Origin of the sequence: Streptomyces sp. NRRL F-5126 (assembly GCF_000721265.1) — a bacterium.
Taxonomy (GTDB): domain Bacteria; phylum Actinomycetota; class Actinomycetes; order Streptomycetales; family Streptomycetaceae; genus Streptomyces.
The window spans coordinates 1-112,801 of record NZ_JOFZ01000002.1 but is presented as its reverse complement, the minus strand read 5'-3'; the positions used below and the strand labels follow the sequence as shown (position 1 = coordinate 112,801).

104 protein-coding genes, 2 tRNA genes and 1 riboswitch (1 of these 107 cut by a window edge) are annotated in these 112,801 nt (G+C 71.6%); of the genes, 51 read left to right on the top strand and 55 right to left on the bottom strand.

The annotated features are described in order from the left end of the window. Window positions 1–115: the final stretch of a M55 family metallopeptidase gene (locus IH48_RS0104740; RefSeq protein ID WP_030899515.1), read on the top strand. The gene continues 716 nt to the left of window position 1, outside the view; only the last 115 of its 831 coding nucleotides appear in the window; the start codon falls outside the window, past its left edge; the stop codon is at window positions 113–115. An 89-nt stretch (window positions 116–204) separates the two neighbouring features. After that, window positions 205–1,152 carry a MerR family transcriptional regulator gene (locus tag IH48_RS0104735; protein ID WP_030899513.1) on the top strand — a complete coding sequence of 316 codons (948 nt, stop codon included), beginning with the start codon at window positions 205–207 and terminating at the stop codon, window positions 1,150–1,152. Window positions 1,153–1,258: 106 nt separating this feature from the next. Here the strand turns inward: IH48_RS0104735 and IH48_RS0104730 are convergent, their stop codons facing one another. The 3 genes from IH48_RS0104730 to IH48_RS0104720 form a co-directional block, all read right to left on the bottom strand. Next, window positions 1,259–2,596, bottom strand: a complete 1,338-nt coding sequence (locus IH48_RS0104730; protein WP_107059237.1) for a DUF2201 family putative metallopeptidase — start codon at window positions 2,594–2,596, stop codon at window positions 1,259–1,261. A gap of 32 nt (window positions 2,597–2,628) precedes the next feature. Continuing rightward, window positions 2,629–3,939 carry an AAA family ATPase gene (locus IH48_RS0104725; RefSeq protein WP_030899507.1) on the bottom strand — a complete coding sequence of 437 codons (1,311 nt, stop codon included), beginning with the start codon at window positions 3,937–3,939 and terminating at the stop codon, window positions 2,629–2,631. A gap of 108 nt (window positions 3,940–4,047) precedes the next feature. Continuing rightward, window positions 4,048–5,511: a hypothetical protein gene (locus IH48_RS0104720; protein ID WP_030899504.1), complete on the bottom strand. Its 1,464-nt coding sequence runs from the start codon at window positions 5,509–5,511 to the stop codon at window positions 4,048–4,050. A gap of 196 nt (window positions 5,512–5,707) precedes the next feature. Between IH48_RS0104720 and IH48_RS0104715 the strand changes: the two genes are divergently transcribed. Next, window positions 5,708–6,505 (top strand): SAM-dependent methyltransferase, encoded by a 798-nt coding sequence (locus IH48_RS0104715; RefSeq protein WP_030899503.1) that lies wholly within the window; start codon window positions 5,708–5,710, stop codon window positions 6,503–6,505. A 156-nt stretch (window positions 6,506–6,661) separates the two neighbouring features. Further along, a complete protein-coding gene (locus IH48_RS0104710) occupies window positions 6,662–7,660 on the top strand; it encodes a YihY/virulence factor BrkB family protein (protein WP_078849485.1) in 999 nt (332 codons plus the stop codon). 22 nt (window positions 7,661–7,682) lie between these two features. Here IH48_RS0104710 and IH48_RS0104705 read toward each other — a convergent pair whose 3' ends face one another. Beyond that, complete coding sequence (locus tag IH48_RS0104705) at window positions 7,683–8,105, bottom strand: RidA family protein (protein WP_030899498.1); 423 nt, start codon at window positions 8,103–8,105, stop codon at window positions 7,683–7,685. 131 nt (window positions 8,106–8,236) lie between these two features. On the opposite strand from IH48_RS0104705, the gene IH48_RS0104700 reads away from it, so the two are divergent. Continuing rightward, a complete protein-coding gene (locus IH48_RS0104700; protein WP_051839171.1) occupies window positions 8,237–8,875 on the top strand; it encodes a hypothetical protein in 639 nt (212 codons plus the stop codon). A gap of 21 nt (window positions 8,876–8,896) precedes the next feature. On the opposite strand, the gene IH48_RS0104695 is transcribed toward IH48_RS0104700, so the two are convergent. The 3 genes from IH48_RS0104695 to IH48_RS0104685 all read right to left on the bottom strand — a co-directional run bounded on the left by IH48_RS0104695 (window position 8,897) and on the right by IH48_RS0104685 (window position 12,038). Then, complete coding sequence (locus IH48_RS0104695) at window positions 8,897–9,316, bottom strand: DUF6304 family protein (protein WP_030899494.1); 420 nt, start codon at window positions 9,314–9,316, stop codon at window positions 8,897–8,899. A gap of 125 nt (window positions 9,317–9,441) precedes the next feature. Continuing rightward, entirely contained in the window at window positions 9,442–10,488 is a 1,047-nt protein-coding gene (locus IH48_RS0104690) for a family 2 encapsulin nanocompartment cargo protein polyprenyl transferase (RefSeq protein ID WP_030899491.1), read from the bottom strand. A 143-nt stretch (window positions 10,489–10,631) separates the two neighbouring features. Next, window positions 10,632–12,038, bottom strand: a complete 1,407-nt coding sequence (locus IH48_RS0104685; RefSeq protein ID WP_030899489.1) for a family 2B encapsulin nanocompartment shell protein — start codon at window positions 12,036–12,038, stop codon at window positions 10,632–10,634. A 157-nt stretch (window positions 12,039–12,195) separates the two neighbouring features. Between IH48_RS0104685 and IH48_RS0104680 the strand changes: the two genes are divergently transcribed. The 3 genes from IH48_RS0104680 (at window position 12,196) to IH48_RS0104670 (ending at window position 15,112) form a co-directional block, all read left to right on the top strand. Then, the gene (locus IH48_RS0104680; RefSeq protein ID WP_420705446.1) at window positions 12,196–13,188 is read left to right on the top strand and encodes a 1-aminocyclopropane-1-carboxylate deaminase/D-cysteine desulfhydrase; all 993 of its coding nucleotides are present in this window, start codon (window positions 12,196–12,198) and stop codon (window positions 13,186–13,188) included. 356 nt (window positions 13,189–13,544) lie between these two features. Then, entirely contained in the window at window positions 13,545–13,958 is a 414-nt protein-coding gene (locus IH48_RS0104675) for an anti-sigma regulatory factor (RefSeq protein ID WP_030899483.1), read from the top strand. Further along, on the top strand, window positions 13,955–15,112 hold the full coding sequence (locus tag IH48_RS0104670; RefSeq protein ID WP_420705445.1) for an RNA polymerase sigma factor SigF: 1,158 nt from the start codon (window positions 13,955–13,957) through the stop codon (window positions 15,110–15,112). Before IH48_RS0104675 ends, IH48_RS0104670 begins: the two co-directional genes overlap by 4 nt. A 45-nt stretch (window positions 15,113–15,157) precedes the next feature. On the opposite strand, the gene IH48_RS0104665 is transcribed toward IH48_RS0104670, so the two are convergent. After that, the gene (locus tag IH48_RS0104665) at window positions 15,158–15,634 is read right to left on the bottom strand and encodes a hypothetical protein (protein ID WP_030899477.1); all 477 of its coding nucleotides are present in this window, start codon (window positions 15,632–15,634) and stop codon (window positions 15,158–15,160) included. Between the two features lie 70 nt (window positions 15,635–15,704). On the opposite strand from IH48_RS0104665, the gene IH48_RS0104660 reads away from it, so the two are divergent. After that, window positions 15,705–16,670, top strand: a complete 966-nt coding sequence (locus IH48_RS0104660; RefSeq protein ID WP_030899474.1) for a diacylglycerol/lipid kinase family protein — start codon at window positions 15,705–15,707, stop codon at window positions 16,668–16,670. Window positions 16,671–16,989: 319 nt separating this feature from the next. Then, window positions 16,990–17,247 carry a WhiB family transcriptional regulator gene (locus IH48_RS0104655; protein WP_003953983.1) on the top strand — a complete coding sequence of 86 codons (258 nt, stop codon included), beginning with the start codon at window positions 16,990–16,992 and terminating at the stop codon, window positions 17,245–17,247. A gap of 274 nt (window positions 17,248–17,521) precedes the next feature. Here the strand turns inward: IH48_RS0104655 and IH48_RS0104650 are convergent, their stop codons facing one another. Both IH48_RS0104650 and IH48_RS0104645 read right to left on the bottom strand, forming a co-directional pair. Beyond that, window positions 17,522–19,030, bottom strand: coding sequence for a sensor histidine kinase (locus IH48_RS0104650; protein WP_030899471.1), 1,509 nt, complete (start codon window positions 19,028–19,030; stop codon window positions 17,522–17,524). Window positions 19,031–19,276: 246 nt separating this feature from the next. Then, a complete protein-coding gene (locus tag IH48_RS0104645) occupies window positions 19,277–19,924 on the bottom strand; it encodes a TetR-like C-terminal domain-containing protein (RefSeq protein ID WP_051839166.1) in 648 nt (215 codons plus the stop codon). 135 nt (window positions 19,925–20,059) lie between these two features. Between IH48_RS0104645 and IH48_RS0104640 the strand changes: the two genes are divergently transcribed. Genes IH48_RS0104640 through IH48_RS0104630 form a run of 3 tightly spaced genes read left to right on the top strand, consistent with a single transcriptional unit; the run spans window position 20,060 to window position 22,663 of the window. After that, window positions 20,060–20,809, top strand: coding sequence for an SDR family oxidoreductase (locus tag IH48_RS0104640; RefSeq protein ID WP_030899465.1), 750 nt, complete (start codon window positions 20,060–20,062; stop codon window positions 20,807–20,809). Window positions 20,810–20,859: 50 nt separating this feature from the next. Then, entirely contained in the window at window positions 20,860–21,753 is an 894-nt protein-coding gene (locus tag IH48_RS0104635; RefSeq protein ID WP_030899463.1) for an SDR family oxidoreductase, read from the top strand. Beyond that, complete coding sequence (locus tag IH48_RS0104630) at window positions 21,746–22,663, top strand: alpha/beta hydrolase (protein ID WP_030899460.1); 918 nt, start codon at window positions 21,746–21,748, stop codon at window positions 22,661–22,663. The genes IH48_RS0104635 and IH48_RS0104630 overlap by 8 nt, the downstream gene beginning before the upstream one ends. Here the strand turns inward: IH48_RS0104630 and IH48_RS0104625 are convergent. Then, window positions 22,647–23,699: an SIS domain-containing protein gene (locus IH48_RS0104625; RefSeq protein ID WP_030899457.1), complete on the bottom strand. Its 1,053-nt coding sequence runs from the start codon at window positions 23,697–23,699 to the stop codon at window positions 22,647–22,649. The genes IH48_RS0104630 and IH48_RS0104625 overlap by 17 nt on opposite strands. Window positions 23,700–23,861: 162 nt before the next feature. Here IH48_RS0104625 and nagB point away from each other — a divergent pair, with 162 nt between their 5' ends. Next, window positions 23,862–24,647, top strand: coding sequence for a glucosamine-6-phosphate deaminase (nagB, locus tag IH48_RS0104620; protein ID WP_030899454.1), 786 nt, complete (start codon window positions 23,862–23,864; stop codon window positions 24,645–24,647). Between the two features lie 103 nt (window positions 24,648–24,750). On the opposite strand, the gene IH48_RS0104615 is transcribed toward nagB, so the two are convergent. From IH48_RS0104615 to IH48_RS0104600, 4 genes are all read right to left on the bottom strand, one after another. After that, window positions 24,751–26,268 (bottom strand): glycoside hydrolase family 3 protein, encoded by a 1,518-nt coding sequence (locus IH48_RS0104615; RefSeq protein ID WP_030899452.1) that lies wholly within the window; start codon window positions 26,266–26,268, stop codon window positions 24,751–24,753. Beyond that, entirely contained in the window at window positions 26,265–27,092 is an 828-nt protein-coding gene (locus IH48_RS0104610; protein WP_030899447.1) for a carbohydrate ABC transporter permease, read from the bottom strand. The genes IH48_RS0104615 and IH48_RS0104610 overlap by 4 nt, the downstream gene beginning before the upstream one ends. Next, window positions 27,089–28,105, bottom strand: a complete 1,017-nt coding sequence (locus IH48_RS0104605; RefSeq protein ID WP_078849484.1) for a carbohydrate ABC transporter permease — start codon at window positions 28,103–28,105, stop codon at window positions 27,089–27,091. The genes IH48_RS0104610 and IH48_RS0104605 overlap by 4 nt, the downstream gene beginning before the upstream one ends. A 182-nt stretch (window positions 28,106–28,287) precedes the next feature. Continuing rightward, window positions 28,288–29,568, bottom strand: a complete 1,281-nt coding sequence (locus tag IH48_RS0104600) for an extracellular solute-binding protein (RefSeq protein ID WP_030899443.1) — start codon at window positions 29,566–29,568, stop codon at window positions 28,288–28,290. 304 nt (window positions 29,569–29,872) lie between these two features. Between IH48_RS0104600 and IH48_RS0104595 the strand changes: the two genes are divergently transcribed. The 4 genes from IH48_RS0104595 (at window position 29,873) to IH48_RS0104580 (ending at window position 33,378) form a co-directional block, all read left to right on the top strand. Beyond that, on the top strand, window positions 29,873–30,649 hold the full coding sequence (locus IH48_RS0104595) for a GntR family transcriptional regulator (RefSeq protein WP_030899438.1): 777 nt from the start codon (window positions 29,873–29,875) through the stop codon (window positions 30,647–30,649). 231 nt (window positions 30,650–30,880) lie between these two features. Next, window positions 30,881–31,177 (top strand): DUF3311 domain-containing protein, encoded by a 297-nt coding sequence (locus tag IH48_RS0104590; RefSeq protein ID WP_030899436.1) that lies wholly within the window; start codon window positions 30,881–30,883, stop codon window positions 31,175–31,177. After that, on the top strand, window positions 31,174–32,793 hold the full coding sequence (gene mctP / locus IH48_RS0104585) for a monocarboxylate uptake permease MctP (protein ID WP_030899434.1): 1,620 nt from the start codon (window positions 31,174–31,176) through the stop codon (window positions 32,791–32,793). The genes IH48_RS0104590 and mctP overlap by 4 nt, the downstream gene beginning before the upstream one ends. A 93-nt stretch (window positions 32,794–32,886) precedes the next feature. Beyond that, complete coding sequence (locus IH48_RS0104580; RefSeq protein ID WP_030899432.1) at window positions 32,887–33,378, top strand: GNAT family N-acetyltransferase; 492 nt, start codon at window positions 32,887–32,889, stop codon at window positions 33,376–33,378. Here IH48_RS0104580 and IH48_RS0104575 read toward each other — a convergent pair. After that, window positions 33,360–34,175 carry an aminoglycoside phosphotransferase family protein gene (locus IH48_RS0104575; protein WP_234434134.1) on the bottom strand — a complete coding sequence of 272 codons (816 nt, stop codon included), beginning with the start codon at window positions 34,173–34,175 and terminating at the stop codon, window positions 33,360–33,362. The genes IH48_RS0104580 and IH48_RS0104575 overlap by 19 nt on opposite strands. A gap of 76 nt (window positions 34,176–34,251) precedes the next feature. Continuing rightward, window positions 34,252–34,836 (bottom strand): Uma2 family endonuclease, encoded by a 585-nt coding sequence (locus tag IH48_RS0104570; RefSeq protein ID WP_030899429.1) that lies wholly within the window; start codon window positions 34,834–34,836, stop codon window positions 34,252–34,254. Between the two features lie 135 nt (window positions 34,837–34,971). Then, window positions 34,972–35,049, top strand: a riboswitch (cobalamin riboswitch). 155 nt (window positions 35,050–35,204) lie between these two features. Here IH48_RS0104570 and IH48_RS0104565 point away from each other — a divergent pair. Beyond that, window positions 35,205–37,607: a ribonucleoside-diphosphate reductase subunit alpha gene (locus tag IH48_RS0104565; RefSeq protein WP_030899426.1), complete on the top strand. Its 2,403-nt coding sequence runs from the start codon at window positions 35,205–35,207 to the stop codon at window positions 37,605–37,607. Then, window positions 37,598–38,653, top strand: a complete 1,056-nt coding sequence (locus tag IH48_RS0104560; protein WP_078849482.1) for a ribonucleotide-diphosphate reductase subunit beta — start codon at window positions 37,598–37,600, stop codon at window positions 38,651–38,653. The genes IH48_RS0104565 and IH48_RS0104560 overlap by 10 nt, the downstream gene beginning before the upstream one ends. Window positions 38,654–38,675: 22 nt before the next feature. On the opposite strand, the gene def is transcribed toward IH48_RS0104560, so the two are convergent. The 8 genes from def to IH48_RS0104520 form a co-directional block, all read right to left on the bottom strand. Further along, window positions 38,676–39,329 carry a peptide deformylase gene (gene def / locus IH48_RS0104555; protein ID WP_030899422.1) on the bottom strand — a complete coding sequence of 218 codons (654 nt, stop codon included), beginning with the start codon at window positions 39,327–39,329 and terminating at the stop codon, window positions 38,676–38,678. 133 nt (window positions 39,330–39,462) lie between these two features. After that, window positions 39,463–40,467 (bottom strand): tetratricopeptide repeat protein, encoded by a 1,005-nt coding sequence (locus tag IH48_RS0104550; protein ID WP_030899420.1) that lies wholly within the window; start codon window positions 40,465–40,467, stop codon window positions 39,463–39,465. Between the two features lie 98 nt (window positions 40,468–40,565). Continuing rightward, window positions 40,566–41,798, bottom strand: a complete 1,233-nt coding sequence (locus tag IH48_RS0104545; RefSeq protein WP_420705444.1) for an HD-GYP domain-containing protein — start codon at window positions 41,796–41,798, stop codon at window positions 40,566–40,568. A gap of 32 nt (window positions 41,799–41,830) precedes the next feature. Then, window positions 41,831–43,240 carry an HD-GYP domain-containing protein gene (locus IH48_RS0104540; RefSeq protein ID WP_051839161.1) on the bottom strand — a complete coding sequence of 470 codons (1,410 nt, stop codon included), beginning with the start codon at window positions 43,238–43,240 and terminating at the stop codon, window positions 41,831–41,833. 212 nt (window positions 43,241–43,452) lie between these two features. After that, window positions 43,453–43,770 carry a mycothiol system anti-sigma-R factor gene (gene rsrA / locus IH48_RS0104535; protein ID WP_030899413.1) on the bottom strand — a complete coding sequence of 106 codons (318 nt, stop codon included), beginning with the start codon at window positions 43,768–43,770 and terminating at the stop codon, window positions 43,453–43,455. Next, entirely contained in the window at window positions 43,767–44,438 is a 672-nt protein-coding gene (locus IH48_RS0104530; protein WP_030899410.1) for a sigma-70 family RNA polymerase sigma factor, read from the bottom strand. The genes rsrA and IH48_RS0104530 overlap by 4 nt, the downstream gene beginning before the upstream one ends. A 229-nt stretch (window positions 44,439–44,667) precedes the next feature. Beyond that, window positions 44,668–45,366, bottom strand: coding sequence for an alpha/beta family hydrolase (locus tag IH48_RS0104525; protein WP_051839159.1), 699 nt, complete (start codon window positions 45,364–45,366; stop codon window positions 44,668–44,670). A gap of 36 nt (window positions 45,367–45,402) precedes the next feature. Further along, window positions 45,403–46,230: an SOS response-associated peptidase gene (locus IH48_RS0104520; protein WP_030899406.1), complete on the bottom strand. Its 828-nt coding sequence runs from the start codon at window positions 46,228–46,230 to the stop codon at window positions 45,403–45,405. A gap of 194 nt (window positions 46,231–46,424) precedes the next feature. On the opposite strand from IH48_RS0104520, the gene IH48_RS0104515 reads away from it, so the two are divergent. The 6 genes from IH48_RS0104515 to IH48_RS0104490 all read left to right on the top strand — a co-directional run bounded on the left by IH48_RS0104515 (window position 46,425) and on the right by IH48_RS0104490 (window position 51,628). Further along, the gene (locus tag IH48_RS0104515) at window positions 46,425–47,123 is read left to right on the top strand and encodes a M50 family metallopeptidase (RefSeq protein ID WP_030899403.1); all 699 of its coding nucleotides are present in this window, start codon (window positions 46,425–46,427) and stop codon (window positions 47,121–47,123) included. Between the two features lie 77 nt (window positions 47,124–47,200). After that, complete coding sequence (gene aroA / locus IH48_RS0104510; protein ID WP_078849480.1) at window positions 47,201–48,646, top strand: 3-phosphoshikimate 1-carboxyvinyltransferase; 1,446 nt, start codon at window positions 47,201–47,203, stop codon at window positions 48,644–48,646. Between the two features lie 4 nt (window positions 48,647–48,650). After that, a complete protein-coding gene (gene rsgA / locus IH48_RS0104505) occupies window positions 48,651–49,658 on the top strand; it encodes a ribosome small subunit-dependent GTPase A (protein ID WP_030899398.1) in 1,008 nt (335 codons plus the stop codon). Window positions 49,659–49,802: 144 nt separating this feature from the next. Beyond that, window positions 49,803–50,126, top strand: coding sequence for a DMT family transporter (locus IH48_RS0104500; RefSeq protein ID WP_030899395.1), 324 nt, complete (start codon window positions 49,803–49,805; stop codon window positions 50,124–50,126). Between the two features lie 41 nt (window positions 50,127–50,167). After that, a complete protein-coding gene (gene hisN, locus IH48_RS0104495) occupies window positions 50,168–50,965 on the top strand; it encodes a histidinol-phosphatase (RefSeq protein ID WP_030899393.1) in 798 nt (265 codons plus the stop codon). Window positions 50,966–51,208: 243 nt separating this feature from the next. Continuing rightward, window positions 51,209–51,628 (top strand): Fur family transcriptional regulator, encoded by a 420-nt coding sequence (locus IH48_RS0104490; RefSeq protein WP_030899390.1) that lies wholly within the window; start codon window positions 51,209–51,211, stop codon window positions 51,626–51,628. A 92-nt stretch (window positions 51,629–51,720) separates the two neighbouring features. Here IH48_RS0104490 and IH48_RS0104485 read toward each other — a convergent pair. The 4 genes from IH48_RS0104485 to IH48_RS0104470 all read right to left on the bottom strand — a co-directional run bounded on the left by IH48_RS0104485 (window position 51,721) and on the right by IH48_RS0104470 (window position 57,035). Then, window positions 51,721–51,794, bottom strand: a tRNA-Met gene (locus IH48_RS0104485). Window positions 51,795–51,868: 74 nt separating this feature from the next. Continuing rightward, complete coding sequence (locus IH48_RS0104480) at window positions 51,869–53,638, bottom strand: sel1 repeat family protein (protein ID WP_420705443.1); 1,770 nt, start codon at window positions 53,636–53,638, stop codon at window positions 51,869–51,871. Window positions 53,639–53,952: 314 nt separating this feature from the next. After that, window positions 53,953–54,026: transfer RNA gene (locus tag IH48_RS0104475), tRNA-Met, on the bottom strand. Between the two features lie 66 nt (window positions 54,027–54,092). Continuing rightward, window positions 54,093–57,035, bottom strand: a complete 2,943-nt coding sequence (locus IH48_RS0104470) for a UPF0182 family protein (protein WP_030899386.1) — start codon at window positions 57,033–57,035, stop codon at window positions 54,093–54,095. A gap of 190 nt (window positions 57,036–57,225) precedes the next feature. Between IH48_RS0104470 and IH48_RS0104465 the strand changes: the two genes are divergently transcribed. After that, entirely contained in the window at window positions 57,226–57,780 is a 555-nt protein-coding gene (locus IH48_RS0104465; RefSeq protein WP_030899383.1) for a PPA1309 family protein, read from the top strand. Window positions 57,781–57,827: 47 nt separating this feature from the next. On the opposite strand, the gene IH48_RS0104460 is transcribed toward IH48_RS0104465, so the two are convergent. The 4 genes from IH48_RS0104460 to IH48_RS0104445 form a co-directional block, all read right to left on the bottom strand. Then, entirely contained in the window at window positions 57,828–58,922 is a 1,095-nt protein-coding gene (locus tag IH48_RS0104460; protein WP_030899382.1) for a PDZ domain-containing protein, read from the bottom strand. A 59-nt stretch (window positions 58,923–58,981) separates the two neighbouring features. Then, window positions 58,982–59,134 (bottom strand): hypothetical protein, encoded by a 153-nt coding sequence (locus IH48_RS36540; protein WP_199809900.1) that lies wholly within the window; start codon window positions 59,132–59,134, stop codon window positions 58,982–58,984. A gap of 179 nt (window positions 59,135–59,313) precedes the next feature. Next, window positions 59,314–59,790, bottom strand: coding sequence for a molybdenum cofactor biosynthesis protein MoaE (locus IH48_RS0104450; protein WP_420705442.1), 477 nt, complete (start codon window positions 59,788–59,790; stop codon window positions 59,314–59,316). Between the two features lie 61 nt (window positions 59,791–59,851). Continuing rightward, window positions 59,852–60,964, bottom strand: a complete 1,113-nt coding sequence (locus IH48_RS0104445; protein ID WP_030899378.1) for an SDR family oxidoreductase — start codon at window positions 60,962–60,964, stop codon at window positions 59,852–59,854. A gap of 284 nt (window positions 60,965–61,248) precedes the next feature. On the opposite strand from IH48_RS0104445, the gene IH48_RS0104440 reads away from it, so the two are divergent. Both IH48_RS0104440 and IH48_RS0104435 read left to right on the top strand, forming a co-directional pair. Next, window positions 61,249–62,835, top strand: a complete 1,587-nt coding sequence (locus IH48_RS0104440) for a zinc-dependent metalloprotease (protein ID WP_030899376.1) — start codon at window positions 61,249–61,251, stop codon at window positions 62,833–62,835. Next, window positions 62,832–63,425 carry an NUDIX hydrolase gene (locus IH48_RS0104435; protein ID WP_051839157.1) on the top strand — a complete coding sequence of 198 codons (594 nt, stop codon included), beginning with the start codon at window positions 62,832–62,834 and terminating at the stop codon, window positions 63,423–63,425. Before IH48_RS0104440 ends, IH48_RS0104435 begins: the two co-directional genes overlap by 4 nt. Window positions 63,426–63,568: 143 nt before the next feature. On the opposite strand, the gene IH48_RS0104430 is transcribed toward IH48_RS0104435, so the two are convergent. From IH48_RS0104430 to IH48_RS0104415, 4 genes are all read right to left on the bottom strand, one after another. Continuing rightward, window positions 63,569–64,324: an AIM24 family protein gene (locus IH48_RS0104430; RefSeq protein ID WP_030899372.1), complete on the bottom strand. Its 756-nt coding sequence runs from the start codon at window positions 64,322–64,324 to the stop codon at window positions 63,569–63,571. A gap of 18 nt (window positions 64,325–64,342) precedes the next feature. Then, on the bottom strand, window positions 64,343–65,026 hold the full coding sequence (locus IH48_RS0104425) for an AIM24 family protein (RefSeq protein WP_030899370.1): 684 nt from the start codon (window positions 65,024–65,026) through the stop codon (window positions 64,343–64,345). An 11-nt stretch (window positions 65,027–65,037) separates the two neighbouring features. Continuing rightward, the gene (locus tag IH48_RS0104420; protein ID WP_030899361.1) at window positions 65,038–66,789 is read right to left on the bottom strand and encodes a TerD family protein; all 1,752 of its coding nucleotides are present in this window, start codon (window positions 66,787–66,789) and stop codon (window positions 65,038–65,040) included. A gap of 129 nt (window positions 66,790–66,918) precedes the next feature. Next, a complete protein-coding gene (locus tag IH48_RS0104415; protein WP_051839155.1) occupies window positions 66,919–67,581 on the bottom strand; it encodes a M48 family metallopeptidase in 663 nt (220 codons plus the stop codon). A gap of 172 nt (window positions 67,582–67,753) precedes the next feature. Here IH48_RS0104415 and IH48_RS0104410 point away from each other — a divergent pair, with 172 nt between their 5' ends. Continuing rightward, window positions 67,754–68,893 (top strand): TOMM precursor leader peptide-binding protein, encoded by a 1,140-nt coding sequence (locus IH48_RS0104410; RefSeq protein WP_030899357.1) that lies wholly within the window; start codon window positions 67,754–67,756, stop codon window positions 68,891–68,893. 43 nt (window positions 68,894–68,936) lie between these two features. Then, a complete protein-coding gene (locus IH48_RS0104405) occupies window positions 68,937–70,418 on the top strand; it encodes an ABC1 kinase family protein (protein ID WP_030899354.1) in 1,482 nt (493 codons plus the stop codon). 78 nt (window positions 70,419–70,496) lie between these two features. Here IH48_RS0104405 and IH48_RS0104400 read toward each other — a convergent pair whose 3' ends face one another. From IH48_RS0104400 to IH48_RS0104385, 4 genes are all read right to left on the bottom strand, one after another. Then, complete coding sequence (locus IH48_RS0104400; RefSeq protein ID WP_030899353.1) at window positions 70,497–70,820, bottom strand: hypothetical protein; 324 nt, start codon at window positions 70,818–70,820, stop codon at window positions 70,497–70,499. Continuing rightward, window positions 70,817–71,185: a WhiB family transcriptional regulator gene (locus IH48_RS0104395; RefSeq protein ID WP_030899347.1), complete on the bottom strand. Its 369-nt coding sequence runs from the start codon at window positions 71,183–71,185 to the stop codon at window positions 70,817–70,819. The genes IH48_RS0104400 and IH48_RS0104395 overlap by 4 nt, the downstream gene beginning before the upstream one ends. A 171-nt stretch (window positions 71,186–71,356) precedes the next feature. Next, window positions 71,357–71,704 (bottom strand): hypothetical protein, encoded by a 348-nt coding sequence (locus IH48_RS0104390; protein ID WP_030899345.1) that lies wholly within the window; start codon window positions 71,702–71,704, stop codon window positions 71,357–71,359. A gap of 208 nt (window positions 71,705–71,912) precedes the next feature. Beyond that, complete coding sequence (locus IH48_RS0104385; protein ID WP_234434133.1) at window positions 71,913–74,117, bottom strand: ATP-dependent DNA helicase UvrD2; 2,205 nt, start codon at window positions 74,115–74,117, stop codon at window positions 71,913–71,915. Between the two features lie 213 nt (window positions 74,118–74,330). On the opposite strand from IH48_RS0104385, the gene IH48_RS0104380 reads away from it, so the two are divergent. After that, the gene (locus tag IH48_RS0104380) at window positions 74,331–74,573 is read left to right on the top strand and encodes a mycoredoxin (RefSeq protein ID WP_030899334.1); all 243 of its coding nucleotides are present in this window, start codon (window positions 74,331–74,333) and stop codon (window positions 74,571–74,573) included. Between the two features lie 72 nt (window positions 74,574–74,645). Here IH48_RS0104380 and IH48_RS0104375 read toward each other — a convergent pair whose 3' ends face one another. From IH48_RS0104375 to IH48_RS0104350, 6 genes are all read right to left on the bottom strand, one after another. Then, a complete protein-coding gene (locus IH48_RS0104375) occupies window positions 74,646–75,782 on the bottom strand; it encodes an ABC transporter ATP-binding protein (RefSeq protein ID WP_234434132.1) in 1,137 nt (378 codons plus the stop codon). A gap of 20 nt (window positions 75,783–75,802) precedes the next feature. Then, a complete protein-coding gene (locus tag IH48_RS0104370) occupies window positions 75,803–77,584 on the bottom strand; it encodes an ABC transporter permease (protein WP_030899328.1) in 1,782 nt (593 codons plus the stop codon). Window positions 77,585–77,651: 67 nt separating this feature from the next. Then, a complete protein-coding gene (locus IH48_RS0104365) occupies window positions 77,652–78,803 on the bottom strand; it encodes an ABC transporter substrate-binding protein (RefSeq protein WP_078849477.1) in 1,152 nt (383 codons plus the stop codon). Window positions 78,804–78,873: 70 nt separating this feature from the next. Next, window positions 78,874–80,010 carry an ABC transporter substrate-binding protein gene (locus IH48_RS0104360; protein ID WP_078849476.1) on the bottom strand — a complete coding sequence of 379 codons (1,137 nt, stop codon included), beginning with the start codon at window positions 80,008–80,010 and terminating at the stop codon, window positions 78,874–78,876. Next, window positions 80,007–80,867, bottom strand: a complete 861-nt coding sequence (locus tag IH48_RS0104355) for an amidohydrolase family protein (RefSeq protein ID WP_030899324.1) — start codon at window positions 80,865–80,867, stop codon at window positions 80,007–80,009. Before IH48_RS0104355 ends, IH48_RS0104360 begins: the two co-directional genes overlap by 4 nt. A gap of 57 nt (window positions 80,868–80,924) precedes the next feature. Then, window positions 80,925–81,815 carry an ABC transporter substrate-binding protein gene (locus IH48_RS0104350; protein ID WP_030899323.1) on the bottom strand — a complete coding sequence of 297 codons (891 nt, stop codon included), beginning with the start codon at window positions 81,813–81,815 and terminating at the stop codon, window positions 80,925–80,927. Window positions 81,816–82,606: 791 nt separating this feature from the next. Between IH48_RS0104350 and IH48_RS0104345 the strand changes: the two genes are divergently transcribed. The 10 genes from IH48_RS0104345 (at window position 82,607) to IH48_RS0104300 (ending at window position 93,089) form a co-directional block, all read left to right on the top strand. Further along, a complete protein-coding gene (locus IH48_RS0104345; protein WP_030899321.1) occupies window positions 82,607–83,281 on the top strand; it encodes an SRPBCC domain-containing protein in 675 nt (224 codons plus the stop codon). Further along, the gene (locus tag IH48_RS0104340; protein ID WP_030899319.1) at window positions 83,278–84,168 is read left to right on the top strand and encodes an HpcH/HpaI aldolase family protein; all 891 of its coding nucleotides are present in this window, start codon (window positions 83,278–83,280) and stop codon (window positions 84,166–84,168) included. The genes IH48_RS0104345 and IH48_RS0104340 overlap by 4 nt, the downstream gene beginning before the upstream one ends. Continuing rightward, on the top strand, window positions 84,165–85,235 hold the full coding sequence (locus IH48_RS0104335) for an amidohydrolase family protein (protein WP_030899318.1): 1,071 nt from the start codon (window positions 84,165–84,167) through the stop codon (window positions 85,233–85,235). Before IH48_RS0104340 ends, IH48_RS0104335 begins: the two co-directional genes overlap by 4 nt. Continuing rightward, window positions 85,232–86,887, top strand: a complete 1,656-nt coding sequence (locus IH48_RS0104330; protein WP_030899316.1) for a thiamine pyrophosphate-binding protein — start codon at window positions 85,232–85,234, stop codon at window positions 86,885–86,887. The genes IH48_RS0104335 and IH48_RS0104330 overlap by 4 nt, the downstream gene beginning before the upstream one ends. A 20-nt stretch (window positions 86,888–86,907) precedes the next feature. Next, a complete protein-coding gene (locus IH48_RS0104325) occupies window positions 86,908–87,804 on the top strand; it encodes a hypothetical protein (RefSeq protein WP_051839154.1) in 897 nt (298 codons plus the stop codon). Between the two features lie 39 nt (window positions 87,805–87,843). Further along, window positions 87,844–88,722, top strand: coding sequence for a hypothetical protein (locus tag IH48_RS0104320; RefSeq protein WP_030899311.1), 879 nt, complete (start codon window positions 87,844–87,846; stop codon window positions 88,720–88,722). A gap of 44 nt (window positions 88,723–88,766) precedes the next feature. Then, a complete protein-coding gene (locus IH48_RS0104315) occupies window positions 88,767–89,750 on the top strand; it encodes an ABC transporter substrate-binding protein (RefSeq protein ID WP_030899309.1) in 984 nt (327 codons plus the stop codon). 63 nt (window positions 89,751–89,813) lie between these two features. Continuing rightward, window positions 89,814–90,674 carry an amidohydrolase family protein gene (locus tag IH48_RS0104310; RefSeq protein ID WP_030899307.1) on the top strand — a complete coding sequence of 287 codons (861 nt, stop codon included), beginning with the start codon at window positions 89,814–89,816 and terminating at the stop codon, window positions 90,672–90,674. A 56-nt stretch (window positions 90,675–90,730) separates the two neighbouring features. Further along, the gene (locus tag IH48_RS0104305; RefSeq protein ID WP_030899305.1) at window positions 90,731–91,450 is read left to right on the top strand and encodes a GntR family transcriptional regulator; all 720 of its coding nucleotides are present in this window, start codon (window positions 90,731–90,733) and stop codon (window positions 91,448–91,450) included. Between the two features lie 43 nt (window positions 91,451–91,493). Further along, window positions 91,494–93,089, top strand: a complete 1,596-nt coding sequence (locus IH48_RS0104300) for a carboxylesterase/lipase family protein (RefSeq protein ID WP_030899304.1) — start codon at window positions 91,494–91,496, stop codon at window positions 93,087–93,089. Window positions 93,090–93,273: 184 nt separating this feature from the next. On the opposite strand, the gene nudC is transcribed toward IH48_RS0104300, so the two are convergent. From nudC to IH48_RS0104265, 7 genes are all read right to left on the bottom strand, one after another. Beyond that, the gene (gene nudC, locus IH48_RS0104295; protein WP_051839267.1) at window positions 93,274–94,191 is read right to left on the bottom strand and encodes an NAD(+) diphosphatase; all 918 of its coding nucleotides are present in this window, start codon (window positions 94,189–94,191) and stop codon (window positions 93,274–93,276) included. A 216-nt stretch (window positions 94,192–94,407) separates the two neighbouring features. Further along, on the bottom strand, window positions 94,408–98,352 hold the full coding sequence (locus IH48_RS0104290) for an ATP-dependent DNA helicase (RefSeq protein ID WP_030899294.1): 3,945 nt from the start codon (window positions 98,350–98,352) through the stop codon (window positions 94,408–94,410). 158 nt (window positions 98,353–98,510) lie between these two features. Beyond that, window positions 98,511–98,885, bottom strand: a complete 375-nt coding sequence (locus IH48_RS0104285) for a hypothetical protein (RefSeq protein ID WP_030899291.1) — start codon at window positions 98,883–98,885, stop codon at window positions 98,511–98,513. Between the two features lie 125 nt (window positions 98,886–99,010). Next, window positions 99,011–100,267 carry a helix-turn-helix domain-containing protein gene (locus tag IH48_RS0104280; RefSeq protein WP_030899288.1) on the bottom strand — a complete coding sequence of 419 codons (1,257 nt, stop codon included), beginning with the start codon at window positions 100,265–100,267 and terminating at the stop codon, window positions 99,011–99,013. A 2,087-nt stretch (window positions 100,268–102,354) separates the two neighbouring features. After that, window positions 102,355–102,699, bottom strand: a complete 345-nt coding sequence (locus IH48_RS36150) for a hypothetical protein (RefSeq protein WP_158710247.1) — start codon at window positions 102,697–102,699, stop codon at window positions 102,355–102,357. Window positions 102,700–103,206: 507 nt separating this feature from the next. Continuing rightward, entirely contained in the window at window positions 103,207–103,677 is a 471-nt protein-coding gene (locus IH48_RS0104270; RefSeq protein ID WP_030899283.1) for an NUDIX domain-containing protein, read from the bottom strand. A gap of 2 nt (window positions 103,678–103,679) precedes the next feature. Further along, entirely contained in the window at window positions 103,680–104,399 is a 720-nt protein-coding gene (locus IH48_RS0104265; RefSeq protein ID WP_030899281.1) for a helix-turn-helix domain-containing protein, read from the bottom strand. A 282-nt stretch (window positions 104,400–104,681) separates the two neighbouring features. Here IH48_RS0104265 and IH48_RS34810 point away from each other — a divergent pair, with 282 nt between their 5' ends. Together IH48_RS34810 and IH48_RS0104255 are read left to right on the top strand one after the other, a co-directional pair. Next, entirely contained in the window at window positions 104,682–104,924 is a 243-nt protein-coding gene (locus IH48_RS34810) for a hypothetical protein (protein WP_199809891.1), read from the top strand. Next, window positions 104,912–105,157, top strand: coding sequence for a hypothetical protein (locus IH48_RS0104255; protein WP_030899275.1), 246 nt, complete (start codon window positions 104,912–104,914; stop codon window positions 105,155–105,157). Before IH48_RS34810 ends, IH48_RS0104255 begins: the two co-directional genes overlap by 13 nt. A 595-nt stretch (window positions 105,158–105,752) precedes the next feature. Here the strand turns inward: IH48_RS0104255 and IH48_RS36535 are convergent. After that, window positions 105,753–106,625, bottom strand: coding sequence for a winged helix-turn-helix domain-containing protein (locus IH48_RS36535; protein WP_078849473.1), 873 nt, complete (start codon window positions 106,623–106,625; stop codon window positions 105,753–105,755). A 177-nt stretch (window positions 106,626–106,802) separates the two neighbouring features. Here IH48_RS36535 and IH48_RS0104245 point away from each other — a divergent pair, with 177 nt between their 5' ends. The 7 genes from IH48_RS0104245 (at window position 106,803) to IH48_RS0104215 (ending at window position 112,637) form a co-directional block, all read left to right on the top strand. Beyond that, entirely contained in the window at window positions 106,803–107,156 is a 354-nt protein-coding gene (locus IH48_RS0104245; protein ID WP_030899269.1) for a hypothetical protein, read from the top strand. Next, window positions 107,153–107,341, top strand: coding sequence for a hypothetical protein (locus tag IH48_RS0104240; RefSeq protein ID WP_030899266.1), 189 nt, complete (start codon window positions 107,153–107,155; stop codon window positions 107,339–107,341). Before IH48_RS0104245 ends, IH48_RS0104240 begins: the two co-directional genes overlap by 4 nt. Before the next feature lies 1 nt (window position 107,342). Continuing rightward, a complete protein-coding gene (locus IH48_RS34255; RefSeq protein WP_051839151.1) occupies window positions 107,343–108,734 on the top strand; it encodes a cell division protein FtsK in 1,392 nt (463 codons plus the stop codon). 36 nt (window positions 108,735–108,770) lie between these two features. Further along, a complete protein-coding gene (locus tag IH48_RS0104230; RefSeq protein WP_030899262.1) occupies window positions 108,771–109,514 on the top strand; it encodes a DUF2637 domain-containing protein in 744 nt (247 codons plus the stop codon). Window positions 109,515–109,663: 149 nt separating this feature from the next. Further along, window positions 109,664–111,109, top strand: coding sequence for a replication initiator (locus IH48_RS0104225; protein WP_030899259.1), 1,446 nt, complete (start codon window positions 109,664–109,666; stop codon window positions 111,107–111,109). Beyond that, on the top strand, window positions 111,109–111,330 hold the full coding sequence (locus tag IH48_RS0104220) for a helix-turn-helix domain-containing protein (protein WP_030899257.1): 222 nt from the start codon (window positions 111,109–111,111) through the stop codon (window positions 111,328–111,330). The genes IH48_RS0104225 and IH48_RS0104220 overlap by 1 nt, the downstream gene beginning before the upstream one ends. After that, window positions 111,330–112,637, top strand: a complete 1,308-nt coding sequence (locus IH48_RS0104215; RefSeq protein WP_030899255.1) for a tyrosine-type recombinase/integrase — start codon at window positions 111,330–111,332, stop codon at window positions 112,635–112,637. The genes IH48_RS0104220 and IH48_RS0104215 overlap by 1 nt, the downstream gene beginning before the upstream one ends. The last annotated feature ends 164 nt before the right edge of the window (window positions 112,638–112,801 follow it).

Below are 112,801 nucleotides of genomic sequence, written 5' to 3'. Positions count from 1 at the left end.
CTCGACGGACAGCCGGACAGTACAGGCGCAGGGCGCGCTGCCCGGCCTGTACCGGCTCTTCGGCATCTGGATGCGCGTGGCGGCCTCGCTGACCAACCAGCCGCCGTACTGCTGACCAGCGCGAGAGCCGAACCGGCGTGCGGGGCAGTGGTGGGCGGGGCACCGGCTTGAGTCTCCCGCCGGGGGAGGCACGAGAGTGGGGCCATGGAAGGCGACGCTCTCTGCTCGATCGGTGAACTGGCCCGGCGCACCGGGCTGACGGTCAAGACCATCCGCTACTACTCGGACCGCGGCATCGTGGCGCCGGCCGGCCGCACGCCCGCCGGATACCGCCGCTACGGCGCGGACGCCGCCACGCGACTGGCGTTGGTGCGGACGCTGCGCGAACTGGGGCTCGGCCTCGACGCGATTCGGCGCGTCGTCGACCGGGAGCTGACGCTCGGCGAGGTCGCGGCGCAGCACGCCGCCGCGCTGGACGCGCGGATCGGCGTCCTGCGCGTGCGGCGTGCGGTGCTCAGAGCAGCGGTCGCACGCGGATCACGCCCCGAGGAGATAGAACGGATGCACCGCCTTGCCCAGCTCACCGAATCCGGACGTTTGAGGCTGATCGACGGCTTCCTCGACGCGGTCCTCACGGACGACCGCGCGCCTGCCCGCCATGCCGCGGCGCGGCGCTCGATGACGCCCGAGCTCCCCACCGACCCGACGGAGGAGCAGGTCGAGGCATGGGTGGAGCTGGCGGAGCTGTCACAGGACCCGGACTTCCGCGCCGGTCTGCGACGTGCGGCGGAGGACCACGCGTCCGACGTGCCCGATACGCCCGCCGACGCCTCCGCGCCACCGCACCCCGGCGTGGTGGCGATCGTCCGCGACCATGCGACAGCGGCCGTCGACTCCGGCATCGCCCCGGAGTCCCCCGAGGCGGACCGCGTCGTCGCGGCGCTCACAGCACACTGCGCGAGCGCCCTCGGCCGCCCGGACGACGGCGGTCTGCGCCGCCTGCTGCTGCAGCGGCTCACGACCGCACACGACCCGCGCCGAGACCGGTACTTGCGCTTGCTCGCACTGATCAACGACTGGCCGTCACCGCAACCGCTGGCACCGGCCCTCCAGTGGTCGGTCACGGCGCTCGGAAAGCGAGCGGCCGGCTGAGGCGAGGGCGCTGTCCCGGGCAGCCCGGGACGGCAGGGGCGTCACCTGGGGTGATGTACCCGATGCGCTGGGACAGGGAGTTGCCGGCCGGGCGCCACGCCGGATCTCAGCAGATCGTGACGACTCGCGCCCACGAGGGCGGGACGTCCGGAACGTAGTCCTCTTCGTTCACGGCACAGGACGGGCGGGGGAAGAGGCCGATGACGGTGCGGCATGGCGGCCGCGCGGCCGGCCACGGTGTCTGGCCGTCTGTCAGGGCGACGATCACTTCCGGGCGTGGATTGGAACGGATTGCCCGGGCGAACCCGGAGCGCAGATCCGTGCCCCCGCCGCCGACCAGTTCGATGCTTTCCGCACGGCAGAGCGGGACGGCGATTCTCGCCGCCACGTCGCAGGAGATGACTGAGACCAGGTCGCGCCGCCCGCCGACCGCCCGCGAGATCTCCGCCACCTCCAGCAATGCGCTGCCCAACTCCGCGTCACTCACCGATCCGGAGGTGTCGATCACGACGCAGACCCGGGGCGGCGTACGGCGCAGACTCGGCAACACCACTCCCGGCAGTCCGGCCGAGCGGCGGGAGGGGCGCCGGTAGGTGTGGTCTTCCCCCGCGCCCGGGGCGCCCGCCGCCGAGCGGACCGCTGCCCCCAGCAACTGCCGCCATGGCTGGGGAGGGTGGAACGCCTCGTCCGCCCATCGCCGCCATCCTGCCGGTGCGCTGCCCGGTCTGCCCCTGATTCCCTCCGCCACCCGGAAGCGGACCGCGTCACACTGATGTGTGCTCAGCCCGTGTGCCCCACCGGGCCCCAGCTCCCACGGCCGGTTCGCGCCGTCGGCGCCGCTGCCGCAGTCGAGCCAGGCAAGGTCCGGGGAGAGACCGGACATTGACGCCGTCCGCAGGTACTCCTCCATCAGCAGTCCGTCCGGCAAACCCAGCAGCGACGGGAGGACCGCCCCGGCAGGCAGGGGCAGGCCGTCCCCGTAGATGTCGTCGTTGATCTCGAAGTCGGCGGCGATATTGCGTCGCAGTCTCCCCCAGCGTTCGTCCGGCCTGCTTTCGCTCTCGCCGCCTCTGTCCGGCCCGTGGTCTTCGTGCTCCCGTGCATACCGCTCACCTCGCCCATGATGGTCCCGGAGCAGGTGGGAAACCTCATGCACCCACACGCCCGCCAGTTCCTCCACCGGGGTACGCGCCACGAAGCCAGGAGACACGTAACAGCGCCAGTGGGTGTCCACGGCCATCGTCGGCACCGACCGGTCCTCCACCACGTGCAGCGCGAAGAGCGCGTCGGCCAGGTAGGGACGGACCTTCACCGCGTGCAGCCTGGCAGCAAGCAACTTCCCGGTGTCCAGTGGGAGCCCGGGCCTTACGGCCTGCTCATCGGGGCCGGCCGAAGGCGCGGGCAGGGCAGCTCCCTCCGGGCGCAGCGGCTCGGGCCGGGACATCGGGCGAGGCAGCGGGCGCTTCGCGGATCCCGTCATCGGCGTGCACCCGTCGCACGTCCGGCCTTGGTGGACGCCACGGCCCGTCCCACCGATCGGTCTGCCCGACGAGCGAGATCGACGATCCCAGCCAGCCGGTCCACTGCCTCCGGTACTTCCCAGTCGTCACGCCGCAACGCGGCCAGTGCCGTCGCCGGGGCGACCAGGAGGTCAGGGGCGCCGGTCTCCAGCGCCCGCACCAGCACCGCCCAGCCCGCCTCCCACCGGTCTCTCCTCGGGCGCGCACCGACAGCGGCCACCACTGCGTCCAGGGCAGCCTGCCGCAAATCGCCCCGCTCCGGGAGTTCGGCGGAGCGCGGGTCGGCGAGCAGAGTCTCCGGGTCCGGCAGATCCATCCGATCCAGGTGGGCGAGGAACTCAAGCCCCGGCCCGTCGCCCACAGCGCCACGTACCAGCAGCGCAAGCACCTCCCGGGAAACGGAGGCTGCTGTGCCGAAGGCGAGCAGGATCAGCGCCGCCTCCCAGGTCCGGGGTGAGGGCCAGGCACCGCCGCGCCGTGTCTCCGTACTCGGCAGCCGATGGATCAGTGTGGGCCGCACCTTCAGAAAGCCGCAGACCGCGCGCCGGGCGAAGGCCACCGCCTCGGTGAGCGACTCCGGCGCGAGCCGGGGAAGCTCCGCCCGTGGCCAAACCCCACCCAGCCCGCGCACCACCACTTGCGGGTCGTGCACCCAGTGCAGGTGCACGAAGCGGTTGGCCAAGGGCGGGCTCAGCTCCCATCCGTCCGCCGCCGACGCGGGCGGGTTCGCGGCAGCCACGATCCTTACTCCGGGAGGCAGTTGCAGCTCACCGACCCGCCGCTCGAGGACGATCCTGAGCAGTGCGGCCTGGACGGCCGGGGTAGCTGTGGAGAGTTCGTCCAGAAAGAGCAGCCCCCGCCCGGCCCGCGCCAGCTCCACGGCCCATTGGGGCGGAGCCATGGGCACCCCGCGCGCTGCCGGATCGTCGCCCACGATGGGCAGGCCGGAGAAGTCGGACGGCTCATGGACGCTGGCCACCACGGTCGTCAGTGGCAGACCGAGTGAGGCGGCGAGGTGTGTCAGGGCCGCGGTCTTGCCGATGCCCGGCTCACCCCACAGCAGAACGGGCAGGTCGGCCGTGACAGCCAGGGTGAGCGCTTCGAGCTGCTCGTCGGGGCGCTGCTCGGTGGTGGTCGTGCGGAGCAGGGCCAGGAGGTCATCGGCGAGGCCGAGGTTGGTTCCGGTTCCGGTTTTGGACGGTCCGGCAGTGGGCCCCGGCGTATTGACGGTCGGGAGCGTGGCGGATGAAAGGACACTGGTGGTCATGAGCATCACCTGAGGCGTGTTGTGGGCACGGGAAAGCCCGTCCCGGTGGGTGGTGTGCGAACGGCGCGACACGCGCATCGCGGTAAGAGCGCGGGGGCAGGCAGTGATTCAGTGGAACAGGCCGGTACGCGGACGGCTCCGGCTGTTGCGCTTGGCGCGCGTCGCGCGATCCGTGCGGCGGTCGAGCCGGGGTCGGTGGCCCGCAAGCGTGTGCCCCACGACCGGGGCGTTCCCGTCCTTGGCCGCCCCGTGACCGGGTGGCGCGGCCGCCAGACCCGAGCGGAAGAGGCCGTGTTCGACGAGTCGCGCCGCGACCGATCGCAGTTCGTCTCGCAGCGGCCCGTCCCGCAGAATCGCACGGGGGCCGAGCAGCCCCTCGATCACGGTCAGCGCCCCGGCGATGTCGCCGTGGCCCAGCCGCTCACGGACCGCCGCCAGTGCCTCGGGCTCGCGATGCGCCGCGGCGATCGCCCGCAGACAGGGCAGCGGCGGTCCGCCGAGTGCTACCAGCAGGTTCTCCCGCCGCAGTTGCTCCGGGTCGTGGTCGACCGCTGTCAGCACGCCTTCGCGGAGGGCGATCCGGTGGATCTCGTCCCGGCATTCCACCCGGTGGGGGTCGTCGGGCCCGGGCATCGGCCCATCGACCGGTGCGTGGCCCGACACCCCCAGCGCTGAGGCGACGAGTGGATGCAGGCGCCCGGGCGCGACAAGGCCGGCCCGCACCAGCGCCAGATCCGGGAGGGTCCGGGCCGCCGCCTCCGGCAGCAGAGGCAGCGCCGCGATCTCCTGGGGCGGGAGCACCGCGCGCGTCGGCCGGAAGGCAGGGACATGGCTGACGTCCGGGGCTACGAGTTCGAAAACGGTGTGGCCACCACCGCCGAGCCGTACGGCGAAGGCGGGAGAGAAGCGTCCCTCGGCGCGGATCAGCAGCTCCGCCTCGGCGGCCCACCGTGTCACCGCCCACCCGGAAGACGGGCGGACGGATCGGTCCGGCAGGATCGATCGAGGTGTTGCGGGCAGCGCCCCTCGCACACCGCATCGCCACGCCAGTTCACCGCTCAGCGAGGCGTCCCAGAGATGCCGGTGCAGGTCGAGCCGGAAGCGCCGGTCGGGATGCGGGTGCGGATGGTGTCGGCAGGCACCATCCCCTGGTCGGCCTTCCCACAGGGCCAAGGACATCCGCTGTCCGCCGTCCGCCCAGGCCGGTGGCGTCCGTATGACCAGTTGCGGCGTCGCGGGACCGAAACCGCGGTAACCGGCCAGAGAAGTGGTGAGGCCGGGCCTGAGCCGTCCGTCGGGAGCGATTCTGGGCATGTGCCAGCGGAGCAGATCCGGCGCCAGCCTACGAAGGTCCGCCCGAAGGCGGGTGACGAGTTCGGTACCGTGACGGTCGCGCACGGCGCGCAGATCGAGATCGACGTCGATCCTGGCGGCGGCACACGCCCCTGCCCAGTCACCGACCTCGCGTCGCGCGGTCGCAGTCTCGATCATGGAGGGCGGCACCGCGTACTCGCGCACACGCCGCCACATCAACAAGTGGGCTGGAATGTCGTTCGCGTGGTGATGTGCCATCAGCACTCACCTTGCGACGACGATTCCCCCAATCCATAAGCGGAGAATGTGTTCATTCTCAGCAGCCTAACAATGTTGATCACCAGCTGTCACCCCCCTCTGGGGACTCCCCGCGCCGCCGCGCGGTGGCGAAAGCGGTATTTAGTACCGCACAAGGCTCGCGCTCGTGTTCGGCACTGACGTAAGGTCAGGCGCCATGACGGGCACGCCGAACGCGGCGATCGACAGCGGCAGCAGACCTCGCACCGCCGGGGTGTACGACTACCTTCTCGGCGGTAACGAGCACTACCGCGTCGACCGCGAGGTCGGCGAGCGGCTGCCCGCGCTTGCGCGCGAAGGGGCGCGGCAGAACCGGGCGTTCATGCACCGGGCCGTGGAGTGGCTCGCGCGGCAGGGCGTGGACCAGTTCCTGGACATCGGCACCGGCTTCCCCGCCGAGCCGAACCTGCACCAGATAGCCCAGGGCGTGAACCCGGCGGCACGGGTGCTGTACGTCGACAACAACCGCATTGTGCTGCGCTACGCCGAGGCGTTGCTCGTCAGCCACCCCGACGGCGTCACGGGGCACTTGCAGGCCGACGTACGCGAGACCGCCGCCGTCCTCGAAGGCGCCCGCGCGACGCTGGACCTGCGGCGGCCCGTCGCCCTGTCCCTGATCGGGCTGCTGCACTTCCTGCCCGACAGCTGCGACCCGCACGCGCTGGTCGCCGAACTCGTGCGGGCGCTGCCGTCCGGCAGCCACCTCGTGCTGTCGCACGCCGCGTCCGACCTGCACGCCGAGCGCGCGCGTGAGGTGATCGAAGCGTACCGCCGCGGCGGTATGCAGCTCGTTCCGCGTGACCGCGCCGCGTGTGCGCGCTTCTTCGACGGGCTCGATCTCGTCGAGCCGGGTCTGGTCACCGTCTCGCGGTGGTTCCGCGACACCCCCGGCCCCGCGTACTCGGACGCGGGCGTGTACGCGGGTGTGGCCCGCGTGGCACAGGCGTCGCCCTAGCCGTCGTCGACCGCGGGACGCGTTGCTCCGTGCGGGTGACCTCGTCGTGAGGTGGATCCCGGGTCACCGGCATCGCCCGTCCGCCGCCCTAGCGTCGCTGCTCTGTGGCGGGCGCCCCCGGGTCCATCCGGTGAGGGCGGAGGTGACGGAGGAGTCATGGCACGATCCGAGGGATCCGACCGGCCGCACGACAGCGGCGGTGGGGGCGGAAGGGCCGGCGGCGCGGGGCGTGGCGGGAGCACGGCCAAGGGGCCGGGGGACCTGCCCAAGCGGTCCTGGAAGGACGTGCTGAAGCGTGCCGGCAGGCAGTTCAAGGCCGAGGCGCTGACGGACAAGGCGGCAGCCCTGACCTACTACGGCGTGCTGGCGCTCTTCCCCGCCGCGCTCGCGCTGCTCTCCATCCTCGGCCTGATCGGCAAGTCGGCGATCCAGCCGCTCGTCGACAACGTCGCGTCCGTCGCGCCAGGCCAGGTGCACGGCGTCCTGACGTCCGTGCTCAAGCAGTTGGGCGGCGGCCAGGGCAAGGCCGGCGTCGCGCTCGCGATCGGCATCATCCTCGCGCTGTGGTCCGCCTCGGGGTACGTGGCCGCCTTCATGCGCACGTCCAACAGCGTCTACCACATGGCCGAGGGCAGGCCGGCGTGGAAAGCACTGCCGGTGCGCTTCGGCATCACCGTCGCGGTGATCGTCCTGCTGGCGCTGACGGCCTTCGGCGTGGTCGTCACGGGCACCCTGGCGCGCAAGGCGGGAAACGTCCTCGGCGCGGGCGACACGGCCGTCTCCGCGTGGAACTACGCCAAGTGGCCGGTGATGGTCCTGCTGGTCAGCCTGGCCATCGCGCTGCTGTACTGGGGCGCCCCCAACGTCAAGCGGCGCTTCCGCTGGGTGACGCCCGGCAGCCTGGTGGCCGTCGTGATCTGGATCATCGCCTCGGTGGCGTTCGCCTTCTACGTCGCGAATTTCAGCAGCTACAGCAAGACGTACGGCACCTTCGCCGGGATCATCATCTTCCTGATCTGGCTGTGGATCACCAACATCGCGATCCTCTTCGGCCTGGTACTGAACGTGGAGTCCGAACGCCAACGGGCCATCGGGGGCGGCCATCCACCCGGCGATGAGCCCTTCGCCGAGCCGCGCGACACGCGCAAGCTGTGACAGCGAGGGGCACGCGACACCGTCACGCCGCGCCGGGCCCCGGTTCTTCGGGCGCCTCGGCGACCGCGGTGATCTCGACGAGCTGCCCGGGGTAGCCGAGGCAGCCCACACCGAGCAGCGTCGACGTGTGCGGTCCGAGCGTCAGCCCCGACGCCCGCACGACCTCCCACACGCGGGTGAGGTCCTGCGTGTGCCCTGACACCACGTACACGTGTGTCGCCACGACGTCGGCGAGCGCGCAGCCTTCCGCGGCCAGCGCCGCCTCCAGGTTCGCGAGGACCTGACGCGTCTGCGCCTCGAAGTCGTCCTTCCCCACCAGAGCGCCGTCCGTGTCGAGGGGGACCGCCCCGGCCAGGAACACCAGCCGCCGCCCACTGCCGACGACGGCGGTGTGGGCGTACCCGGGCGGCGGGAACAACCCGCTGACGATCGCGCGCTCGGCCATGGTGCTCCTTCTCGGACAGCGGAACCGGTGGGAGCATTGTTCTCACAGCCGGTGGCGACAGGGCCAGTTGTTATGGGTCGTGGGATCGACGAGTGGACCCTGACGCGGCGGGTTCCTTGGTATTTTGCGCCATGGACATCGGCTCCTCCTCCCCGCACCGGCTCGCAGCCGGGCAGATCGTCGGGGACTTCTCGCTGCGCTTCACGCTCGGGATCGGGATCGGGCGCGAGCCATCGGCGTGGGCGCGGGAGCACGGGTTCCTGGTCGAGGGCGGTGTGCTCGACCGGGGGCGCACCGCCGGGCGGCCCACCGTCGTACGGGAGTGTGCCGGGGACCTCGCGACACAGCGCGCCCGCGCCGAGGAGTGGGGTGGGCGCCTGGCCCGCGACGGGTTCCGCGTCGTCAGGACGCGTATCGAGGCAGCGCCGTGGAACGAGGGCGTGCCGCAGTCGGATGCCGAGGCCGCGGCGTTCCCCTGCCGGTGGTTCGCCCACCGCGTGACGGTGCGCGCGGCCATCCCCTACGAGACCGGCCGGCTCGTGCGCGCCGCCGGCGGCTGCTCGGCTCGGCTGTCACGACTGGCCCGCGCCGTGCCTGCGCGGGGAGTGCAGGAGCGGCTGCTCGTGCAGCGCGCACCGGGTGTGGGCCGGCGGGGCGCCAGGGCACGGCTCGAGGAGCTGCTCGCGGCGCTGGTGGCCGCCGGGTTCCGCGCCGTGGACGTCGAGGAGGCGTACGTGGTCCACGACGACGGTCCGGCCGCCGCGCCATGAGCCCGGCGGGCCAGTGACCGGTCAGGCGCCGACCAGTGTCCTGCCGGCGAGCTCCGTGCCGGCGGGCAGCTGACGGCCGATGCGGCCGAGCGCCTCACGGAAGCCGCCGCCCGCGATGCCCGAGTCGTAGGCGGCACCGCCCCAGTGCAGCGTGAGCGACAGCTCAGGCCCCTTGTCGCCGAGCGTCAAGAGGCAGCTGAGCGTGGCCCGTTGCGTGTCCTCGGCGGCCGTCACCGCCAGGGGCATGTCCCACTCGAGCACGCAGGAGGCCAGTTCCGCACCGGCGCCGACGGACCGGAGCGTCGCGAAATCGTCCCCCTGGTACTCGACGCCGCGGACCTCGGTGTGCACCCGGCCGTCCTCGGAGGTGATCGTGATCGCCTCCGGGCCCTGGCGGTCCCTGTACCAACCCGCCCATGTGTCTCTCGACTCCGCTGTCATGGCGCGGACTGTAGCGCCAATCGATCTTCCTGTGCCGGTCGGGGCACCGATTCACAACAGCGACGGCCCCATCCGGCGGACCACCCCCACGTCCGGAGCCGTCTCCGGCCTGACACACTGCCCGTTCACCGCGTGCGGCGCGTGACGAATTCGGCCAGTGCCAGCAGGTCGCCCGCCGCTGCGAGGTCCGGCACGGCGCGGGACAGCTCGTGCACCGCGCGCGCCATCCGTTCCGCCGCCTGGACTTGGGCCCAGTCGCGCCCGCCGGCGCGCTCGACGGCCTCCGCCGCCCTGCGCACCCCCTCCGCGTCCATCGGCCGACGGTACAACTCGGCCAGTTCCTCGGCGGCCTCGGTGCCCGAGGCGAGCGCCGCCACCACGGGGAGGGACTTCTTGTGCGCCACAAGATCCGCGCCGGCGGGCTTGCCGGTGCGCTCGGGGTCGCCCCAGATTCCGATCAGGTCGTCGATCAGCTGGAAGGCGAGACCCGCCTCCCTGCCGAACGCGTCGAGCGCCGCGACGGCCTCGTCGCCCGCGCCCGCGTAGAGCGCGCCGAGAGCGCAGGAACTGCCCAGCAGTGCACCGGTCTTGGCCGTGGCCATGGCGAGGACCTCGTCGACCGTGACCTCGTCTGGTGCGCGTTCCTCGAAGGCGCAGTCCGTCTGCTGTCCAGCACACAGCTCGATCACGCAGTCGGAGAGCCGGGCCACCGCGGCGGTGGCCGCCGCGTGGCGGCTCTCGGCGAGCACCTTGGTGGCGAGGGACATCAGCGCGTCCCCGCTGATGACCGCGTCGGGGACGCCGAAGACGGTCCAGGCCGTGGGGCGGTGCCTGCGCGTGGGGTCCTCGTCGATGACGTCGTCGTGGAGGAGCGTGAAGTTGTGGGTGAGCTCCACCGCCACCGCGGGGCTCACCGCGCTGAGCGGGTCGGCGCCGAGGGCGCGCGCGGCGGCGAGGACGAGCGCGGGCCTGATCGCCTTGCCTGCGCCCGAGGACGACGGCCTGCCGCGCTCGTCCTCCCAGCCGAAGTGGTAGCGGGCCACCGTGCGTATCGGTTCCGGCAGCGACGCGACGGCAGCGCGCAGTTCGGGGTCGACGACGCCGCGGGCCCGCGCCAGGAGCGCCACCGCCTCCTCGCCCTCGGTCGCGGCGGCCGGGCTTGTCATGGTCATAGAGATCGCTTTCCTGTGCACGCGCGTGCCACGGGCCCGCGTGACGGCTGAGTGGTGAGTAGGGACGGCCTCGCGAGCGGGGGCGGACCGGCCGGCCGGCGGGCTCGTGCCGCGGCCGGTCCGCCCCCTCGCATCACCCACCGTCACCGCCAGCGGCTCACCTCCACGTTCTCCAGGACACCGAGGGCGTCCGGCACGAGGACGGCGGCCGAGTAGTAGGCCGTCACCAGGTAGGAGATGATCGCCTGCTCGTCGATGCCCATGAAGCGCACCGACAGGCTCGGCTCGATCTCGTCCGGGATGCCGGCCTGCTGCAGGCCGACGACGCCCTGCTCCTGCTCGCCGGTACGCATGCAGATGATCGACGTGGTGCGCGCGTCGGAGATCGGGATCTTGTTGCTCGGGAAGATCGGCACGCCGCGCCAGGCCGGCACATGGTGTCCGGCGACCTCGACGCTCTCCGGCACCAGGCCGCGCTTGTTGCACTCGCGGCCGAACGCCGCGATGGCCTTGGGATGCGCGAGGAACAGCTTCGAGCCGCGGCGGCGGGACAGCAGCTCGTCCATGTCGTCGGGGCTCGGCACGCCGTCGTGCGGCTGGAGCCGCTGCCCGTAGTCGCAGTTCTGCAGGAGGCCGAACTCCGCGTTGTTGACCAGCTCGTGCTCCTGGCGCTCTCGCAGCGCCTCGACCGTGAGCCGCAACTGCTGCTCGGTCTGGTTCATCGGCTGGTTGTACAGGTCGGCGACGCGGCTGTGCACCTTGAGCACGGTCTGCGCCACGCTCAGCTCGTACTCGCGCGGCGCGCTCTCGTAGTCGACGTACGTGTGCGGCACGACCGCCTCGCCGACGTGGCCCGCGGACAGGTCGATCGCCGCCTCGCCGTACTTGTTGGTCCGCTGCCGCGGCAGCGACGCCTGGGAGCGCAGGTGCTCGGCCAGGGAGTCGGCGCGCTCCGCCAGGTTGAGCACGTCACGGCGCGTCAGCACGAGCACCGTGCACGTGGTCGCCGCGCGCGTCGTGTACTCCCACTTCGCGTCGCCGTCGACCAGCGCCTGGTCGCCGAAGTACGCGCCGTCGGCGAGGACTTCGAGGACGGCTTCCTCGCCGTAGGGGCCCTGCCCCATCTTCTCGACCCTGCCGTGCGCGAGGAGGAAGACCCGGTCGGCGTCCTCGCCGCGGGTCGCCAGCACCTCGCCGGTCTGGTACTCGTGCTGCTCGCAGCGGTTGGCCAGCTCTGTCAGCGCCTCCTCGTCGCCGTAGTCGCGCAGGGTGGGCAGCTCGCCCAGCTCCGCCGGGATGACCGCGACGCGTCCGCCGGTCTGGACGAACGTGATCCGCCCGTCCCCCACCGAATAGCTCAGCCTGCGGTTGACCCGGTAGGTGCCGCCCTGCACCTGCACCCACGGCAGCATCCGCAGCAGCCACCTGGAGGTGATCTCCTGCATCTGCGGAACCGACTTGGTGGTGGTCGCCAGGTTCCGCGCGGCGGCCGTACCCAGACTCTGCTGAGACTGCGACTGCTCGGTACGGACCTCATCAGCAACCGACATGAAGACTCCCCTTCGATCATGTACTGGCCTGCACGAGAAGGGTTTCAGCGCGGAGCGTCACAGCGCCATTACACAAACGAGTGGGACTGGAGCGGGCACATCAGGGGAATCGGTCGTGCATCACGGCGCGGCGCACGCGCCGCGGACAATGGGAGGCGTGACACCGAACGACCCGGCCGCGCCGGAACCAGCCGGAGGGCGCGCCTCCCGCACAAGCGCGCCCCACCCGCCGTCGCCGCTCCCGCCGTCACCGCTCGTGCCGTCACCGCTCGTGCCGGTCGCGGACGGACGGTTCACCGCGCGCGGCGTGCGGCTGCTCCTCAAGCGCGACGACCTGATCCATCCGGACATGCCGGGCAACAAGTGGCGCAAGCTGGCGCCGAACCTGTCCGCCGCGCGCGCCGAGGGCGCGGACACCCTGGTCACCTTCGGCGGCGCGTACTCCAACCACCTGCGTGCCACGGCCGCGGCCGGCCGGCTGCTCGGCCTCGCCACCGTCGGCGTCGTACGCGGCGACGAACTGGCGCGCCGGCCGCTCAACCCGTCGCTGGCACGCTGCGCCGCGGACGGCATGGTCCTGCGTTTCACGGACCGCGCCACGTACCGGCGCAAGGCGGAGCCCGGGATCCTCGCGGCGCTGCTCCACGACGCCCGCGCCGGCGCGGGCCGGGCACTCGGCAGGGTGTACGTGGTGCCCGAGGGCGGCAGCAACGCGGCCGCCGTGCGCGGCTGCGTGGAACTCGGGCGCGAGCTGTGCGACGAGGCCGACGTGGTGGCGGTCGCCGTCGGTACGGGGGGCACGCTGGCGGGCCTGGCCGCGGGCCTGCCGCCGGGCAGGCGTGCGCTCGGGGTCGCCGCGCTGCGCGGCGGCTTCCTCGGCCGGGAGGTGCGGCGGCTGCAGCGGGACGCGTTCGGGGGCGAGCGGGGCGCGTGGAGCGTCGACGACCGCTTCCACTGCGGTGGCTTCGCGCGCTCCACGCCGGAGCTCGCGGCCTTCGCGGCGGCCTTCGAGGAGGAGCACGGGATCAGCCTTGAACGTACCTATGTCGCCAAACTGCTTTATGGACTCACCGCCATGGTGACGGCGGGCGAGTTCGCTCCCGGCACTTCCGTCGCAGCCGTCGTGACGGGTCCGCCGGATCCGGTGTGACCGACGCGCGATGACCGACGCGCGATGACCGCCCGACCCGGGCGCGCGTGGGCGCACCAGCGTGCGCACGCGCGTGTGCCGCATATCGCGCCCTTCGAACGGTTCGGCGGCGCGTGCGGTGGGTACGTCAACCGTCCGCCGGGGGTTCCCTTTTGGGTCCGGCACAGGTCTGGCCACTTTGCGTGCTCAAGGACCTACCATGAGTCACACCGGTCGGACAGGGCCCTGCGACAGGGCACTATGGAGCGCGGTAGCGTCGCCAGTCCAGACCGGCGCGTACGACCCACGTACCGCGTGGCCCCCGGTGTCGGTGACACCGGGGCGCCCGAGAAGCTTGTGTCACCTTGGAGGTGAGGGTGTCCCAGATCGCAGGCGAACCCGGGATCCAGGACTTCGTGGAAGTCCGGTTGCCCGCTGCGGGTGCCTACCTTTCCGTGCTGCGTACGGCCACGGCCGGCCTCGCGGCGCGCTTGGACTTCACCCTCGACGAGATCGAGGACCTTCGCATCGCGGTGGACGAGGCGTGCGCGATCCTGCTCCAGCAGGCCGTGCCCGGCTCCGTCCTCAGCTGCGTCTTCCGGCTCATCGACGACTCCCTCGAGGTGACCGTCGCCGCGCCCACCACCGACGGGCGCGCGCCCGAGCGCGACACCTTCGCCTGGACGGTGCTCTCGGCACTCGCGGGCAAGGTCGACTCGTCGGTGGCCGACGACCAGACGGTCTCGATCAGCCTGTACAAGCAGCGCGGCCAGGGCCCAGGCCCGGCGTGAACGACGGGGAGGGGCCGGTGCGTGACGAGGAGCGCGCCCCAGGGGGCGGAGCGGCGGAGCACACGGCGCTGCCCGGTGGGCACCCCGGCCCCGTGCGGCGGTCAGCGCCGCCCGCGGGCATACCGGAGCAGCACGCCCGTCCCCACCCCGAGGGCGGGTACGAGGGCCAGGAGGCAGCGGTCGGGCAGGCGCGGGCGGAGCGGGCGGCCGGGATGAGCGAGCGGCGAGGAGGCGAGGAGGAGGCCCTGCCGGACGAGGCGACGCGCAAGGACGGCACGGACCGCAAGGACGCCGGCCCCGCGAAGGACGACGCAGACGCCAAGGACGACGGCCCCGCGAGGGACGACGGGGCCGGCGCGGGCGCCGACGGCGCGGAAGACACGCACGACGCGCACGATCCGCACGACAGGAGCGGCGCGCGGGCGCTGTTCATCGAGCTGCGGGCGCTGCCCGACGGCTCCGCCGCGCGCGCGGACCTGCGCAACCGGCTGGTGCGGATGCACCTGCCGCTCGTCGAGCACCTGGCGCGCCGCTTCCGCAACCGGGGCGAGCCGCTTGACGACCTGACGCAGGTCGCCACGATCGGCCTGATCAAGTCGGTCGACCGGTTCGACCCGGACCGCGGCGTCGAGTTCTCGACGTACGCGACGCCCACGGTGGTCGGCGAGATCAAGCGGCACTTCCGCGACAAGGGCTGGGCGGTGCGGGTGCCGAGGCGCCTGCAGGAGCTGAGGCTGTCGCTGACGACCGCGACGGCCGAGCTGTCGCAGCAGCACGGCCGCTCCCCCACGGTGCACGAGCTGGCTGAGCGTCTCGGGATCTCCGAGGAGGAGGTCCTTGAGGGCCTGGAGTCGGCGAACGCCTACTCGACGCTGTCGCTCGACGTGCCGGACACGGATGACGAGTCCCCGGCCGTGGCGGACACCCTGGGCGCCGAGGACGAGGCGCTGGAAGGCGTGGAGTACCGGGAGTCGCTGAAGCCGCTGCTCGAGGACCTGCCGCCGCGAGAGAAACGGATTTTGCTACTCCGCTTCTTCGGCAACATGACGCAGTCGCAGATCGCCCAGGAGGTCGGCATCTCGCAGATGCATGTCTCGCGGCTGCTGGCGCGGACGCTGGCGCAGCTGCGGGAGCGGTTGCTGGTCGAGGAGTAGACAGGCGGAGCCGGAAAGCAGGGGGCGCGCGGCCGCCGCCGCGCGTCAGCCGTTCTCGCGAGTACCCGGCGGGCGGATGCCGAGGGCCGCGGTCGTCGCCGGGTTGACCAGGAGGACCAGCCCGGCCACGGCGACCGCCGCGACCGCGATGCCCACGGGGACAAGTGCCCCGCCCGAGCTCATCAGGGCGTACGCGATCGGCAGCGCGATGACGTGGGTGATCATGGCGGGCCCGCGGCTCCAGCCGCGGAGCCCGAACAACCCGCGCGCGGCGATCAGCGGCAGCAGCCCGATGACGAGCACGGTCACGCCCAGCGCCTCGGCCTGGCCAGGATCGTCCGGTTTGCCGCTCAGTCCGGCCACGAGCAGGTAGACGCCGACGGCGAAGAGCCCGAGCGCCTCGAGTGCGGCGAGGCACGCCGCGGCGGTCAGCCTGGCAGGCCGGGGCGGAGCCGTCTCGGGGGTGGGCCTGGGTGCTGCCGTGCCGGGTGTGGTGGGGTTCGTGCGTCCGCTGCTGCTCACCCTTGCAGGGTAGCGGCCGCCGCGGGGCCGGGCTCTGCCCCCGCCGCGTCCGGCCGGTAATGTGCCGAGCATGCGCGCACTCCTCGTGGTCAACCCGGCTGCCACCACCACCAGTGCCCGCACGCGCGACGTGCTGATCCGCGCCCTCGCCAGCGAGATGAAGCTGGAGGCCGTGACGACGCAGTACCGGGGCCACGCGCGCGACCTCGGCAGACGGGCCGCGGAGTCCGACGACATCGAGCTGGTGGTCGCGCTGGGCGGTGACGGCACGGTCAACGAGGTCGCGAACGGACTGCTGCACGCGGGTCCCGCGCCCGGCCTGCCCAGGCTCGCGGTGGTGCCGGGCGGCTCGACCAACGTCTTCGCCCGCGCCCTCGGCCTGCCGAACGACGCCGTCGAGGCGACGGGCGCCATCCTGGACGCGCTGCGTGACGGCCGCGAACGCGCAGTGGGGCTCGGCCTGGCGTCCGGCACGCCGGACACGGAGGATGAGGCCGTGCCGCCCAGATGGTTCACCTTCTGCGCGGGCTTCGGCTTCGTCGGCGGTGTGGTGGGACGGGTCGAACAGGCGCGTGAGCGCGGGAAACGCTCCACGCACGCCCTCTATCTGCGCCAGGTGGTACGCCAGTTCCTCGGCGACCCGCACCGCGCCGGCGGCACGCTGACCCTCGGCCGGCCCGGCGAGGAACCGGTGACGGGCCTCGTGACGGCGATGGTCTGCAACACCGCCCCGTGGACCTACCTGGGCAATCGCCCGGTGTACGGGGTGCCGGGCGCCTCCTTCGACACCGCGCTCGACGTGCTCGGGCTCACCCGGCTCTCGCTGCCGTCGGCGACCCGCTACGCGACCCAGCTGCTGGCCGCGACCCCCGAGAAGGGGCTCCACGGCAAGCACGCGGTGACCCTGCACGACCTCACGGACTTCACCTTGCATTCGAAGGTGCCACTGCCCCTTCAGATGGACGGCGACCATCTGGGACTGCGTACGAGCGTGACGTTCACAGGCGTACGCCGTGCACTGCGTGTGATTGTGTGAGTGAAACCCCTCGAAATCCTTTCACTCGAACGTTTAGGCTGGCGTCCACCCCATCGATGTACGGCTGTGACCTAGTCGACACCGAGGAATCCAAAAAAAGTTTCCGGAAGGGGTTGTATCCGCCGCCGAGGTTTGCGAATCTCTACATGGCGATCGGGACGGCTCACGCAACACCAGCCTCCCTGAGAACCGGAACCCCTCTTCGAACCAGGACCGCACCGGTCTTCACCGGTGTTTTCGGCCCTTCACTTGTCGGGGGATTCGTGAAAGCGTTCACATTCACAAGCACATGCACGTCATACCAAGAGAGGTAGCAGCCATGGACTGGCGTCACAACGCCGTTTGCCGCGAGGAAGACCCCGAGCTGTTCTTCCCCATCGGCAACACCGGTCCCGCGCTGCTGCAGATCGAGGAAGCCAAGGCCGTCTGCCGTCGCTGCCCCGTCATGGAGCAGTGCCTGCAGTGGGCGCTCGAGTCCGGCCAGGACTCCGGCGTCTGGGGTGGCCTCAGCGAGGACGAGCGCCGCGCGATGAAGCGCCGCGCCGCTCGCAACCGGGCGCGCAACGCCAGCGCCTGAAAGCCCCCTGCCACGAGCCCGAGGCCGGCGGAGCGTACACCGCGTACGCACACAACCCCCGCCCCCGAAAAGCAGCGCGCAGTACCCCCGATGCGCATCTCATCGTGAGCTTCGAGCAGAGCCCCGGACCGGAACACCGGTCCGGGGCCTTTTGCTGTCCTCCCGCTGTCCTCTCGCCATCCACGCCGCGGTGGACGGGCGCACCCGCGGCGTGACCGTCCGTGACATGACCGTCCGTCACCATTACGGCGCAATGGCCTTGTGCGCCGGCGGGTTACTTCGACGCCGCCACCGGTATGTCCAGCACGACCTGGGTCCCGCCCTCGGGTGCGCGCACCATGTCGAACGCGCCGCCCAACTCCCCCTCGACGAGCGTCCGCACGATCTGCAGCCCGAGATTGCCCGCCCGCTTCGGATCGAAACCCGGCGGCAACCCGCGCCCGTCGTCCCGCACGGTGATCAGCAGCCTGCCCTCGGGCCGCTCACCGTTGCGGACGCCGCCGCGCCCCGCCCCGGCGGGGCCCTCGCCGCGCACCGCGCTCACTTCGACCTTGCCACGCTCCCCCGGCCCGAAGGCGTGCTCAAGCGCGTTCTGCAGCACCTCCGTGAGCACCATCGCGAGCGGGGTGGCGACATCGGCGTCGAGGATGCCGAACCGGCCCGTCCGCCGGCAGGTGACGGCTCCGGCGGGTGAGAGCTCGGCCACCATCGCGAGTACGCGGTCGGCGATCTCGTCGAACTCCACACGCTCGTCCAGGTTCTGGGACAGCGTCTCGTGGACGATCGCGATCGAGCCCACGCGCCGCACCGCCTCGTTGAGCGCTGCCCTGCCGTGGGCGGAGTCGATGCGCCGCGACTGGAGCCTGAGCAGGGCGGCAACGGTCTGGAGATTGTTCTTCACCCGGTGGTGGATCTCCCGGATGGTGGCGTCCTTGGTCATCAACTCGCGTTCACGGCGTCGCAGTTCCGTGACGTCGCGCAGCAGCACGAGCGAGCCGATCCGGTCGCCCTTCGGCTTGAGGGGGATCGCGCGCAGCTGGATCACGCCGACGGAGCTCTCCACCTCGGTCTGGCGCGGGGCGTAGCCGCTGGCGAGTTTGACGAGCGCCTCGTCCACCGGGCCGTGTACGGGGGCCAGCTCGTCGGTGGTCCGGCCGAGGTGCTGTCCCACCAGGTCGGACGCCAGTCCCAACCTGTGGTACGCGGACAGCGCGTTGGGGCTCGCGTACTGGACCATGCCGTCCGCGTCCAGCCTGATCAGTCCGTCGCCCGCGCGCGGGGACGCGTCCATGTCGGTCTGCTCGCCGGGAAAGGGAAACGATCCCGCGGCGATCATCTGCGCGAGGTCGGACGCCGACTGGAGGTAGGTGAGCTCCAGCCTGCTCGGGGTGCGCACGGTCAGCAGGTTGGTGTTGCGCGCGATCACGCCGAGCACCCGGCCGTCCCTGCGCACGGGGATGGACTCGACCCTGACGGGCACCTCCTCGCGCCACTCGGGGTCGCCCTCGCGCACGATCCTGCCCTCGTCGAGCGCCGCGTCGAGCAGCGGCCTGCGGCCGCGCGGCACGAGGTGCCCGACCATGTCGTCCTGGTAGGAGGTGGGGCCCGTGTTGGGGCGCATCTGCGCGACGGACACGTAGCGGGTGCCGTCGCGTGTGGGCACCCACAGCACGAGGTCGGCGAAGGAGAGGTCGGACAGCAGCTGCCACTCGGAGACGAGGAGGTGCAGCCATTCGAGGTCGGACTCGTCGAGCGCCGAGTGCTGCCGTACGAGATCGTTCATGGAGGGCACAGGGCGAGGGTACCCGCGGGCCGCGGCACCGAGCGGGACCCTCAGCCCGCCTGGCACCGCAGCCCGGGATCACCACGGCCGGGGGTGTGCGGGCCCGCGGCCGTGTCCGGGCGCCGACGCGGTCAGGGCAGAGAGCGCCGGCCCCGCGTGCCGCCCTTCTGTGCGGTGAAGGGCGGACGCTCTGCCGTTCCATTGTGGACTAGACCATTCGGCGCTGTCCAGGGATCCGCACGCGGCTCACGTCGCCGGTTTCCGGGCCTCCGGGACGGCGATCCCCTGGAAGAGGTTGGCGATCAATGCGTCGACGAATTCACGATTCAGCGGCTGCGCGGGCATCAGCAGCCGGTGGTAGACGGCGCCCCAGAGCTGGTCGACGATCGCCTCCAGGTCCGCGTCCGCGCGTACCTGGCCGGCCTGCCGCGCGAGCGTGAGGCGCGCCACGGCGAGCGCACGGCGCTGCGTGACGTAGTGCGTCGAGAGCGCCTCGGCCAGGTCGGCGTCGCCCTGGGCGGCTCCGATGATCCCGGCGACGACGGAGCCGTTGCGGTTCAGCAGGTCGACGAACGTGTTCAGCTGCGTGGTCAGGTCGCGCCTGATATCGCCCGTGTCCGGAAACTCGAGGGTGGCCTGGAAGGCGTTGAAGTAGGCGTCGAAGGCCAGGGCCCCGGGCGAGGGCCACCACTTGTACAGCGTCATCTTGCTGACGCCCGCGCGTGTGGCGACCCTCGAGAAGGTCAGGGCGTGGACGCCCTCGGCGAGCAGCAGCTCGGCCGCCGCGGTCAGGGTCGCGTGGCGCACGTCCTCCGCCTTGCGCCGTCCCCGCCCCGGCTTGAGGGGGGTGGGCTCCGGCCCCGGCTCCGGTCCCTCGGCGTCCGTCGTCTCCATACGTCTCCTCCTCGTCCCGCCCGGCCTCCGCGCGGCTCACCGCCAATTATATGGACCCACCGACCACATACATATGGACGACTGGTCTATATGCTGTTAGTGTACTCATCGTCCACAAAGACGAGAGGGATCATCATGAGCACCAACCAGCAGTCCGCCACCCGCGTCGCGATCGTGACCGGGGGCTCGGGCGGAATCGGCAGCGCCGTCGCCAGGACGCTGGCCGCGCGGGGCACGGCGGTCGTCGTGCACTACGCAGGCAGCGTCGAGCGCGCGCAGAAGGTCGTCGACTCGATCCTGGAGGCCGGCGGGCAGGCTGTCGCCCTGGCCGGCGATGTCGCGGACGAGACGGCGATGACGGCACTGTTCGACGCCGCGGAGGAACATTTCGGCGGGGTGGACGTCGTGGTCAACACGGCGGGGATCATGTTGCTCGCGCCCGTGGCCGAGACGGGGCTCGAAGCCTTCGACCGGATGCACCGCGTCAACGTGCGCGGCACGTTCGTCGTCTCGCAGCTCGCCGCGCGGCGGCTGCGCCCAGGCGGCGCGCTGGTCAACTTCTCCACCTCCATCACCCGGCTCCAGCAGCCGACGTACGCCGCTTACGCGGCGACCAAGGGCGCCGTCGAAGCGATGACCCTGGTACTCGCCCGCGAGCTGCGCGGCCGCGACGTCACCGTCAACGCCGTGGCCCCCGGGCCGACGGCGACCCCGCTCTTCCTGGACGGCAAGAGCCCCGAGCTGATCGAGCGGCTGGGCGCCGCCTCCCCGCTGGAGCGGCTCGGCACGCCCGAGGACATCGCGGGCGCCGTCGCCTTCCTGGCGGGACCCGACGGCCGCTGGATCAACGGCCAGGTCCTCTTCGCCAACGGCGGCATCGCGTAACCGCAAGGCAGCCGCAATTCACCACGCGCACACACATCAGGAGAGACCCCATGTCCACTGTCCTCATCACCGGTGCCGCCACCGGCATCGGCAACCTCACCGCCAAGGCGCTCGCCCGCGCGGGGCACCGCGTCTTCGCCACGATGCGCGACCCCGAGGGCCGCAACGCGCCCCGTGCCCGGGAGCTGCGCGACCTCGCCACCGCGGAGGGCGCCGACCTCCGCGTCGTCGAACTCGACGTCACGTCCCAGGAGTCGGCCGACGCGGCCGTCCGCGCGGTGACCGCCGACGGCGGCGAGCTCGACGTGGTCGTACACAACGCGGGCCACCTGCTGGTCGGCTACGTGGAGGCGTTCACCGCCGAGGAGATCGCCCGCCTCATCGACGTCAACACCCTGGGGGTCCAGCGGCTCAACCGCGCTGTCCTGCCCTACCTGCGCGGGCGCGGCCGCGGCACCCTGCTCTACGTCGGCAGCACCATCCCCGTCACCACTCCGCCCTTCCTCGGCCCCTATGTCGTCTCCAAGGCCGCCATGGACTCGCTCGCCCTGGTCACCTCCTACGAGGTCTCCCAATTCGGCATCGAGACCGTGATCGTCATGCCCGGCGCCTTCACGCAGGGCACCGACCACTTCCCCAAGGCCGGACGCGCATCCGGCACCGCAGTAGCCGAGGCGTACGCGGCCCTTGACCCGCTGGTCGCACGCAACGAGGCAGCCACCGAGAGCCTGTTCCCGCCCGGCACCGACGCCGATCCCGTCGTCGTCGCCGAGGAGATCGCCCGGATCCTCGCCCTCCCCTACGGCGAGCGCCCCTTCCGCAGCGTCGTCGACCTCACCGACTCGAAGGTCGAAGAGGCGAGCGCCGCCGTCACCGAGGCACGCACGGACTTCGTGCGGCGCATGGGCTTCGGCGAGGTCCTGGAGCTGCGCCACCATGGCTGAGTCACAGCTCGGCGCGGTCATCGAGCTGCTCCGCGCCGCCCCGCTCGACATGGGCGGTGACCCGCGCACGATGCGCGTCGTCTTCGACGAGATGATGGCCGCCCACCCCGTCCCCGAGGACGTCCGCACCACGGCCGCCGAGCTCGGCGGCGTCCCCGCCATCGGGATCACTGCCGGGGACGGCGAGGCGCGGGGAGCGGTGCTGTACTTCCACGGCGGCGGCTACGCGCTCGGGTCCGCCGCGGCGAGTGTCAACCTGGCGGCCGACGTGGCACGCGGCACCGGCACGACCGTCCACACCGTGGACTACCGCCTCGCGCCCGAGAACCCGTTCCCCGCCGCGGTCGACGACGCGCTCGCGGCGTACCGCGGGCTCCTCGGTCGCGGCGTCCCGGCCACGGAGATCGCCGTCTGCGGCGAGTCGGCGGGCGGCGGGCTCGCGCTGGCCCTGCTCGTCGCGATCAAGGAGGCCGGCCTCCCCCGGCCCGCCGCGGCCGCCGTCCTCTCCCCCTGGGTCGACCTCACCCAGTCCGGGAGCAGCCACGAGACGCGGGCCGCGCTCGACCCGGCGCTCACACGGCGGGCGCTCGCCACGCGGGCCGGTGACTACCTCGCCGGCGCGGACCCCCGATCCCCGCTCGCCAGCCCTCTCTTCGCCGACCTGCGCGGGCTGCCCCCGCTGCTCGTCCAGGCCGGGTCGTACGAGGTGCTGCTCGACGACGCCGTCCGGCTGGCCGCGAAGGCGGCCGGCGACGACGTGGAGGTCACCCTGCACACGTTTCCCGGCGCCCCGCACGTCTTCCAGGGCTTCGCCGCCGTGCTCGACGAGGGGGCCGGGGCCCTGGACGAGGTCGGCGCCTTCCTCCGCGCGCACCTCGACGGCACGGATCGCGTCACCGCGTCTCGGTGACCTTCGCCAGCGCGCGCGGCGCGTCCGGGTCCTGGCCGCGTGCGATCGTCACCTCGTACGCGAGCCGTTGCAGCGGCAGGATCTCCAGGATCGGCTGGACCTCCTCCGCAACGCCCTCCGTCGGCAGCACGAACCCCGCGGACGCCGCGGCGACCTCGGCGGGAGGCCCGACGACGAACAGGTCGGCGCCCCTGCCACGCAGCCGTTCGAGCACCGGGCGCAGCACCTCGCCGCCCTTGCCGTCGGGGACGACGGCGATCACCGGCGAGATGTTGTCGACCATGGCGAGCGGGCCGTGCAGGAGGTCGGCGCCCGAATAGGACAGGGCGGGGATGTAGCTCGTCTCCATGAGCTTGAGCGCGGCCTCCTTGGCCGTCGGGTAGCCGTAGCCGCGCGAGGTGATCACCATGCGCTCGGCGAACCGGTACCTGGCGGCGAGCTCGCGCACCTCGGCCCCGCGTGCGATTACGCGCTCCGCGAGGCCGGGCAGGCCCTCGGCGGCGTCGCCGTCACCGCCGCCGAGGCCCTCCACGAAGAGGTAGAGGGCGAGCAGGGTCGCGGTGTACGTCTTGGTCGCGGGCAGCGCCTTCTCGGGGCCCGCGAGGACGTCGATGTGGAACTCGCAGACGGCGGCGAGCGGGGAGTCGGGGCTGTTGGTGACGGCGAGGGTGAGCGCGCCGGCCTCGCGTGCGGCGCGGGCCGAGGCCACCAGGTCGGGCGAGCCGCCCGACTGGCTGACGGTGATCAGGAGGACGTCGCTGAGGTCCTGGCGCGCCCCGTAGGCGGTGATGGTGGACATCGAGGCGAGGCCGCAGGGCATGCCACGCCTGATCTCCAGCAGGTACTTGGCGTACAGCGCCGCGTTGTCGGACGTGCCACGGGCGGACAGCAGCACGAACCTGGGGTGCCGCGCGGCGATCGCCGCCGCGGTCCCCCGGATGTACGTCGCGCCCTCGGCCAGGATCCGGGCCAGCACCGCCGGCTGCTCCGCCATCTCACCGGCCATGATCACGCCGGGCTGCTCGCTCTGCGACATGTGCCGCCTCCACGCCGTCTGGTGTTCTCCCAGTCGACCACGGGCGGAAGCGGCCCCGCCATCCGGCGGCGCGTACCGGTCTGATAAATTGGTCTATACCACATAGTGGACCCGGTACGGCCCGGCAGCTATGACCCGGCAACGTGGATGGGCAGGGAGAGCGTGGAAGTCGTCATCGTCGAAGACGCCGCCGCCGGCGGCGAGGTCGTCGCACAGAGCATCGCCGCGCTGCTGCGCGCCGCGCCGTCCGCCCTGCTGGGCGTGGCCACGGGCTCGACGCCCGGGCCCGTCTACCGGGCGCTGACCGCGAAGGTGAAGGCGGGCGAGGTCGACGTGTCGTCGGCGCGGATAGCCCAGCTCGACGAGTACGTGGGCCTGCCCTCGGGGCATCCCGAGTCCTACCGCTCGGTCGTGCTGCGCGAGGTCGTCGAGCCGCTCGGGCTCGGCCAGGACTCCTTCATGGGGCCCGACGGCAGCGCCGCCGATGTCCGGGCCGCGTGCCTGGCCTACGACCGCGCCCTGTCCGCCGCGGGCGGTGTGGACCTGCAACTCCTCGGGATCGGCACCGACGGGCACATCGGCTTCAACGAGCCGTGCTCCTCGCTCGCGTCCCGTACGCGCATCAAGACGCTGACCGAGCAGACGCGGGTCGACAACGCGCGCTTCTTCGGCGGCGACATCGAGCAGGTGCCGCGCCACGTCATCACCCAGGGCATCGGGACGATCCTGGAGGCCAGGCACCTCGTGCTGCTCGCGACGGGCGAGAACAAGGCGGACGCGGTCGCGCTCGCCGTGGAGGGGCCCGTCGCCTCCGTGGTGCCCGCCTCCGCGCTGCAGCTGCACCCGCACGCCACGGTCGTGGTGGACGAGGCGGCCGCGTCCAAGCTGAAGCTGGCGGACTACTTCCGCGCCACGTACGCGGCCAAGCCCGCCTGGCAGGGCCTGTAAGAGCGGCCCCGCGGGAGAAACCCGCACACGACGGTGCCGGGCAGGCCCCACAAGGGCCGCCCGGCACCGTCGCGCTGTCCGTACGTTCGTGTGTGAACGTTCCTCAGAGGGCGCGCCCGGCGATCACCTCCGCCGCCGCCTGGCCGCACACGCGGGCGGCGCCGCACGTGGCGATGTAGACCGCGCCCCTGGGTTGCGACCGGTCGAGCCCCATCTCGACCACCGTCGTGGTGGGGCGCGCCGCTACCAGCTCGTCCAGCGCCCGCCCCATCCAGGGGTGGCGGTGCGCGTCCCGTACCGCCACGACGAGCGGGCGCGCACCGGCGGCCGCCAGCACGGCACCGGTGCTGTACGCGTCCTCGGTGTACGCGGAGTGCCCGGTGCCGGGCAGCAGCTCCGCCAGCTCGGGCCCGACGCCCCAGGGGGTCCGTGGGCCGACGGCGATGTTGGCCGCCGGGCTCAGGGACGCGACGTACACCCCGCCGGCGGCGGGCGGCGCCGGCGTGCCGGTCACCCGTACCGCGCGCCGCGCGGCCGCGAGGCCCACCGGGGTGCCGGGCGCGGTCCCCTCCTGTACGGCCGCGCCCGGCCCCGTGGTCCCCCTCGCCCCGAGCGTCCAGCCGGCCAGCGCGCGCACGCGCGCGGCGGCCTCGGCCAGCCGCTCCTCGGGCAGTTCGCCGCTCCGCACCGCCGCGACCAGCGCGTCGCGCAGCCGCAGCACGGTGCCCTCGTCCGACGGGCCGCCGCCCACGCAGATGGCGTCGGCGCCCGCCGCGACGGCGAGGACGGTGCCGTGCGCCATGCCGTAGGCGGAGTCGATGGCCTGCATGTCGATGCCGTCGGTGACGATCACCCCGTCGAACCCCAGCTCCTCGCGCAGCAGTCCGGTGAGGATCCGCGGGCTGAGGGTGCCGGGACGGTCGGGGTCGAGTGCGGGAAGCAGGATATGCGCACTCATGACGGATTTGGTACCCGCGGCGATGGCCGCCTTGAAGGGCACCAGGTCACGGGCGGCGAGTGTGTCGAGGCCCACGTCGATGCGGGGCATCGCGTGGTGCGAATCGACGGCCGTGTCCCCGTGTCCGGGGAAGTGCTTGGTGCAGGCGGCGACCCCGGCGCTCTGCAGCCCCTCGACGTAGGCGGCGGTGTGCCGTGCGACGAGCTTCGGGTCGGCGCCGAAGGCCCGCACCCCGATGACCGGGTTGTCGGGGTTCGCGTTGACGTCGGCGGACGGCGCCCAGTTGTGGTCGATGCCGCACGCGGCGAGGGTGCGGCCGAGTTCGGCGGCGACCGAGCGCGTCAGGTCGACGTCGTCGACGGAGCCCAGCGCGTAGTTGCCGGGGAACGACGAGCCCTCGCCGACCTCGACGCGGGTGACGTCGCCGCCCTCCTCGTCGACGGCCACCAGCAGGGACTCGCGCTCCGCGCGCAGCCGCCCGGTCAGGCGGGCGAGCTGCGCGCGCGAGACGACGTTGCGGCCGAAGATCGCGACGGACTCCAGACCCTCGCCGATGCGGCGCAGCACCCAGTCGGGCGGCTCGGCGCCGTCGAAGCCGGGCTGGAGGACGGCGAGCGCATCGCGCTCCAGGGTGGAGGCACCCTTGCCTGCGGGGGCGGTCATCCCTTCACCGCCCCGGACAGCAGGCCGCCGCCGGCTCGCCGCTGGAGGAAGAGGAAGACCACGACGACGGGCAGGGTGAAGAAGGACGCGGCGGCCATGGTGGCGCCCCAGTCGTCGCCGAAGTTGGTCTGGAACTGCGTCAGCCAGAGGGTCAGCGTCTGGCCGCTGTCCTTGTTGAGGATCAGCACGAGGGCGTACTCGTTCCAGGCGGTGATGTAGCCGAACAGCGAGGTCGCCATCAGGCCGGGCGCCAGCAGCGGAAGAACGACCTTGACGAACGACTGGAAGCGGGTGCAGCCGTCGACGAGGGCGGCCTCCTCCAGCTCCTTCGGCACCGCGGCGATGAACCCGCGCAGCGTCCAGATCGTGAACGGCAGGACCATCATCATGTAGAAGAGGGTCAGCGGCAGCAGGCTGTTGAGGGCGTTCGCGTCCCGGACGATCAGGTAGACGGAGATCGTGAGGACCTCCCAGGGCGCCATCTGCGCCATCATGATCATCAGGATGAACGCCTTGCGCCCCTTGAACCGCATGCGGGCGACGGCGAACGACGAGAGCGTCGCGACGATCAGCGAGAGCACCACCGCGCCGATGGTGACGAAGAAGCTGTTGCCGACGAACGTCCAGAAGCCGTCCGCGTGCACGGCCTTGACGAAGTGGGTGAACGTCCAGTGGGTCGGGAAGAGGACCGGCGTGGACGAGACGATGTCCAGGTCCGGCTTGAACGCCGTCGTCACCATCCAGTACACGGGGAAGATGAAGAAGATGAACAGGACGACGGCGATGATGTTGGGCCAGAGCCGGCCGGCCAGGGAGCGCCTCACAGCTCGTCCTCCTGCTTCAGGATGACACGGAAGTAATAGGACATCAGGGCCATCAGGATGACGATGGTGAGCATCGAGATGGCGGCGCCTGTGCCGAAGTGCTGGTTGCCGAAGCCCTCGACGTAGGCGTAGACGGGCAGCGTCTCGGTGAGCCCCTCGGGGCCGCCCGCGTTGAGCGCGTAGACCTGCGTGAACGCCTTGAAGACCCAGATGACCTCAAGGAACGTCGTCGACAGGAAGAACGGCTTGAGTATCGGGAAGACGACCTGCCAGAACGTGCGCCAGGCACTGGCGCCGTCCATTCTGGCCGCCTCGAAGATCTCCGCCGATACGGTCGTGAGGCCCGCGAAGAGGTTGAGCGCGACGAACGGGATCGATCCCCAGACCACCATCAGCGTGATCACGGCGAACGTGGACAGCTGGTGGCCGAGCCAGTTGTAGTTGTGCATCGCGTGCCAGCCGAGCCCGTTCAGGCCCCAGTTGACGACGCCGTTGCGGGTGTCGAACAGCCACTGGTAGACGGTCGTGCCGGCGACCTGCGGCATCGCCCAGGCGAACACGAGGCCGATCGACAGCAGCAGCCGCATCCTCTTGCCGAGCCGTTTGAGCAGCAGCCCGATGAGCGTGCCGGCCACCATGATGAGGACGACGTTGGCGGCGGTGAACGCGACCGAGCGTCCCGCCGTGTGCCAGAAGTCGGAACTCGTGAGCTGGTCGGCGTAGTTGCCGAAGCCGTTCCACTCGGTGGTGTGCTGGATCAGCTGGAACGGTTCGAGGGTCTGGAAGGAGATCAGCAGGTTGCGGACGAGCGGGTAGCCGAGCAGTGCCGCCGTGGCCACGAGCGTCGGCAGGAGCAGCAGGTACGGCAGGAACCGCGAGGCGCGCCCGGTGGTCGACGGGCGGGCGGGTCTGCGGGACTTCGCGCTGCCGGCGACGAGCGCGGCGCCGGCCTGGGGCGGGGTCGCCGCCGGATCGGGCCCCCTGGTCTTCGTCCCTCTGTACTGCGCGGCCATGCTTCTCGCTTCCTCGTAACCGTCCGCTGCGATCGGTGAGTCCGCGCGCCGTCCGCCCGCCGTACCCCGCGGGGAGGCGGGCGGCGCGGCGGGCGGACGGGCGACGGGTCGTGTCCTGGCGTGACACGCGTGTCACGCCAGGACACCCCTCGGGCTCCTACGGTCTGGTGCGCACCAGACCGTTACTTCTGGCTGAGCCGCTTGTCCATCTCGGTGTCGGCCTTCTTGGCCGCCGCCGACGGGGACTGACCCTGCAGCACGCCCGTCATGAAGAGGGTGGTGATCGGGTTGGGCGCGTTCTCGACGTTGCCCCACTCGGGGATCAGCGGCGTGGTACCGCCGTTGGCGGCCGCGGCCGCCGAGACGGTGCCGAACTCGTTGCCCGCGAGGTTGGAGTTGAGCGACGACTTGTTCGGGACGATGCCGCCCTCCTTCGCGAGCGCGCCCTCGAACTTGTCCGACATGGCCAGCTTGAGGAAGTTCATCGCGCCCTTGGGGTTCTTGGTCCCCTGCGAGATGGCCAGGTTGGAACCGCCGAGGAAGACCGCGGCGGTCTTGTCGGCCGTCTTGCCCGGCAGCGCGAAGAAGCCGACCTGGTCCTTCAGCTTCGGGTTCTTGGAGATCGCCCCCGCGGCCTCCCAGCCCAGGCCGATGAACGCGCCGACGTCGCCCTTGGCGAAGACGTCCGACTGCTGCGGCGTCGCCTCGTCCTTGTCCTTGGGCGCCGTGCCGTACGAGTTGAGCTTCTTGTACAGCTTGATGGCCTGCGCGGCCTGCGGCGTGTCCAGGTTGCCCTTGTAGCTGCCGCCGTCCTTCTTGACGAGGTCGGCGCCCGCGTCGAGCAGCATGCCGTCGAACGCGTACCAGTCGCGTCCGGGCAGGTAGAGCGCGTCCTTGGTGCCCTTGGCCTGGATCTTGCCGAGGTCCGCGAAGAGCTCGTCCTGCGTCTTGGGCGTCGACTTGATGCCGGCGTCAGCCCAGATCTTCTTGTTGTAGACGACGACGCGGCTGGCCGCATACCACGGCACCGCGATCTGCTTGCCGTCGTAGACCGAGGACTTGGCCATGGCCGGCAGCCAGTCGGCGCCGCCGAGCGTGGCCTTGTCCTTGCTGAGGTCCTTCAGGCCGCCGGTCGCGGCGTAGTACGGGGTCTGGGTGTTACCGACCTCGATGACGTCCGGCGGGGTCGACTCGGACAGCGCGGTGGTCAGCTTCTGCTGGATGCCGTCCCACTGCTGTACCGCGATCTTGACCTTCTTGCCGGGGTACTTCTTCTCGTACGCGGCCTTGATCTGCTTGGTCCAGTTGGGCGGGTTGGAGCCACTCATCAACCACACGGTGATGGTATTGCCCGCGTCCCCCCCGCTCGCCTTGCTGCCGCCGCTGCCGCCGGATCCGCCGCATGCGGCGACCCCGATCATCATCCCCGCGACACCGATCGCCCCTATGAGCTTCCGCTTCACGCCACCCTCCTCAGGGATTCCCGCATCCCCCGCCCACTGCGAAAACTGACGACGAGTACTGCTGGGGCCGGGATCTGGTCTTTAATGGTTTAGACCAGTACTCCGGAAGGTTGGCCTAGACCTTTAGGGGTGTCAAGGGTGTATAAGAAGGGCTGTCGTGTCCGTTATCGGACCGACACCTGGGGAGGGCGGGCCGAGTCCCGACCACGGGGCCGTGTCCCAGCACCGCGCCGTGCCACCATGTGAGCCGCGACAGACGGAGGAGCCGGTGACGGCAGGAGCACAGGAGCCGGGAAGGCAGGCCATGGCCGACAGGGGGACCGGCACGCGGGGGACGGACGGCGGCACCGCCACCGCCGCCACACGGACGGCCCGGGTACCAAAGTACTACCGCTTGAAGCGCCATCTGCTGGACATGACGCGAACTATGCCGCCCGGCACGCCCGTGCCGCCGGAGCGCGCGCTCGCCGCCGAGTTCGACACCTCGCGCACGACCGTGCGCCAGGCGCTTCAGGAGCTGGTCGTCGAGGGCAGGCTCGAACGCATCCAGGGCAAGGGCACGTTCGTCGCGAAGCCGAAGGTCTCGCAGGCCCTGCAGCTCACCTCGTACACCGAGGACATGCGGGCCCAGGGCCTGGAGCCGACGTCCCAGCTGCTCGACATCGGGTACGTCACGGCCGACGACAACCTCGCGGGGCTGCTGGAGATCACGGCCGGCGGCAGGGTGCTGCGCATCGAGCGGCTGCGCCTGGCCAGCGGCGAGCCGATGGCCATCGAGACGACGCACCTGTCCGCGAAGAGGTTCCCCGCGCTGCGCAGGTCCCTGGTCAAGTACACCTCGCTGTACACGGCGCTGGCCGAGGTCTACGGCGTGCACCTGGAGGAGGCCGAGGAGACCATCGAGACCTCCCTCGCCACCCCGCGCGAGGCCGGACTGCTCGGCACGGACGTCGGTCTGCCGATGCTGATGCTGTCGCGCCACTCCGTCGACGCGGCAGGCGAGGCGGTGGAGTGGGTGCGCTCCGTCTACCGCGGCGACCGCTACAAGTTCGTGGCCAGGCTGCAGCGGCCGGGCGACTGACGCGGCGGGCGTCCACGGGCGGGCGGCCCGGGCGCCACGCGCCCTCGCCGTGAAAACGATCGCCGAACCGCGCCCGGGCGGGCCACTCCCGTGCCGTCCCGCGATCCCCCTGCGCCGGGCCGCCGGCTGGACCGTGTCCGTACCGATACCCGGACAAGGGATGACGTGGCGCTTATCCCGCGCTTAGATTGCCTGCGCATAGCACGTGATCAAGCGGAGGTGACGGAACCCATGCCCGATGTTCCCGAGGGGCCCGAGAGCCCGGGTGGCGGGAAACCGCCGGTCGTCACCCCGCTGCGCGTGGTCGTCGGCGTCTGCCTGGCGATACCGTTCGTCGCGATGTTGTGGGTCGGCTCGTACGCGAAGGTCGACCCGACGTTCATCGGGATCCCGTTCTTCTACTGGTACCAGCTGATGTGGGTGCTGATCACCACGGTGCTGACCGTGGTGGCCTACAAGCTCTGGCAGCACGACCAGCGCTCGCGCGCCGCGGCGCGTGCCGGGCGTGAGGGGGGTGGCACGCGATGAACACCGGTGTCAACGGCGTCGCGCTCGGCGTCTTCATCTTCTTCTTCCTCGCCGTGACCGTGATGGGCTTCCTCGCGGCGCGCTGGCGCAAGGCGGCCAACGAGGACAGCCTCGACGAGTGGGGGCTCGGCGGGCGGTCCTTCGGCACGTGGGTGACATGGTTCCTGCTCGGCGGCGACCTGTACACGGCGTACACGTTCGTGGCCGTACCCGCGGCGATCTACGCGGCGGGCGCCGCCGGCTTCTTCGCCGTCCCCTACACGATCCTCGTCTACCCGCTGATCTTCACGTTCCTGCCGCGCCTGTGGTCGGTCTCGCACCGGCACGGCTACGTCACGCCGTCCGACTTCGTGCGCGGCCGGTTCGGTTCGAGGGGTCTGTCGCTCGCGGTCGCCGTCACCGGCATCCTCGCGACGATGCCGTACATCGCGCTCCAGCTCGTCGGCATCCAGGCCGTGCTCGACGTGATGGGCATCGGCGGCGGCGACGACACCAACTGGTTCGTCAAGGACCTGCCGCTGTTCATCGCCTTCGTCGTGCTCGCCGCGTACACGTACGTGTCCGGGCTGCGCGCGCCGGCGCTGATCGCCTTCGTCAAGGACGGCCTGATCTACATCGTCATCATCGTGGCGGTCATCTACATCCCGCTCAGGCTCGGCGGCTTCGACGACATCTTCTCGAAGGCCGCGCATGCGTTCTCGCAGGTCAACACGGCGACGCACAAGCCGAAGGGCGCGCTCGTACCAGGGTCGACCGGGCAGTGGGGGTACGCGACGCTGGCGCTCGGCTCCGCGCTCGCGCTGTTCATGTACCCGCACTCGATCACGGCGACGCTCTCCAGCCGCAGCCGTGAGGTGATCCGCCGCAACACGACGATCCTGCCGCTGTACTCGCTGATGCTCGGCCTGCTGGCGATCCTCGGCTTCATGGCCATCGCGGCAGGAGTGAAGGTGTCGAACGGCCAGCTCGCCATCCCGCAGCTGTTCGAGAACATGTTCCCGAGCTGGTTCGCGGGCGTGGCGTTCGCGGCGATCGGCATCGGCGCGCTGGTGCCGGCGGCGATCATGTCGATCGCGGCCGCCAACCTGTTCACGCGCAACATCTACAAGGAGTTCTTCAAGCCCGACGCGACGCCCAAGCAGGAGAGCCAGGTCGCCAAGCTGGTGTCGCTGTTGGTGAAGGTCGGCGCCCTGATCTTCGTGCTCGGCATGGACAAGACCGTGGCGATCAACTTCCAGCTGCTCGGCGGCATCTGGATCCTCCAGACGATGCCGGCGATCGTCAGCGGCCTGTTCACCCGCTGGTTCCACCGCTGGGCGCTGCTGGTCGGCTGGGCCGCGGGCATGGTCTACGGCACGCTGGCCGCGTACGGCGTCGCGAGCCCGACGCAGAAGCACTTCGGCGGCTCGTCGGCCGAGATCCCCGGCATCGGCCAGATCGGCTACATCGGCATGACGGCGTTCGTGCTGAACGTACTGGTCGCGGTGGTCCTGACGTTCGTCTTCCGGGCCTTCAAGGCGCCGGAGGGCGTGGACGAGACGACGGCGTCCGACTACACGGCGGACGCGGGCGACAAGGACGTCGAGGTGGAGCTCCCGCCGGCGCCGGTCAACTGACACGCCAGGACACGCGGCACACCGCGGGCCGCCGGTCCCTCTCCCGAGAGGGGCCGGCGGCCCATTGTCATACCCGTCGCGCACACTGTGGGGATGGACTTCACCATCAGGCCGGCGGAGCCGGACGAGTACGCGCGCATAGGCGAGTTGACGACGGCGGCCTACGTCGGGGACGGGCTGCTGGCGGCGGACGATCCGTATGTGGAGCGGCTGCGCGACGTGGGCCCGCGGGCGCGGCAGGCGCGGGTGCTGGCCGCCGTGGACGGCGAGGGCGCGCTGCTCGGCACGGTGGCGTACGTGGGCGAGGGCGGGCTCTTCGCGGAGGTGGCACGCGCCGGGGAGGCGGAGTTCCGCATGCTGGCCGTCGAGCCGGACGCGCGCGGGCGCGGGGTCGGCGAGGCACTCGTCCGCGCGTGCCTGGCGCGGGCGCGCGAGCAGGGCCACGGGGGCGTCGCGCTCTCCACGCAGCAGACCATGGCCGCGGCGCACCGCCTGTACGAGCGCCTCGGCTTCCGCAGGGACGCGTCGCGCGACTGGTCGCCGGTGCCGGGCGTGGACCTGCTGGTCTACGCGCTGACGTTCTGAGACCCGGCCGGCCCGAGCCGGGTCTCGGCGAGATCCAGCCACCGGTCGACGTCGCCGGGCGCGAAGTGCCGGATGGCCCAGTCCGCCATACGCAGGCTCATGTGCGCCCAGAGGGGGCGCAGGACGTCCGGCTCGATCTCGTCGAGCAGGGCGTCGAGCCGCTCGACGACGCCGGGCTCGGTGTCGTGCTCTTCGAGGCCGAACCGCAGGGTGACGAGGTCGAGGCGGCGGTCCCCGCGCCCCGCACCGTCCCAGTCGATGACGCCGGTGGGTGGGCCGCCGGGCGCGGCGAGCATGTTGCCCGGGTGGAAGTCGAAGTGCACGGCGTCCCATTGGGATTCGGGGCCGGGCGCGACGGCACGGATCCGACGCTCCAGCGCTGTGCCCCGCGGCCCGTGGCGCCGCAGAGGCCCGTGCAGGCAGAAGCCGGGCCCGTCGCCTCGGAGGTGGAGAAGAACGGGTGGGATGTCAGCGCGGCCCGCGAGGCGTCCCGCCATGGCCTCGCTCCAGGCCAGGGCCCGATCGAGGGCGGCATGGCCGAACATCCCCACGGGGCCACCGGGCAGCAGCTCCTGCACCAGCACGACGTCGGGCCCGACCTGGGCGCTCAGCTCCACGGCGGGGCAGGGGGACCCGCCGGACCGCAGCGTCTCGCTCACGGCGAGCGGCCCGGCGCGCATCGCGTCGAGCGCGGTGCCGGGACGCCACGACAGCACGGACCTGCGGCCGTCCTCCCACCGCACGTACGCGGCCCCGACCTGCCCGCCCCTGCAGGGGCCCTCCACGACGAGCCGCACGCCGGTGGCGCTCAGCAGTCCTTCGACGGCGAGTGCCGCGTCGAGGCCCGCACGCGCGGCACGGCGTCCGGGGACGTCAGCGCACCCACTCCTTCAGCGGCTCGGTGTCGAGCGTGATGCCGACGGGGTCGGGCAGCGTCACGTCCTTGCCGAACGGCACGATCCGCACGGACTCGTAGCGGGTGCCGTCCGGCTCGCTGTGGACGAGCACCTCGTGGGTGTCCCGGTCGACGAGGAGGTACACCGGGATGCCGGTCTCGGCGTAGGCACGCGGCTTCTCGACGCGGTCGCGGGCGTCAGTGTCCCGGTCGTACGACGTGACCTCCACGGCCATCAGGACGTCGCCGGGCCCCGCCCATTCCCCCTGGCCCACGAAGGCGTCCATGGGGGCCAGGCACCCGTCGGGGCGGACGCGACCCTTGCGGTACTCCTGAACCTTGAGGCCTTGGTCCGGATGGAGCCAGAGATCCGGTTCGTGCTGCATGCAGATGCGCGTGAGCCACTGGATGATGCGTCCGTGATCGCCGTCCGGCGCGACCTTGCTCCGTACTTGTCCGTCAATGAGTTCCAGCCGGATGTCCCGCGTCGCGCGGGCCAGCTGCGCAGTGGCCGTGTCGAAGGTGTCGGTGAAAGTGCGTGGCTCGCTGTGGATGGCCGTCATTCGGACCACCTCCTCGTCCTCAGAACGATATCCCAGCGGACCGACAGCCGAGACGAAAAACGCCGCCAGACACAACATCTAGTGGCAGTTGCGCGAACCTCCCCCAGATGTATGCTCATGCCGCTGCCGCCGCAGGGGAATCCGGTGTGAGTCCGGAACTGTCCCGCAACGGTGTCGCGGCGCGCTCCGGCGCGCCCGCACAGTCCGAGTACCTGACGGCAGCCGGCCCCGGCGGCGTGCCGGGGTTGCCAGGACGTCCGGGTCCCGTGGATCGGGCCGGTGGACGCGGCGCCGTGCCCTGCCCGGGCGCGGGCCCTCGTCGCCGTGCCCGCTCGCGCGGACCCGCCGAGCGAGGGAGAGCCGCCGGCGTGACCATCGCACCCGCGGAAGCGGAAGACGTAGCCGAATACCCAGCGACCGAGCCCGCCGCCGAGTTGTCGCGAACCCTCGCGGCCCTCACCGCCGACCTGCCCGACGCCGACCCCCGGCGGGTGGCCGCGGCCGCCCTGCGCGGGGCGAGTGCCCGCGCCGACGCGGACGAGCTGCGCGGCCTCGCGGCGGAGGCCGCGGCCGGCCTGATCTCCGAGGACCCGGCGTACGGGCGCCTCGCGGCGCGGCTGCTGGCCCGCGCCATCGCGGAGGAGGCCGCCGGGCAGGGCGCCGTCTCCTTCTCCGCGTCCATCGAGGCCGGCCACCGCGAGGGCCTGATCTGCGACCGCACTGCCGCGTTCGTCGCCGCGCACCGCGCAGCGCTCGACGCGCTCGTCGATCCCGCGGCCGACGACGGCTTCGAGTACTTCGGCCTGCGCACCGTCCACACCCGCTACGTGCTGCGCCACCCGACGACCCGTCAGGTGATCGAGACGCCGCAGCACTTCCTGCTGCGGGTGGCCTCAGGGCTCGCCAAGGACACCTCCGACGCGTCGTTCGACGAGGTCGCGGCCCTCTACCGGCTGATGTCCCGGCGCGAGTACCTGCCGTCCTCTCCCACGCTCTTCAACTCCGGCACCCGCCACCCGCAGATGTCGTCCTGCTACCTGCTCGACTCCCCCGCCGACGAACTCGACTCGATCTACGAGCGCTACCACCAGGTCGCCCGGCTCTCGAAGCACTCGGGCGGCATCGGGCTGCCGTTCTCGCGTGTACGCGCCCGTGGCTCGCTGATCCGCGGCACGAACGGCCTGTCGAACGGCATCGTGCCGTTCCTGCGGACGCTGGACGCCTCCGTCGCCGCCGTCAACCAGGGCGGCCGCCGCAAGGGCGCCGCGGCCGTCTACCTGGAGACCTGGCACGCGGACATCGAGGAGTTCCTGGAACTGCGCGACAGCACGGGCGAGGACGCGCGGCGCACCCACAACCTCAACCTGGCGCACTGGATCCCCGACGAGTTCATGCGCCGGGTCGCCGCCGACGAGGACTGGTCGCTGTTCTCGCCCTCCGACGTGCCGGACCTCGTGGACCTGTGGGGCGACGCCTTCGACACCGCGTACCGGGCGGCCGAGCGTGCCGGACTGGCGCGGTCGTCGCTGCCCGCGCGGGAGCTGTACGGGCGGATGATGCGCACCCTCGCGCAGACCGGCAACGGCTGGATGACGTTCAAGGACACCGCGAACCGGACGGCCAACCAGACGGCGGAGCCCGGCCGCGTGATCCACTCCTCGAACCTGTGCACCGAGATCCTGGAGGTCACGGACGACTCCGAGACCGCCGTGTGCAACCTCGGGTCTGTCAACCTGGCCGCGTTCGTCGAGGGAGCGCCGTCCGGGTACGCCGGCGTGAACGCCTACGCAGGCGTGGACGCCGCGCTCGACTGGGAGCGCCTCGACGCCGCCGTCCGCGTCGCCGTGCGCTTCCTCGACCGGGTCGTGGACCGCAACTTCTACCCGACGCAGGAGGCCGGGCGGTCCAACTCCCGATGGCGGCCCGTCGCCCTCGGCGTGATGGGCCTGCAAGACGTGCTCTTCGCGCTGCGGCTGCCGTTCGACTCGGCGGCCGCGCGCGAGCTGTCGACCCGGATCTCCGAGCGGATCATGCTCACCGCGTACGAGACGTCCTGCGACCTCGCCGCGCAGGACGGGCCGCTGCCGGCCTGGCGCGAGACGCGCGCCGCGCGGGGCGTGCTGCACCCAGACCATTACGACACCGCGCACCACTGGCCCGACCGGTGGGCGGCGCTGCGCGCCAGGGTCGCCGTGACCGGCATGCGCAACGCGCTGCTCCTCGCGATCGCGCCGACCGCGACCATCGCGTCCATCGCGGGCGCGTACGAGTGCGTCGAGCCCCAGGTCTCGAACCTCTTCAAGCGCGAGACGCTGTCCGGCGAGTTCCTCCAGGTCAACCCGTATCTGGTGGCCGACCTCAAACGGCTCGGGCTGTGGGACGAGCGGACCAGGGAGGCGCTGCGGGACGCGGGCGGCTCGGTCGCCGCGCTCGAACACGTCCCCGCCGAGCTGCGCACCCTGTACCGCACGGCGTGGGAGCTGCCGCAGCGCGCGCTGATCGACCTGGCTGCCGCCCGCACCCCCTATCTCGACCAGTCCCAGTCGCTGAACCTGTTCCTGGAGACGCCGACCATCGGCAAGCTCAGCTCGATGTACGCGTACGCCTGGCGGCAGGGGCTCAAGACCACGTACTACCTGCGCTCGCGCCCCGCCACGCGGATCGCACGCGCCGCCGCGCACCCGACCGACCACACCCTGTCCCTACCACGGCAGCAGGACGCCGTCGCCTGCTCCCTGGAGAACCCCGACTCATGCGAGGCATGCCAGTGAACTCCCCCGCCGACACCGCGATCCCCACCTCCACCACCACGTCCGCCGGCCGCCTGCTCGACCCCGGGTTCGAGCTGACCCTGCGGCCGATGCGCTACCCCGGCTTCTACGACCGCTACCGCGACGCGATCAGGAACACCTGGACCGTGGAGGAGGTGGACCTGCACTCCGACGTCGCCGACCTGGCGAAGCTCTCGCCCGCCGAGCAGCACATGATCGGCCGCCTCGTCGCGTTCTTCGCGACCGGCGACTCGATCGTCGCGAACAACCTCGTGCTGACGCTCTACAAGCACATCAACTCGCCCGAGGCGCGGCTCTACCTGTCACGGCAGCTGTTCGAGGAGGCCGTGCACGTCCAGTTCTACCTGACGCTGCTGGACACCTACCTGCCCGATCCGGGCGACCGTGCCGCCGCGTTCGCGGCCGTCGAGAACATCCCGTCCATCCGGGAGAAGGCCGCGTTCTGCTTCCGCTGGATGGACTCCGTGGAGCAGCTCGACCGGCTGGAGACGGCGGCCGACAGGCGCCGCTTCCTGCTCAACCTGATCTGCTTCGCCGCCTGCATCGAGGGGCTGTTCTTCTACGGCGCGTTCGCCTACGTCTACTGGTTCCGCTCGCGCGGGCTGCTGCACGGCCTGGCGACCGGCACCAACTGGGTCTTCCGTGACGAGACGATGCACATGGGCTTCGCCTTCGACGTCGTCGACACCGTCCGCGAGGAGGAGCCCGAACTGTTCGACGGAGCCCTTGAGGGGCAGGTCACGGAGATGATCAAGGAGGCGGTGGAGGCCGAGCTGCTGTTCGCCCAGGACCTGTGCGGGGACGGGCTGCCCGGCATGAACACGGCCTCCATGCGCGAGTACCTGCAGTGCGTGGCGGACGAGCGCCTGCGCCGCCTGGGCTTCGCCCCGGTGTACGGCTCGCGCAACCCGTTCTCGTACCTGGAGCTCCAGGGCGTCCAGGAGCTGACGAACTTCTTCGAGCGGCGCCCCTCCGCCTACCAGGTGGCGGTGGAGGGGACGGTCGGCTTCGACGAGGAGTTCTGACGGCTCAGGCGGCTGAGGCGGCTCAGGCGTTGGGGACCGTCTCGTAGCGCGGGGTGCCCTCGGCCATCTGCTTCAGCGCGTCCTTGCGGTCGCGCTTGGAGAGCCGGTCGACGTAGAGGTAGCCGTACAGGTGGTCCGTCTCGTGCTGGAGGCAGCGCGCGAAGTAGCCGGTGCCGCGGAGCTTGATGTCGTTGCCGTGGGCGTCCTGGCCGCGCACCTCGGCGTAGTCGGGGCGTGCGAGCGGCGCGTAGGCCGTCGGCACGGAGAGGCAGCCCTCGTTGGAGTCGTCGAGGTGGCGCAGTTCGGGCGGCAGCTCGACGAGGACGGGGTTGCAGACCGCGCCGACGTGGCGCGCGCCCTCGTCGTCCTGGCAGTCGTAGACGAAGACCTTCAGGTCGACGCCGATCTGGTTGGCGGCGAGGCCGACGCCCTCGGCGGTGCGCTGGCTCGCGAACATGTCGTCGATCAGGCTCGCGAGCGCGCCGTCGAACTCGGTGACCGTGCGGCACTCCTTGTGGAGGACGGGGTTGCCGACGACGGTGATGGGGCGGGACGTGCCGCGCTCGCGGTGTGCCGTCTCCCGCGCCTCGGCGTCCGCCGTGTCCACGACGAACCCGTCCTGGTCCGTCGCGAGGACACCCTCGCCGATCCGCTGGTCCGTCTCCTGCTGCGCCATGTCCGCAGTCGCCTTCCTGGGTACCGTTGCCGCTTGCCTCCACCGCGCCGGCCGGCTGAGCGGCGCGCGATGTGCGCGTACAGCCTACGGGCACACAAAGGTGGCGTGGGCACGCTGAGAGACCACAGAGGGGTCAGCACACCTCTTCGAGGTCGCGCCACTCGCGGCTGTCCGGGTTGTCCGCGACCCAGCCGTCCAGCAGGCCGCGCACCAGGCCCTGCGGCGCCGCGATGCCGCACTCGCGCTCCGGCGTCCACAGCTCGCCCGACGTACGGTGGCCGAGCGGGCCCGGGTGGCCGGGCTCGCTGTGGTCGTGCGGGTCCAGGTGCTCGCCCTCGCCCTCGGCGCTCGGCATCCGGCTCTCGGAGCAGGTGCGGCACAGCAGCCGCACCGACGACGACCAGTCCTCGGCGGCGAACCCGGCGTCGGAGGCGAGCTGTTCGAGCGCGTTCCTGTCCTCCTCGGTGGCGGCTTCGAGCAGCACCACCCACGTCGGCACGGGCGACGGCGCCCACAGCTCGATCTCGTCGAACACGGGGTACACGTGGGGCGCGCCGTGTGCCGCGCCCTCCGTGGTGCGTTCGCCGTTGGGCACCCCGTCGTGCAGGACGACCTCGCCCCAGCGCCGCCCCGACGACGGCAGCGGGATGGACAGCACCTCGATGCGTGCCGGGTCGAGCCTGCGGCCCCAGACGACCTCGGCCTCGCCCTCGGGCGAGAGCCTGACGGCCGCGCTGCCGAGGTCCATGCCCTCCGGCTCCTCGGCGGCCTCCGCGGTGTGCGGGCTGCCGGGCACGCGCAGCCCGTAGGCCTGCCAGGCGCGGCGCGCGAGCGGCCAGTCCTGCAAGGCGGTGGCGGCGATGCCGACGTTCCACCAGTCGGGAGCGCCGGTCTCCTTGTCCAGGAGGGCCACGGCCCGCAGCCCCGCGGCGCGGGCCTGCTCCCAGTCGTGCCGGAACTTGTGCAGCAGCGCCAGGTTGAACCAGGACTCCGACAGCCACGGCTCCATGTCGGCGGCACGGGTCAGCAGTGCTCCCGCGTCGTCGTAGCGGCCGTCACCGATCAGCGTGAACGCGCGGTCGGTGGCCTGCCGCCACGAGGCGGAGGGCCGATGCCGTACCTTCCCGAAGATCCTCACGTCCTCACGATTCCCGCCTGCCGGTCACTCGGGGCAGCGCCCCAGGACACCTCTTCCTGGCATCCAACCATGCCGGATGCGTGCTCTCTACTCACGGGCTACCCAGCGGGGGCCGGGGTCAGACCGCCGCGCGCGAGGACGCGTGCGAGGGATTCCACCACGTCGGGGTGGTAGTCACGGGCCGTGCCCAGCCTCAGCCGTTCCAGGGCACCCAGTGGCCCGCCCGCGCACCCGTTGTCACCTGCGAGGTCGTCGTACGCGTTGACGGCGCGGACGATCCGCGCGGGCAGCGGCTGGTCACGGTACGGATCCGCCTGCCGCTCGACGACAACGGCCACCGCCGCGGGCACGCCGGTCTGCCGGGCGACGGCGCCGCCGAGCAGCGCGATGCGGCGCTGCTGCGCCTCGGGCAGCGCGGCGGTCGATCCCTCCGGGACGGGGTCGACGAGCGACAGCTGGCCGATGTCGTGCATGAGGGCCGCGTATTCGAGGACGGTCAGCTCGCGCCCGGACAGGCCGAGGTCGCGGCCGACGGCGCGGCTGAGCTCCGCGACCCTGCGTGCGTGGCCGTGGCGCGTGTAGCCGGCTATCTCGGTGGCGCGCGCGAGCGAGGCGATGGTCTGCCGGTAGGTGGTGCGTACGGCAGCGTAGCGGCGGAAGGAGAGCTGGGTGAGCAGCAGCGGCACGCAGAACACCGGCAGTGCCCAGAGCCCGGCGACGGCGACGCCGAGCGCTATGACGACGCCCGTGGCGCAGACGGCGGAGCCGATGCCGGGCAGGGCGCGCAGTTCCTCACGCAGCAGTGGCCCGAACGGGTCGGTGGAACGCGAGCGCCGCAGGACGGCGCAGAGCACCGCGTCGCACAGCGCGGTGAGCACGAGCAGCAGCAGGAGCAGCGCCACGTAGTACGAGCCGCCGACCGCGTGCCAGGGCTGGAAGCAGGCGGCGGCGAACGCGACCGTGAGCACCCGCCGCGCCAGGTGGTCGGGCGAGGGACCGTGCGGGGCACCGCCGGCGAGCGCGGCGGCGAACGTCACCGCGACGGTCTGGAGGACCCCGTGCCCGGTGTCGCGCCCCGCGCTCTCGCCGAGCAGCGCGTAGGCGAGCGCCCCGGCGGCGCCGAGCGGCGCGGGTTCGCGCTCGCGTGGCCCGGCGCCCCAGCGGGCCAGCTCGCCCACGGCGATGAAGATCCCGAAGGCGAGCGCGTTGCGCGGGTCGGTGACGCCGCGCCACAGCGTCCCGGCGAGCCCGGCCAGCACGAGCGCCCCGGCGGCGATCCGCACCGGCGACGACGACGGCGGGCGCACGCGCGCGGCGGCGTGCCCGCGCACAGCTCGCCCGTGCACAGCCGCGTGCCCGGCCCTCACGGGGTGCCGCCGCGGCGGCCCGCGCTCGCGGAGGCGGGCGCCGACGGGCGCGGCGCGCCCAGCACGGCGCGCCCGCCGCCGCCCTCGTCGGCCGTGACGGTCGTCTCCCAGCCGTGCCGCGCGAGTGCCCGCACCATCGCCCCGACGATCTCCGGGTCGAACTGGGTGCCCGCGCACCGCCGCAGCTCCGCGAGGGCCGCCTGAACGGGCCGCGCCCTGCGGTAGGAGCGCGTCGACGTCATCGCGTCGAAGGCGTCCGCCACGGCCACCACCCTCGCGAACTCGGGGATCTCGTCGCCTGCGAGCCCGTAGGGGTAGCCGCTGCCGTCCATGCGCTCGTGGTGGTGCAGGATCGCGGAGCGCGCCTCGCCGAGGAAGGCGATGCCGCGCACGATCTCGTGCCCGTACTCGGGGTGCAGCTCGATCACGCGCCGCTCCTGCGGGGTGAGCGGGCCGTCCTTGCGCAGTACGCGCGTGGGCACGCCCAGCTTCCCGACATCGTGCAGGATGCCCGCGAAGCGGAGCACCTCCAGGCGGTCGCGGTCCATGCCGAGCTCCGCCGCGATCATCGCGGAGGCGCGGCCGACCCGTTCACTGTGGCCCCGCGTGTACTTGTCCTTGATGTCGACGGCCTGCACGAGCGCCCTGATCGTGGCCTGGTGGGCGGCGCGCTCGCGGTGGTACTGCGCGAAGACCCAGCAGGAGATGTACATGGGCAGCAGCACGAACAGCGACGACAGCGGCCCGTAGGGGCTGCGCCACAGCACCGCCATCATCAGCCCGGCGAGCGCGTGCACGCCGTGGGCCGCGAGCGAGCGCGGTAACAGGCCGCGCCACGCGCCGCGCGGCGGCACGCCCTCGGCGGTGGCGAGGATGCCGCCGTCGAGGGCGGCCAGCACGAGGCAGAAGGCGAGGGCGGCGGCCGCCGTCGGCAGCAGCACGTAGGGAAAGTCGGGCGTCGTCAGCCCGTAGCCGCCGCCACCGAGTGCGACGGGGCCGCCGAACGCGGTCTGCGCGCGTGCGGCAGCCCAGGCGGCCAGCGCGAGCTGGGCGGCGCGCCACACCCGGCGCGCCGCGTACGGCCGCCGTTCCACGTGGCCGAGCAGCGCTCCCGGCACGGCGACGAGTGCGGCCGCCGCCGGCGGCAGCAGGAAGGCGGCCGCGAGCAGGACGGGGAAGAACGATCCGGCTGCGATCGGCGCGGCGTCGTCGGCCGGGCGCGAGGCGGCGCGCGGCCGGCGCCGGCGGATCAGCGCCGGCGACTCGCACAGCGCGTAGAGGGCGGCGAGCGGCACGACCGCATGCCAGGGAGTGCCGGCCGTGTACGCGACCGGTGCGAAGCAGGCGCCCGCGAGGAGCGCCGTGCCCAGGATGTACGCGCGCGCCGCGCACGGAATGGCCTTCACGGCGTCCCCCGCCCCCTCGTCGCCCGAACCCCGGTTCCGGGCCGTACCGCACGCCGGCGAGCCGAGGTGGGTGGGGCCACGTGGGTAAGCCCGGACAACGCGCCAGGCTAGTGAGCGGGGCGGGCGGCCGCCCGCGAACGCGGCCGATTAGCACCTTCGGGTGATAACCGCGCCGCGAGGCACCCGAGCGGCCGTTCGGGTGCCTCGTTGTGCTATTCGGCGGCGGCGCGGGGGCCTTGCGCGCCTGCGGACAGGTCGTCGGTGGGCGGTTTCTGGCCCGACCTGATGAGGTCGATCCGTCCCATGACCTTGTCCCGCAGGTCGCTCGGCACGTCGTCGTGGCCGCAGCAGCGCTTCACGAGCTTCTTCACGGCCTGCTCGAGCCCGTACTTCTCCAGGCACGGAGAGCACTCCTCGAAGTGCTCCTCGAACTTGTGCCCCTGGCTGTCGGGCATCTCGTGGTCGAGGAACTCGTAGAGGTGGTCGAGTACCTCGGCGCAATCCGTCTCATGCGGCTCTCCGCAGCTCATGAGCCCGCGCCTTTCCCGTTGTCGGACGACTTACCGGCGGCACCCGCCGGGACCAGCCCGCGGTCACGTGCGTAGTCCTCCAGCATGCCGCGCAGCTGACGGCGGCCGCGGTGCAGCCGGGACATCACCGTGCCGATGGGTGTCCCCATGATGTCCGCGATCTCCTTGTAGGCAAACCCCTCGACATCGGCGAGGTACACCGCGATGCGGAATTCCTCGGGGATCGCCTGGAGGGCGGTCTTCACGTCGGAGTCGGGCAGCCTGTCGAGCGCCTCGGCCTCGGCCGAGCGCAGGCCGGTGGACGAGTGCGACTCGGCGCGCGCCAGCTGCCAGTCCTCGATCTCCTCGGCGGCGCTGCGCTGGGGTTCGCGCTGCTTCTTGCGGTACGAGTTGATGAACGTGTTCGTGAGGATGCGGTACATCCAGGCCTTGAGGTTCGTGCCCTCGCGGAACTGGTGGAACGACCCGTACGCCTTGGCGTACGTCTCCTGCACGAGGTCCTCGGCGTCCGCCGGGTTGCGCGTCATGCGCAGGGCGGCCGAGTACATCTGGTCGAGGTAGCCCAAGGCGTCACGCTCGAAACGGGCGCTGCGTTCTGCAGCGGTCTCTTCGATGCGTCCGTCGTCCGTCCCAGCCGTCCCTGATTCAGTCCCAGTGACCGGACCCACCTCCTCCAATGCGGTCGCGGAGCCGAACCCGGCCCCACTCGCATCGGAGAATAGTCGACCACGGGGGTCCGAGGCCTTCGCGTCCGCCGCGGAGGCGGCCGCGGCGGCGGTGCTCCTGCCCGCGGACATCACCGTCCATTCCAGGCCGTCGCCGCCGGGGCGTACGGGGCCTGAGCGGCGCGGGCACATGGTAGAACCCATGAGACGGGACTCCCTCTTCCTGCTCGACTCACCGGCTGGGACCGCCGGTGCTTTGATGAACAGAAGCCGTGCCGCGGGCATTCCCGATGCGTCCCAGCCAGGTCGCCACGGCCTCGGTCAGGGTCTCCAGCGCGTCGTCCTGGCCGAGAGGCGCGCGCTTGGGCACCGCGAACGCGTGGTCGGCGTGGGCGATCTCCACCAGGTCGAAGTCGCCGTCCGGGTACTCGGCGGGCTTGCCGAAGGGATCGGCCCCGCCCTGGACCACCAGGGTGGGCACCCCCGTCAGCAGGAGTTCGTCCGCTCGTGACTTCTCCGGCCTGCCCGGCGGGTGCAGCGGGAAGCCGAGGGCGAGCACCGCGACGGCGCCGAGCTCGCGCCCCGTGCGGCAGGCGACGCGCGCGCCCGCGCTGCGGCCGCCTGCGACGAGGGGCAGCCCCGGCTCCGCCAGTGCGGGCCACAGCGCCCGCCACGCGGTGTCCAGGGTCTTCGGCGCGGGGGCCACCTTCTTGCCCGCGACCCGCCACGGCTGCTCCACCAGGGCGACCGTGAAGCCCTGGGGAGGCAGCGCGGCGGCGAGCGCGGCCAGGTCGCGGGCCCCGATTCCGCCGCCCGCGCCGTGGCCGAGCGCCAGGACGAGGCGGGGTTTCGCCGCGCGGTGCCAGGTGATGTGCGCGGGCCCCGCTGGGGTGTCGACGCTTTCGATGTCTGTGGCGGTGCGGCTGCTCATGCGGCCATGGTGCCTCGCACGCGCGCGTCGCAGGCGTCAGAAGAGGGTGGACTCCTCCGGGGCATCGAGCTCCGTCACCAGTTCGGGCCCGTTGTTGCGCACGTCGGAGACCGCGGTCGCCACGGGGTAGGCCCGCAGCAGCCCGGCGGGCGGCGGCTCCAGTAGCGGGCGCAGTGCGTCGACGTCCGTGCGCGCCGGGTCGAGCCACGCGTCCCACCGGTCGGGAGTGAGCATCAGCGGCATCCTCGGGTGGATGTCGGACAGCGACCGCGGGCCCTGCCCGTCGGCACCGGCACCCGCGCCGGCGAACGGCGCCGTCTCGGCCTCCGTGGTGATCACGGTGCACGTCACCCACCAGGCGCGCGGGTGGTCGTCGGGGAGCGTCTTGTCGCGCCAGAACTCGTAGAGCCCTGCGAGTGCCATGACCGAGCCGTCCGAGGGCGTGACGAAGTACGGCTGCTTGCGCGGCCGCTTGCCGCGCCCCTTCTCCTCGAGCCGCCGCTCGTCCGCTCCCGTCACCCACTCGTAGTAGCCGTCGGCGGGCAGGATGCACCGGCGGGCGGCGAACGGCCTGCGGTACGAGGACTTCTCGTGGACGGTCTCCGCACGCGCGTTGATCATGCGGGCGCCGCCCTCAGGGGTCTTCGACCACGACGGCACGAGTCCCCACTTCAGCGTCCGCAGCTGGCGCACGGGCCCGGCGGCGGGGTCCTCCTTCGGCACGCGGTCGAGGACCGCGTACACCTCTTTGGTGGGCGCCACGTTCCAGTCGGGGGCCAGGGCCTCCTCCGGGTCCCACCGCTCGATGCCGAAGACCCCCTTGAGGTCCTCGGGCCGCCTGCTCGCCGCGTACCGGCCGCACATGCCCTTCAGCCACCCCTCCGGCGTCCCCGTCCCCACAAGCCGCGGCCCTGCGCCCCGGACGGACAACCCTAAGTGCTCGCCGCTGCGATCGTCCAAGGCCCGCAAGCGCCGCACGGGCCCGGCCGGGGTCTCTCTCAGCGGACTTTGGCACACTGCCAGCTCCACGCAATGCCCGCCCCTGACAGGAGCGCACGATGGACGACCTGTGGGACCGCATATTCGGCACGCAGCCGGGTCCCGACGCCTGGCTGGTGATCGTGACAGGCCTGCTGGCACTGGCCTGCGCGGTGCCGCACGGGGTGTGGCGCGTCACGCGCAACGCGGTGACGATCGCCCACGAGGGCGGCCACGGCCTGGTGGCGCTGGCCATGGGGCGCACGCTGCAGGGGATAAGGCTGCACTCGGACACGTCGGGCCTGACGGTGAGCCGCGGCAAGCCGACCGGCCTCGGCATGGTCCTCACCGCCGCCGCCGGCTATACCGCGCCGCCGCTGCTGGGGCTCGGCGGCGCCTGGCTGCTGGCCGCGCACCACATCACGCTGCTGCTGTGGTCGGCGACGGTGCTGCTGGTCGCGATGCTCGTGATGATCCGCAACGCGTACGGGGTGCTGACCGTGCTCGTGGCGGGCGCGGCGTTCGTGCTGGTGTCCTGGCTGACCTCGCCCCAGGTGCAGGCCGCCTTCTCCTACACGGTGGTGTGGTTCCTGCTGCTCGGCGGCGTGCGGCCCGCGTTCGAGCTGCAGTCCAAGCGGCGCAGGGGCGGCGCGGGCGATTCGGACGCCGATCAGCTCGCCAGGCTGACGGGCGTCGGCGCGGGACTCTGGTTCTTCCTCTTCCACGCGGTGTCGCTGTGCTGCCTGATCGGCGGCGGCCGCTGGCTGCTGGGCGTGTAGGCATCGTTCGGCGCCGCACCCGTTTCGGCGCTTTTGACAGGAATCCGTGTGGCGGTCCAGCCATTAAAGTGAGGGCCATGACCGAGAGTTCCGTGCAGTCCGCCCTCTGGCCCGCCCCGCATGCCACGGGAGCCGTCGAAGCGACGGTCACCGTGCCCGGATCGAAGTCGGTCACCAACCGGGCCCTGGTGCTCGCGGCCCTCGCCGCCGAGCCCGGCTGGCTGCGCAGGCCGCTGCGCTCGAGGGACACGCTGCTGATGGCGGACGCGCTGCGGGCCATGGGTGTGGGGATCGAGGAGACCATCCCCTCGTCGTCGCAGACGTCGCGCGGCATGGGCGACAGCGGGCAGGCGGCGACCACGGGCGAGGCGTGGCGGATCATCCCGGCGGGCCTGCACGGACCCGCCGAGATCGGTGTGGGCAACGCGGGCACCGTGATGCGGTTCCTGCCGCCGGTCGCCGCGCTCGCCGACGGACCGGTCCACTTCGACGGCGACCCGCGATCGTACGAGCGCCCGCTCGGCGTCGTCATCGAGGCGCTGCGCACGCTGGGCGCCCGCATCGACGACGAGAACCGCGGCTGCCTGCCGCTGACGGTGCACGGCGGCGGCGCGCTCGACGGCGGGCGGGTGGAGATCGACGCGTCGGCGTCCTCGCAGTTCGTCTCGTCCCTGCTGCTGTCCGCGCCCCGCTACAACCAGGGCGTGGAGGTGCGGCACGTGGGCCCCGTGCTGCCCTCGATGCCGCACATCCGGATGACGGTCGACATGCTGCGCGCCGTCGGCGCGCAGGTCGACGAGCCGGAGACCGGCGGCGAGCGGAACGTGTGGCGGGTCACGAGCGGTGCGGTGCTCGGCCGCGACCTGACCGTGGAGCCCGACCTGTCCAACGCGCAGCCGTTCCTCGCGGCGGCGCTCGTCACGGGCGGCCGGGTGACGATCCCCGACTGGCCGACGCGCACCACGCAGCCGGGCGACGCCCTGCGCTCGCTGTTCACCCGGATGGGCGGATCGTGCGGCATCGTCTCCACGCCCGACGGCACGGCCCTCACCTTCGCGGGCAGCGGCCGCGTCCACGGCATCGACGCCGACCTGAGCGAGGTCGGCGAGCTGACGCCCGGCATCGCGGCGGTGGCCGCGCTGGCGGACTCGCCGTCCACCCTGCGCGGCGTGGCCCACCTGCGGCTGCACGAGACGGACCGGCTGGCGGCGCTGACGAAGGAGATCAACGAGCTGGGCGGCGACGTCACGGAGACCGCCGACGGCCTGGTGATCCGGCCGCGCCCGCTGCACGGCGGCGTGTTCCACACGTACGACGACCACCGCATGGCCACCGCGGGCGCGGTGCTCGGCCTGGTCGTCCCCGGCATCGGGATCGAGAACGTGGGCACGACGGCGAAGACGCTGCCCGACTTCCCCCGGATGTGGACCGGGATGCTGGCGGGCCCCGACGCGGGCCCCGACGCGGGCTCGGACGCGGGCACCGCCGACGGCTCAGGACCCGGAGCGGGCGCGGGAGCCTGACGCGATGCGCCGCTACGGCAAGAACCCCGACGAGGACGACATCCGCAGCCGCCCGAACCCCAGGGGCAGCAGGCCGCGCACGCACATCAGGCCGAAGCACGAGGACGCGGCGGAGGGCATGGTGCTCACCGTCGACCGCGGCCGCCTGACCTGCCTCGTCGAGGACCGGACCGTGGTGGCGATGAAGGCGCGCGAGCTGGGCCGCAAGGCGGCCGTCGTGGGCGACAGGGTCGGCCTCGTCGGGGACCTGTCGGGCAGGAAGGACACGCTCGCGCGGATCGTGCGGATCGAGCCGCGCACGTCGGTACTGCGGCGCACCGCGGACGACGACGACCCCTACGAGCGCGTGATCGTCGCCAACGCCGACCAGCTGGCCATCGTGACGGCGCTCGCGGACCCGGAGCCGCGCCCCAGGCTCATCGACCGCGCGCTGGTGGCCGCGTACGACGGGGGGCTCGAACCGCTGCTCGTCCTGACGAAGTCGGACCTCGCGCCCGCGGAGCCGCTGCTCGAGACCTACCGGCCGCTCGGCCTGCGGTACGTGGTCACCCGGCGCGACGAGCTGGCGGACGGCGGCGCCGAGCGAGTGCGTGCCCACCTCGAAGACCGTACGACCGCGTTCGTCGGCCACTCGGGCGTCGGGAAGACGACGCTCGTCAACGCGCTCGTCGCGAAGGAGCGGCATCGGGTGACGGGTGGCGTGAACGCCGTCACCGGGCGCGGCAGGCACACCACGGTCTCGGCGCTCGCGCTGCCGCTCGCGGGCGCGGCCGGCTGGGTCGTCGACACGCCGGGCATCAGGTCGTTCGGTCTCGCGCACGTCGACCCGTCCCGGGTGATCCTCGCCTTCCCCGACCTGGTGGACGGCACGGAGGACTGCCCGCGCGCGTGCAGCCACGACGAGCCGGACTGCGCGCTCGACGCGTGGGTGGCGGACGGGCACGCGGACGCGGCGAGGCTCTACTCGCTGCGCAGGCTGCTGGAGGTCAGGGAACGCCACGAGGGCGACTGAGCGAGGCACCGGCCTCCCGCCCCGCCGGGCGGCGGGAGCGCCGCGAGGCGGCAGCGGCGGAAAAGTTTGCACCTGTCCGGCACTGGTAAGTGCATAATCGCACGAGCGAGACGAAGCGGTCACGGATCCGGGAGGCTTACGACGATGGCGTGGCTGCTGGTCGTGGTCGCCGGGCTGCTGGAGACGGGGTTCGCCGTCTGCCTGAAGCTGTCGCACGGCTTCACCCGGCTGTGGCCGACGATCGCGTTCGCGAGCTTCGCGCTCGGCAGCTTCGGCCTGCTGACACTGTCGCTGCGCAAGCTGGACGTCGGCCCCGCGTACGCGGTGTGGACGGGCATCGGCGCGGCGGGGACCACGGTCTACGGCATGGTCTTCCTCGGCGATCTCGTCTCGACGCTCAAGCTCGTGTCCATCACGCTCGTCATCCTCGGCGTGATCGGCCTGCAGTTGTCGGGCTCCGCGCACTGACGCGGACGGCCCGCACGGCCGCCCCCGGTACTGTGACGGCCATGTCCGACTACCACGATGATCTGCGCCTGGCCCATGTGCTGGCCGATGTCGCCGACGCCGCGACGATGGACCGGTTCAAGGCACTCGACCTCAAGGTCGAGACGAAACCGGACATGACGCCGGTGAGCGAGGCGGACAAGACCGCCGAGGAGCTGATCCGGGGCAGTCTCCAGCGCGCCCGTCCCAGAGACGCGGTACTCGGCGAGGAGTTCGGCGTGGCGGGCACGGGGCCGCGCCGCTGGGTCGTCGACCCGATCGACGGCACCAAGAACTACGTGCGCGGCGTGCCGGTGTGGGCGACGCTGATCGCGCTGACGGTCGCGGGCGAGGGCGGCTACGAGCCGGTCGTCGGGGTCGTGTCGGCGCCCGCGCTCGGCCGCCGCTGGTGGGCCGAGCGCGGCGGTGGCGCGTTCACCGGGCGCAGCCTGTCGGCCGCGACGCCGCTGCGGGTGTCGCGGGTGTCCGCGCTCGGCGACGCGTCGTTCGCCCACTCGTCGCTCAGCGGCTGGGAGGCGCGGGGCCGCCTGGACGGCTTCCTCGACCTGACGAGGGCGTGCTGGCGCACGCGGGGGTACGGCGACTTCTGGCAGTACATGATGGTCGCGGAGGGCTCCGTCGACATGTGCGCGGAGCCCGAGCTGTCGCTGTGGGACATGGCAGCGCCCTCGATCGTCGTCCAGGAGGCGGGCGGGCGGTTCACCGGGCTCGACGGCACCGACGGGCCGTACGGGGGTGACGCGGCGGCGTCGAACGGCGTCCTGCACGACACGCTGCTCGGCTACCTGGGCGAGCGGTAGGGAGCGCGCGGCAACGCACGGCCGTGGCGCGCTGAGCGCGTACACGAGGAGGCCGGGCCCCTTGGGGTCCGGCCTCCTCCGCGTCCGGTGAGCGGGGCCGGTCGCGGAGGGCCTGGACCGCGGCCTCCGGCCGCTCGCCGAAGTCACCTGAGCCGATCGTACAATGGACACTGTCCAAGTCAAGTGTGCGTCCAAGTCCGTACTGATCTCGGGATTCCCGCACCCCACTGTTAGGCTGAGCCCATGAGTGACCTGTTGGAACGACTGCGCGAGCGCGGCTGGCGCATGACGGCGCAGCGCCGCGTGGTGGCCGAGGTCCTCGACGGCGAGCATGTGCACCTGACGGCCGACGAGGTGCACGCACGCGCGGCAGGCCGGCTGCCCGAGATCTCCCGGGCGACGGTCTACAACACGCTCGGCGAGATGGTCTCACTCGGCGAGGTGGTCGAGGTGACCACCGACCGCAGGGCCAAGCGGTACGACCCCAACGCGCACCGCCCCCACCAGCACCTGGTCTGCGCCCGCTGCGGCACCATCCGCGACGTGCACACCTCGGGCGACCCGCTGAGCCAGCTCCCCGCGGACGAGCGCTTCGGCTTCACCGTCTCGGACGTCGAGGTCACGTACCGCGGGCTGTGCCCGGACTGCGCGGCCGGCGCCTGACGCGCGTTTCCGAGGACGCCCCGCACAGAAGACACCCCACACAGCCTGAAGGCCCGTATCTCCAAGGAGATACGGGCCTTCAGGACTCGCAGTAGCGGGGACAGGATTTGAACCTGCGACCTCTGGGTTATGAGCCCAGCGAGCTACCGAGCTGCTCCACCCCGCGTCGGTGAACACGACATTACGTCACCGCCGCCCGCCGGGGCAAATCCCTTTCCCGCAGCTCGTCGGCCGCGCTCCTCAGGCCGTGAGTTCCTGCTGGAGCGCGGCGAGCAGCTTCGCCGCACGCTCCGCGACCTCGGCCGGGCCGAGGTCCGCCGCGCGCGTGCACCACCGCTGGGCCTCGGCCAGCTCGCCGCCCCTGGCCGCGAGCAGCCCGAGCCGCAGCGCCGCCCTGCCGTGGCCGGCCTGCGCGGCGCGCGTCCACCACAGCACGGCCTCCGCGTCGTCGCCCTCGCGCACCAGCAGCAGGCCGAGGTTGAACGCGCCGCTGCGGCTGCCGGCCTCGGCGGCCTCCCGGTACCAGCGGGCGGCGCCCTCGGTGTCACCGCGCCGGGCGGCGAGCATGCCCGCGCGCACCTGGGCGCGTACGTGCCCCTCGTCGGCGGCGCGCTCGTACCACAGCTCGCACTCGGTCTTCTCGGTCTGCAGCTGCGCCTCGCCCAGCGCCGGCGGCGCGGCCGGCGGGCGGCGCGCGTCCAGCAGCATCGCGAGCCGGTAGGCGGCCTCGGCGCTGCCGCCCCCGGCGGCGCACCGCAGGTGGCGCTCGGCCGTGCGCTCGTCGCCGTCCCTGAGGCAGGCGATCGCGACCTGGAGCGCGGCCTCGGTGTGGCCCGCGCAGGCGGCACGGTCGTACCACTTCAGCGCGGCCGCGTCCTCGTCCCGGCTCGCGTACAGGATGCCGAGGTTGAAGGCGGCGTCCACGCTGCCGGCCTCGGCCGCCTTGGAGAACCACGGCTCGGCGCCCGCCGCGTCCCCCGCCTGCAGGAGCAGGACGGCGAGCGCGTTGGCGGCCTCGCGGTGGCCGGCGTACGCGGCGCGCCGGTACCACTGCTCGGACTGCGCGGCACGGTCCTGGGCCGCGCACAGCAGCGCGAGGTTGTACGCGCCGTTGACGTCGCCCGCGTCCATGGCGGTGCGGTACCAGCGCTCGGCGGCCTGCTGCTCGCCGCGCGCGGCGTGCAGCGCGCCCAGCGCGTTGGCGGCGGAGCCGTCCCCGTCCTGGGCGGCGCGCAGCCACCAGACGGCGGCTGACTCCTCGTCGCCCGCGTCGCGCAGCAGGAAGCCGAGCGCGCTCGCCGCCTTCGGCTCACCGTCCCTGGCGGAGTTCAGGTACCAGCGCCCGGCCTCCTTGAGCTCGCCTCGGCGCTCCAGGATCGCGCCGAGGTGCAGCGCGGCGCGGCGGTGCCCGCGGGCGGCCGCCTCCCGGTACCAGTGCTCGGCGTCCTCCACGCCGGCCTGGGACGCGGCCTGCGCCGCCGGGCGCGTACGTTCCCTGGCCTGCCGCTCCAGCGCGAGCGCGAGGCGGTACGCGGCCTCGCGGTGCCCGCGCTCGGCGGCTGCGCGCAGCCAGCGCTCCGCCCCGATGTCGCTGCGGTGTTCGAGCAGGTCCGCGAGGGCGTAGGCGCCCGACGCGTGGCCCTGCTCGGCGGACTGGCGCAGCCAGTACTCGGCGCCGGGCTCGTCCCCGCGCTCGCGGAAGTGCTTGCCGAGCGCGTGGGCGGCCGCGGCGGAGCCGGCGACGGCGGCCACGCGCCACCAGCCCGCCGCCTCGTCGGAGTAGCCGCGCTGGTGCAGCAGGACGCCGAGGTTGTTGGCGGCGGCGCGGTCGCCCTCCGAGGTGGCGGACCGCAGGTGGGGCTCGGCCCCGTCGAGGTCGCCACGGCGCAGCAGCAGGGCGCCGAGGGCGCTCGCCGCCGCCGTGTCACCCGCTTGTGCCGCGGCCCTGTGGCGTGCCTCTGCCTCGGCCTCGGTCTGCTCGGCCTGGTCCATGACCTCCGTGGGCTCCATGGGGTCGGCCGACTCGATGAGGGCGGCCGAGGCGAGCGTACCGACGCCGGACCCGACTTCGGTACGCCTCCGCGCAAACCGCCCTGTCTCCAACAGAGTTGTCCTATCCCCCATAAAACCTATCGTCGCATCACCTGCTACCCGCTCACCTCTGGTATATCGCGGACCGCAAGGTCACTTCGGCGTTTTGTCGACATGCCCACAGGGAGATAAGTCAAACACGGGAGGGCGGTCTGCGCACCGACCGCCACACACTCCGCACAAACGCGCGACGAGGGCCCGGATCCTGTTGGATCCGGGCCCTCGTATTCCAGTAGCGGGGACAGGATTTGAACCTGCGACCTCTGGGTTATGAGCCCAGCGAGCTACCGAGCTGCTCCACCCCGCGTCGTTGTGGATCAACCGTACCACGGCACGTGGCGTGCTCCGCTCGAAGCGGGCAGGTCGGAGCACGTCAGCCGCTGCCACCGCCACGGCCCGCACCGGACTTGGACGAGCGGCCCTCCAGCTCGGCCGCCCGGTCGAGGGCCTCCTGCAGCTTCTGCTGCGCCTTCCCGTACGCCGCCCAGCCGTCCTTGTCGAGGTGCGTCAGCGCCTTCTTGCTGTCGGCCTCGGCCTGCTGGGCGTCCTGGATCGCCTGCTGGAGCGCCTTGTCGTCGGCGGACGGCTTCTTCGTCTGCTTGCCCGGCGGCTGCGTCGTCGAGGGCGGCTGCTCGTCGGTGCCGAACACCGCGTTGAGTGCGTCGCCCAGCGAATCCTCGAAGACGGGCTTGCCACCACCGTAGGAGGCAGCCACCTTCTTCAGCAGCGGGTAGTTCTGGCTGCCCGTCCTGTGGTTGCCGCCCTTGGTGTAGACGGGTTCGACGTACAGGAAGCCGTTGTCGACCGGCACCGTGAGCATGTTGCCGTACTCGATGTCCGAGTTGCTGCCCTTGAGGTCTCTGACGAACGTGGCCACGTCCGTACTCCCGCTGAGCTTGCTCTGCACCTGCCCAGGGCCCGGCACGTTGTCGCCGGTGACTCTGAGGATCCTGATCTTCCCGTAGTCGCTGCTGGTCGCGTCCGAGTCGACGGCCATGAAGCCGCTGAGGCTCGGCCTGCCGCTCGGCGTGAACGTCGACGTCAGAGAGAAGGTCCGGCTCTTCTGCTTCGGCATCCTCAGGCTCAGGTAGTACGGCGGGACCGCGCTGTTCGAGCTGGTGGTCGGGTCATCGGGCACCTGCCAGGCGTCACTGCCGCTGTAGAACTGGGCCGCGTCCCTGACGTGGTAGCGCGTCAGCAGCTCACGCTGCACCTTGAACAGGTCCTGCGGATAGCGCAGGTGGGCCTTGAGGCCGGCCGGGACGTCCGCCTTCGGCTCGACCGTGCCGGGGAACGCCTTCATCCAGGTCTTGAGCACCGGATCCTTGGTGTCCCACTGGTACAGCGTGACCTTGCCCGTGTATGCGTCGACGGTCGCCTTCACCGAGTTGCGGATGTAGTTGACCTGGTTCTGCTGGGCCACCACCGAACGCGAGTGGTTGGTGAGCGAGTCCTCCGTGGTGTCGCCGAGCGTCGTACGCGAGGAGTACGGATAGCTGTCCGTCGTGGTGTAGGCGTCCACGATCCACTTGATGTGGCCGTCCACCACGGCCGGGTAGGCGTCGCCGTCCAGCGTCAGCCAGGGCGCGACGGCATGGATGCGGTCCTTGGGCGTCCGGTTGTAGAGGATTCGCGAGCCCTTGCCGACGGCGCCCGAGTAGAGCATCTGCGGCTCGCTGAAGGCGACCGCGTAGGCGGCCCTGTTCAGCGGGTTGGCCAGTGAGACGCCGCTGTTGCCCTGATAGCTGGTGGTCTTGGTGTTCCCGCCCTTCGACTCGTAGTCGAGCTCCTTCTGCGGGCCGCCGACGATCGAGTACTGGGTGGTCTTCTCGCCGTAGTAGATCTGCTGGTGCTTGAGCGGGCCCAGTTGGCCCGTCGTGGGCAGGCCCGACTCGGTGAAGTCGGGCGCGCCGACGGTGCCCTGGGACGGGTCCGTGACCGCGTCGGTGCCCTTGGCGGCGATCAAGCCGTAGCCGTGGGTGTAGGTGAAGTGGTCGTTGATCCAGTTGTGCTTCTGGATACCGGCGACGTTCAGCTCGCGCACGCCGACGATGGTGTCCTGCAGCTTGCCCGTCGACGGGTCCTTGTAGCGGTCGACGTTCAGCGTCGAGGGGAACTGGTAGTACTTGCGCAGCTGCTGGACCTGCTGGAACGCGGGCGAGACTATGTTCGGGTCGACGAGGCGGTAGCTGGCCGCCGAGTCAGCGGCCTTGCGCTGCTCGTCCTTGGGCGCCGCGCCGCCCTTGCCCGAGTAGTCCGTCACCTGGGTGTCGTCGATGCCGTACGCGGCGCGCGTGGCCTTGATGTTCTTGTTGATGTACGGCGCCTCCTTGGCCTGCTCGTTCGGCTGGACCGTGAACTTCTGCACGATCGCCGGGTACAGGCCGCCGATGAGGATCGCCGAGAGCACCATCAGGCCGAAGCCGATCAGCGGCAGCTGCCAGGTGCGGCGCCACAGCGTCGCGAAGAACAGGACGGCGCAGATCACCGCGATGCAGAACAGGATCGTCTTCGCCGGCAGGTACGCGTTGGCGTCGACGTACCTGAGGCCTGTCCAGGCGTCGGTCGACTTGAAGCCGCTGGACTTGACGGCGAGACCGTAGCGGTCGAGCCAGTACGCCACGGCTTTCAGCGACACGAAGAGGCCGATCAGCACGGACAGGTGGCTCGTGGCGGCCGCCGTGGCGCGCGCGCCGGGGCTCGTCATGCGCAGCCCGCCGTACAGGTAGTGCGTGAGGGCGGCGGCGACCACGGAAAGCACGGCCGCGGCGAAGCCGAAGCCCAGCAGGAAGCGGTACCACGGCAGGTCGAACGTGTAGAAGGACACGTCCAGGTGGAACTGGGGGTCCTTCTTGCCGAACGGCACGCCGTCGACCCACAGCAGCCAGGTGCGCCACTGGCCGGAGGCCGCGGCACCGGCGATCAGCCCGACCAGCGCCGCGACCGCGGACAGCACCCACTTCTTGTACGGCGCGATGCTCATCCGGTAGCGGTCCAGGCTCTGCTGCTCCGTGGACATCGCGCTCAGCGGCGGGCGCAGCCGGTGGGCGAGCCAGATGTTGAAGCCGACCGCCACCGCCATGATGGCGCCGAAGACGCCGAAGAGGCCGATCTTCGTCCACAGCGTCGTGGTGAACACCGACGAGTAGTCGACCGAGCGGTACCAGAGCCAGTCCGTCCAGAAGCCCGAGAACATCACGAAGGCCATCGCGAGCACGGCCAGCAGCCCCAGGACCAGCAGCAGGAACCGCACCCGTCCCGACGGCCGCCCCACCCTCGTCCGTGACCCGGTCGGGCCTCCGCCGCGGTCCGGCATCTGGAAAGCCAACGTGCGCACCTCGAAAAAGTCTGGTAACTGCCCTCCGGGAGAACCGGAGGAAGGGTCGTGGGCCGGGGCCGGCTGGGGCTTGCTCATCGGGCCAGGCGATCGCAGGACCCCACCATGCAACTTACTGAGGCCTTATCCAGTTCCCACCCGAGGCCCCGAAGGAGGCAGGATATTGGTCATGTCGAACGTTTCCCCCTCAGGGACCCCGATGGCCGCGAACCCGCTGACGCGGGCCGTGCTCGAGATCGACGAGTACGCGGCAGGCCTCGGCTGGGACCAGCCCGCCCACCTGTTCGCGCTCGTGGACAGCGAACGCATGCGCGCGGACGAACCCGAACTCGCGGCCCAGCTGGGCCTTGGCGAAGGCGACGACGTCGCCCCTCTCACCCCCGTCGAGCAGGAGGAGATCCCCGCGGGCGCCGCCCTGGACGAGTTCCTCGCCACGATCGCGTGGCCCGACGCGGTCGCGGGCTGCGCGCTCGCCGTCGAGCGCCTGATGCTTCCGCCGTCCGCGGAGTCGAGCATTCCGGAGGGCCTCGACGAGGACGCGCTCGGCGCGTGGGTCGCCCGCCACCCCGAGCGGCAGGAGGTGCGCATGACGGTGGCCGTGCTGCGCGACGGCACGCGCGAGTCGGCACTGCGGCTGCGCGAGAAGGACGCGGCGGGCGAGGTGCTGACCGGATCCGGGCTCGTGCCCGGTCTTGCGGAGGCGCTGGCCGCCACCTTCGGATAGGGAGCGCTTTCGGGCAGGACGAGCAGTTCACGAGGCGCGGGGCGCGGTCAGCTTGCCGAGCAGCTGGGCAGGCCGGCCGTGTCGCCCGTGCGGATCTTGTCGACGGACGCCTTGGCGTCCGAGAGGTTCTTGACCCTGACGAGGGTGAGCCCGTTCGGGGTGTCCGCCGCCGCTGCCTTGCAGTTGTCGGACGGCGTGAGGAAGTACCGCGCGCCCGCGTCGCGCGCGCCGACCATCTTCATCGCGATGCCCCCGATGGGGCCCACCGTGCCCTTGTCGTCGATGGTGCCCGTGCCGGCGATGAACTTGCCGCCGGTGAGCGAGCCGGGCGTCAGCTCGTCGATCAGTCCGAGGGAGAACATCATTCCGGCACTCGGGCCGCCGACGTCGGCCAGCTTGATGTCGATGTCGAACGGGAAGGTGTGGTCCGTGCCCGCGGCGATGCCGACGATGGCGCGCGCCTTGCCGCTGTCGTGCGAGAGCGCCGTCTTCACGGTGACCTCGCGGCTGCCCGAGGGCTCCTTGCCCGCCTTCTTGGCGGCGGCCGCGGTCTTGGCGGGCACCACCGTGAAGACGACGTCCTGGCCGGGCTTGTGCTTGGTGACGAGCCCGGCGACCTGGTCGGGGCGCGTGACCTTCGTGCCGTCCACGGCCTCGATCAGGTCGCCCGCGTGGAGCTTGCCCTCGGCCGGGCTGTTCTTCAGCACGCTCGCCACGTTGACGTGCGAGACGACCGGGATGTGCAGCTCCTTGAGCGCGGCGACCTTGGCGCTCTCCTGGGACTGGCTGAACTCCTCGGCGTTCTCCTGCGACGACTGCTGCTCGGTCTGCCCGTTCGGGTAGAGCGTGTCGTGCGGGACGACGACGTCGTCGTGGGCCAGCCAGCCGTAGACGGCCTCCACCATGTTCATGCGGTAGTCGGCCTGCGTCACGCGGACCGTGACCATGTTCAGGTGGCCCGACGTCGGGTACGTCTTGTGCCCGGAGATCTGGAGGACCGGCTTGCCGCCGGGGCTCGACAGGGTGTTCACCGTGGGCCCGGGGCTCATCTCGGCGTACGGCACCTTCGTGAGGGCGCCCACGCAGAGGAGGGCGATCAGGACGAGGGTGGACGCGAGCATCGTCACGGTACGGCGCGGCATGGCTCGACAGTACGGGAACGGCCTGTGAGCGCACCGCGCGGGCCGGGGCGGCCGCACGGCTAATCGGCGGGTTCGCGCTCCATGGCGTCACGGAAGCGGGCGTAGCCGTTGAGCTCGGCTATGTCGCCCATGGTGTGGCTCTTGGAGGCCCAGCTTCCCCATATCGCGGCGCCGAGGGCGGCGACGACAGGGATCAGCAACCAGGTGAGCACGGCCATCGCGATCTCCCGTCCCAGTCAGCAGATTTGATCTACAGATTTACGTTCTGTAGAGCTAACGCTGCTGGGCGTGGAGTGGTTACGCAAATCGGACAAGATGCCCCGTGCGGGTTACGGGGGCTACGCCCCAACCCGCCCGCCCGTCGCCCGACCACCACCCCTCAACGAAGGGGCTACGCCCCCACCCACTCCTCGGTGCCGTCCGTGAAGGACTGGTGCTTCCAGATGGGGACCTCGTGCTTGAGGTCGTCGATCAGCCTGCGGCACGCCGCGAAGGCCTCCGCGCGGTGCGGGCAGGCGACCGCCACGATCACGGCCAGGTCGCCCACGCTCAGATCGCCCACACGGTGGACGGCGGCCAGCGCGCGCACCGGGAAGTCGGCGGCCACCTTCTCCGCGACCCGGCGCAGCTCCGCCTCGGCCGAGGGGTGGTGCGAGTAGCCGAGGGCCTCGACGTCGGCCCCCGAGTCGTGATCACGCACCGTGCCGACGAAGAGGGCCGTGCCGCCCGCCGCCGCGTCGCCCACCGCGGCGAAGACCTCGTCGAGGCTGAGCGGGGTGTCCCGGATCGCCAGCAGGCGCAGCGGCTGGTCCCCGCCGCGCTCACCCGGGTGGTCCGTACGGTCCTGTGTGGTTGCCATGAGGTCCATCGTGCCGTACGTCCGCTTCGTACTGCTACAGACGTCCGCTGCGGACGTCCGCCGCGGGCCGCTACAGCCGGCGGCGGGCCTTGCGCACCCTGCGCACCACGGCGGCCGTGCCGAGCAGCGCCACCGTCGCGCCGGCCGCGCCCGCGGCCGTCGCGTCCTTGCGGCCGAGCCTGCGGCCCGCCACGGTGTGCCTGCCCTCGACCTCTTCGAGGAGGGCGGCGAGCGCCTCCTCGTTGGTCCAGCGCGGCCGCCAGCCCGCGTCGTGCAGGGCGCTCACGCTGACCACCCAGGGGTACATGGTGTACGCGAGGTCGCCGGCCGGGGAGGGCGTGAGGCCGATCCTGTGCAGCCTGGCGGCAGCGCCGAGCGCGACCGCGGACGGCAGCTCCATGCGGCGGATGCCGGTGAGCTCCTCGACCTCGTCCTGTTCCAGCCAGCCGTCGCAGCCGACGGCGAACTCGCCCTCCACCTTGCCGTGCGCCGCGTACTCCAGGGCGCTGACCAGGTCGTCCACATGGCAGAACTGCCAGGTGGGGCGCGAGCCCGCGACGACGAGGAGGCGCGGGGACTCGAAGTAGCGGGTGAGCGCGGTGTCCGTGCCGCCGACGAGTACGGCCGGCCGTACGACGGTGACGTTGAGGCCCGGGTGAGCGCGCGGCGCCCTGCGGCCGAGCCGCTCGATCTCCAGCAGGTCGCCGACGCCGGCCGCCTCCGCGGTGGCGCGCAGCTCGGCGTCCTCGGAGAGGGGCACGTCGTTGTCCGGCAGCGCCCCGTAGACCATCGCCGACGTGCACAGCACGACCCTGTGCACGCCCGCGGCGGCGGCCGCGGTGAGCACGGTCTGCGTGCCGCGCACGTTGTAGGCGGTGCGCGCGGCCGGGTCGGACTCCAGGTCGAGGTCGAGCGCCAGGTGCACCACCACGTCCACGCCGCGCAGCCGGTCCGCGATCGCCGGGTCCCGTACGTCGAGGACGTGCCAGGTGGCGTCCTGGACGGTGCCGCGCCGCTCGTCGATGGCGATGACCTGCTGGGTCTCCGCGGACGTGGCGAGCCTGCGTGTCAGCAGGTCGCCGACCCCCGTGGCGGCGCCGGTGACGGCGACGACGGGGCCACGCGATCTGCTGGGGGTTGCGTGGTTTCGCGTAGCGCGAACCTGTGACTCTGGGGAACTCACCGGGCGGCTCCAGCGGTTGTCTTCAGTACGTATGTGAAGGACGCGTACGTACCAGGTGACGTTCATCCTGCCGCAGACTTCCCGGCGGATGCGGGTACGGGCCGGGGAGCCGTCCGGGTGTCGGTCGTGCATGTGCCGATCACGGACGCGGAACGCATCGCCCGCGTGCCTCGGGGCAGGCGCAGGTCGTGCCATGCCCCGAGGGCGCGGTGAAGCATAGGCTGGATGGTGCAGGGCAGCCGCTGCCGGCAGGAAGCCGGCGGCCTTACGAGCCGAGGAAACCCGTGAGTGACACCCCATTCGGATTCGGCCTTCCGCCGGAGGAGCCGGAGGACGGCGACGGCAAGAAGAAAGGTCCTGACGGAGGCGGTCAGGGTTCCGGTGGCCAGGGATCCGGCGGTCAGGGGCCGGGCGGCCAGGGGCCGGGCCAGGGAGGGCAGAACCCGTTCGGTTTCGGGTTCCCCGGCCTGCCGGGCGGCGGGAGCGGCGGCGCGGGCGGGGACAACCCGTTCGCCGCCATGTTCGGCTCCCTCAACCCGGGCGACCTGGGGCAGGCGTTCCAGCAGCTCGGCCAGATGCTGAGTTCCGGGAGCGGCCCCGTCAACTGGGACATGGCCAAGCAGATCGCCCGGCAGACCGTGGCGCAGGGCACCCCGGACGGCACGAAGGACGCGAGCGTCACCGCCGGGGACCGCGCGTCCGTCGGCGAGGCCGTGCGCCTGGCGGACCTGTGGCTCGACGGCGTGACGTCGCTGCCGTCGGGGGCCAACACGGCGGTGGCGTGGAGCCGCGCCGAATGGGTCGAGGCGACGCTGCCCGCGTGGCAGCAGCTGGTCGATCCCGTGGCGGAGCGTGTCGGCGCGGCGATGGGCGACGTCCTGCCCGCCGAGATGCAGGACATGGCGGGGCCGCTCATCGGCGTGATGCGGTCCATGGGCGGCGCGATGTTCGGCCAGCAGTTGGGGCAGGCCGTCGGCGTGCTGGCCGGTGAGGTGGTCGGCTCGACGGACATCGGCTTGCCGCTGGGCCCCGCCGGCAAGGCGGCGCTGCTGCCGCTGAACATCGAGGCGTTCGGCAAGGACCTGGGCGTGGCGAAGGAGGAGGTGCGGCTGTACCTGGCGCTGCGCGAGGCCGCCCACCAGCGGCTGTTCACGCACGTGCCGTGGCTGCGTTCGCACATCTTCGGCGCCGTCGAGGGCTACGCGCGGGGCATCAAGGTCGACACGTCGAAGCTGGAGGACGTGGTCGGGCAGTTCGACCCGTCGCACCCCGAGGAGCTCCAGGAGGCTCTCCAGCAGGGCATGTTCCAGCCCGAGGACACTCCGGAGCAGAAGGCCGCGCTGGCCCGTCTCGAGACGGCGCTCGCGCTGGTCGAGGGGTGGGTGGACGCGGTCGTCCACGAGGCCGCCAAGACCAGGCTGACGGGTGCCGACGCGCTGCGCGAGACGCTGCGCAGGCGGCGCGCGTCCGGCGGGCCCGCCGAGCAGACGTTCGCCACGCTGATCGGCCTGCAGCTGAGGCCGCGCAGGCTGCGTGACGCCTCCCGGCTGTGGGCGTCCCTGACGGACGCGCGCGGCGTGGACGGCCGCGACGGCCTGTGGGAGCACCCGGACATGCTGCCGACGGCGTCCGACCTGGACGACCCGGACGGTTTCGTGCACCGCGAGCAGATCGACTTCTCCGAGCTGGACAAGATGCTCGGCGAGGCGGCGGGCGGCGACCGAGGCCGGTCGCACGACCCCTTGAAGAAGGGCGAGGCGTCCGGGAGCGGGCAGGAGTCCGAGGACCGCCGAGACGACGAGGACCGCCGGGACGACGAGGGCGGCCCGGACGCGGACGGGACCGAGGGCAAGGGCGACAGCGGGAAGTGAGCCTCCACGACGACGCCGTTCTCGTGCTCAAGGGGTACGGGAACGGCACCGGCGGTGACGCCGCCGAAACCGAACAGTGCGACCTGCGCCAGGCGTACCTGGATCACCTGGCCGCCCACCCGGACGGCATGTGGAAGGCGTGCGGGGCCGGGCACCTGACGGCGAGCGCGCTGGTCGTCGACCCGGCGCGCGAGCGGGTGCTGCTGACGCTGCACCGCAAGCTCGGCATGTGGCTCCAGATGGGCGGCCACTGCGAGCCCGGGGACGTCTCGCTGGAGGCCGCGGCGCTGCGCGAGGCCACCGAGGAGTCCGGGATCGCGGGGCTCGCCCTGGCGCCCGGCGGGCCCGTCCGGCTGGATCGGCATCCGATCCCGCCGCCCTGCCACGTCCACCTCGACGTGCAGTACGCGGCGATCGCGCCCGAGGGGGCCGTCGAGGCGATCAGCGAGGAGTCGCTCGACCTGCGCTGGTACGGCTACGACGAGGTGGCGGACGTCGCCGACGCCTCCGTGCGGCGCCTGCTCGCCGCCACGCGCGCGCGGCTCTCCCGGCCCGCCGGTCAGGCTGTCCCGGGCAGCGACCGGGGCTGACCGACGGTGCCGTGCCCGGCATCGTCGAGCCGCGGGGCGAACCGCGACCGCCTCTGTCGGCGGCGGACGCCCAGGCCGGTCCTGAGCAGCGGACCCGGGTCCGGCCGGTGGGCGGGCCCACCGGCCGGACGGGTGGGCGGGCGTCAGCTCCAGACGTTGCCCTGGTTCTGGCCGCGGGCGCCCTGCTGGCCCATCCCGAACTGGGCGGCGATGCCGCCTCCGATCGCCGCGTCCTGCGGCGGCAGCAACTCGCTGGGCTGCACCAGGGCGAAGCCCTGGCCGAGGAAGCTCAGCTCCCAGCCCTCGCCGGTGCTGCCGCGCCGCCGCCGCACCGGCGACGAGTACGTCTGCGCCTGCATCTGCACCCGGAGCGACGTCGACCAGGCGACGATCGCGTCCGCGTCGACGTTGACGTACGTCTCGGGCGTGACACGCATCATCAGCGGCTTGCCCGAGGTCATCAGCGCGACCTTGCCGGTGCCCGTGATGTTGATCTGGTACTTGCCGGTGCCGGAGATGCCGTACTGGCTGTCCACGGCGATGACCTCGTGGTGGAGCGTCGAGTCGAGCGCCAGCACGTAGGCGCTGTCGACCGTCAGGCCGTCCCGGTCGACGTCCACGACGTGCACGTACTGCGCGAGGTTGGCGAGGTAGACGGTGCCCTGTCCCGAGACGCGCATCAGGTCGAGTCCCTCGCCCGTGCGCGCCCTGGCGCGGCGCTGCCCGGCGGAGCGGTACTCCCCGTCGAACTCCATCAGACCCTGGTAGGCGACCATGGCGCCCTTGCGGGCCAGGACGTCGTCCTGCCCGGTGAGCGCGACGCGCAGCAGCTGGCTGTTCTGCAGCGCGTACCGTTCCTGCGTCTGCGCTTCCGTGTAGGCGAAAAGCGGGCTCTGCATGGTGGTTGTCTCCCCCTCTCAGCCGCGGATCCGCAGGCGGTCCGTGCTGTCCTCGCTGGGCTGTACGACGACGATCCCCTGGCCGGAGAACGCCATCTGGTAGGCCTCGCCGCTGCCGCGCCCGATGAGGGCGCCCGCCTTGAAGCTGCGCTTCCCCTTCACCTTCAGGTTGGGCGACCAGGCCACCAGTGCGTCCGGGTCGACGTACGTCTCGTCCTCGCCCTTGCCGCAGTCGACCACGACGGGCGTACCGCGCGAGGTCAGGGCGACCCAGCCGGTGCCGGAGATCTGCACGTTCCACATGCCCTGGCCGGCGAACTTGGCGAGCCCCTTGACGCGTTCGACGCCCCACTGCAGGTGCGCGTCGAAGGCGAGCACGTTGGTGCCGTTCACGGAGATCGCGTCGTTCGCGAGGTTGACCACGATGATGTGCGCGCCGTAGTCGGCGAGGTAGAGGAGGCCGTCCCCGGCGCACTTCATGAGGGGCGCGCCCTCGCCGGTGACCCAGTGCTCCGCCATGTGCCGCACGGACGGCGGGTTGGGCTCGTACTGGATGAACCCCTCGTACGCGACCATGGAGCCGGTTCGCGCGTACAGGTCCTGGCCGGTCGCCATGGCGACCTTCAGCATGGTGTCGCCGTGGTTCTCCATCCTGGCCGCGATCGGGGTCGGGGCGTAGCCCGCGAGCTGCTGTTCCGTCATGCCGGGCTCCCTCAGACCTCGTACGGCTGGACGACGATGAAGTTCCCCGGCGCGCCGCGGAACTGGAGGTTCACGGTCTCCCCGCTGTGCCCGGGGTACGCGTTGCGGCGCAGCCTGACCTGGCTGGACAGGATGACCTGGGCCGCTGCCGACCAGGCGACGACGGCGTTGCAGTCGGCGAACGTGGTCGGCGTGACGGGCAGGACGACGGGGGTGCCGTGCGTCTTGACGACGACGGTGCCCGTGCCCTGGAAGAGCATGGTGAACAGGGCGCCGCCGGGGATCCCGTGGCCGTCGATCCTGCGGACCTCGTAGCTCAGGGACTCGTCGAAGGCGAGGACGTTCTCCGCGGAGACGCAGATGCCGTCGCCCTGCAGCTCCACCTGGTGCAGGTGGGCATTGTTGTCGGCGAGGAAGACCTGGCCGCGTCCCGTGCAGCGCATCAGCTGCATCTCCTGGCCCGTGGCGTTGCCGACGATGCGGCCGGCGAAGCCTGCGCCCTTGTAGCCGAAGTCGACCTTGCCCTGGTACATGACCATGCTGCCCTGCCTGGCCAGCACGGGCGCGCCGCCCGCCATGGTGAGGTCGACGCGCATGAGGTGGCCGTTCTGGGCCGTCCACCGCTGGCCGGTGGGGACCTCCTTGTAGAGGTTCAGCGCGGCGTGCAGGCCGGCCCCTCCCGGCGGCGCGCCCTGCGGCACGAACCCCTGCACGGCGCCGCCGCCCTGCGGCGGGCCGCCGAACGGGTTGCCCATGGGCTGCGGGGGCGCGCCGAACGGGGCCTGGCCGGGCGCGGGCTGCCCGTACGGGGCCGGTGGCGCGCCGAACGGCTGCCCCGGGCCAGGCGCCTGGCCCGGTACCTGTCCGTAGGGCGGCGGGGTGGGGGCGCCGGGCGCGGGCGGCGGGGGTGCGGGCGGCGGCGGTGCGGGCGGCGGCGGTGCGGTGTCGCCGTAGGGCGCCGGGGCGGCGCCCGGCATGGCGGCCACGGTGGGGGCGGCGTGGATCGGCGGCGCGCCCTCGGCCGCGTACGGCTGCGGCGGCGGAGGCGGCTGGGGGGCGGCTGTGGGCGCGGCGAACGGCTCAGCGCTCTGGGGTGGCTGAGGCGGCTGAGGCGCGGGGGGCGGCACCTGGGGCGCCTGCTGCGGCTGGGGCGCCTGAGGCGCCGCGGGGGCGGCGAAGGCGGGGGGCGCGAACCCCGGTGCCTGGCCCGCGGGCGGCTGGGGCGCCTCCTGCTCCTCGGCGACCTCGCCGCCGAAGTTCTTGAGCAGCGCGTCCAGTCCGCCGTCGAACCCCTGACCGACGGCCGCGAACCGCCAGACGTCCTTGCGGTAGAAGTCGCCGAGCATCACGGCACGCTCGGTGGAGAACTCGGCGCCGGTGAAGGCGTACCTGACGACCTCTTCGCCGCCCGCCACGATCCTGATGTACCCGGGCCCCACCTGGGACATCTGGCCCGCACCGTCGACGGTCGCGGTGAAGGACAGCTTGTGGATGGACGCGGGCACGCGGTCGAGCGTCACCCTGAACGACTCCGTGTCACCCGCCTGCGCCCCGAGCAGCTGCACCGACTCCTCAGGGGTCTTGGGCTGGTTGAAGAAGACGAAGTAGCGGTCGTCCGAGAGACGCTCGTCGGCGTCGAGACCGAAACAGCTGATGTCGAACGTCAGACCGGGGCCGGCGATCTGCACACCCACGTACAGGTCGGTTCCCGGAGTGAGATCACTGACCTTGGCCTTGTGTCCGCGCTGGAATTGCCTGGGCATGCGTAAGGACCGTCCCCCATCCGGAATACGTGTGTGCGTCGCGCCAGGCTAGCCGCTGGGTCCGCGTTCGCGGCAGGCCGGTGCGCGTTCGGTACAGGATCGGCAAAAACGGTCGCGGTCGCCCGGGGCTCACTCCGCGTCCGCGGCCGCCTCCTCGCCGGAAGCCGGCGGGACCGGCAGCCGGCCGGCGGCCACGACGCCCTCGAGGTACCCGCGGGCGCGCTCGGTGCGCGGGTAGACCTCCAGCAGCCGCCAGAAGTCCGGGCCGTGCCCCGGGACGATGAGGTGCGCGAGTTCGTGCAGCAGCACGTAGTCGACGACGTACTCCGGCATGCCCTGGAGGCGGTGCGAGAGCCGGATGCTGGCCTCGGCGGGGGTGCAGGACCCCCAGCGGGTGTTCTGGTTGGTGACCCAGCGCACGGTGGCGGGCCGCGCCCTGCCGCCGAAGTACTGGCGCGACAGCCGCTGCGCCCGCCCGGCCAGTTCGTCGTCACCGAGCGTCCGCTTGCTCTCCTGGGCGGCGAGCTTGTCGAGCATCACCGTGACCCAGCGCCGCTCCTCGGCCTTCGTCATCCGGGCGGGGATCAGCACGATCGTCCTGTCGCCCTCGCGGTACGCGGACACGGTGCGCCGGCGGCGGGTGGACCTGCGGACCTCGACCGCGGGGGCGGCCCCCGTCGGGGCGGCGCCGGTGGCGGCGGGGCCCGTGGCGGTCGCCGCCTTCGCGGCGGCGCGGGCGGCTGAGGCGCCGCGGGGGGCGCGGCCCGGCTGGGCGGGGCGGTCGGCTGGCACGCCATGACCGTACCCGGCACGGGCCCCGGCCGGGACGCACCTTGCGGTGATATGAGTCATTGAAATGACTTCCACCCCCAGCCTGTGGACAACTTTCCGCACGGGATTCCCGCGCGGTGCAGGCTTACGACCGACGCGCACGACCGGTGCGCACGGACACGGGGGACGGCGGATGCGACCGATGGTGAAGCCCGCGCTGCGGCGGGCATGGCGAGGGCGGACGGTGCAGTTCGGGGTGACGCCCGCGCACGCGCTGCGGGTGGGGCCCCTCGACAGGGTGACGGGCGGCTTCCTGGATCTTCTCGACGGCACCCGCTCCATGGCGGTGCTGGCGGCCGAGGCCCGCGCGAGGGGCCTGCCGTGGGAGCGCGTGGAGCCGCTGGTGCACCGGCTGGCCGCGGCGGGGGTGGTCGACGACACGGAGGCGGGCCCGCCGGCGGCCGCCGCGCTGCGGGCGGGGCCCGGCGCACTCGACCGGCTGCGCGGCGAGCTCGCGTCCCTGTCGGTGGTGCATGCGGCGCCCGGCGCGGCCTGCGCCCGGCTGGCGTCGCGCGGCGGCACACGCGTGCGGGTGCACGGCGCGGGCCGGGTCGGGGCCGCGGTGGCGGCGGCGCTCACGGCGGCGGGCGTCGGCCGGGTGGAGGTCCAGGACGGCGGCACGGTCGAGCCGTGGGACGCGGGTCCCGGCGGCCTGCCGCCGGAGGCGATCGGCGAGCGCAGGCAGGCCGCGGCGGCCCGGCTGGTGAGGACGTCGGCGCCGGGGGGCGCCCCGCCCGGCGCGGCCGCCGCGCGAAACGCGCCCCTGGCCCTCGTGGTGGTGGCCCCCAGGGACGGGCTCGCCGCCTACCGCCCGGAGCCCGGCGCGGCCCAGGCGTGGACGGCGGCCGGGATCCCCCACCTGTACGCGGGCGTCGTCGAGGCGACGGGGTTCGTGGGGCCGCTGGTGCTGCCCGGCGGCACGGCGTGCGCCGGGTGCCTCCTGCGCACGGCGGCCGCGCGGGACCCGCACGAGCCGCGGATGCTGGCCCAGTGGCGCTCCGGGCGCGGGGCGCGCGCCGTGCCCGCCTGCGACGGTGCGCTGGCCGCCGCCGTGGCGGGGCTCACAGCGGCACACGCCCTGTCGTTCCTGGACGGGGAGCTGCCGACGAGCACGGGTGCACGCTGGGAGGTGGCTCAGCCGCTGCTCGACTGGCGGCCCCGGCGCGTGGCGCCCCACCCGCACTGCCCGTGCGGTGCGTTTGCCAAGACAACAGCCTCCGAGGGGGTGGGCATGGCCGAGACGGAGGCCGAGCGCGACACAATGGCGGTGTAGCCGCCGCACCACGGCACGGCTGTCCGGTACCAGGAGGGGCGTAATGTCTGATCTTCCCCGGAAGGCGGTCACCCGCACTGCCAAGTTGGCCGCACTGCCGATCGGGTTCGCGGGCCGGGCGACCTGGGGGCTGGGAAAGCGGATCGGCGGGGCTTCCGCGGATATCGTCACCAAGGAACTGCAGCAGCGCACGGCCGACCAGCTGTTCAAGGTGCTGGGCGAGCTCAAGGGCGGCGCGATGAAGTTCGGGCAGCTGCTGTCCGTCTTCGAGTCGGCCCTGCCCGAGGAGGTCGCCGGCCCCTACCGGGCCACCCTGACGAAGCTGCAGGACGCGGCGCCGCCGATGCCCACGCAGACGGTGCACGGTGTCCTGGAGGAGCAGCTCGGCGAGGACTGGCGCGGCCTGTTCCTGGAGTTCGAGGACAAGCCGTCGGCGGCGGCCTCGATCGGCCAGGTCCACCGGGCGGTCTGGCACGACGGCCGCGAGGTCGCGGTGAAGGTGCAGTACCCCGGCGCGGGCGAGGCGCTGCTCTCCGACCTGGCGCAGCTGAGCCGGTTCGTGCGGCTGCTCGGCCCGCTGATCCCGGGCATGGACATGAAGCCGCTGGTCACCGAGATGCGCGACCGGGTCTCCGAGGAGCTGGACTACGCGCTCGAAGCAGAGGCGCAGCGTGAGCACGCCCGCGAGTTCGTGGACGATCCGGACGTCGTCGTGCCGGACGTCGTGCACCAGAGCGACCAGGTCCTCGTGACGGAGTGGATCGACGGCACGCCGCTCGCGGAGATCATCTCGTCGGGCACCCAGGAGCAGCGCGACCGAGCGGGCCAGCTGCTCGCGCGGTTCCTGTTCTCGGGCCCGATGCGCACGGGGCTGCTGCACGCGGACCCGCACCCGGGCAACTTCCGGCTCCTGCCGCCGCGGGAGGAGCCGGGCGGCGAGGACGGGGAAGACGGCGGGAGCGGCGAGCTGCGGCTCGGCGTGCTCGACTTCGGGACGGTCGACCGGCTGCCCGGCGGGCTCCCCGAGACCATCGGCGAGGCGCTGCGGATGACGATCGACGGCGAGTCCGACGCCGTCTACGAGATGCTGCGCGCCGAGGGGTTCGTCAGGGAGACCATCGACCTCGACCCGGAAGCCGTGCTCGACTACCTGCTGCCGATCATCGAACCAGCCGGGGTCGAGGAGTTCACGTTCACCCGCGCCTGGATGCGCACCCAGGCGGCGCGGATCGCCGACCCGCGCTCCCCCGCGCACCAGCTGGGCAGGCAGCTGAACCTGCCGCCGTCGTACCTGCTGATCCACCGCGTCACGCTGTCCACCATCGGGGTGCTGTGCCAGCTGGGCGCGACCGTGCGGCTGAAGGACGAGCTGGAGGACTGGCTGCCCGGCTTCTACGTCGAGTACGTCTACGACGACGAGGCGGACGAGGCGGACGAGGCCGACGGGGAGGCTCTGGAGGGCGAGGCGGCCCCGACCGCGGATGCCGGTGCCGGTGCCGCGGCCGGCGAGGGCACCGGGGCATGAGAAGTGTGGCCGGGCCCCTCGGGGCTCGGCCACACGTGGTTTCGCGCTAGCGCGCGAGAGCCGTCACGGCGTGAGCCGTCACTGCATGACGGCCATCGCCAGGGCGCGGCGCGCCCGCATCGACACGCGCTCGGCGCGTCGCTGCATGCGCCTGGCCACGATCACGTGCGTGGCCTGACGGCTCGCATGGGCCTCGCGCAGCCGTTCGTCCATATGCGCGCGGGCCAGGGCTTCTGGGATGAGTTGCATCTCACGGGTCCTGTTCTGGCGCGCCTTGTGCGCGCCATTCGTGGGGAAGTCAGTGGTCGCGGAGCCCTTGGGCTCGCTGGTGGAAGAGGTCATCGGAGCCTGCTTCTGGGGATCGTGCGTGAGGGGACGGTCGATCGTTCCGCGCGTGTTCATGCCGCGACCGGGTTCTTGCGCGGGCGGCCGCGCGGCCGCTTGCGTGCCACGACCACGCCCTGGACGAAGAGCTCCCCGCCCCAGACGCCCCAGGGCTCGCGGCGCTCCTTGGCACCCGCGAGGCAGGCCTCGACGAGCGGGCAGGTGCGGCACAGGGACTTGGCGTACTCCACGTCGGCCGGCGACTCGGCGAAGAAGACCTCCGGGTCGTAGGCGCGGCAGGGAACGGGCGAGCCGAGGTTCTCGATCGCCTCGTCGAGGGCGGTGAGCTGGGTCAGCGGGGTCAAGGCGGAGTCCTCCGTGGGGCCGGGCGGGGGGATCGTGTCGGAAGGCGGTACGGACGGGGCGTGCGCTTCGAGTTGCACGGGGTTTCTTCCTCGTCTTGTTCGGTCCGGCCGGTCGGCCGGACATCGTCGGGTACCGGGTTTTCGTGCCCCGAGGCCCCTTCGCTCCGTCCGTCCCTGTCGGGACAAACAGAAGGGCCGCGGATCCCGGGTGGGGTTCCGCGGCCCTGAAGGCGCCGGCCTGATTGCCGATCAGGCTGGATGACTCCAGGGTTCAGGCCCACGGAAGGCCCACATCTCGTGGTCGTGCGTCGTCGTCTGCTGCTTCTGTGCTCCGGCACTGGCCGCCGCGGAGACATAGGCCTCCGCCTGCTCTGCCGCTCCTGCCACCAGTGCCCCGGTCGGTCGCTCATTGCCCACGCGCTCGCACACCGGCAGGAAGGACACGCCGAGACCGGAGGGGGAGACGGGCCGCGTCTCAAAGACGCCGGACATACCGGTGCCGTTGAGAATCACGGGCGGGAAGCCGAGGGAGACACGGGCGAAGGACTGGTCGGCCAGTTTGGCGGTGCTGATGAAGCTGCTCGTCATGCTGATCACGTCAATCGCCTCCTCTCGGCGTCTCGGGATCCGGCCCGGGCCGGTTCCTCACGTATGCGGACAATGTCGCTGCGCTGCTTGCCCGGAGCAATACCGGGCAAGTGAAGTACAGCACGGGAAGTGGTCTTCGAGAAGACCGCCGTTCCCGTGGAAAGAACCTATGGGGATTCGCCCGGCGGGCGCAAACCATTTTCCCGACGAGTTTGCGTCAGCGCGCCCCGCCGTCGCCCGAACGCTCCTCACCTGCGCAGATGGCCAGCACATCGTCCCCGAACCGGGTGAGTTTGCGGCGGACGACGCCGGCGATGCCGGCCAGCTCCCGCTCGTCGGACGGCACCGCCTCCGCGATCGCGATCAGGGTCTTGTCCGTGAAGACGCAGTACGCGGGCTGGCCGAGCACGCGCGCCTGCTCCGCGCGCCAGGCGTGGAGACGCTCGTAGACTCCCTCGTCCATGTCCGACGGGCAGTCCTCGCACCGCATCAGCTTCATCTCGCCCGCCTCCGTCAGCGTCCTGCCGCACACCCGGCAGCGGGCCGGCCTGCGCTCGCGCCTGCGCCGCGCGTGCCCCTCGCCCCGCGGCCCCGGCGCACCCACGCTGCCCAGCTCCACCGAGCCCCCCGCACCGTCCGCCGCCACCCGCGCCACGCGGCCGCCGCCCGGGCGCAGGCCGGTCAGGAACCTCGACGCCTTCCTGGTCGGGCGGCCGCCGGGCGAACGGGACAGCGACCAGGACAGCGACAGGTGCGTACGGGCGCGGGTCACCCCCACGTACAGCAGCCTGCGCTCCTCCTCGACCTGCGCCTCCGTCTTGGCGTACGTGATCGGCACCGTGCCCTCCGCGAGGCCGACCAGGAACACCGCATCCCATTCGAGGCCCTTCGCCGCGTGCAGCGAGGCGAGCGTGACGCCCTGCACCATGGGCGCGTGCTGCGCGGCGGCGCGCTCGTCCAGCTCGGCGACGAGGTCGGCGAGCGTGGCTTCCGGGCGGGCCCCCGCGAAATCCTCCGCGAGCCTGACCAGCGCGGCCAGCGACTCCCACCGGTCGCGCACCGCGCCCGAACCGGTCGGCGGCTGATCCGTCCAGCCCTTGGTCGACAGCACGGCCCGCACCTGCGAGGGCAGCTCGACCATGCCGTCGAGCAGGGCGTCGTTGCCCCCGAAGCGCGCCGCGCCGCGCAGCGCGGCACCCGCCTCCCGCACCTCCTGGCGCTCGAAGAACCGCTCGGCGCCGCGCAGTTGGTAGGGCACGCCCGCGTCGGCGAGCGCCTGCTCGTACACCTCCGACTGCGCGTTGATCCGGAAGAGGACGGCGATCTCGCCGGCGGGCACGCCGGCCGCGATCAGGTCGCGGACGCGGCGCGCGGTGCCCTCCGCCTCGGCCGGCTCGTCCCCGTACTCCGTGTAGACGGGCTCGGGGCCCTTGCCGCGCTGGGAGACCAGTTCGAGCCGGTGGTCGGCGGCGCGGCCGCGCGCCTGGCCGAGCAGTCCGTTGGCGAGGTGCACGACCTGGGGCGACGAGCGGTAGTCCCGCACGAGCTTGACCACCGTGGCGCCGGGGTGGCGGGTGCGGAAGTTCAGCAGGTGGTCGGGGGTGGCTCCGGTGAACGAGTAGATCGTCTGGCTCGCGTCGCCGACGACGCAGAGCGTCTCCCTGTCGCCGAGCCACAGCTCGAGCAGGCGCTGCTGGAGCGGGCTGACGTCCTGGTACTCGTCGACCACGAAGTGCTGGTACTGGCCGCGCACCTGCTCGGCGATGTCGCGCCGGTCCTGGAGGACGGCCACCGTCAGCAGCAGCACGTCCTCGAAGTCGATCACCGACCTGTCGCGCTTGAGCTGCTCGTAGGCCGCGTAGATCTGGCCCGTCTCCGCCGCGTCCCGCGCGGTCTCGCGGGACGACTTGGCGAGCGCGGTCACATAGTCGGCCGGCACCGTCTGGGTGACCTTGGCCCACTCGATCTCGCCCGTGACGTCGCGCAGCTCCCCCCGGTCGAGGCGGACGCGGCAGCGCGCCGCGGCCTCCGCCACCAGCTGCGCCTTGCGGTCGAGGAGGCGGGGCAGCTCCCCGCCGACGGCCTTCGGCCAGAAGAACTGGAGCTGGCGCAGCGCGGCCGAGTGGAACGTACGCGCCTGCACCCCCGAGGCGCCGAGCTGGCGCAGGCGGCCGCGCATCTCCCCCGCCGCCCTGTTCGTGAACGTGACGGCGAGGACGCTGGCGGGCTGCAGCATGCCGGCGCGCACGCCGTACGCGATGCGGTGCGTGATGGCGCGGGTCTTGCCCGTACCGGCCCCGGCGAGCACGCACACCGGCCCGTGCAGCGCCGTCGCCACGGCGCGCTGCTCGGGGTCGAGGCCCTCAAGCACGGCGTCGGCGTCGCGTGGCGGGAGCGGTGAGGAGTGCGTTGCTGCGGTCACCCCGCCATGCTGCCAGGTCGCGTGTGACGGGCGTGCGCCACTGTCCACAGGCGGGGTGCGATTGTCGTACCGATACCGCGGGGAGCGGCGCCCGGACGGCGCCGGGCAACCGGAGGCGCCCTACGGGAATGGTGGGCGGGGGTTGTACGTTCCATCAATGCGCCACGCGGGAGCGTGCGCCGGGCGGGACTCACACGAAGGAGCGCGAGGGACATGGCGGGCAACGTCACGATGTACAGCACCACCTGGTGCGGCTACTGCCGCCGGCTCAAGAGCCAGATGGACCGGGCGGGCATCGCGTACAGCGAGGTCAACATCGAGCAGGACCCGGCGTCCGCCGCGTTCGTCGAGAAGGCCAACGGCGGCAACCAGACGGTCCCGACCGTACTCTTCGCGGACGGTTCCACGCTGACGAACCCGTCGCTCGCGCAGGTCAAGGAGAAGATCGGCGCCTGACGCCGGCCCCTTGCCGAGCGGCCCCCGCCCGTAGGGCAGGGGGCCGCTGTGCACGCGTGCGCGACCAGCCACTCAGCTCGCGAGGTAGCCGGCGCAGGACGGGTCGAACCGGACGACGACGTCCGTGCCCGGGCGACACTCGAGGCCGGCCTTCGCCGAAGCGGTGATGGACACGTCCGCCGACCGTACGACGAGTTCGAGCCGGTCGCCGAGGAACTCCGAGGACTCCACCACCCCGGCGAACTCGTTCTCGCCCGGTGTCGTGCCCGCGGTGCCCGGCCGCACCTCGACATCCTCGGGGCGCACGCAGACGAACCCGCCGTCGTGGTAGCGCACGTCCTCGCCGGGGGCCGTGCGCGCGCACAGCACCGGGCCGATGTCCGTCTTGGCCAGCCCGCCCCCGCCGCGTGCCGGTGAGGCGTCCCGCACCGGGAAGAGGTTCGCGCTCCCGATGAAGTCGGCGACGAAGGCGGAGCGCGGGAACGCGTAGAGGCGCTCGGGCCGGTCGATCTGCTCGACGCGGCCCTGGTTCATCACGATCACCGTGTCCGACATGGCCAGGGCCTCGGCCTGGTCGTGGGTGACGTACAGGGCGGTGACCCCGAACCGCTCCTGGAAGGCCCGCAGCTCCTGCCTGAGCCTGGACCGCAGCTTTGCGTCGAGGTTGGACAGCGGCTCGTCGAGCAGCAGCACCTCGGGGTCTCCGAGCAGGGCGCGGGCCAGGGCGAGGCGCTGCTGCTGCCCGCCGCTGAGCTGGGTCGCCCAGCGGTCGGCCATCCCTGCGAGGCCGACCTGTTCGAGCATCTCGAGCGCTCGCGTGCGCACCTCGGGGCCCTTGATCCGGTTGCGGCCGTGCCGCATGGGGAAGGCCGCGTTGTCGACGACCCGCATGTGCGGCCAGATGCCGTACGACTGGGGCACCATCGCGATGGGCCGCTCCTCCGGCTTCACGTCGCGCCTCCCGGCGGCGTCGAAGACGACCTGGCCGCCCATCTCGATCCGCCCCTCCGAGGCGTGTTCGAGGCCGGCGACGCAGCGCAGTGTCGTCGTCTTGCCGCACCCGCTGGGCCCGAGGAGGGTGACGAACTGGCCCTTGGGCACCTCGAAGGAGACGCCGTCGATCGCGTATGCCGCCTCCGCGCCCGGTGAGCGCTCGTAGGACTTGCGCAGTCCGGAGATGACGACCGAGCTCGTTGTTTCCGTGTTCATCGCTTTCACCATGCTTTCTGTCATGCCTGCTCGGCCGCGCCGCGCCTGTTGACGACCCACACCACGACGGTGGAGATCGTCAGGATGACCACTCCGAGAGCGCTCGCCTGCGGGTAGTCGACGCTCGACGTGAAGGTGTCCCACAGCAGAACCACGAGGGTGCGGTTGTCCGCGCTCGTCAGCAGCAGGGCGATGGGGAGCTCGCCCAGGGCGTGCGCAAATACCCAGAGGAAGCACTTCCACAGCACCGGGCGCAGGAGGGGCAGCAGGATCGTCCGCGTCACCGTGACCGGCCCGGCGCCGGTGACGCGTGCCGCCTCGATGAGGCCGTCGTCGAGCTGGAGCAGGGCCGCCTGCACCATCCGTGATCCGCGTGGGAGGAACCGCGTCACCAGGGCGACGACGATGATCCATATCGTGCCGTAGATCGGGATCGGGACGTAGAGGTAGAGGAAGAGCACGGCGGCGCCGAGGACGATGCTGGGTACCCCGTAGACCAGGAACGAGGTCTCGAAGAGGAGCGTGCTGCCACGGAACTGCTTGCGCGCCGCCGCCACGGAGATCCAGACCGCCATCGCCGTCGTCACGACGGCGGTGATCACGACGACCTCACCCGTGTTGAGCATGACCTTGCCGATGCCCGGCGAGGTGAAGATGTCGGCGTAGCTGCCGACGGTCATCGTCCGCAGCCCCGACCTGCTGAAGGGACGGGCGTGCGGCGACAGGCTCGTCCACAGCAGGGCGAGGATCGGCAGCACGATGCCCACGAACATGTACACCGCGACGACCACGAAGATCGGGATGCGCCACCGGCCGAGCGAGACGCGGCTCTGCCGGTAGCCCTTGCCGAGCACCACGCGGAAGCGGTGCTGGTCGCGGATGCGGCGGCGGTAGGCGAACAGCATGACGAGCGACAGCGCGAGGACGATGACGCCGTAGGTGCTCGCCCGCCCGTAGTCGGCCATGCCGCTCGGCGGCTGCAGCGAGTACTGGATGAAGCTGCTGAAGACGAAGATCTTGTCGGGCAGTCCGAGGATCGCCGGGATGGCGAACCCCTCCAGGGCCACGACGACGAGCAGCATGCCCGCGGCGGACACGGCCGGCGCGACGAGGGGGAACACGATGAGGCGCAGCCGCCGCCACACGTTCGCGCCGACGGTCTCCGCGGCCTCCTCCAGCTCGGGGTTGAGCCGCGCGAACGCGGGGGCGATCATCAGGTACGTGCTCGGCACCCCGAAGATGCCCATGACCAGGATCATCCCGGGCAGCGAGTAGATGTCGACGCTGACGCCGAACACCTGCCGTATGAGCAGCGCCAGGGGCCCGTTGGCGGGGTTGGCCACGAGGGCCCAGGCGATCGCCATGACCGTCACGGGGACGGCCATGGGGGCAAGGGTGAGCGGGGACAGGAAGCGGCGCCCGGGGATGTCCGTCCTCTCGAACAGGTACGCGAGGCAGACGCTGAGCACCAGCGCCACCACCAGCGCCCCGACGACGTAGATCGCGGTGTTGAGCGTCACCGTGCCGAGCCGGCTGGACGTGAAGGCGTCGTGGAAGTTGCCCAGCGAGAAGCTGGGCTCCCCGAAGGGCAGTTCGTCGCTGGACGTCGTGAAGCTGCTGTACAGCAGGATCGCGAGCGGCACGACGACGAGGTAGGCGACCAGGAGCACCATGGCAAGGCTGACGAGGGTCCCCACCGTCGAGCGTTTGCCGCGTGGACGGCGGCGGCGCGGCCTCTTGTCGTCGCCTCCGACGGCACCGGCCGCCGGCGCGTCAGCCTCCTCGGCTGTCGTCAGTTCCATCACGACCTCCCGCGTCGTTGAACGTGTGCATGTGGATTCCTTGCCGCTCGCCGCGATGTCCGCGCCGTCAGCCGAGGTCGGTCCCGAGTGCCTTCTCGGCCTTCGGGAAGAAGCCGGTCATGTGGGTGTAGTCGGTGAGGGACTTCGCGCCGTCCCACGTGAGGTGTGCGCCGCACATGGCTTGCAGGACGGCGTTGGCTCCCGGGTCGGAGCAGTCGGTGTCCACCGGTATCCGGGAGTTGTAGGTCTTGGCGAGCAGCTTCTGGGCCTCGCCGGAGGAGAGGAACGAGGTGAGCAGCGCCGCGGCGGCCGGGTGCGGCGCGCCCTCGGGGACGTAGAGGTAGGACTCGCTGGCGCTGGTCGGTGACACGGGCGCGACCTCGACGGGCGCGCCCTTGGCCTTGGCGGCGAGCACCAGGCTGATGAGGCTGGTCCCGATGGACACCTGCCCCGTCTCGATCGGCGTCTCTGCCTGGGTGAGGTTGGGCGAGTAGTGCGGCTTCAGCCGGGCGAACCTCTTGGCCCATGCGACCCCCTTGCCCTCGCCCATGCCGGGGTCCAGGTCCCAGACGGTCATGAAGGAGCCGCGGGACTCGGCCGAGATCTTCCCGCCGGACCACTTCGGGTCGAGCAGGTCGGTCCAGTTCTTCGGCACGTCGGCGGGCTTGACCTTGTCGGTGTTGTAGGCCCACACCTTGGGGGTGGCCCAGACGTACACGAAGTTCTTCGCGAAGACGTCCTTGGGATCGACGCCGTACCCGGCCCAGTCGACGTCAGAGGCCAGCTTGACCGCGGGGGTCATGGTCAGGCCGCCCGCGTTGGCGACATCGATGGACACCTTCCGTGCGGCCTGTTCGAGTTGGAGTTGGCTCACCTGGTCGGGGGCCTTGATGTTCGTGTACTTGACCCGGATGCCGGGATACTTCTTCTCGAAGAGGTCGATGGCGGGCTTCATCTGCCCCTCCGGGTTCCACGAGGCCCAGTTGACCTCTCCCTCGGCCTTCGCCTGCTTCACCAGGGCGGACTTCGTCGCCGGAAGGTGTGCGCCGCCGCTGCCAGGTCCGCCGCAACCGGCGGCCGCCGCGCAGGTGGCCAGTGCGACGCCGAGCGACACGCAGAGGCGGAGCCGGCCGGAGCGCGCGCGGCGCTTCGAGCCCTCCCGCGCATCGGCCGGCACGCCGGGCAGCCGTGGGACCGTGTACAGCGGTTCGTGCCTCATAGCTGTTCCTTCCTCGTTCGCTCCCTGCACCGCGGCCATCGGCCGCTCGGTCGTTCCGGTGCCGCGTCGTTCAGCCGACGTCGGTCCCGAGCGCCTTCTCGGCCTTCGGGAAGAAGTCGGCGAGGCTCTTGTACTGGTCGAGGGTCTTGGTGCCGAACCACTTGAGGTGTGCCTTGCACATGGCCTGCAGTACGGCGTTCTGCCCCGGGTGCGAGCAGTCGGTGTCGACGGGGATCCGCGAGTTGTAGGTCTTCGCCAGTGCGTTCTGCGCCTCGTCGGAGGAGAGGAACGAGGTGAGCAGCACGGCCGCGGCCGGGTGCGGCGCGCCCTTGGGCACGTACAGGTAGGACTCGTTGGCGTTCGTCGGCGTCACCGGCGCCACCCCGACCGGTGCCCCCTTCGACCGCGCCTGCAGCACGAGGTTGATGAGGCTCGTCCCGATGGACACCTGGCCGGACTCGATCGGCGCCTCGGACTGCGTCGTGTTGGGCGTGAAGTGCGGGCTCCGGGCGGCGAACCTCTTGGCCCATGCGAGCGCCTTGGACTCGCCCGTCGACGGGTTCAGGTCCCACACGGTCATGAAGGAGGCGCGGGACTCCGCCGAGATTTTGCCGCCGGACCACTGGGCGTCGAGCAGGTCGGTCCAGCTCCTCGGCAGGTCCGCCGGGCTGATCTTGTCGGTGTTGTACGCCCAGACCTTCGGCACCGCCCAGATGTAGACGAGGTCGTCGTGGAAGACGTCGTCGCCGCCGATGCCGTACTTCGACCACTTGATGTCGTCCGCCAGCTGCAGGGACGGCGGCACGGTGAGCCCACCCGCGTTGGCGACGTCGATCGACACCTTCCTGGCTGCCTCCTCCAGCGTGAGCTGGCTGACCTGGTCGGGGGCCTTGGTGTTGGTGTACTTGACCTTGATCCCGGGGTACTTCTTCTCGAACAGGTCGATGGCCGACTGCATCTGCGCCTGCGGCTTGGGGGCCGACCAGTCGACCTCGCCCTCGCTCTCGGCCTGCTTGACGACGCCGCTCATCGTCGTCGGCAGGTCGGCGCTGCTGCTGCCGGGGCCGCACCCGGAGACGGCGGCGCCGGTGGCCAGCGCGACGCCGAGCGCCACGCACAGCCGCAGCCGGCCGGAGCGCGCCCGGGGTTTCGCGCCGGCCGGCGTGCCGGGCAGCCGCAGGGCGCCGTACAGCGAGTCGTGCCTCATCGGTTCTTCCCGCCGTAGACCCGTGCCGCGTTGCCGCCGAGGACCGCGGCGCGGTCCGCGTCGTCCAGCCACGAAAGGTGTGCCTCGATGCCGTCGCGCAGCTCGGCGAGGGTCCCGGAGGACGCCGGGAAGTTCGAGCCCCACATCACCCGCTCCACGCCGAACGTCTCGACGAGCCGGCGCACCACCTCGGTGACGTCGGCGGCGGGCTCGTCCGCCAGTCGGCGCAGTGCGGGCGGGGTCACCTTGAGGTGCACGCCCTGGAACCGGGCCAGCCGGCCGAGTTCGGCCAGGTGCGGATAGGGCGGGCCACCGGCCGCGTTGGGGCGTCCCGCGTGGTCCAGCAGCACCGTCATGCCGGGACGCGGTTCGAGGACGTCGATCAGCTTCGGTGTGTCCTTGGAGTGCATCTGGATGCACACCGGGATGTGCTGTGCCGCCACGTAGTCCCAGACGGCCTCCATACGCGCGTCCGAGACGCCCGACCCGGGGGTCGGCACCTTGGTCGTGCCGTCCGACACCCTGATGCGCACGCCGCTGAGGCCGCGTTCCTCGATCCAGTACTTGAGGTCGTCGACGGCCGATTCGGCGAGGAAGTCCACGGCGCAGACGCCCACGAGCCGGTCGGGGTGGCGCGCCAGGGCGTCCGCGGCATACCGGTTGTCGAATCCGTACACCGTGGAGGCGTGGACGAGCGCGGCACGCTCGACGCCCGCCGCGTCGAGCTCGCGGACCAGCCCGTCCACGTCGGCGGGCCGCTGCTCGGACCATTGCGAGCGGGTGCCGCCGAGCGGCTTGGGCGGGTAGGCGGCAGTGTCGGCGGAGATGGCGTGCGTATGGGTGTCGAAGTAGTGCATCGGTACTCCTGGGGACGGTGTTGAGGCCGGGCGCGGGTCCCGCGGGCGGAGAGCGGGTCATGCCCCCGCGTGGCGAGTGAAGTCGGCGAAGAGCGACTCCGCGGTCATCGGCGAGGTGATGAGGCCCTGTTCACGTGCGTGCCCGATCGCGGTCTCGAGCGTGGCGAGCAGGGTGTCGGTGACTCCGTACTGGACGACGGACCCCCGGACCGTGCCGGTCGACGCCGGCCGGGCGAAGTCGATGCCGCGCGTCAGCGCGCGGTAGACGGCGCGCACGGCGTCGGGCCGCTCTTCCAGCAAGTCGCGGCGGACGACGGCGAGGTGGTTGATCGGGATCCAGCCGTGCTCCTCGAAGTGCTGCTCCTGCCGGGCCTTCCAGTCGGGAATCAGTGGTACGAGTCCCTCGACGTGGTCGGCCGACCGTGCCCCCATCACCACGGCGGCGAGGTCGCCCGCGCGGAGCAGGTCGACGAGCGGGGTGGCGGTGCGCTCGACGTTCGCGGGCTCCTGGGCGGAGGCGACGTGCGGTTCCTCCCGGGTCACCCAGGTGATGTCACGCGACGCGACGCCGAAGGTGCCGCTCAGTACGGATCGGACCCACATCCCGGTGGTCTGGGAGTACGAGCGGACGCCGACGCGGCGGCCGCGCAGGTCTTCGGGGGTGAGGCCGCCGCTGTCCTCCCAGGTCCAGATCGAGCGGTGGTGGTGGTTGCCGTGCAGCACGACCGGCAGGGCGACCACGGGCCGGCCGGCCTCGACGGCCTGCAGGAGTGTCGCGACGGCGAGTTCGCTCACGTCGTAGCGCGACTCGCGCACCATCGGCGCGAAGGCACGGTGGATGGGCTCCACTTCCGCGAAGTCGAGGTCGTACCCCTCGGTCGTGATCAGGCCTTCCTTGAGCGGGCGGGTGTGGGGGTAGTCGCGGACGGCGACCTGCAGCGCGTTCACGCGAGCACCGTCCCGTCGCACCTGTCCCGTACGACCGCGTCGGTCGAGAACGAACGATTCACCGGGCTTCCTCCGAGATCTCTGTACTGCCCTGACTGATCGACATGTCTGCCGCCATACGCCCTTGCCGGAGCGGCAGGGGCGGAGTGGGGACCGCGCGGTCGCGCGCCCGCGGACGGCGTGAGGGGGTGGCGGTGCAGTAGCACTGCGGTGGCGTGGCCGGGTCGCGGAAGTGGCGCGACCGCGCACGTCGGCGCTTCTGTGTCGGCTGGAAGGAGCTGCTGTTGTGCCCTCGACACCCTTACGCGTCGTCACGATTGTCCGACAAGTATTGGTGGGAACGTAACACCGCCGTCCGAGGGCTGCAAGAAGCCTGCGCTAATAACCTGTTTTCACTGACATCTCCCAGCCGATCCCTAAGGATTGTTGGACAACAGCCTGGATGAGACAGGCGCCCGTCCGCGATACCGAGCCCCAGACCCGACCAGCGGCGCCACGCCACTCCCCCGGAGGCTTCCCGAACACCTGACGCTCGTCTTGTCCAACAATCTTTAGGGATCATTGCTGAATCCTTGTGGTCATCGATCGACGGTGTTACGTTCCCGTCATACCTTGTTGGACAATCTCGATGAGGCCGGATGTCACAGGTGTCGTGCCGGCACAAGAGTCCAGCCGCACAAGCCCGGCGGTCCGCCCACCCCACCGCCACCGACGAAGCCGCCTCACGCGCGAGCGCTCATCACCCCTGCCCTCGCCGCGCCGTCCCGCCTGCCACCAAGTGAGGTTCACCCTTGATATCGATCACGGAAGAGATAGCCGTACCGAGTCCGCCCGATCGCGTCTGGGAGGTCATCTCGGATCCCTCGGCCGTCGTGTCCTGCATCGGCGGAGCCGAGCTCGGGGATTCGCACGACGACGGGTCCTTCGACGGGAAGCTGGCCATCAGGTTCGGCGGCCTGCGCGTCAGATTCGCCGCCCGTGTCTCCCTCGACCTGAACGAACCCGCGCACGAGGGCCGCCTGTCGGCCCGCGGCGCGGACGGGCAGGGCGCCACCCGCTTCAACGCCGGAGCCACCTTCCGTGTCGCCGACGGGGCGGAGCCCGGCACCTCGCGCGTCTTCTGCGACGGCGAGATCAAACTCAACGGCAAGCTCGCCAAGTTGATCGAGTCGGGCGCCGGGATGGTCGTCTCCAGGATGACGAAGGAGTTCACCGGCGAGCTGACGAAGCTGTGCGCCGCACCCTCAGCACCGGCGGAAGCCGTGTCCGAGGCACCCGAGGCGCCGGAAGCAGCGGCGGCGGACGGCCCGCCGCGTACGCAACAGCCCCGTCCCACCGGCTTCTTCGCCCGCCTGCGTGCCTGGTGGGCGGGACGGCGCGGCGGGCGCCGGGGCGGGCCACGGCGGCAGGCACACCAGCCGGTGGACAGGTCGGGAGAGGCACTCGGTCAGGGAGGACGGCGATGACATCGGCCAGGCTCAACAAGGTGATCGGCGCCCTGGACGCGGGGCAGCACGTGTTCGCGACCTTCTCGGCCGCCGACCCGTCGTCCGCCGTCGAACTCGCCACCACGGACTACGACGCGGTGGTGTTCGAGATGGAGCACAAACCCTGGGACATCAACGCGCTGCGCGACAGCTTCCAGTACCTGCTGAACCGGCGCCAGATATTCGAGGCTGACAGCCCCGCGCCGGCCGTCACCCCGCTGGTGCGCATTCCCGCCAACGGCGCGGAGCGGGCGCAGTGGCACGCCAAGCAGGCTCTCGACCTGGGTGCTTTCGGCATCGTCTGGCCGCACGTCTGCACCGTCGAGGAGGCCAGGAACGCCGTCGCGGCCTGCCGCTACCCGCGGCTGCCCGACGCGCCGCGCCACGAGCCGCCGGGCCTGCGCGGGGACGGCCCGCACGCGGCGACGCGCTACTGGGGCATCCCCAACACCGAGTACTACGCGAGGGCCGACGTGTGGCCGCTCGACCCCGACGGGGAGATCCTCGTCGGCCTCATGATCGAGGACCAGCTCGGCATCGAGAACCTGCCGGACATCCTCGACCGGGTGCCGGGGATCGGCCTGGTCCTGATCGGCGAGGGCGACATGAGCCAGGAGCTCGGGGTCCCGCGCCAGTACGAGCACCCCCGCGTTCTCGAGTGCAAGCGGCGGATCCTCGACGTCTGCACCGCACGCGGGGTCGCCGTCGGCCACCCCCATGTGACGGCGGCCAACGTCGAGCGGGTGCTCGACGACGGCTACCGGTTCCTCATGTCGGCACCCGTGCGCACCTACCCAGGACTGGCCAAGGGCCGTGAGCTGACGCGGCATGGGATGACGGGCCGCGAGATTCGGAGCAACGAATGATCATCGACTGCCATGGCCACTTCACCACGGCGCCGCCCGCGCTGGGAGCGTGGCGGGAGAAGCAGATCCGCGCGTTCGAGGAGTCCGGCGAGCGATTCTCGCCCGACCTGCTGGACATCGACGACGACGAGATCCGCGCCGCCATCGAGAACGGGCAGCTGAAGTTGCAGGTCGAGCGGGGCACGGACCTGACACTCTTCTCGCCCGGCGCGGGCAGGATGGCCCACCACTACGGCGACGAGCGGACGAGCCTCGACTGGTCGCACGTCAGCAACGACCTGATCGCCCGCGTCTGCGGGCTCTTCCCCGAGCGGTTCGCGGGCGTGTGCCAGCTCCCGCAGTCACCGGGTGACGGGCTCGCCGCCTCCGTACGCAACTCGGCCGCCGAACTGGAGCGCTGCGTCGAGGAGCTGGGGTTCGTCGGCTGCCTCCTCAACCCCGACCCGTCGGACGGGTACTACCAGGCACCGCCCCTGACGGACCGGGTCTACTACCCGCTCTACGAGAAGATGGCCGAGCTCGACGTCCCCGCGATGGTGCACGTCGCGATGTCGAGGAACCCCGCGCTGCAGGGCACCTGCGCCCACTACCTCAACGGCGACACCGCGGTGTTCATGCAGCTGTGCATGTCGGACCTGTTCAAGGACTTCCCGACGCTGAAGCTGATCCTTCCGCACGGCGGCGGCGCCGTCCCCTACCACTGGGGCCGCTACCGCGGGGTGATGCAGGACCGGGGGCGGCCGCCGCTGGAGGAGTCCGTCCTGCGCAACGTCCACTTCGACACCTGCGTGTACCACAAGCGCGGCATGGAACTGCTGCTGGACATCATTCCCGCGCAGAACGTCCTGTTCGCCTCGGAGATGATCGGCGCCGTCCGCGGCGTGGACCCGGAGACCGGGCGGCGGTTCGACGACACGAAATACACCATCGACTCCATCGAGAGCCTGAGCGACGAGGACCGGCAGGCGGTCTGCGGAGGCAACGCGCTGCGCGTCTTCTCCCGCCTCGACGGCGTCCTGAAGGCCCGGGCGACGGCCGCGGCGGAGCGGGAGGGGATCCGGAAGTGAAGGTCTACGAAGCACTGGCCGAGGCGTTCGTCAAGGAGGGCACCAGCGATGTCTTCGGGATGATGGGCGACGCCAACATGCACTGGATGGCCGCGCTCGCCGACCGCGGCGTGCGGCTGTACGAGGTGCGGCACGAGGGTTCGGGCCTCGGCATGGCGGACGGCTGGGCCCGCGGCGCGGGCCGGCCCGGCGTCGTCACGACGACCAGCGGACCCGGCGTCTCGCAGCTGGCCACCTCGATGATCGTGGCGAGCCGGGCGCGCACCCCGCTGGTCGCCTTCTGCGGCGAGACGGCGCTCGGTGACGAGGGCGCGACCCAGCACCTCGACCAGCGGCGCTTCGCCGCCGCCGTCGAGTGCGAGTTCATCCACGTGACGCGTCCCGAGAACGCCCAGGAAGCCGTGCGGCGCGCCTTCTACCTGGCGCGGACCGAGTCGAAGCCGGTCATGATCAGCGCGCCCCTCGACGTCCAGGTGGCCGAACTGGACGACTACGACGAGAACTACGTGCCCTCGACCGCCCTGATCGAGAGGCCGAGGCCGCTGCCCGACCCGGCGAGGATCGAGGCGGCCTGCGACCTGATCCAGAACGCCAAGCGCGTGGTGATCATCGCGGGCCGCGGCGCGCGCGGGGCGGAGGCCGGCGAGCAGATCCTCGCGCTCCAGGAGCAGACGGGGGCGCTGCTGGCCACCACCCTGCAGGCGAAGAACTGGCTGTGCGACCGCACGGACTTCCACGTCGGCCTTTCGGGGCTGTTCGGCGACAAGCTGTCGATGGAGCTGCTGCAGGAGGCCGACTGCGTGATCGCGGTCGGCGCCAGCCTGAACCATTACACGATCGAGAGCGGCTACCTCTACCCGGAGGCCGCGTACGTGCAGATCGACACGGCCCCGCACCTGGTGATGGGCAACGGCAAGGTGGCGGATCGCTACGTGCAGGCGGACGCCGTTACGGCGCTCACCGAGCTGTCCCGGGTCCTCGCGGAGCGCTCCGTGCGCATAGAGGGCTTCCACACCGACGCCGTCCAGCGGCACCTGGCCGCCCGGCTCGAACCGCCGGCCGAGTACGTGCGCGAGCCCGGGCGGCTCGACCCGCGCGAGGCGATCTGGATCCTCGACCGTGAACTGCCGCGCGAGATGGGCCTCGTGCTCGGCAGCGGCCACCAGACCGACTTCGGCACCATGCTCTTCCAGCGCTCGCGCGACGTGCTGTGCAACTACGGCATGTTCGGCGCGATCGGCCAGGCGCCGCTCATCGCGCTCGGCCAGCTTGTCGCGCAGGGCAGCAGGCCCGGGTTCGTGGTGGAGGGCGACGCGAGCTTCCTCATGCACCTGCCCGAGTTCGAGACGGCGTGCCGCTACGGCATCCCGCTGCTGGTCGTCGTCATGAACGACCGGGGGCTCGGCGCCGAGTACCACAAGGCGAAGGCCAAGGGGCTGGACCCGGATCTCGCGACCATCCCGACGCCCGAACTCGGCCGAGTCGCGCAGGCGCTCGGCGGCGGCGGGGCCACCGTCCGCACGGCGCAGGAGCTGCGGGACGCGCTCGCGGAGTACGTGCGCTCACCGCGGCCGACCGTGGTCGACGTCCGTATCACCCGCGAGGTGCTGAGCACGCCCTACCGGCGCATCCAGTACGGGGAGGACGTGTGAGCGGGCGGGGAGGAAGCGCCATGACGACATCGCTGAGCGTGCTGCTCGGCAACTACCCGCACACCGGGCCGCTGAAGGACGGCACGATCCCCGTGGACGGGGTGGACTGCCGCTTCCCGGAGTTCTCGCCGCTGCCGCCCGCCTTCGCGCGGATGGTCCGCGACCTGGCCTTCGACATCTGCGAGATGCCGCTGGCCACCTACTTGCAGGCCAGGGAGGCCGGTGTCCCGATCACCCTGCTGCCCGTGGTGCTGGTCGGGTCGACCCACCACCGGGCCCTGACCCGGCTGCCCGACGCGCCGGAGATCGGCCCGGGGGACCTCGCGGGACGGCGCGTGGGCGTCCGCGCGTACGGCCAGACCACCGGCCTGTGGGTGCGCGGCTGGCTGCGCGAGGAGTACGGGGTCGAGTCCTGCGACGTCACCTGGGTGACGACCGAGGACGTCCACGTCGCCCAGTACGTCAATCCGCCGTACGTGGAGCGGTCGGTGACCGGGCGGGTGGTTGACCTGCTGCGGTCCCACGACGTGTCGGCCGCGGTGCTCGGGCCCAAGGCGGTCGGCGGGCAGGGCGCGGGGCTCGTTCCGCTGGTGCGGGACGCGGAGAGCGCGGGCCTCGCGTGGACCGAGCGGCACGGCACGATCCCGGCCAACCACCTGCTGGTGGTGCGCGACGACGTCCTGCGTGACTCCCCCGACGCCGTGCTCACCGTGTACCGGGCGCTGAAGCGGGCGATCGCGGACACCGCGGGGGAGCATGACGACTCGCCCGGCGGGCGCGCGGTCGCGGCCGGGTGGAGCGCGTCGCTCGCGGCGTGCCTGGAGATCGGCGGGCGCTACGCCCTGGAGCAGGAACTGGTGCGCGGCCCGGTCGACCTGGGCGCCATCGAGAAGGCCGCCGCCTTCTTCGACCGGTGAGACAGCAGTGAGACAGCGGTGAGACAGAAGGAGTCAGACATGAAGTTCGTGCTCGGCCGCGACGACCTCGCGGCAGCCGCCGTTTCGGCGATCGGCGAAGCCGGTGCGGCCCCGGAACGGCTCGACATCAAGCCGGTGCACAAGGCCTCCCGCGGCTTCGTGAACAAGGCGGAGGCGGACCTGTGCGAGGTGGCGATCGCGACCGTGCTGCAGGCCGTCGCCCACGGCAAGCCGGTGCTGCTGCTGCCGGTCACGACGCTCGGACGCCACCAGCACCAGACACTGGTGACCCTCGGGGCGCTGTCGGCCGCCGATGTGGCGGGGCACAGCGTCGGTGTGCGCTCCTGGAGCCAGACGACCGGCGTATGGATGCGCGGGTTCCTCAGCGAGAGTTACGGCCTCGACCTGCGCGAGGCCGACTGGACCACGTACGAGGGCAGCCACGTCGACGGTGCCGTGGACCCGTCCTGGGTGAAGCGTGCGCCGCAGGGGGCGAAACTGCCCGACGACTTCCTGGCGGGCCGGCTCGACTTCGGGATCATGGGCAACGGGCTCCCGGACGACGAGCGGATACGCACCGCCGTCGCCAACGCGCACCAGGTCGCCGAGCAGTGGTCGAAGGACCAGGGGTTCGTCCCCGTCAACCACGTCGTCGCCGTCACCGAGGCCGCCGCTGCCGAGCACTCCACCGCGATCCTCGCCGCGTACGACGCGATGCGGGCGGTGCTCGACGCCAAAGCCGAGCCGGGGCCCGTGCCCCTGCACCCGGTGGGTTTCGGCGCGCTGCGCGGCGCGTTCACCAAGGCGGCCGGCTACGCCCTTGAGCAGGACGTGATCCCACGGGCCGTGGACTACGAGGAACTCGTCGAGCGGTCCTGCACCGCGCTCGGGGTGCCCCCGTCCCGGCTCGGCGGCTGAGGCCCCCAGGTCCGTATCGAAAACAGGAGAACGGGAGACAGGGAATGAACAAGCTCACGGTGGTCGTCGGCGACTATCCGCACGCCCAGCCGCTGCTGGACGGTGCCGCCGCGATGGACGGCTGCCTGGTCGAGCCGGTGGAGGTCAAGCCGGTCATCGGCGCCTACCGCCGGATGATCAGGGACCTGGAGTTCGACGTGTGCGAACTGGCGCCGGTGTCCTACCTGATGGCGCGCCAGGAGGGGATACCGCTGACCGCGGTGCCGGTCTTCCTCAACCGGCGTTTCCACCACGGCGACGTGCAGTGCGCGGCCCACTCCGGCATCCGGGTGCCGCGCGACCTGGAGGGGCGCAGGATCGGGGTGCGCGCCTATTCGGTGTCGACGGGCGTGTGGGTGCGCGGTGTGCTGTGCGACGAGTACGGCGTGGACATCGACAGCATCACCTGGGTGGTGGACGACGACGACCACATCGAGGGCCGTGTGCCGTCCAACGTCGAACGGGTCACCGACGGCCGCTCGCTCGGCGAGCTGCTGCGCGGCGGGGAGATCGACGCGGCGCTGTCCGGCAACGCGGGGACGGGGCGCGCGGGAGCGCCGCGGGCCGGCTGGGCGGCGGCGGCCGATCCGGAGCCCGGCGGCGGCGACGGCCCGTACCCGCTCTTCCCCGAGGCGGGAACGCTCGCGGTGGACCACTACCTGCGCAAGGGCGTCTACCCGCTGCACTCGCTGATCGCGGTGCGCGCCGAACTCGTGGAGCGCGACCCCGGCCTGCCCACCGCCCTGTACGCGGCGTTCGCCGAGAGCAAGCGCCTGCACCTCGGCGCCAGTCCCGGCTGGGCCGCCGTGGACCGCCTCGCCCGGCAGGCGTCCGCGATCGGTGGCGACCCCGTCCCCTACGGGATCGGCGTCAACGAGCCCAGCCTGAACGCGATGGTGCGCTACTCCAAGGAACAGGGGCTCCTCGACGCCGGCTTCCCGGCCGACCCGCGGTCGCTGTTCGCCGCGGGCGACTACCCGGACGCCTGAGCCGTCGGATCCGGAACACACCGAGTAGCACCGAATACCACCGAGCATCAGGGAGCGCCAAGCGTGGATTTCGTCGACACACACTGCCACATCATCTCGGACGATCCGGCGAGCTATCCCCCGGCGCCGATCGGCGGCAAGCAGTCCCAGTGGGCCGCGACCCGTCCTGTGACGGCCGAGGGCATGGCCGGCCGCATGGACGAGGCGGGCATCGACCAGGCCGTCCTCGTCCAGGCCACTACCAATTACGGCTACGACAACTCGTACGTACTCGACAGCTGCCGGCGCCGGCCGGGACGCTTCGTGGCCGTCGGCACCGTCGACCCGCTGCGTCCTGACGCCGCCGTCTCGCTCAAGGCCGCGGTCGGCGACGGCGGCCTGTCCGGGGTTCGGCTGTTCACCAGCGGCTCCACCGTGCCCACCCAGGGTGAGTGGTTCGTCGCCCCGGAGACGTTCCCCTTCTGGGAGCAGGCCGGGGAGCTGGGCGTGCCCGTCTGCCTCCAGATGCGGCTCGGCCCGGCCACCGGGCAGCTCGTGGAACTGCTCGCGCGGTTCCCCGGCGTCCGGGTGCTCCTCGACCACATCGGCTACCCTGACATCGCCGCCTCACCGGCACGCGCGGGCGCCGAAGTGGCGGAGCTCGCCGTACACCCCGGCCTGCACCTCAAGCTCACCCACCGCAATCTGGAGCGCCTGCACGACGCCGGAGAGCGGGCGGACGACTTCCTCGGGCCGGTTGTCGAGGCGTTCGGAGCCGGCCGGATCGCCTGGGGGTCGAATCTGCCGGCGGCCGAGCAGTCCCTGCCGGAGCTGCGCGCCCTGGCCGAGGGGGTACTCGCGGGGCTGCCCGAGCAGGATCGGCGGGAGATCTTCGCGGGTACGGCGCGGCGGCTCTACCCGGGGCTCGCCGCCGCACGCGCCTGATACTCCCGGATCAGGCGATACTGCCGGATCAGTTGTCCTTTCCGAGCAGACACAGGATGGTCACAGTGGATTCCAACGGCTTCGACGACGCCGACGTGGGCAGGACGTCGCCGACGCGGCAGGACCAGGCGTACGAGGGACTGCGCTCGCTGCTGCTCTCGGGAAGCGTCGAGCCGGGCGCGCGCCTGACCGAGGCGGACCTGACCCGGATGTTCAACGTCTCGCGCAGCACCATGCGGGCGGTCCTGGTCCGCCTGATCCAGGAGGGCTACGTCACCAGCGAGGTCAACCGCGGGGTGCGGACGCGGAGCTTCTCCGTCGAGGAGGCCGCGGACATCCTGGAGGCGCGCGAGACGCTGGAGTCCGCTCTGGCGGGCAAGGCCGCGGAACGTGCCACGGACGAGGAGATCGCCGGCCTGCGCCGCACGCTGGGCGAGATGGAGGACTGCCAGGCGCGCGGCGACAAGACGGCCTACTCGCAGGGCAACCGGCGCTTCCACCAGCAGGTGAAGAAGGCCGCGCACCAGCAGACGCTGGCGGCGGCCTACGACACCCTGCTCTACCCGCTGGTGATGCGCCAGTACCGCAACCTGACGACACCGCACCCGCGCGCGGGGTCGCTGGAGGAGCACCAGGCCATCCTGCTGGCCATCGTCACCCGCAACCCGCAGGCGGCGGCCGCCGCCATGAGCCACCACGTCGCCGCCGCCCGTCAGGCGCTGCTGCTCGGGACCCCGCAGGAGCACACCGGTACGGCGTCGGCGTCGGACGAGTAGCGCGCGCCCTCGGACCGTTCGCCACCGACCAGAAGGAGAGAGCATGCACCACCAGGTGCGGACCGAAGCAGGCGTGGTGGAGGGCATTCCGGGGGTCGATCGGTCGGTCACCGTCTTCCGAGGCATCCCCTACGCGGCTCCCCCGGTCGGGGACCTCCGCTGGAGACCGCCGCGGCCGCCGGTGCGGTGGACCGGCGTGTACCAGGCCGACAGCTTCGGCGCCGTCGCCCCGCAGGCGCCGGGACCCGAGGTGAACGCCCTCGACCTGCCGATGAGCGAGGACTGCCTGCGCCTCAACGTCTGGACCGCGGCGGAGCCCGGGGACGAGCGGCCGCGACCGGTGCTCGTGTGGATCCACGGCGGCGGCTTCCGCGTCGGCACCGGCGCGAACCCCCGGCACGACGGCGAAGCACTCGCCCGCAAGGGCCTCGTCGTCGTGACGTTCAACTACCGCCTCGGCGCGCTCGGCTTCCTGGCCACGCCCGAGCTCAGCGAGGAGTCCGAGCACGGCGCCTCGGGCAACTACGGCCTGCTCGACCAGATCGCGGCGCTCCAGTGGGTACGGCGCAACATCGGGGCGTTCGGCGGCGACCCCGGCCGGGTCACGGTCGCCGGGCAGTCGGCCGGCGCCGGCTCCGTGCACTTCCTCGCCATGTCGCCGCTGTCCGAGGGGCTGTTCCAGCGCGCCGTCGCGCAGAGCCACGCGCGCCACTCCCGTGACCCCGAACTGCGCTACCTGGGCACGTCGTACCGCACGCTGCCCGACGCCGAGAAGGCAGGCAGCCAGTACGCGGCCGACCGGGGCGCGCGGACCCTCAAGCGGCTGCGGGCGCTGCCGTGGCCGCGGCTGGTCGAGGGGAACGCGTCCGCGGTCGACGGCGCCGTGGACACGGGCGGGCCCGCCAAGCCCCCGTCGTTCCGCCCGGTCGTGGACGGCTGGGCGATCCCGGACGGCTACGCCGGCACGTACGCCAAGGGGCAGCGACACGACGTCTGGTACCTCGCCGGGAGCAACCTCGACGAGAGCGGCGCGATCCCGGAGAGCGACTTCGAGGCGTACCGGGCGGCCGGGAAGCGGTTCTGGCGGCCCGGCGCGCCGCCGGTCCACGTCACACGGGACGACTTCGTCGCCGCGTCCCACCAGAAGTTCGCGTCGATGGCCGAGGAGTTCCTGCGGCTCTACCCGGCGGGCACGGACGACGAGGCGGCGCGGTCCCACTGCGCGGCGGTGCGGGACAACGCCAGGATCTCCACCTGGCTGTGGGCGAAGGACTGGTCCGCGCACGCGAACCGGCCCGTGTACACCTACTTCTGGACACACGCCTCCCCGGCGGTGGGCGGCGGCACCCGGCGCGCGGCGCACGGCTCCGAGATCGACTTCGTCTTCGGCGGAAACGAGTCCGTACGCGCCCGGTGGGACGACGGCGACCATCAGGTCGCGGAGACGATGAGCGGCTACTGGGCCAACTTCGCGGCCACGGGCGACCCCAACGGACCCGGCCTGCCGCCCTGGCCCGCGTGGACGCAGGACACTCAGGCGGTCATGGAGCTCGGCGGGGAATTCGGCCTGATAGCGCTGGCGGATCCGCCGCGGCTCGACTTCTGGACCCGCTTCTTCCGTACCCAGCAGGCTTGGTGACGGGGGTGCGGCCGCGTGGGAGCGGTTCCGCGCCGCGCTGATGATCCAGCACGACACCGGCGCCGAACTTGTCCGGGCTCTCCCGCTCGACCCCCTGCCGGCGGACCGGGCAGGCGGACGGTGACCGTCCGGTGCTGCCCGGGGCTGCGGGAGCTGCCCGGGTCCCCGCCGCGTGCCGGACGGGTCAGGCCTCGGCCTTCGTGAGCGGCTGCGGGATCGGCTTGCCGTACCAGAGCTCGATCAGCCGCGCGGCGATCGAGATGCCCATGGGCGGCAGGATCTCGCCGTTCTCGATGGCGGTGCGCAGGTCCTCACGGGAGAACCAGCGGGCCTCCTCGATCTCCTCGCCGTCCACGGTGATCCGCGAATCCGCGGCGCGCGCCATGAAGCCCAGCATCAGGCTTGAGGGGAACGGCCACGGCTGGCTCGCCACGTACTCGACGTGGCCGATCGTGACGCCGGCCTCCTCCCACACCTCGCGGGCGACGGCCTTCTCGATGGACTCGCCCGGTTCCACGAAACCGGCGAGCGTGGAGAAGCGCCCCTTCGGCCAGTGCACCTGCCGGCCAAGCAGCGCGCGGTCCTCCTCGTCCGTGACCAGCATGATCACGGCGGGGTCGGTGCGCGGGTAGTGCTCGGCGCCGCAGGCGGGGCAGCGGCGGATGTGTCCCGCGGCCGCGATGACCGTGCGCTCGCCGCACCGTGAGCAGAAGCGGTGCAGCCGCTGCCAGTTCTCCAGCGCGACCGCGTGCGCCATCAGGCCGGCGTCGCGCGCCGACAGCAGCAGGCCGGCCTCCCGCAGGCCCGCGGCGCGTGCGGACTGGTCGAGGCGTCCGGGCAGCGAGTCCTTCTGGAGCGCGAAGTAGCGCACGCCCTGCTCGTCGGTGCCGAGGAAGTAGCGGTGCGTCTCCGTGAGCGGCGCCTCGAACGTCGGCGTCATGACGAGTTCCGTGCCGCCGCCGGGGGCGTCGTCGACGAGTGCCTGGCCGCCGGAGACGACGAAGACGCGGGTGGTGGGGTGGGACCAGGCGGCGGCGAGCCACGCCTCGTCCAGGCGGTGGTGTGCGGCGCGGTCGATGCCGCTGTCCGCGGTCAGCCCGATGGGCCGGTCGGCGGTGTCGGCTCCGCCGGTGCTGAGGGCACTGCTCTCACTGCTGGTGCTGCTGGCACTGCTGGCGCTGCTGGTGGGCACGGGTACTTCCAACTCCCCCTGAGTGGTGCGGGCGGCTTCGGATGCGGCGGGCGGGCAGGCGAGTCAGGGGCGCGGTCAGGGGGGCGTGCGGACGGCACTGTCCGGGGTCTCGCTCATGCGTCGAGCCTAACGGGCCCGGCGGCGGTGGTTCTCGCGCGGTTCTCCGGACGGTTCTCCCGACGCCGGCTCCCCGGTCAGGATCCGCTCCAGCTCCGCCCGGTCCGCGAGGCCCTCGGGGCGCACGGTCTCGCCGCTGCGTACGTACACGAAAGCGGCCGTCACGGCGGACAGCGGCAGCCCGTGCTCCTCGGCCCAGGCGAGCCGGTACACGGCGAGCTGCAGGGGGTCCGCGTCGCGTCCCCTGCCGGTCTTCCAGTCGACGATCTCGTACACGTACGGGTGGGCCGCTCCCGTCCCGGCCGGCGTCCGGTAGACGGCGTCCATCCGGCCACGGATCACCCGGCCCGCGAGCAGCAGCTGGAACGGCGCCTCCACCCGGTACGGCGTGCGCCCGGCGTACTCGGTGTGCTCGAAGGCGTTCTTGAGCGCCGCGAGGTCGCGCTCGTCGGCGATGCCGGGATCGCCGGCGCCGCCGTCGTCGTCGCCGTCACCGCTGCCGGGGAGTTCGTCGGGGCCGAGCATCGGGAGCGGCAGCTCCTCGAACCGCGACTCGACCCAGGCATGGAACCTGGTGCCCCTGCGGGCGGCGGGCCGCGGCGGCCGCGGCATGGGCCGCGCGAGCTCCCGCGCGAAGCCGCCGGGGTCGGCGGCGAGGCGCAGCAGCTGCGAGGCGGACAGCGCGGCGGGCACGACGACGTCACGCACGGCGGCCCTGGACCGCGTGAGCTCCCCGGCGAGTGCGTCGAGGTCACGATCCCAGGAGGCCAGCGCCCGCGCCTCCTCGGGCGTGTACGCGCCACCGCCGCCGCGCGGCGCGGGCACGGCGGCGTCCGGGGCGCGCCCGGCCCGGTCGCGTGCCTCGTGCGGCGCGGGCACGCCGGGGGCGCCGTTCGGGCCCCCGGCCGCCGGGGCGGTGACGGCACCCGAGCGGGACCCGAGTCGCCCCGCACCCTCGGGGCCGCGCGGGCTGCCAGGGCCGGTGTCGGCGGCCGGGTCGCCGATATCGGCCGAGCCCGAGCCCGAGCCCGCTGCGCCTGCGGCAGCGGTGTCCGATACCCCGTGCCGGGCGTCGGGGCGCGGGCCCCTGGAGTGCGGTTCGGAGACTTCCGGGGCGCACTCTGCCCGATCGCGTGCCGCGTGCGGCGCGGGCACGCCGGGGGCGCCGTTCGGGCCCCCGGCCGCCGGGGCGGTGACGGCACGCCCCGGGGCACCCGGTGCGGCGGCTGGGTCCGTGGCGCCATGCCACGGTGCGATGCCGTCAAGCGGCGGCGCGTCCTCCGGCGGCGGAGGTTCGTCCTCAGGGGGCGGCTCGTCCTCCGGGGGCTCGTCCTGCGGCCAGAGGTCGTACGGCGAGGCCGCCTCCGGGGGTGGAGCCCCCGCGGATGCGGGGCCGGTGCGGCCGGACACGGCGGCGGGGGCGGGCGGCGCGGCCGCCGGCTCGGCGCGGGCGAGCGCGGCGAGGTGCGCGCGCACCGTGCGCGCCGCCTCCCGGCGCTGTTGCAGCGACCGCTCGTCCAGCGGCAGCGGCCACGGCTGCCCGGTCGCCCCCTCCTCCCCCAGCGCCGGGTTCTCCGCGTCCGGCTCCGGCTCGTCCGCCCACGCCTCGATCTCGCCGTACCCGCGCGCGCAGTGGTCGTGCAGCGCGTCCAGGAACGTGGACGGGCCGCGGGGCCGCTTCTGGTTCGGCCCCCACCAGTGGCCGGAGCCGAGTAGCAGCGTCCTGGGGCGGGTGAACGTGACGTACCCGAGGCGCAGCTCCTCCGTCTCCTGGTGTTCCCGCATCGCCTCCTTGAACGCCTTCACCCCCTTCGCCGTCCACTCCTCCACGCCCGGCAGCGTCTCCCCGTCCCCCCGCAGCGCGTGCGGCACCACCTTCGCCTGCGACGTCCACGCCTCGCGCGCCCGCGTGTTCGGGAACTGTCCGGCGACGAGGCCTGGCACCGCGACGACGTCCCACTCCAGGCCCTTCGCCTTGTGCGCGGTGAGCACCTTCACCGTGTTCTCCCCGCCGGGCAGCGCGTTGTCCAGGCCCTTCTCGTACTGGGCGGCCGTACGCAGGAAGCCGAGGAACGCGAGCAGCCCGGCCTCGCCGTCGAGCGCGGCGAAGGACGCCGCCATGTCGAGGAAGTTGCCGAGGGTCTCGCGGCGGCGGGCCGCCAGGGCCTGCGGGGACGCCGACAGTTCCACTTCGAGCCCGGTCGTGGCGAGCACCCGGTGCAGCACGTCCATCAGCGGATCGGCGAGGGACCTGCGCAGGTCGCGCAGTTCCTGCGCGAGGCGTGCGAAGCGGACGCGCGCGGCGGACGAGAACGGCAGGCCGTCGTCCGGCGCGCCACCGCCGTCGAGGAAGGTGTCGAGCGCGTCGGCGAGCGAGACGACCTCCGCCGGGTCCGTCCCCTCGACGGCGGCGGCGAGGCGCGCGTCGGCGTCCTCGTCGCCGTCCGGGCCCCCGGCCGCCGTACGCACGAGCAGCCGCGCGCGGCGGCCGAGCAGCGCGAGGTCGCGGGGGCCGATGCGCCAGCGCGGCCCGGTCAGCAGCCGGACGAGACAGGCGTTGGCGCCCGGGTCCTGGAGCACCTCGCAGACGGCGATCAGGTCGGCCACCTCGGGCAGGTACATGAGCCCGGAGAGGCCGACGACCTCCACCGGCACGTCGCGCGCGACGAGGGCGCCCTGGATGGCGGCGAAGTCCCCCGCCGTGCGGCACAGCACGGCTATCTCGCCTGGCTCCTTGCCCGTGCGCACCAGGTGGGCGAGGGAGTCGGCGAGCCACTCGATCTCCTCGGCGTGCGTGCCGAGCAGCGCGCAGCGCACGCTGCCGTCCCGCTCGGCGCCCGGCGCGGGCCGCAGCGCCTCCACGCCCTGGTGCATGGCGCGCAGGGGTGCCGCCAGCCCGTTGGCGAGGTCGAGGAGGCGGCCGCCGCTGCGGCGGTTCTCGCTGAGCGAGTACCGGGCGGCCGGCGTGCCGTCGGCGCCGGGGAAGTGGGCGGGGAAGTCGTCGAGGTTGGCGACGGACGCGCCGCGCCAGCCGTAGATGGCCTGGCAGGGGTCGCCGACGGCGGTCACCGCGTGTCCCGTGCCGCCGCCGAAGAGGCACGCGAGCAGGCGGCGCTGGGCGACGGACGTGTCCTGGTACTCGTCGAGCAGGACGATGCGGAACTCCTCGCGGAGCATCGCGCCCACCTCGGAGCGCGTGAGGGCGAGCTCGGCGGACAGGGCGATCTGGTCGCCGAAGTCGAGGAGGTCCCGGGCGCGTTTGGCGGCGCGGTAGCGGCCCACGAGGTCGGTGAGCTCGCGCCTGGCCGTGGCGGTCTCTGGCACCTTGCGCAGGTCGGCGTTGGTGAGGCGGGCGGAGGCGAGCGTGTCGAGCAGGCGCGCGTCGTACGCGTCGAGGCGGTCGGGGCGCACTAGGTGCTCGGCGAGCTCGGCGTCCAGCGCGAGGAGGTCGCTGACGAGCGTGGGCAGGGTCTTGGTGAGCGCCGGGTAGGGCCCGGGCGCCTCGCGCAGCACGCGCGCGGCGAGCTGGAAGCGGGTGGCGTCTGCGAGCAGCCGCGACGAGGGTTCGAGCCCGATGCGCAGGCCGTGGTCGGTGAGGAGCTGCCCGGCGAAGGCGTGGTACGTCGAGATCCGCGGCTCGCCCACGGGGGTGTCGGGGTCGATCCCGTCCGGGTCGAGCACACCGGCCCGTACGAGCGCGGTGCGCACGCGCTCGGCGAGCTCGCCCGCGGCCTTGTTGGTGAACGTGAGCCCGAGCACCTGCTCGGGCGCCACCTGCCCGGTCCCGACGAGCCAGACCACGCGCGCGGCCATGACGGTGGTCTTCCCCGACCCGGCACCGGCCACGATCACCTGCGGCGCGGGCGGCGCGACGACGCACGCGGTCTGCTCCGGGGTGAAGGGGATGCCGAGGAGCTCCTTGAGCTGCTCGGGATCGCTGATACGCGCGGCCACCCAAGGAGGCTAACCGCCACCACTGACACCACCGCGGGCGTCCGCCCGGCCGCCGGGCCCGGCCCCAGGCGGCGGGGCCGCGGACTGTCGGGCTTACCGGGCGGGGTACTCGCAGAAGCGATAGCGCTTGTGGGTCCGCGTTGCCCTCGGTAACCGCGTCATGCACGCTGCGCTGTCTCGTCCTGAGAGTGATCCGGAATGCGCTGTCCGCGCGATTCCGCCACCCGGAGCGCGTCGCTGAGCGCTTCGGTCAGTCGGCAGGCCAGCCATCGGTACTCGGTGGCCGACTGTGCTCGTGAGCCGGGGGCGAGGACATCGCGGGCGTGTTCCAGCAGTTCTTCGCCCATGGTGAGCTGGACGATTTCGATGCTGTCGGCAAGTGTGGACAGGTAGCCCCCGCCGTCGGTGCTGAGGTAGCAGGAGCGCCCGTCCGGGGTGGTCCACGGCAGTAAGCGGGGCCCGGTCAAACCTGCCGCGGCGTCGTACAGCTCCCGGCGCCGCATGCGGTCTGCCTCGCTCCTGGGTTCGGTCACCGTGTACTCCCGGCTGGGTCGCTGATAGGGACACGGTGACCGTAGAAGTCGTTTGGCGCTTACTCCATGTATGCATCAAGGCAATTTGCGACACAGAGTGCACGAAATACTGCGCTGTGTCGCAGCTATCCGACGACGCCCAGGTAGGAGGCCATGCCGCGCATCTCGGCGGTGAGGGTGCGCTTGCGCTTGTTCAGGATCTCCTGCATGGTCTCGGCGGCCACATGCTGGTGCCGGAGCCACTGGGGGGACGCGCGGCGAACTCCGGTCAGCTCGTCCATGGCCGCGGTCAAGTCGCCCGTCCGGGCGTGGGCACGTGCCACGTCCATGCGGTGACGGTTCCAGTTGTCGTCACTCGGCCGCCCGGTGCTCTGCCACGCCTTGGGCGACAGCGCGTCCTCGCCGGCCTTGCGGACGACAGTGCGCGCGTCGCCCACGACCATGGCGTCCTCGATGCCCTTCATGCCGACCGTCAGCGGGCCGAAAGTCGTCCAATGCCGGAAGTACGAGCCGGTGTGCTCGCGTCCTACCGCTGATGCCGCAGTGGTGGCCACGCGGTGGTAGTAGCGAGCTTCCTGGGGGCGATTGTTGCGGCCCGCGGCAGCCGCAGCCCGTAGCGCCAGCCAGCCCCACGCCGCGCATTCGTCGGGTGTCGCCGTGGACAGCCTCGGCTCGATCATGTCGGCGGTCCGGGCGGCAAGTTGCTCTGCCTCGTCCAGCCGTCCCTGGCGCAGGAGAAGCCAGCACATGCCGATCACCCCAGACGCCGCGGTGAGGGTGTCCGCACCCCGACGAGCATCGGTAATGGCCCCGGACAGGGCGGTATAAGCGAGGTCGTACTGCCGGATCTGCGTGAGATAGCGCCCCGTCAGTTGAAAGGCTTCGGCTCGGGCCAGAAGCGCCTGGCGGTGCTCGTCGCCGTTGTCGTAGTAGGCGACCGCCCTGTTGGCGTCGCGCAGGAGCCCAGGGAGCTGGGAGGCAACGCTCTTGTAGCTGTCGGAGTGGTACAGCACCGCACCGTCATGTACCGCCTGGCGAAAGCGACGCAGGTTCGGCTCCTCATCGCCGGCCTCGCCGCCCGCATCGGCCAGCCCGACGGGCGGGGTCAGAGCCGCACGCAACTCGATGAGGTTGACGCGGTTCCTATCCTCGGCACGGCCCACCGGCTGCGGCGCGTCCGGAGCCAGCAGCGTCGCCGTGGTCACCTCCAGCGCGCGGGCCAGGGTGTGCAGCGTCTCCATACGGACCGTCCCACCCTGCTCCACCTTGCGCACCGTTCCTGGCGAAACGCCTGCGGCGCTGGCGAGTTCCTCCTGGCTCATCCCGGCCCGACGCCGGTACTTGCGGACGTTGTCCGCCAGCTCCGTGAGTTCCGTAGCCATCCGCTCACCACCTCCAGCGCCACGGTACGCCGAACGGGCGCATCAGCCGGTGGCTATCCGTCAGATACCCGCCACAGTGCGATCACCACACCACGGGGACCGGGTTCGGGCGCAAGCGCCGCCCGAGCAGTTGAGGATTGTCGTGGCCGCGAGGGCCTCTGCGATCGGAGTCCTTCGCCCGGAGGCCCGTAGTTGGCAGTCAAGACTGCCGCATACGCGTCCGGAACAAGTCGGTCACCGAAAGCCATCAGAAGTTACGAGTCCAATGCGTCGAACGCGCCCAGGAAGGGCCCAAACCTATCGCACCATTCACTTCGCGCAGCCGCGTCGGGGAATCCTTGGAACACTGCCACGCCGGGGTCTCTTTCGCCCCAGCAACCCCATTTCGCTGATGCCCCGGTCAGCGCGACTACATTCGCTGAAATCGAGATCGAAGCCAGAGCGTCACCATCAGGCTCGAATCCGATCGCAGCCCAGTAGTCATCCTCGCTACCCTCGACGGGCAGAGACACCGCGGGATACCCCAGCCTCTCGGGGGCATAGAAATCCTCCCACCCCGGCTCAATAACCGGTAGTTCGACATGATCGTCTCCATGCCACCGTGCCATCATGCAGAGTGCTGGCCAGGTTTCCGGAGCGAGAATTACATCGAACTCACAGAACAATGCATCGTCCGCGCTCTTCTTGAAAACTTGGCCAGGGAATCTGGCGTCAAGATCGAAGGTCACCGCACTACGGGAACGAATGGCAGCACACCCATCGCGATCCGACATAAGCATTCCCTCGCCCAACGACCCAGGGGCCAGTTCCGCTCGATCGACTGCTGCACCCCGAGGAGATCACTCACGATCATCCAACGACCGGAAACCCAAAGCTTTTCTATCAATAGGTAGTCGGTCAAGGTTACGGCTTACTTATCCTGCACGAATTGGCCTAGATATGCGGGCCACCAGATTACGCTTCCCTCGGACTCTCCCACCGTGCCCTGCCCATCCCATCCGAGTCAGGCACCACGGCGCACAAATCGCCCATCACCCTATCCGCCAGCATGAGTGAGAAACCTTCACCCACGACCTCAGAGACGGAATCAGCACCACCGGGGTAGGCTCGGTAGACCAACTCGCCAGGCGGCAACGGGGCTACGAAGGCGGTGAAATCGTCCTCCAAAAGCTCAGGCCTGAGTTGCAATTCTGGATCGCTCGCCACGCTGACCAGTGAGCGTGGCCGCATGAGTCGGGCCAGCTCCGCTACGTTCTCCCGAGTCACTCGGAACCATCGGCACCCGTAGGCGCCGTACGCCCAGCGCTCGCACAACAAGGTGAAACGCTCGGAGGTCATCGCCACCCTCGCCCAGAAACTCTCGTCCGCCACAGCAACCGCAGGCTCCGATATCGCTGTAGGCTCAGGCGTTCCGTCGCGCCACTGGAGAATCATTCCTTGACTATGAAGCCCTGCCAAATCAGCGGCTACTGCTCGTGTTGTGTAGAGGTGTACAGCTCCGCCCCATCCCGACTCAATTTGGAGCAGTCCGGGACTGGAAAGCTGACAATATGGCCCGCGCCCGGCCGCCATTCCCTCGACAAGGTCAATTGCCTGCGGGAACTGAACCTGCACACCGTTGTAAAGACCTAGGTGCCTATCAGGGAGGGGTTGACTAACCAGTAGCTCGCCGACCTCTAGGGAGCCAGCAGCACTCTTTTCGGCCACCGCTCCAATCACCTGGCACATTTCCACCGCATAAGAACTCCAGGCCCCTGCAGTGTCTGCCAGCTCCTCTCGCACACGCTCACTACGGGGGCTGATGATCAGCTCCTTGCTCATTTCGCCAGCCATTCGAGTCCCCGTAGATCTCCATTTGACTCGATGTCCAGCACTAGCGCGACCACCCGATCTCCGCCGCAGCACTCCGCCAGTAACCAACAGTCGAGAGTTCGGCAAGGAGGCCCCTAGCGTCGCCACGGTATGGTCCCCTCAGTGCACACTCGTCCCCATCAGAGCTGCCGTCAAATCGTCAAAGCAGCCACCACTGAGTGACGCGACGACCGGGCTAACTCTCGACTGCCCCATGAATGCCCGTATCTAACTGATCAGACCACCATGGCAAAATGTCGAATATCGCCGATGGCATCCTCGACAATACCGCCAAGATCGGGATCTTCCAGAAACCCCTCAAGGCATGTCAAAAGCCGAGCGCTGACACTTCCATGAATCCGCCCAAGGTGGCCCATACACGTCACGGCAAGGGAACGCAATTGGGGATCGTTTCCTTCGCGGACTTGTTCCAGTAGCACCTCTTCCACCCAAGGGCGGTCTGGGTCGTTATACGTCAACGAGAGAAGCGCTCGCGTCGATCGCGAAACGTCACCACTCGAAAGCGCGTCGAGCATTTCGGCTCGCCACACCTGATCTTCTTCCGATACATCATCACTCATGGCCGTACGATAGCTCCCGATTTAATGGCGCGCCGCAAAGCATTCCTTGCAGCCTGCATTCCTGGGTCTGAATTTATATCCGTGCGCACATGTCCATGGAAGAGCTCATTCGTCCCACCCTTACTTGTGCAGCCACAAGGCACCTCAAGATGTTTGTCGAGAATAACAACGTCACCATTGCTCGGATCTATACCGACTCGACGTGGAGATGTCCCCTTGATCTGTACCGAATTATTTAGCGCACCCTGGCCATCAGAAGGCTCCGCACTGCTTCCACCACGTGAAGTGGCACGTGCTTCCGACCCATGTTTCGGATTAGCTTCGTAAATTTTTTCGTTGCAGTTGTGAACAAGTATAGGCACCGCGCCCGCCAGCACATAGTACGTGTGCTACGCGGGCCCCTCTACCTGCTTTTTCGCAGGTCAAGCGCAGTCTGCTGGTCCGGTGAAGTGCGTGGGTGTCCGTGGTTGTGCGGGGTTGTTGCCGTCGCTACTGCCGTCAGACGGTTCAGCCCAGGTACGGCTTCTCGCGCTGTTCCAGGAAGTGCTGGAGCCTAAGCCGTTGGGTGTGGTGCATCGGCAACTGCTCGATCTCTTCCGGCGGCACGAACCGGAGTTCGGTGGACTCGTCGGAGATCTCCAGCTGGCCGCCAGCGATACGGGCGGTGAAGCAAACGTTGAACTGGCGGCGGACCTCGCCGTCGGTGTAGGCGATGATGTGTTTCGGGTCGGTGTAGGTGCCGACCAGGCCGGTGATCTCTACGTCGAGGCCGGTCTCTTCCTTGACTTCGCGGGCGGCTGTGCCTGGCAGGGAGTCGGTGAGGTCCATTCCGCCTCCGGGCAGGGCCCATAGGTCGTTGTCGCGGCGGCGCTGGAGGAGGATGCGGCCGTGGTCGTCGGTGACGACGGCGGATGCGGCGACGACCACGCTGTTCGGCTTGGGCGCGTTCGGGTCGTCGTAGTACTCGGTACGGGCCACAGTCAGCCTTCCTCTCGTACGGGGGTTGCCGTCGCCCACACGGCATCGAAGCTCTCGGCGTAGGTGTCGAACATGCCCCTCTCCTGATGTCGGCGAAGATGCCATACGGGGGCGGCATAGGCGTTGACACCCCAGACGTGTGCGTTGACGAGTTGCTGGTCGTCGGCGCGGTAGAGGGAGCTGTAGAGCGTGGTGCCGTGGGTGCGGACTTCGATGCCGGGGGTGCCAGCGAGGGGTCTGTAGTGCATGAGGGCGAGGCGGCAGCGGGATTCGATGCCGTGACCGAACCGCTCCTCCTGGCCGCGGGCTTGGACGTTGTCGCTGTCGGCGTCCCCGATCGCGATGCGGACAGTGCAGCCTTCGGCGGCGCGTTCGGTGAGGAGTTCGTTCAACCGCGGGTACGCCTCGTGGAGGAAGACGGCCGCGTAGACCAGGATGTCGATCCGTTCCCGGGCCTGGGCCATCAGGTCGGTGAACGCCGAAACGGGGACGTCGGCCCGCTGCTCGTAGAGCGCCACCAGCTCGGGGCTGATGGCGCGGGTGGGGCGGGCTTGGCGGAGTGCCGGCCAGAGTGCGTGCACGTCTTCTCCCAGGGCTTCGGCCGCCTGTAAGGCTGTGGCGCGGCGTGGGATCCGCCCGAGGTTCACCCAGCGCTCGACCGACTTGGGGTCGACCTCGACCTCCTGGGCGAGGGCAGCGTACGTCCAGCCTCCGGCTGCCATGACGGCTCGTAGTCTCTCGTTCGGCACGAGTCTCCCCCTACATCTCAGGACGGCACCAGGGACGTTCTACATGGTGCGGGACGTCCCGGAGTGGGGTTTGGTGGAGGTTCCTTCGTCCCGGTGATCGACGTGAGGATCGGTGCCGACCCTGCGGCACCGATAACGCCCAGGGGCACGGTCCACGCCGCCGAGGAGTGCCAACGTGCGTAAGAGCGCCACCACTTGTGTTCCCGCCCTGCGACTGGATGCCCGGTCGCGGACCGCCTCGCCGGGGTGGTCACGATGACGGCCCGCAACCCTGACGCGGTCGAGCACAGCGCCTCGCCCGACGTGGGCGCCGTCATGGTCGACCGGAGGAACGGCAAGGTGGGCGTGGTGATGGGCCATGTGGGACCTTACGTACAGCTTCGACCGCCGCGCGGTGGCCGGGAGTGGGACGTGCCGCCCGAAGAGGTACGTCCGCCGACCACGGCCGAGGAATTGAGCGCCAAGGTGGCTGTGGCCAACCGGAGGTGGGGACGGTGACCCCTCGCTCGGTCCTGCGCTACGAGACCTGGACGCTCCAGCCCGACCGCGAGCCGGACGCGGAGCCGGTGCTGTACGCGATGCAGTGCGCCGTGGACGGAGAGACCTCGCCGACAAGCGAGGATTTCGCCGAACCGCAGGACTGGGTGCTGCGGCACTGCGGCCAGAACCCGTCCCACCACACCTACCGGGAGATCATCACCCGGCCCTGGCGCACCTGGCACCAGATATGACGCGCCCTGTCCTCCCAGACACCGCACCGCGCTGACCCATCCAGCTCCCGTCCCTGCCGTGCGCGGCCGATCGAGGCTCCCCCGTCCTGATCAGCCCGGCAGGGACGGGCCTTCACGTGCGTGCCGTGCTCATGGCCGTGGGGGTTCTGGCCTCAGCCACAGAAAGTCAGCCACGACGGCGGGTGAAGCCGACCGATCACTCGCCACGTGTGCCTCGCTCAACCCCGCACCGGCATCAGCCCAGTTATCTCCATCGTCACGGCCCCAGCCAGGCACCAGGTCCACGCGTCCGGGGCGGCAGCTCCGCCGGGGTGCCGACGCCGCACGGCACGAGCTCGCCGGACGGCCTTTCCGGTGCCCGACCGATCTACTGCTGAGCGGTCGGACCGGGGCTTCTGGTTGGGAGTCCGACTTATGCTTCCGGGCCTTGTGCGCGCCGAGTGGCCGGTGGGCGTCGCCAGCGGGGCGGTAGACAGGAGCGGGCGGCGGTCACCGGCCGCCGGCGCGCGGCGGCCCGCGTCAGCGGGGCGCCCTTGATCAAGTAAAGAAACTCTGAACAGCTCTGCCCGGTCACCCTGCCCCGCTGAGGTGCCGTTCACGGGCGGCGTTGTTGCCGCTTCTTCTTCGAGGCGGCCAGCGCGGCTTCCAGCTTCTCGCTCGGCGATGTGTCCGGTTCGGTCTCGTCGTCGTGAAGAGGCGGGAGGAAGAGGCCTCGTCGACTCTTCTCGCGTTTGACCTTGCGGCGCTCGCTGAAGAGCCGCTGGTGCTCCTCGCGGACCGCGACCCATCGCTGGTCGAGCTCCGTTTCCCGTGCCAGCAACTCGTCATCGCTGAGGTCGGCGAACTCTGCGGCAGCCGCGCGGGCCTCGCGGTCGATCTCCTCCCTCAGCAGGTAGTTCGTGATCGGCCCGTGATACTTGCCCGGCTCCGGCTCAAGGCGCACGAAGACGCCGCGCCCCTTGACCGCGTACACCAGTCCTGCCTGCTTGAGTCTCCGATAGGCGTTCTGGGCGGTGGAGTTGGCGACTTGGAACCGCTCTTGGATCTCGCGGGCCGGGGGCAACTGCGAACCGGGCGGGTAGACGCCTTCCACGATCTCTCGGTGTAGGGCGTCGGCCACCTGGACGTACGGCGGCCGGCCGTCTTCGTTACGGATGACATCGACCGGCCAGTCCGCCCCTCCGGCCTCAGCCTCGTCGTGCTCACTGTCGGTCGGCTCGGTGCTTCCGTTCGCGGGCGTGCTGACGAAGCTGCCTCGGCCGAGCTGGGAGTGGACCAGCCCTTCTTGCTTGAGGACCCGCAGGGCGTTTTGGACGGTGGAGCTGGAGACACCGAATCGCTCCCGCAGCACGTTGGCCGAGGGCAGGCGCTCACCGGGGCGGAATTCGCCGTTCAGGATCGCGTCCCGCAGAGCTTCGGCGGCCTGGAGGTACGGCGGCCGGGAGTCCTCGTCCAAGGGCAGGGTCATGCCCCCACGGTATCGCCAGCAGCCCGTAGCGCTACAGGCACATCCACGTGCTACCCACCGGGCGCTCACCGCACCTCATCGACTTCACAAGCTAATCGCTCTTGCAAGTTGAGCGATGATCTCCTTATGCTCATGGCGAGTCGATCAAGCGGCTCCGTCGAACGAGGATGTGATGGCATGGCCATGACTCGAATCCGTGTTGCTCTGCTGCCGACTGCGGTGTGCATCGCGGGCACCGAGCCGGTGCTGAAGATCAAGGACCAGCAGACCGGGGAGGTCGCCACCGACCGGGAGACCGGTGCGTCGCTGTACACGGTGACCGTGATGCTCATGGAGGACGGCCGGGCCGAGGTCCTGAAGATCACGGTCCCGGAGACCGGGCTGGCGGCCGGGCTCAAGCCGGGCGCGATGGTGCGGCCCGTGGAGCTGTTCGCGACTCCGTGGGCGCGGATCTTCAACGGTCAGCTCTCCGACGGCGTCGCCTACCGCGCCGCCCGCCTGGAGCTGGTGACGGTGGAGGCGGCCCAGTGATCCGCTTCGAAACCCCCGCGCCGGAGCAGGAGTTGTACCCGCTCCAGCCCCTGCCGGGGACCGAGGGCAAGGCCACGTTCGCCGTCTCGACGGCGGTGCTCGATCTACTTGGCCTGAACCCGGAGCAGGCGGCCCGCCTGGAGCTGGGTCACATGCTCGGCCTGATACGTGAAGAGGGGGCGTGACGTGGATGCCGTGACGGGGTACGCCTCGGGCGCGCTGCTGGTCGTGGTCGCGCTGGTCAGTGTGTGGCTGCTGGTGACGGTGGTGCGCTACGTCCGGGCCGACAAGGACACGAGGGTCAGCATGCGGCAGGCCGTGCGGGTGCGCTGGGGTTGGGTGCGGCTCGCGCGGATGGCCGGGCTGGCGGTCACCGACAAGACCCCGAGCCTGCTCGCGCAGATCACCGTATCCAAGGACAGCCCCACCCCCGCGCCCCGGGTGCTGACTCCGAAGATCAAGGTGACGCCGGACCGGTTCGGCGTGATCGTGCGGGCTCGGACGCTGCCGAAGGTCGGGCTGGAGGAGTACCAGAAATCGGCACGGTTCCTGGCAGATGCCTGGCGGTGCACGCGGGTCTCCGTCCTGCGGGACGGTCCGGGCAGGGTGGTGATCCGGGGCGTGCGCTCGGACCCGCTGACCACGCCAACCGCACACCGGCCCACCGGACTCCCGCCCGTGGACCTGACGCGCTGGGAGTTGGGCGTGGACGAGTATGCCGCCCGGGTATGCGTGTCCCTGGCGAACGTGCCGGGGGTGACGGTGGCCGGCGTCCCCGGTGCGGGCAAGACCTCGGGGGTCAACAAGTTCGTCTGCGACTTCGCGCCGTCTCCGTCCGTGCAGATCGCGACGGCGGACGGGAAGGTGTCGCGGGCCTCGGAGGGCGATTACGCCGACCTGGTCAAGCGGATGTTCGCGTTCTGCGGGGACAACCTGGACGAAGCCAACGCGCTGTTCAAGCGCCTGGTGGAGCTGCGCAAGCGGCGGTCCTCGGTAATCCGAGACGTGCTGGGCGTGAAGAACATGTGGCACGTCGGTCCCTCGCCGCAGTGGCCGCTCACGGTCCTGATCATCGATGAGGCGCATACGTTCTTCCGCGAGTACAAGGGCAGCGACGCCACTACCAAGCGGCTGGGCGCGCTGACGGCGGAGAACGCCCGGCTGGTGGAGGACCTGGTCAAGAAGGGCCGCAGCGTCGGCATCCTGGTGATCCTGATCAGCCAGAAGACAACCGGCGACGCCATCCCGACCTTCATCCGCGACGTGTGCCCCATCGGACTGTCCTTCGCGCAGAAGACCGTGGAAGCCGCGGTGGCCGCTCTCGGCGAGGACATCCGCAACTGGCCTGACGCCAGCCCGGTCACCTTGCAGGACCCCGCCTACGTCGGCGTCGCGGTCATGGCGATGCAGGGCCGACCCGGATACACCCGCATCCGCACCCCCTACGTCTCCGACGCCGACGCCGCCCGCACCGCCGAGGACACCTCGCACCTGACCTCCGACCCGGACCTGTGCCTGGACGCCCTTCTCCACTCGACCAGCCGGACGACAACATCCCCGGCCCCACTCACCAAGTAGTCACGAACGACCTCTCCCAGAAAGGAGGTTGAACGCATGGCGGAGGAACGGTTCACCCGACGCACCGTGACCGTGGTCATGGCGGTCATCGCGGCCCTGGCCTTCGTCTTCTCCTTCGGCAACGTCTGGGCACTCGCACTGCGCCTCGGCGTCCCCCATCCGATCGCGCCGCTGATCGCCCCCATGGTCGACCTGTCCGTCGTCGGGCTCCTGGTCGCGCTGCGGTTCCTTGCCCTGCGCGGCGTCGCCAAGGCGGAGTTGGAGGCCGGTACCCGGCTGCTGCACCTGTGCGGCCTGCTCACCCTCGCCCTGAACACCGCCGAACCGCTGCTGACCGGACGCTACGGCCGCGCCTGCCTGGACACCGTCGCCCCGCTCCTACTCCTCGGCTGGGGCCACGTCGGCCCCGCCTTCCTCGCCCAGTTCCACACCCTCACCCACCCCACCCGGCATCTGGAGGAAACGCCCACCCCCATCTCCGAGCCGGTGCCCGACAAAGCACCCGCACCCGAGCCCCCGACGCCCGCCCTGGTCGACATCGCCTCGGCAACCGAGGAACTGGAACCCGCTCCGATTCCAGCCGCCGCTCCGTCCGTCGCCGTCGCCAAAATGGCCCGGCCCGCCTCCGGCCCAGGCTTGCCGGCCGCCCTCCTGGACGCGGCCCGGCGCATCGCGGACACCCACCGCACCGAGCACGGAACACCGATCACCGCCACCCACCTGGGAACCCGCATGGGCATCGCCCTGCCGGTAGCCGCCGCCGCGCTCGCTCAGCTCTGAGCCCCGGCCCTCGCCAGCCGCATCACCCTCGCTGAACCCCACGCCCGCCCATGGGCCTGGTTCGTCATGCCCCGAGCAGCGCCAACTCGCCTTCCTGCCTGGCTGGTTGAGCTCGAGGCCACCCACCCGATAGAAGGGACACGCCCCGAATGGTCACCCTGGACCTGCGCCACGTGGCAAGCCCCGCCGTGCGGGACCTGCTCCACCTCGTCAACCAGCCCGACTTCGACCGCGCACAGCAGCAGATCGAACGCCTCGGCGGCTGCACCGAACCCGTCCGCCTGACCGGCCACACCGCCACCGTCGACACCGCGACCGGTGAGGTACTGCGCTCCTACACCTCCTCGGACGAGCCCACGGGCAGCCTGCTCACCGCGTGCGGCAACCGTCGCGCCTCCCGCTGCCCGGCCTGCTCCCGCCTCTACGCCGCCGACACCTACCAGCTCATCCGGGCGGGCCTGTCCGGCGGCAAGACCGTGCCCGACACCGTGCGCACTCACCCCCGCGTCTTCGCCACCCTTACCGCTCCCTCCTTCGGCCCTGTCCACAACCGCCCCACCACGCCTGGCGGCGACGTCCGGGCCTGTCGCTGCGGCACCCGCCACGAACCCACGGACCCCCTGCTCGGCACGCCGCTGAACCCGGCGACATACGACTACGCGGGCGCCGTCCTCTTCAACGCCCACGCCTCCGCGCTCTGGGCGCGCTTCACCACCTACCTGCGCCGGGAGATCGCCGTCCGGCTCGGCCTCACCCAGAAGGCCGCCCGCGCGGTCCTGCGGGTGTCCTTCGCCAAGGTCGCCGAGTACCAGAAGCGCGGCCTGGTCCACTTCCACGCCGTCATCCGGCTCGACGGCCCCGACGGCAGCACCCAGCCCCCGCCCTCGTGCGCCACCGTCGCCGTGCTCACCGACGCCATCCGCGCCGCCGCACCCCGCGCCCGCATCACGCTCGTGTCGGACGCTATCGGGGAACGCCAACTCGCCTGGGGCCAACAGCTCGACGTACGCGAGATCGCCGCCTTCGGCACCGACGCCGAACTGACCGATCAAGCGGTCGCCGCCTACGTGGCTAAGTACGCCACCAAATCCGCCGACGCCTCCGGCACCCTCGACCGCGCCCTGTTCTGCCACCCCTGCCACGGGCGCGGCGCCACCCTCCTGCCTCAGGGAACCCCGCTCCCCTGCACTGCCTGTGACGGCACCGGACAGGCCCGGCCCCTGCCCCGCCTCGCCGTCGCACCCCATGTGCGGCAGATGATCCGCACCTGCTGGGAGCTGGGCAAACTCGCCGAGTTCGCCGACCTCAAGCTCTGGAAGTGGGCCCACATGCTGGGCTTCCGGGGCCACTTCTCCACCAAGTCCCGCCGCTACTCCACCACCCTCGGCGCGCTGCGCGACGCCCGCCGCGCCTGGCGCACCGAACAGACCCACGCCAACGCCGGCCTGCCCGACCTCGACCCGGCGACCACCCTCGTCGTCGGCCACTGGGACTACCTCGGCTCGGGCTACAGCCCCGGCGCGGCCCTCCTCGCCGCCCACGTCCGGCACCGCAAGGAACTGGAACGGCAGTTCACGGCCGAAGGGGGCTGCTGATGGGCTCGCCCCCGCCCGCCGTCCTCCACCCTGCCAGCCCGGCGCTGGAGTTGCTGACGGTCCCCCAGGTCATGGCCCGCCTCCAGCTCGGCCGCTCCACCGTCTACGACCTGCTCCGCACCGGACAGCTCGCCTCGATCACCCTCGGCCGCGCCCGCCGCATCCCCACCCGCGCCCTCACCGACTTCATCCGCACCCGCCTCGAACAGGACGTCGCCTGATGACCACACCCCGCGACACCCCCGCCTCCCGCCGCGTCCGCGCCAACGGCGACGGGACCGTCTACCAGCGCAAAGACAGCCGCTGGGAGGCCGCCGGATACGTCCTGGCCCCCGGCAACACCCGCAAGCGCGTCCGTGTCTACGGCACCACAAGGAAGGAGGCCCTGGCGAAGCTCACGGAGAAGATCGCCGCCAGCAACCGCGGCCTCCCCGTCCCCTCCGCGCAGGGCAGCGTGGCTGCGTACCTGACGTACTGGCTCGACGCTGTCGCCGTCCACCAGCTCCGCGAGAACACCCACACCCGCTACACCGCCGTCGCCCGCCTCTACCTCATCCCCGGCCTCGGCCGGAAGAAGCTCGCCAAGCTCACCGCCAAGGACGTCCGCACCTGGCTCAACCACCTCCGCACCACCTGCCAGTGCTGCACCCGCGGCCTCGACACCGCCCGCGATGAGCCCCTCTGCTGCGCTGCCGAAAAGTGCTGCTCCAAGCGGCTCTCACCGCTGACCCTCGCCTACGTGCACTCCGTCCTCAAGTCCGCCCTGGAGCACGCGGTGCGCGAGGAGGAGATCCCGCGCAACGTCGCCCGCAACGTCCGCACCGGCACACCCCGGCCCCGCCGCTTCGAACCCCTCACCGCCGACGAAGCGCGCACATTCCTGACCGCGACCAGCGGTCACCGGTTGCAGCCGCTGTTCGAACTCGCTCTGCACACCGGCCTCCGCAAGGGAGAACTCCTCGGCCTCCGCTGGGAAGACCTCGACCTGGCCGGCGGAACCGCCAGCATCCGACGCACCCTCCAGCGCACCAACTCCAGCGGCCTGACCGCCCTCCCGACCAAGACCAAGAGCTCCGAACGCCGCATCGCCCTACCGACGCCGTGCCTGCGCTCCCTCGAACAGCACCTCAACCGCCAGCGTCAGGAACACGAAGCGGCGGGCGCGGGCTGGAAGGACAGCGGCTACGTCTTCACCCGACCCGACGGCGCACCGATCGAAGGGTCCACCCTCACCCGGCACTTCAACACCCTGCTCCGCCAGGCAAGGCTCCGCCGCATCCGGTTCCACGACCTTCGACACTCGGCGGCCACCCTCCTCCTGGAGCAGGGAGTGGAACTCGTCGTGATCAAGGAGCTGTTGGGCCACGCCCACATCGGCGTCACTGCCACCGTCTACGCCCACGTCCGGCTCCGCCTCCAGCGCGACGCCATCGACCTCCTCGGCCACGCCCTCCGCAGCCCCGCCGAGATCACCGGCGGGCCCGACGACGGCGACGAACCACCCCTCGTCGGAGCCGCCGTCCGCTGACGTTGCCGTCAACTACTGCCGTCAACCATCCCAGAAGCCCCGCCAGGACGCACCTGACGGGGCTTCAACCTCGACTATTCAGCGGAATTGGTTGAGCTGATGCCCTGGTAGCAGAAAGGTGCCGCTGAGCTGCAAGGATGCGACTGTCGAGGAAGCATCGGGTG

What these genes read in the sequence shown, in the direction of transcription:
- IH48_RS0104525 (WP_051839159.1), bottom strand. Translation starts at nt 45,366, where the DNA reads ATGAGCAGCCGCACCGCCACAGACATCGAAAGCGTCGACACCCCAGCG.
- IH48_RS0104220 (WP_030899257.1), top strand. Translation starts at nt 111,109, where the DNA reads ATGGGCTCGCCCCCGCCCGCCGTCCTCCACCCTGCCAGCCCGGCGCTG.
- IH48_RS0104615 (WP_030899452.1), bottom strand. Translation starts at nt 26,268, where the DNA reads ATGACCGCCCCCGCAGGCAAGGGTGCCTCCACCCTGGAGCGCGATGCG.
- IH48_RS0104595 (WP_030899438.1), top strand. Translation starts at nt 29,873, where the DNA reads ATGGCCGACAGGGGGACCGGCACGCGGGGGACGGACGGCGGCACCGCC.
- IH48_RS0104320 (WP_030899311.1), top strand. Translation starts at nt 87,844, where the DNA reads ATGAAGTTCGTGCTCGGCCGCGACGACCTCGCGGCAGCCGCCGTTTCG.
- IH48_RS0104560 (WP_078849482.1), top strand. Translation starts at nt 37,598, where the DNA reads ATGCCAGTGAACTCCCCCGCCGACACCGCGATCCCCACCTCCACCACC.
- IH48_RS0104355 (WP_030899324.1), bottom strand. Translation starts at nt 80,867, where the DNA reads ATGCACTACTTCGACACCCATACGCACGCCATCTCCGCCGACACTGCC.
- IH48_RS0104225 (WP_030899259.1), top strand. Translation starts at nt 109,664, where the DNA reads ATGGTCACCCTGGACCTGCGCCACGTGGCAAGCCCCGCCGTGCGGGAC.
- IH48_RS0104480 (WP_420705443.1), bottom strand. Translation starts at nt 53,638, where the DNA reads ATGGAGCCCACGGAGGTCATGGACCAGGCCGAGCAGACCGAGGCCGAG.
- IH48_RS0104430 (WP_030899372.1), bottom strand. Translation starts at nt 64,324, where the DNA reads ATGCAGAGCCCGCTTTTCGCCTACACGGAAGCGCAGACGCAGGAACGG.
- IH48_RS0104410 (WP_030899357.1), top strand. Translation starts at nt 67,754, where the DNA reads ATGCGACCGATGGTGAAGCCCGCGCTGCGGCGGGCATGGCGAGGGCGG.
- IH48_RS0104715 (WP_030899503.1), top strand. Translation starts at nt 5,708, where the DNA reads ATGACGGGCACGCCGAACGCGGCGATCGACAGCGGCAGCAGACCTCGC.
- IH48_RS0104645 (WP_051839166.1), bottom strand. Translation starts at nt 19,924, where the DNA reads ATGGAGACGACGGACGCCGAGGGACCGGAGCCGGGGCCGGAGCCCACC.
- IH48_RS0104490 (WP_030899390.1), top strand. Translation starts at nt 51,209, where the DNA reads ATGAGTGACCTGTTGGAACGACTGCGCGAGCGCGGCTGGCGCATGACG.
- rsrA (WP_030899413.1), bottom strand. Translation starts at nt 43,770, where the DNA reads ATGAGCTGCGGAGAGCCGCATGAGACGGATTGCGCCGAGGTACTCGAC.
- IH48_RS0104730 (WP_107059237.1), bottom strand. Translation starts at nt 2,596, where the DNA reads ATGTCCCGGCCCGAGCCGCTGCGCCCGGAGGGAGCTGCCCTGCCCGCG.
- def (WP_030899422.1), bottom strand. Translation starts at nt 39,329, where the DNA reads ATGGCGCAGCAGGAGACGGACCAGCGGATCGGCGAGGGTGTCCTCGCG.
- IH48_RS0104630 (WP_030899460.1), top strand. Translation starts at nt 21,746, where the DNA reads ATGGCTGAGTCACAGCTCGGCGCGGTCATCGAGCTGCTCCGCGCCGCC.
- IH48_RS0104265 (WP_030899281.1), bottom strand. Translation starts at nt 104,399, where the DNA reads ATGGCAGCCGGAGGCTGGACGTACGCTGCCCTCGCCCAGGAGGTCGAG.
- IH48_RS0104325 (WP_051839154.1), top strand. Translation starts at nt 86,908, where the DNA reads ATGACGACATCGCTGAGCGTGCTGCTCGGCAACTACCCGCACACCGGG.
- IH48_RS0104705 (WP_030899498.1), bottom strand. Translation starts at nt 8,105, where the DNA reads ATGGCCGAGCGCGCGATCGTCAGCGGGTTGTTCCCGCCGCCCGGGTAC.
- IH48_RS0104605 (WP_078849484.1), bottom strand. Translation starts at nt 28,105, where the DNA reads ATGGCCGCGCAGTACAGAGGGACGAAGACCAGGGGGCCCGATCCGGCG.
- IH48_RS0104650 (WP_030899471.1), bottom strand. Translation starts at nt 19,030, where the DNA reads ATGAACGATCTCGTACGGCAGCACTCGGCGCTCGACGAGTCCGACCTC.
- IH48_RS0104655 (WP_003953983.1), top strand. Translation starts at nt 16,990, where the DNA reads ATGGACTGGCGTCACAACGCCGTTTGCCGCGAGGAAGACCCCGAGCTG.
- IH48_RS0104460 (WP_030899382.1), bottom strand. Translation starts at nt 58,922, where the DNA reads ATGCCGCGCCGTACCGTGACGATGCTCGCGTCCACCCTCGTCCTGATC.
- IH48_RS36535 (WP_078849473.1), bottom strand. Translation starts at nt 106,625, where the DNA reads ATGACCCTGCCCTTGGACGAGGACTCCCGGCCGCCGTACCTCCAGGCC.
- IH48_RS0104465 (WP_030899383.1), top strand. Translation starts at nt 57,226, where the DNA reads ATGTCGAACGTTTCCCCCTCAGGGACCCCGATGGCCGCGAACCCGCTG.
- aroA (WP_078849480.1), top strand. Translation starts at nt 47,201, where the DNA reads ATGACCGAGAGTTCCGTGCAGTCCGCCCTCTGGCCCGCCCCGCATGCC.
- IH48_RS0104520 (WP_030899406.1), bottom strand. Translation starts at nt 46,230, where the DNA reads ATGTGCGGCCGGTACGCGGCGAGCAGGCGGCCCGAGGACCTCAAGGGG.
- IH48_RS0104215 (WP_030899255.1), top strand. Translation starts at nt 111,330, where the DNA reads ATGACCACACCCCGCGACACCCCCGCCTCCCGCCGCGTCCGCGCCAAC.
- IH48_RS0104515 (WP_030899403.1), top strand. Translation starts at nt 46,425, where the DNA reads ATGGACGACCTGTGGGACCGCATATTCGGCACGCAGCCGGGTCCCGAC.
- hisN (WP_030899393.1), top strand. Translation starts at nt 50,168, where the DNA reads ATGTCCGACTACCACGATGATCTGCGCCTGGCCCATGTGCTGGCCGAT.
- IH48_RS0104280 (WP_030899288.1), bottom strand. Translation starts at nt 100,267, where the DNA reads ATGGCTACGGAACTCACGGAGCTGGCGGACAACGTCCGCAAGTACCGG.
- IH48_RS0104360 (WP_078849476.1), bottom strand. Translation starts at nt 80,010, where the DNA reads ATGAGGCACGACTCGCTGTACGGCGCCCTGCGGCTGCCCGGCACGCCG.
- IH48_RS0104570 (WP_030899429.1), bottom strand. Translation starts at nt 34,836, where the DNA reads ATGACGGCCATCCACAGCGAGCCACGCACTTTCACCGACACCTTCGAC.
- rsgA (WP_030899398.1), top strand. Translation starts at nt 48,651, where the DNA reads ATGCGCCGCTACGGCAAGAACCCCGACGAGGACGACATCCGCAGCCGC.
- IH48_RS34810 (WP_199809891.1), top strand. Translation starts at nt 104,682, where the DNA reads ATGACGGCCCGCAACCCTGACGCGGTCGAGCACAGCGCCTCGCCCGAC.
- IH48_RS0104720 (WP_030899504.1), bottom strand. Translation starts at nt 5,511, where the DNA reads ATGGCACATCACCACGCGAACGACATTCCAGCCCACTTGTTGATGTGG.
- IH48_RS0104375 (WP_234434132.1), bottom strand. Translation starts at nt 75,782, where the DNA reads ATGAACACGGAAACAACGAGCTCGGTCGTCATCTCCGGACTGCGCAAG.
- IH48_RS0104580 (WP_030899432.1), top strand. Translation starts at nt 32,887, where the DNA reads ATGGACTTCACCATCAGGCCGGCGGAGCCGGACGAGTACGCGCGCATA.
- IH48_RS0104405 (WP_030899354.1), top strand. Translation starts at nt 68,937, where the DNA reads ATGTCTGATCTTCCCCGGAAGGCGGTCACCCGCACTGCCAAGTTGGCC.
- IH48_RS0104725 (WP_030899507.1), bottom strand. Translation starts at nt 3,939, where the DNA reads ATGACCACCAGTGTCCTTTCATCCGCCACGCTCCCGACCGTCAATACG.
- IH48_RS0104625 (WP_030899457.1), bottom strand. Translation starts at nt 23,699, where the DNA reads ATGTCGCAGAGCGAGCAGCCCGGCGTGATCATGGCCGGTGAGATGGCG.
- IH48_RS0104245 (WP_030899269.1), top strand. Translation starts at nt 106,803, where the DNA reads ATGGCCATGACTCGAATCCGTGTTGCTCTGCTGCCGACTGCGGTGTGC.
- IH48_RS0104700 (WP_051839171.1), top strand. Translation starts at nt 8,237, where the DNA reads ATGGACATCGGCTCCTCCTCCCCGCACCGGCTCGCAGCCGGGCAGATC.
- IH48_RS0104425 (WP_030899370.1), bottom strand. Translation starts at nt 65,026, where the DNA reads ATGACGGAACAGCAGCTCGCGGGCTACGCCCCGACCCCGATCGCGGCC.
- IH48_RS0104450 (WP_420705442.1), bottom strand. Translation starts at nt 59,790, where the DNA reads ATGGACCTCATGGCAACCACACAGGACCGTACGGACCACCCGGGTGAG.
- IH48_RS0104590 (WP_030899436.1), top strand. Translation starts at nt 30,881, where the DNA reads ATGCCCGATGTTCCCGAGGGGCCCGAGAGCCCGGGTGGCGGGAAACCG.
- IH48_RS0104420 (WP_030899361.1), bottom strand. Translation starts at nt 66,789, where the DNA reads ATGCCCAGGCAATTCCAGCGCGGACACAAGGCCAAGGTCAGTGATCTC.
- IH48_RS0104230 (WP_030899262.1), top strand. Translation starts at nt 108,771, where the DNA reads ATGGCGGAGGAACGGTTCACCCGACGCACCGTGACCGTGGTCATGGCG.
- IH48_RS0104305 (WP_030899305.1), top strand. Translation starts at nt 90,731, where the DNA reads ATGGTCACAGTGGATTCCAACGGCTTCGACGACGCCGACGTGGGCAGG.
- IH48_RS0104380 (WP_030899334.1), top strand. Translation starts at nt 74,331, where the DNA reads ATGGCGGGCAACGTCACGATGTACAGCACCACCTGGTGCGGCTACTGC.
- IH48_RS0104695 (WP_030899494.1), bottom strand. Translation starts at nt 9,316, where the DNA reads ATGACAGCGGAGTCGAGAGACACATGGGCGGGTTGGTACAGGGACCGC.
- IH48_RS0104500 (WP_030899395.1), top strand. Translation starts at nt 49,803, where the DNA reads ATGGCGTGGCTGCTGGTCGTGGTCGCCGGGCTGCTGGAGACGGGGTTC.
- IH48_RS36150 (WP_158710247.1), bottom strand. Translation starts at nt 102,699, where the DNA reads ATGAGTGATGATGTATCGGAAGAAGATCAGGTGTGGCGAGCCGAAATG.
- IH48_RS0104735 (WP_030899513.1), top strand. Translation starts at nt 205, where the DNA reads ATGGAAGGCGACGCTCTCTGCTCGATCGGTGAACTGGCCCGGCGCACC.
- IH48_RS0104640 (WP_030899465.1), top strand. Translation starts at nt 20,060, where the DNA reads ATGAGCACCAACCAGCAGTCCGCCACCCGCGTCGCGATCGTGACCGGG.
- mctP (WP_030899434.1), top strand. Translation starts at nt 31,174, where the DNA reads ATGAACACCGGTGTCAACGGCGTCGCGCTCGGCGTCTTCATCTTCTTC.
- IH48_RS0104335 (WP_030899318.1), top strand. Translation starts at nt 84,165, where the DNA reads ATGATCATCGACTGCCATGGCCACTTCACCACGGCGCCGCCCGCGCTG.
- IH48_RS0104300 (WP_030899304.1), top strand. Translation starts at nt 91,494, where the DNA reads ATGCACCACCAGGTGCGGACCGAAGCAGGCGTGGTGGAGGGCATTCCG.
- IH48_RS0104660 (WP_030899474.1), top strand. Translation starts at nt 15,705, where the DNA reads ATGCGCGCACTCCTCGTGGTCAACCCGGCTGCCACCACCACCAGTGCC.
- IH48_RS0104315 (WP_030899309.1), top strand. Translation starts at nt 88,767, where the DNA reads ATGAACAAGCTCACGGTGGTCGTCGGCGACTATCCGCACGCCCAGCCG.
- IH48_RS0104400 (WP_030899353.1), bottom strand. Translation starts at nt 70,820, where the DNA reads ATGAACACGCGCGGAACGATCGACCGTCCCCTCACGCACGATCCCCAG.
- IH48_RS0104690 (WP_030899491.1), bottom strand. Translation starts at nt 10,488, where the DNA reads ATGACCATGACAAGCCCGGCCGCCGCGACCGAGGGCGAGGAGGCGGTG.
- IH48_RS0104635 (WP_030899463.1), top strand. Translation starts at nt 20,860, where the DNA reads ATGTCCACTGTCCTCATCACCGGTGCCGCCACCGGCATCGGCAACCTC.
- IH48_RS0104340 (WP_030899319.1), top strand. Translation starts at nt 83,278, where the DNA reads ATGACATCGGCCAGGCTCAACAAGGTGATCGGCGCCCTGGACGCGGGG.
- IH48_RS0104365 (WP_078849477.1), bottom strand. Translation starts at nt 78,803, where the DNA reads ATGAGGCACGAACCGCTGTACACGGTCCCACGGCTGCCCGGCGTGCCG.
- IH48_RS0104710 (WP_078849485.1), top strand. Translation starts at nt 6,662, where the DNA reads ATGGCACGATCCGAGGGATCCGACCGGCCGCACGACAGCGGCGGTGGG.
- IH48_RS0104370 (WP_030899328.1), bottom strand. Translation starts at nt 77,584, where the DNA reads ATGGAACTGACGACAGCCGAGGAGGCTGACGCGCCGGCGGCCGGTGCC.
- IH48_RS0104470 (WP_030899386.1), bottom strand. Translation starts at nt 57,035, where the DNA reads ATGCCGGACCGCGGCGGAGGCCCGACCGGGTCACGGACGAGGGTGGGG.
- IH48_RS0104685 (WP_030899489.1), bottom strand. Translation starts at nt 12,038, where the DNA reads ATGTCGGTTGCTGATGAGGTCCGTACCGAGCAGTCGCAGTCTCAGCAG.